Raw genomic sequence first — 115,343 nt, 5'->3', positions numbered from 1 at the left:
CGGGGCCTGTGGCAGAGTCCTGCCATGCGGGATTTCTCCACATGGTTGAGCAGGATGGCAAGCGGGGTACTGGCCGCGATCCTGTGTTTCGGGGCGAGCGGTTCGGCTGTCGCGCAGGATGAGGCCGGCTTTCAGGCCTATCTGCGTACGCTTCGCAGTCAGGCCGAGGCGCGGGGCGTCAGCCGCGCGACGCTCGATGCGGTAATGCCGGGGCTCACGCTCAATACCCGTGTGATCGAGCTCGACCGGGCTCAGCCCGGCGCGGCCAACAATCCGTCGGCGGTTCCGAATTTTGCGCCGTACAAGGCGCAGCATGTCGACACGGCGCGGATCACGCGCGGGCGGCAGGCCTATCTCGCCCAGCGCGGACGCCTCGCTCGGATCGAGCGCGAGACTGGCGTGCCCGAATCGATCATGGTCGCGATCTGGGGCCATGAAACCAATTACGGCAAGGTGATGGGCGGGTTCGACTTGCCGCGCGCCCTCGCCACGCTCGCTTATGAGGGGCGGCGTCGGGAGCTGTTCGCCGACGAATTCATCTCTGCGTTGTTGATGGTCGACCGGGGCGTGCCGATCTCGCAGTTGAAGGGCAGTTGGGCAGGCGCCACCGGCGGGCCGCAATTCCTGCCGTCGATCTATCTGCGCCTCGCGCGTGACGGGGACGGGGACGGGCGCGTCGATATCTGGACGAGCGAGGCGGATACGCTGGCGTCGATCGGCAATTATTTCGCCAATGCCGGGTGGCGGCCGGGGCAACCGTGGGGCCTTGCAGTAAGCGTACCGCCGGGGTTCGATCGCAACCAGATCGTCAATCGCACCGTTTCGCCCCGCTGCCCGAGGGTGTTCGCGCGGCATAGCGGCTGGAAGACGATGGCGGAATGGCGCGCGATGGGGCTGGTGCCGGAGACGCGCAACTGGCCGGCGGACAATGTTCTGGCGACGCTGATGGAGCCGGACGGGCCGGGCAAGACCGCCTATCTGCTAACCGGCAACTACCGGGTGATCCTCGACTATAATTGCTCGAATTTCTATGCGCTTTCCGTGGGGTTGCTGGCTGATGCCGTTGAACGATAGCGGCACGGTCGCGCTGGCTTTCCTGCTCGTTGCATTCGGTGGCAGCGAGGGTCATGCGGGAACCCCGTTCATGGCTGCGGCGCCCGCCGGGGGGCAGCGCGTCGGACCAACTCCGATGGCGCCCGATTCTCCCCGAGCAGTGGTGCCGGCATCGACACTCGACCAGGAGGCACCACCGGCGGATCTGCCGCAAAGCACTGGGCCGCGCGGGACGTCAGGGCAGGAACAGCGGTACGACACGGTCGGCTATGCCGGCTCGTTCGACGGTGGCGGTGCGGCCGCAGGATCGGTCAGCGTCGCGCATGCGACATTGCCGGTCGGTTCCTATGTCGAGCTGACCGCGCTCGATACCGGGCGGACCATCATCGCCTTGGTCGCGACACAGGGTTCGGGTGGCCGAATCGTCGATCTGTCGCCGGCAGCCGCGCAACAGCTCGGCGTGGGCGAAGGCGCTCCGGTGCGTGTCCGGCTGGTGACGCCGTCGCCCCAGGACCAGAATGCGCTTCGATCAGGCCACACCGCGTCGGCGAGGATGGACGCGCCACAATCGCTGCTGACGGCGCTGCGCCGGAAGCTGCCCGCTCGGATGGCGCCGGTACCGGTGCGCGCATCAGCTCCCCCGGTGCCCGCACGCCCCGCACGCACTGTCGCACCACCCCCGGGCGCACGCTATTCCCCGCCGTCTCCCGAGCCCGCCAAGACAGCGCCGAGCCGGTCCGGCTATCTCGTCCAGGTTGCTGCCTTCTCGACGCGGGAGCGGGCCCAGACCGCCGCGCGTCAGGTCGGCGGGCGGATCGCCCCGGCCGGCGCCCTGTTCCGCGTCCAGATCGGCCCCTTCGCCGACGCAGCGAGCGCCAAGCGCGCACGTGACGAGGCGGCCCGGCACGGCTATGCCGATGCCCGCATCCTGCATATCGAGTAACCCCCTTAGCGTCACGGACCTGTTGTCATGAAGAAACTGCTCGCCGCCTCCGCCCTCGCGATCGTGTTGGCCTGCCCCGGCGTCGCCGCCGCGCCCGATTTCCCGACGCCGGCACCCGTCGCGTTCCTGCAGGACCTTTCGACCGGCGCGATCCTGTATTCGAAGGACCCGGATCGCCGCATGCCGCCGGCATCGATGGCCAAGATGATGACCGTCTATGTGGCGTTCGACCTGATCAGGAGCGGCGAACTGAAGCTCGACAAGCAGATCGAGGTCAGCCCCGACACATGGAAGAAATGGCATGGCCCCGCAGCGGGCTCGACCATGTTTCTTTCACCCGGCGAAAAGGTGAGCGTCGAGAATCTGCTGAAGGGTATCGTCACCCTCTCGGGGAATGACGCCTGCGTCGTGCTGGCCGAGGGTATCTCGGGGACCGAGGAAGCCTTTGCCAATCTGATGAACCAGCGGGCGGCGAAGCTCGGCCTGACCAACAGCCATTTCGGCAATTCGAACGGCTGGCCGGACAATGGCGTGACCTATGTCACGGCGCGCGACCTGGCCAAGCTAGCGGCGGCGACGATCCAGGATCATCCGCAACTCTACAAGAAGTTCTACTCCCTCCCGAACTTCACCTGGGGCAAGACCCTGGGCGCGGGCGCGGACATCACCCAGGCCAATCGCGATCCGCTGCTCGGCCGCGTCGCCGGTGCCGACGGGCTCAAGACCGGCCATACCGATGAGGCAGGCTATGGTTTCACCGGCTCTGCCCAGCAGAATGGCCGTCGCCTGGTGATGGTGATGGCCGGCCTGACCAGCTCGAACCAGCGGATCGAGGAATCGGTCAAGTTCATGAACTGGGGTTTCCGTGCCTGGCAGTCCAAGCCGCTCGTGACGAAGGGCCGCAAGGTCGAGACCGCCGAGGTGCAGCTCGGCGATTCGCGCACCGTCGGGCTGGTCGCGCCGACCAACCTGACCGCGACGCTGCCCGCAGGCGTCTCGCCCGATATCCAGCTGCGCGTGGTCTATGACGGCCCGATCAAGGCGCCGATCAAGGCCGGCCAGCATATCGCCGACCTGGTGGTGACGACGCCCGACATGCAGCCGCAGCGATTGCCGCTGGTCGCGGAGACCGATGTCGGCGAGGCGGGCTTCTTCGGCCGGGCCTGGGCGGGCCTCAAGAGCCTGTTCGGCGGGTGACGACCGGGCGCTTCATCTCGCTCGAGGGCGGGGAAGGGGCCGGCAAATCGACTCAGGCGAAGCGGCTGGCCGAGGCGCTGGGCGCACGCGGCATCGAGACGCTGGTGACTCGCGAGCCTGGCGGCAGCGAGGGCGCGGAGGCGATCCGCGCTCTGCTGATGCAAGGCGACGTCAAGCGCTGGAGCCCCCACAGCGAGGCGCTGTTGTTCGCGGCGGCGCGCGCCGACCATGTCGAGAAGCTGATCCGCCCGGCTGTCGGCGCCGGCACCTGGGTGATCTGCGACCGCTTCATCGACAGCTCGCGCGCCTATCAGGGCGTTGCGGGCGGGATCGATGATGCCGCCGTGCTGGCGCTCCACGCGTTCGGATCGCGCGGCCTTTTGCCCGATCGTACTTTCGTGCTCGAAGTGCCGCCCGAACAGGGCCGCGCCCGCGCCGAGGTGCGTGACGGCGTTGGGGCGGATCGCTTCGCGGCTCGGGGTGATGCCTTCCATGCCGACGTCGCCGCCGCGTTCCGGCGATTCGCGGAGCATGAGCCCGAACGGGTACGGCTGATCGACGCGTCGGGCACGCCCGAGACGGTGACCGAAGCGCTGCTCGCCGATCTCGGCGACCTGCTGCCATGACGTTGCCGGTCGGCAATGAAGCGGCGCACGCTGCCTTCGCGGCAGCGATGGCGAGCGGGGCGTTGCACCATGCCTGGCTGTTCGCCGGGCCCGAGGGTGTCGGCAAGGCGAGCTTCGCCCGGGCGGCGGCGCTTCGGCTTCTGGCCGAAGGCGCTTCGCCAGGCACGCTGCCACCAGGCTTCGACGTGCCGGAGGGCGACCGGACCCGATCGCTGGTCGCCGCGGGATCGCATCCCGATTATCGCGAACTGGCGCGCCAGCCCAAGGACGCCGACAAGCCGGGGCAGGATCTCGCGCGGAGCATCACGATCGCGCAGGTCAGATCGCTCCAGCCGATGTTCGCGACCACGCCGTCAATGTCGTCGCGGCGCATGGTGCTGATCGACGCGATCGACGATCTGGAGCGGGGCGGGGCGAACGCCCTGCTCAAGAACCTGGAAGAACCGCCCGCCGGCACGATCTTCCTGCTGATCAGCCATGCCCCGGGTCGGTTGCTGCCGACGATCCGGTCGCGATGCCGGCTGCTGCGCTTCGACCCGCTCGACGAAGTGGCGATGGCCGGCGTGCTCCGCCGCACGCTGCCCGAATGCGACGAGGCTGAGATCGCCGCACTGGTCAAGGCGGGACAGGGCGCGCCGGGCCGGGCGCTCGGCTTTGCCGGACTTGATCTGGCCAAGCTCGATGACGCCATGGCTGCGATCGCGCGCGATGGCGATCCCGGCAACGCGCGGCGCAGCAGGCTGGCCAAGATGCTCGCGCCCAAGGCGGCCCAGCCGCGCTACGAGGCATTTCTCGATCGCGCGCCCGCGTTCATTGCCTCAGTAGCGCCGTCCCGACGGGGACGGCGATTGCAGACGGCGCTCGACAGCTATGACGCGGCGCGGGCACTGGCCGCGACCGCCCGGGGATTGTCGCTGGATTCGCAGGCGACGGTCTATGAAATGGCCGGGCTGGTGGCGAAGCTCGCCGAGGCATAGACCCGGGATTCCCTTCAACAGCGGCGCGTTTTCGCCTGTTGGGCCATTCAATTTTTTCTTCCGCTGTTATGGTGGATTTTCTGGCCAAAATCCCGGTGCCTTTTCAATCGGTTGGGGAGTGTTTTCCCTGTTATGGCATAACAGCGGAAAAACCGATGCGAACAGGACGGAAATACCGCCATTCGAGTGTGATCACGGTCGAACCGGATCGTCCAATATCATCGTCATGTGAAAGAGCGGGACAGGAGCCGACCGGCCCTGTCCTGCGCCACGCTGCCGGTATCGGCGGCAATGTTGAATCATTCTCCCCGGCGTAGCGGGCGACACCGGATCAGAAGCGCCGGTGATTTCGTCCGTCGATCATGTCGCAGGTGCCGCGGAAACCGTAATTATAGGAGCCCTGCACGGTTATCCGCCCGCTGCGGCAATCGATCGTGATGCGTGGCTTGTTCAGGCCGTTCAGGCGATAGGTTGCCGTGATGATGTCCGGCCGCACCGAGACATCGTAAAGGTCCCACCAGCCGTCATTGCGGCGCGAGTTGATCGGCGGGATCAGCTTCTTCGGTAACCGGCTGGCGGCAAGGAGGGAAAGCGCATGCCAGCGACTGACCTAATCCGCGTTGTCGACCTTCCTCACCTCGACGATCTCTTCGTCGAATGTGTCGAGCAAACGGGCGTTGATGCCCATTTTCCCGAAATCTTCTCCAAGGGTCTGCCAGTGAGTACCGCAGCCGCAGATTGGGCAGTGGTGAATGCCGATCATTCGATCGCCCCAGATATAGGCGGTCGTCTCGCCTGAAATCTTCACCTGTTCCGGCGGGAAGTACGCCACGCGCCATGCCAGTCGACGACAGAGGGAGCAATTACAGTCCGCCACCCATTCCGGCTGGCTCGGCACCTCTATCCGCACGTTACCGCAGTGACAGCTTCCATGAACGCCCATCACGACCCTCTACCGCGATTTTGAAATGTCCGCCATTGGCGCGAGCGGACACGCCAATGTATCCGCGCCGCATGGCGGTTCCCGTCACCGAGGTTGAGAAAGACCGCGCAAAGGATAAGGGAGACATTCCCGATTTCCCATTGAGGGCCGACAGAGATGCGACTTCTGGTCGTGGAGGATGATCCGCGCGCGGCGAAACAGCTTGTCGCCGACCTTGAAGAGCTGGGCCATGAAGCGGTCGTGGCGGCTGACGGCCGTGCGGCGCTGGCCATTGCCACGGACGGCAGGTTCGAGGCGGTGCTGCTCGATATCATGCTGCCCTATGTCGACGGGGTGGGGGTCGCCAAGCTGCTGCGCGACCGCGATATCGATGTGCCGATCATCATGCTCACCGCGCTTGCCGATCTGGAACAGCGGCTGATCGGTCTGGACGCCGGGGCCGACGATTATCTGGTCAAGCCGGCGGCACCGGCCGAGATCGACGCCCGGCTGCGGGCGATCGTCCGGCGGGCGGCCAGAACGAGCGATTCCGGTATCATGCGGGTCGGCGATATCGAGGTGAACGAGGTCAAGTACCGCGCCACGCGGGCCGGTCGCGTGCTCGTCCTGCCGAAGCTGGAATTCCAGGTGCTGTGCGAGCTTGTGCGGAACGCCAACAGCATCGTCACCCGGCAGATGTTCTATCAGAATGTCTGGAAATATGATTTCGAGCCGACGACGAACATCATCGAATCCTATATCCGCCACCTCAGGCTCCATCTGAACCAGCCGGGCGAGCGGGACCCGATCGCCACCATCCGCGGGGTCGGGTACATGATCACCGATCGGACGGACACGGGCGGGGACTGACATGCGGCCGAGATCCCTCCGCGCGATCATGACGGTCTATGTGGTCGTCTTCCTGGTCGCGCTGGTGGCGATCCGTACCGTCAACTACGCCATCGACAGCGCAGCCCTGCTCAAGGAGGTCGACCGTCGCCTGGCGAGCGAGGCAAGCGCGATCAGCGGCGGTGGGATTCCTCAAGGGGAGATGATCGAGCGGATCGCCGCCGCGCAACGCGAGCATGACACCGCCGACCTGTTCTACATGCTGGTTGACCGGGAAGGGCGGCGAATCGGCGGCAATTTGCGCCTGAAACGCCTGCCGCCGATCGGCTATTCCAATTTCGGCGAGGACGCCCAGGTCGAGGGCGTGATGCATGGCCGCGCGCTGGCCCGAACGGCTACCGGTGGCGCCACTCTGGTGGTCGTCTCCGACAACGACGTCGTCGAAAGCTTCGACAGCCTCTTGTTCCGCGTCCAACTGTTCGGGCTCGGCATTACGACCCTGATGCTGATCGGTGGCGCCGTCGGTATCATGACGGTGATCGGCGGACGGATGCGGGCCATGCAACGCACCGTCGATGCGGTGATGGACGGTGACCTGAAAAGCCGGATCCCGCTGGACGGGACTCGCAGCGAATTCGACCAGCAGGCAGCTGCCTTCAACAAGATGCTCGACCGGATCGACGATCTCATGGCGAACATCAAGCACGCTGCCAGGGACGTCACCCATGAGCTCAAAAGCCCGTTGGCCCGGCTGCGTGCCCGCACCGCCGCCATTGCGCGGCGTTCCGAGGGGGAGCCGATCGGCGCCGACATTGCCGATATCCTGGCGCAGACCGACCAGATCATCGACCTGTTCGGGAGCCTGTTGCGGTTGTGGGAGATAGAGGGCGGCCACCGGCGCGAGCGTTTTGCCGATGTGGATCTGGGCGACCTCGCGCGTGAGACCGGAGAGTCGCTGAGACTGGTCGCCGAGGAAGAAGGGCGTCCGCTGCACCTCGATATCACCGACAGCCTGCCGGTACGGGGGGATCCGAACCTGTTGCGCCAGATGCTCGTCAACCTGATCGAGAACGCCATCCGGCATACGCCGCGGGGCACCCGGATCATGGTGAGCACGGAGCGTCGCAGAAATTCGGTCGCGGTGATCGTCGCGGATAATGGGCCGGGCATTCCGGCGGCCGAGCATGACACGGTGATCCGGCGCTTCGGGCGGCTCGAGGCGGAGGGCAAGCCGGCGGGGCAGGGACTGGGCCTGACCCTGGTCGATGCGATCGCGCGACTGCATGACGGCACGCTCATCCTGGAGGATGCGGCGCCCGGCCTGCGCGCCGTGGTCGTGTTGCCACCTCAGCGCTGAACAAAAGAAAGGCCCGGGTGGCGTGAGCCACCCGGGCCGGGTCGGTAGATCGTCAGTCCAGGCTTTCGCCTGACCGTTCCGGGCACCACAGGGATGCCCGACACGATGGTTCAGAAATTGACGCTCACTTCGCCGCCGAAGGTCCGCGGCGTGTTGAAGTTGGCATAGCTGCCCAGCACCGCGTCGTTGGCGCCCGAGCGGCGATAGATGTGCTGCTCGTTGAACAGGTTGCGCGTCCAGACCGAGAAGGTCGCCTTGTTGGCGTCGCCGATCTGAACGCCAGCCAGCGCGAGGCGGCCGTTGACGATGAAGCTTGAGTCGGTCTTCACGTTTTCGGCCTGGAAGCTGTAGTTCGGGTCAGCGTAGTTGGCATCCAGGTGCAGGCGAAGCTTCGCATCGCTGCCACCGACCGGCACTTCGTAATCGATATAGCCGGACGCCGCGTTGCGCGGGGTATAGACCACGAACACCTGGGTCAGCACGCCGAACGTCGGCCCCGGGTTGGGGTTCGGCGTCAGCGGCACGTTGGTGTAGGTATAGGCATAGGACGCACCGAGCGTCAGATGCTCGATCGGCCGCGCGGTAACGTCAACCTCGACGCCCCGGATCTTGGAGATACCCGGCGCATTGGCCGTGTTCTCGGTATGCAGGTTGAAGTTCGGGTTAGGCGTCGTGGTGCCGGGCAGGAACTGGTTGGTGTCGACATTGTCGAAGTCGATCTGAGTTCCCGACCGATCCATGATGTATCCGGCGAGGTTGATGCGAACCTTGCGATTGAACAGGTCCATCTTCGCGCCGATCTCGTAGGCCTTCACCGATTCCGGACCGAAAGCGGAGAAATTCGACGAGCGGTCGTTCGCGCCACCGGCACGGAAGCCAGTCGAATATTTGGCGTAGAGATTGACGTCCGGCGTCGCGTCAAACGCCAGTGTGACCATCGGGTCGAACCGGCCCCGGTCATAATGGAGCTGATAGTTCGTCGGCACGCCCGACACCATGTAGAGGACGCCGTCGCGCTTGTCCTTGGTGTAGCGGCCGCCGACCGTCAGATGCAGGGCATCGGCGAAGTCAGGCGTGTAGGTTGCCTGGCCATAGGCCGCGTAGCTGCGGGTGCGGTTGACACTGGCACGCTGCAGGAAGCGCGAGTTATAGTCCCAGCCCTGATTGTTGGAGTTGATCGGTCCGAACACCTGGGAGGGAAGGATCGTATAGGCGGTGCCGTTTGCGTTCCACTGGATCGAAGACGGGGTCGCTGCCGATTCCCGGGCCTCTTCGTTGAAATAGTACAGTCCTGCCACGTAATCGACCTGGGCGAAGCTGCCGACCGCCTGGAATTCCTGGCTGAACTGGTTCTGATAGAGGTCCGAGAGGCTGTAGCGGCTGGTCTTGCCGTTCGGCACGAACTGAACCCGCTCCGGACCGCCCGAGTTATCCCACTGGTTGGTGGAAACCTTGCGCCACGCGGTGATCGAGCGAAGCTCAAGTGCTGGCGAGACCTTGTAGGAGAGCTTGGCGCTTTCTCCGCTGGTCCTGTCGACGCTGTATTGCTGCGGCACGCCGACATCGGCGACGTCCTGACGATCCGGGTGGATGCCGACCAGGGGCGACAACGGTGCGATGCAGGCCGGGGTGCAGGTGCCGCCGGGGGGCGGCCCAAGCGTGGTGCCGGTGTACACGCCAACGGTGCGGCCAAGCGGGTTATAGTTGATCAGCTGGCTGAAGAAAGGCGTGTTCTCGTCCTTGGCCTTGTCGAACGAGAAGTCGGCGGTGAAGCCGTCAAAGGGCTGCCAGCGCGCGGCGATGCGGCCACCGACACGATTATAGGCATTCCAGCCGATCTGGCCCGCGAGCGGATCCTTGACCGTCGGATCCTGGTGCTGGATCACGCCGTCCAGCTTGACCGCGAAATTGTGGAATGCGGGGAGGTCGAGATGGACCTGCCCGTCATATTGCCCGTAATTGCCGATACCGCCCGAGACGCGGCCGCCGAATTCGCCGGTCGGGGCCTTGGTGACGATGCTCAGTGCGCCGCCTTCGGTGTTGCGACCGAACAGCGTTCCCTGCGGGCCGCGAAGCACTTCGACGCGCTCGACATCGAACAGGGCGGCGTTGAGGCCCTGCTGGCGGCCGAGATAGATACCGTCGATATAGACGCCGACGCCCTGGTCGCGGGCCGTCTGGTTGGCGTCGAACGGTACGATGCCGCGGATGCCGACGGTCAGCGCCGACTGGCGCGCCTCGAAGGTCGCGATCCGGAGCGAGGGGACGGCACCGTCCGCCAGGTCGATCAGGCTCTGCACGTGCCGGTCGGCGATCACCTCGGGGCTGACCACGGAGATCGCGATCGGCGTCTTCTGGAGGTTGGTCTCGCGCTTCAACGCGGTCACGACGATATCCGCGATCTGTCCGCTATCAGCCGGGGCCGCGTCGGCCGGCTTGGCTTCGTCCGCGACAGGCTGTGCCGGCGGGGCGGTTTCGGCCAGGGCCGGCGACGCCATGGTCGCCAGCAGGGCGCCGCCCAGCAACAGCTGAAGCCGGAAGGCTTTGGGATTGTGCATGTGTAGATTCCCCTTAAGCGAGACATCCCGTCCCGACTTCGTGGCCGCTACACAGTATGAAGGTCAGAAATGTTACAGTGATTGTAATATAAGCAATACAGTCTTGTCATTTTCGCATCATTTTTGTTTAATATGCTGAGATGTAGTTATTAATTAATCAAAGATTCAACGATCTGCTTGCGGGGTCGTCGATATTGTTCATCGTGGTGATGAAAAACGACAGCGCATTTTATATTAAACTGCCGATATTCTGTGAGCGTGATGGCATGACACTTGATGTCTTTCGATCTGGTCTGGAATGCCGGCGCGATCTCCACGACAGAAACGTCGGCGCCGGGTGGTTCTAATCGCGCGGCAACCGCGCTAGGAGGCCGGCATGGGTCAGCCTTATTACATCACCACCGCGATCAGCTATCCGAACGGGCGGCCGCATATCGGCCACGCTTATGAGGCGATCGCGACCGACGCGATCGCGCGCTATCACCGTCAGGCCGGGCGCGACGTGCGGTTCCAGACCGGCACCGATGAACATGGCCTGAAAATGGTCCAGACAGCACGTGACCGTGGTGTCGAGACGCGCGCGCTTGCCGACGAGATGTCGTCCTATTTCAAGGAAATGGACGATCGCCTGAACATTTCCTACGATCGGTTCATCCGCACCGTCGAACCGGCGCACCATGCCGCGAGCGCTGCGATCTGGCAGGCGATGGAAGCTGCCGGCGACCTGTACATGGACAAATATGAGGGCTGGTATTCAGTCCGCGACGAAGCGTTCTACGACGAGAAAGAACTGGTCGCCGACGAGAAGGGCGGGGAAGGGGCCAAGCTTTCCCCGCAGGGCACGCCGGTGGAATGGACGGTCGAGGAGACGTGGTTCTTCCGGCTGTCGAAATATCAACAACCGCTGCTCGACCTGTACGAGTCCCATCCCGAGTTCATCCGGCCGGAGGCCCGGCGCAACGAGGTGATGCGCTTCGTCGAGGGTGGGCTTTCCGATCTGTCGGTGTCGCGGACCAGCTTCGACTGGGGCGTGAAGGTGCCGGGCAGCCCCGGGCATGTCATGTATGTCTGGGTCGACGCGCTGACCAATTACCTGACCGGGGCGGGCTATCCGGACAATGCGGCCGACCTGGCGCGCTACTGGCCGGCGGACCTGCATGTGATCGGCAAGGATATCGTGCGTTTTCACGCCGTTTACTGGCCGGCTTTCCTGATGTCGGCGAAGCTGGCGCTGCCGAAACAGGTGTTCGGGCACGGCTTTCTGCTCAACCGCGGCGAGAAGATGTCGAAATCGGTCGGCAACGTCACCGACCCGATGGAACTGGTCGACCGCTTCGGTGTCGACGCGCTGCGCTATTTCCTGTTGCGGGAGGTGAGCTTCGGCCAGGATGGCAGCTATTCGGAAGAGGCGATCGTCACGCGGTGCAATGCCGATCTGGCGAATAATTTCGGTAACCTGGCGCAGCGGTGCCTGTCGATCATCGCCAAGAATTGCGACGGCGTGGTGCCTGAATCGGGCCCACGGACTGATCCGGACAACGCGCTGATGGCCAGTATCGAGGCTGCCGAGGCCGGGCTGCACGCTGCAATGAAGGATCTGGCGCTTCACAATGCACTCGAAGCGGTCTGGGCGGCGGCGCGCGATACGAATCAGTATTTCGCCGACGCAGCACCCTGGAGCGTGCGCAAGACCGATCCCGCCCGGGCCGACGCGATCCTGCACCTGACGATCGAGGCGATCCGGCGGATCGCGATCATGGCGCGCTGGGCGATCCCGGATGGCGCTGACCGGTTGCTTGATCTGCTTGGCCAGGAGACCGGCGCGCGAAACTTCGATTCACTGGGCGTGCCAGTGGTGGCGGGCACGGTGCTGCCGGCGCCGAGCGGGGTGTTCCCGCGGCTGGAGCTGACGGAGGCCGCCTGATGTTCGCCGACAGTCATTGCCACCTGAACTACAAGGGGCTGCACGAGCAGCAGCCCGAGATACTGGCCCGCGCCAGGGCCCGGGGCGTGTCCGCCATGCTCAATATCTCCACGCGCGAGAGCGAGTGGGATGCGGTGATCGGCACGGCCGAGCGCGAGCCGGACGTGTGGGCGACCGTTGGCATCCATCCGCATGAGGCCGACCAGCATCCCGATGTGGGCACGGCGCGGCTGGTGGAGCGCGCGGCGCATCCGCGAGTCGTCGGGATCGGCGAGAGCGGGCTCGACTATTATTACGATCACAGCGACCGCGAGCGGCAGCGGGCGAGTTTCCGCGCGCATATCGCGGCGGCGCGCGAGACCGGCCTGCCGATCGTCGTGCATACGCGTGACGCCGAGGACGATACCGCCGAGATCCTGCGCGAGGAAATGGGGAAGGGCGCCTATCCCGGCGTGATCCATTGCTTCACGGCGAGCGGAGCTTTTGCCGATATCGCGCTGGAACTGGGCCTTTATATCTCCATTTCAGGCATCGTGACGTTCAAGAATGCCAAGGACCTGCAGGAAACCGCCGCGCGGTTGCCGATCGAGCGGCTGCTGATCGAAACCGATGCGCCTTTCCTTGCGCCAGTGCCGCATCGCGGGAAAACCGGCGAACCAGCGTTCGTGGCCGATACTGCCGAGTTCCTGGCCAAGCTGCGCGGCGAGGATGTGTCGGTGCTGGCGGAAAAGACGGCCGAGAACTTTCACGCATTGTTTGCCAAGACGACCGCGTGAGAGTGAAGGCGTGAAAGTCCGGATCCTCGGATCTGGCACATCCTCGGGCGTGCCGCGCATCGGCAATGACTGGGGCGATTGCGATCCGGCCGAGCCGCGCAACCGTCGGCTGCGGGCCTCGATCCTGGTCGAGACCGGGACGACCCGGGTCCTGGTCGATACGAGCCCCGACATGCGCGAGCAGCTGCTGGCGGCCGATGTCGCGACGGTCGACGCGGTGATCTGGACTCACGACCATGCCGATCATTGCCACGGCATCGACGATCTGCGGCAGGTCTATCATGCGATGGGCCATCCGGTGCGCGGCATGGCTCGGCCGGCGACGCGGGACGCGCTGGTCGAGCGCTTCGCTTATGCGTTTCTCGGGCGTGACGGCTATCCATCGACCGTGGCGATGGAGACGCTGCCCGACGCGATCACCATCGGCGACGTCGCGATCCGTGCCGTCGACCAGCCGCACGGCAATATCCTGTCTGCCGGGTTGCGGTTCGACACGCCGGCCGGATCGATCGGATATGCCACGGATTTCAATATCCTGACTGATGATATGCGCGCGCTGTATCAGGACCTGGACGTATGGATCGTCGATGCGTTGCGCTATCGGCCGCATCCGACTCATCCCGATGTGCCGACCGTGCTTGGCTGGATCGAGGAGCTGCGGCCGCGTCGGACCGCTTTCATCCATATGGACCAGTCGATGGACTATGCCACGCTGCGCGCTGCGCTTCCGGCTGGCGTCGAACCCGGTTATGACGGGATGGAGGTGACGCCGTGACCGACCAGCCGTTCAACATCGTCTTCTATCTGCTGCTGCTGATCCTGCCGTTGTCGGCGCTGCTGGCGCGCCGCTTGCCGATCAAGGACGTGTTCAAGATGGCGCTGGCCTGGGTCGCGATCTTCGGTGTCGCGTTCATCCTCGTGGTGTTGTGGCAGCAGGCGACCGGCACCGGCGCCGCAATCGGCAGCCTGTTCGGTTGATAAAGACCGTGGTGACACCGCGAGGGGATTTCCTGTGATCATATCTGAATTTAACATAATGTATATTATCGAACTGGCGGATGTGGCCAAGGCGGGGTACCCCTGCCTGTGAACAACCCTTCCAATATCGAGCGCCTCGTCACGATCATGGAGCGGTTGCGCGATCCCGATCATGGATGTGACTGGGACGTCGTGCAGGATTTCTCGACGATCGCGCCTTATACCATCGAGGAAGCCTATGAGGTGGCCGACGCGATCGCCCGCGGCGACATGGCCGATCTCAAGGACGAGCTTGGCGACCTGCTCCTCCAGGTCGTGTTCCACAGCCGCATGGCCGAGGAAGCCGGCCTGTTCGCGCTGCCTGACGTCGTGGCCTCGATCAGCGACAAGATGGAACGCCGGCACCCGCATGTGTTCGGCGACAGCGATGGCGGCCATGAGCAGCATTGGGAAAGGCTGAAGGCAGCCGAGCGCGAGGCAAAGGGCGATGCCGGCGCGCTCGATGGAGTCGCGATCGGCCTGCCAGCACTACTTCGCGCCGAGAAGTTGCAGAAGCGTGCGGCGCGGACGGGGTTCGACTGGCCCGATCCCTCGGGTGCCCGTGCCAAGATCGACGAGGAGATCGCCGAGATCGGGGCTGCCTCTCCCGCCGAGCGCGAGGAAGAGATTGGCGACCTGCTGTTCGCGGTGGTGAACTGGTCGCGGCACCTCGGCGTCGATCCCGAGGCGGCGTTGCGCGTGGCGAATGCGAAGTTCGAGCGGCGGTTCAAGGCAATGGAGGCCGAGGCCGGCGAAGCGTTCGCGGGGCTTGATCTGGAGGCGAAGGAAGCACTTTGGGTATCGGCCAAGCGCGCCGAGAATAGTTGAAATTGCTCTCAGCTTACGCTTTACAGGCGAACAAAATGGGAACAGCATGGCGACCGGAAGAACCCGACCAAGGGGTAAGAGAGGCGTGAAGGTCGCTACCAATCCGATCAGACCATTTTTCTCTCTTTGCGCGCTCGTTTTGGCTTTGACTTTGACGAGCCAATCGAACGCCAGGGAGGGCTGCGGCCTCTATCCCGAAGAGACTTATGAGTATTTTTGGAGCATGGGCTTTTCCGCCTGCCCCCTGAAACGTCTGGGACAGCGGCCCCTTTGGCGGAATTTCGCCGGAAAAGACAAGAAGGTCATGCGCTTCGTCTTTACCGAAGGACATGGCCACTTCTTTCGATACGTTCTGATCAGAGAAAAATTCGACGGAACGGGGAAGATAGAGACGGGTGGAGTCGACTACCACCGCGACAGTACGGACCCTATTCCAATCCGCCGGTCCCCCCTCTCCGCTCAGCAGCTAACAAAGCTCAACGCGCTGGCTACCCAAGCCAAGATCTGGGAATTTCCGATTGAGCACTGGGACAGCAAAGATGACGTATTCGTCGATTGCCAACTTCTTGAAATGGAAATGGCCGCAGACAAGGACTATCGCTACTCGCAGGTGACCATAGGCTGCAATCAGCCCGAGCAATTGATGCCATTCGTGGACGAGGTCGCCCGCTTGGGCGGTTTGACGAATACCAACTGGCAGATTTTCCAATGACCGCCCGTCGCAACGCGCCGCAACGGATCAATCGTTGCGCTGATTGAACCGCTCGTAATCGCGCTCGGCCATGCGGACTTCATAGACCGCTTCGTCGCCGTCGATCTCCTGCCCGATCACTTCGCCATGCGCGTGCAGCCACGCGGCGCCTGCGCCGTCCGATACGGGAAGCTGGATGCGGTAGCGGCGATGGCCCTGGGTGAGCAACGCTGCTACGGTGTCGATCAGGGTGTCGACGCCTTCCCCCGTCATCGCCGACAGCGCGACGACGTCGGTGCGGCGGGCCGCCTCTCCCATCATTTCCTCGCGCGCATCGTCTTCGAGCAGGTCGAGTTTGTTCCAGGCCTCGATCCGCGGCGTGGTGATGGCGACGCCAATCTCCGTCAGCACCGCCTCGACATCGGCCTTTTGCGCGGCACTGTCGGGATGGGCGATGTCGCGGACATGGATCAGCAGGTCGGCTGAGATGACCTCTTCAAGGGTCGCCTTGAAGGCAGCGACGAGCTGGGTCGGCAATTCGGAGACGAAACCCACCGTGTCCGACAGGATCGCCTTGTCGATGCCGGGCAAGGATATCTGGCGCAGAGTCGGGTCGAGCGTGGCGAAGAGCAAATCTTCCGCCATGACGTCAGCACCGGTCAACCGATTGAAAAGAGTTGATTTCCCGGCGTTGGTGTAACCGACTAGCGCGATCACCGGCCAGGGCGCGCGCTGGCGCCGGTCGCGGTGAAGGCCACGGGTGCGGGTGACCTGGTCGAGCTCCTTGCGCAACCGCGCCATGCGGTCGCGGATCAGGCGGCGATCGGCCTCGATCTGGGTTTCGCCCGGGCCGCCGAGAAAGCCGAAACCGCCGCGCTGGCGCTCGAGGTGAGTCCAGCTCCGCACGAGGCGGCCGGCCTGGTAATCGAGATGGGCGAGTTCCACCTGCAGCCGCCCCTCGGCAGTCGCCGCGCGTTCGCCGAAGATCTCGAGGATCAGGCCGGTGCGATCGATTACCTTGGCTTCAAGCGCCTTTTCGAGATTGCGCTGCTGGATCGGTGTCAGCGGCGCGTCGAACACGACGAGCCCCGCCTCTTCCATCCGCACCGTCGCGGCGAGTTGCTCGACCTGGCCGCTGCCGATCAGCGTCGCCGGCTTGGCTTGGCGGACGCGGAAAGCGATCTTTTCGGCCACGACAACGCCGATCGCCTCGGCAAGACCGGCAGTCTCGTCGAGGCGCGCAGCCGCATCGCGCGAGGAGACGCCATGTTCGGGATAGACCACGATGGCCCGCGCACCCCGCGCGAACTCATCGCGATCACGTTCGAAACCTGTGGTCAATCGTCTTCCGAACCTGCTGTTTCGTCAGCCAGATTCAGCGGATGCGCCGGCTGAATGGTCGACACCGCGTGCTTGTAGACGAGCTGCGACATGCCGTCGCGCTGGAGCAGCATGCAGAACAGGTCGAACGCCGCGATCTGGCCCTGGAGCATGACGCCGTTGACTAGGAACATGGTGACGTTGTCGTCCGACTTGCGCACCGCGTTCAGGAAGATCTCCTGGAGCAGGGGCGCCTTTTTCTGCGCTTCGCCGACCGCATTGACGATCGCGGCGACATCGACCGTGGCCGATGGCATGATCGTCGAGATGGCGTGCTTGTAGATGAGTTGCGACTGGCCGTCGCGGCGGAGCAGCACCGAGAAATTGTCGAACCAGGTCACGATGCCCTGGAGTTTGACGCCCTTGACGAGGAACATCGTCACCGGCGTTTTCGAACGCCGGAGCGCGTTGAGGAAGAGGTCTTGCAGCGACGTCTGCTTGTCGGCCATCGGTCGATCCTTTGTTCTTGGCGGGTGATTTCCCGCGATGCGCCGGGTTCCCGGCGTCGGATGCGCGCTCGCTGAGCGCGGTACCACCATTTAGGAGCGATCGACCGTTTCGTCCACTATTCGTCGCGCGTTTCAGTGATTCCCAGCAGCTTCAATTTGCGATGCAGCGCTGAACGCTCCATGCCGATGAAGCTTGCCGTGCGCGAAATATTGCCCGAGAAACGACGGATCTGGATGCGCAGATATTCGCGCTCGAAGGTCTCGCGCGCCTCGCGCAACGGCGATCCCATGATCGCGTTGGTGCTGCCGCCCATCTCGCCCGGATCGCCTAGCACCTCGGCCGGCAGGAGATCGAGGTCGATTCGGCCGATCCGGTCACCCGGTGCCATGATGACCGTGCGCTCGACCACGTTGCGCAACTGGCGGACATTGCCCGGCCATTCATAGCTTTGCAGCGCGACCATCGCATCGGGCGCGATCTCCGGCGTCGGGACGCGGCGTTCGGAGGCGTAGTGCGCGATGAAATGGCCGACCAGCGCCGGAATATCCTCGCGTCGCTCGGCCAGGCCGGGAATCAGCACGGGGACGACGTTGAGGCGGTAATAGAGGTCCTCGCGGAAACGCCCTTCGGCGATCTCTAGCGTCAGGTCGCGCGCGGTGGCGGAAACGACGCGGACATCGACCTTCACGACTCGCTGGCCGCCGACCCGGGTGAAGCTCTGATCGGTCAGCACGCGCAGGATTCGCGCCTGGGTCGCGATCGGCATGTCGGCGATCTCGTCGAGGAACAGGGTGCCGCCATGCGCCTGTTCGAGCAGGCCGGAGCGCACGAGCTGCCCCCCCTCCTCCACCCCGAACAATTCCTCGTCGACCCGCTCGGGCGTCATCCGCGCCGCGCTGACGATGACGAAGGGTGCGCCGGCCCGCTGGCTCCAGCCGTGGAGCAGCCGCGCGGCGACTTCCTTGCCGACTCCGGCGGCGCCCATCACCAGCACCCGGCTGCCGGTCGAGGCGACACGCTTCAGCGTCGCGCGGACACCGTTGATCGCGGTGGAATTGCCGGTCAGATCGTTGTTGGCGCCGACCGAGGCGCGCAGCGATGCCACCTCGCGCCGGAGCCGCTCCGTCTCGGTCGCACGGGCGACCATCAGCAACAGGCGTTCCGCCTCGAACGGCTTTTCGATGAAATCGGCGGCGCCGCGCCGGATCGCCGCCACCGCGGTGTCGAGATTGCCATGACCCGAGATGACCAGCACCGGAATCGACGGGTCGCGGCGCTTCATCTCATCGAGCAGCTCAAGTCCGTCGAGCCGCGATCCCTGTAGCCACACGTCGAGCAGCACCAGTGAGGGGCGGCGGGCGGAGATCGCCTCAAGCGCGGCATCGCTGTCCGCCGCACCGCGCGTCTCATAGCCTTCGTCTTCAAGCACGCCCGCGACGAGTTCGCGGATGTCGTGCTCGTCGTCGACGATGAGGATGTCGAGTGCCATGGTTCAGGTCCGATTTCGCGTGAGTTCAGGTGTGCGACGGTCTTCCCCCTCCGTCGTGTCGCGGCCGCCGGTGTCCATTGCCGCGAGCGATGCGGTATCGAACACCATCGTCACCACCGTCCCGCCCCCCTCGCGGTCAGTGAAGGCGATCGTTCCGCAATGTTCCTCGACGATCTTCTTCACGATCGCGAGGCCAAGGCCGGTGCCGCGGGCGCGGGTCGTCACATAGGGTTCGACCAGCCGCTCTCGTGCCACGGGGAGGCCGACTCCGTCGTCGGCGACGGTGACGGCGAGCGACGCGCCCTGCTGCGTAAGCGTCATGGTGACCGCGCCTTCGCTCCCCTCTCCGCGCGCCTCGATCGCCTCCACGGCATTCTTGACGATGTTGGTCAGCGCCTGGCCGATCTGGCGGCGATCGCACACCAGCATCGGGGCGGGATCGTCGTGGACGAGATCGAAGTGGATCGAAGGATGCGCGACCTCGTGAAGGAACAGGGTTTGCCGCGCGATATCGACCAGCGATTCCTCATGGAAGGTCGGCTTCGGCATACGGGCGAAGGACGAGAATTCGTCGACCATCCGCCGCAGATCGCCGACCTGGCGGACGATCGTCTCGGTCAGGCGGGTAAAAGTGCCGTCGTCATTGGGAAGCTGCTTGTTATAGCGTCGCTGCAGCCGCTCGGCGGCGAGCTGGATCGGGGTCAGCGGATTCTTGATCTCGTGCGCGATGCGGCGCGCGACATCGGCCCAGGCAGCCCGGCGCTGGTCGAGCAACTGCCCGGTGATGTCGTCGAACGTCAGGATCGGCCCTTCATCGGCACGCGCGATCTTCACGGCAAGAGTCCGGGGCTCTCCGTCGACATCGACCTCGACGATCGCCTCGCGCGTCTCGCCGCGGATCACCGCGTCGAGCTCGGGCGAAATGTCAGCGAGCGGCTTGCCGACAAGATCCTCGTCGCCGGTATGGAGCAGCATCGCCGCCGACCGGTTGATCAGCCGGATCGTGCCGTCCCCGGCGATCGAGATGACGCCAGCGGTAACCCCCGACATCACCGCCTCGATCAGAGCGCGGCGGCTTTCGAGCGCACCGGTCTGTTCCTGCAGCCGGCGGGTCATCTGGTTGAACGCAGTGCCGAGCGTGCCGACCTCGTCATCGGTCTTCGGTGTCGGCACGCGTGCGGTGAGATCGCCGGTGGCAACCCGATGCGCGGCCGCGACCAGTTCGCCCACGGGCCGGACGAGCCGGTCGGCGACCTCGAGCGCGATCCACACCGCGATCCCGACGATCAGCAGGGAAATGAACAACAATGCAGCGTTGAATTTGAGCTGCAACGAGCGTGAGCGCGTCTGCAAGGTCCTGTAATCGCTCAGGATGGTCTCACCACGCTTCAACTGGGTCGCAAGCTGCGGGTCGAAGATGCGGGCGGCATAGAGATAGGTGTTGTTGCCATAGGCAAGCTTCACGACGGCAGCCGCGCGATCCTTGTTCTGCACGATGACGCTCGGCGAACCGCGATTGATCCCGGTGATCATCGGGGCGGTGATGACCCGGTCGAGCGCCCGGTCATAGGGGTTCACCAGTGCGAGTGCCTGCATCTGCCCGTCCGGCATGACACGCGTGATCACTGCCTCTGACAGGTTCCGGCGAAATACCTGGAAGCCGAACCCCTTGGAAAACTCGTCGCTGTCGATCGAATAGGATTTCAGATAGTCGGCGAGATCCCCGCTCATCGTCAGCGTTTCCTCACTGACACGGTGGAGTTCAGCCTTGTAATTCTCCTGCGCCAGCGACGTCGCATTCTCCAGCATGCCCCGGGCACGGTCGGAGAACCAGAATTCGACGCCGTACTGGAACAGGAGCGAGGCGAAAATCACCAGGAGCAAGGTCGGCACCGCCGCGATCACCGAAAAGAGCGCGACGAGCCGGACATGCAGCCGCCCGCGTCCACCCATGGGCGACCTAGCGGCGCGGCGCATGGCGATCCGCCGGCCCAGCAGAACGAGCAACGCCACGCCCGGCACCAGATTCGAGACGAGGAGCAGCGCCACGAGAAGCGGCGTGAGCAGCGTCGGGGAATTCGCGCCGCTGACGATGATGAAATAGCTGCCAGTGGCGATCGCGACGGCAACGGCCAGAACGAGCAACTCGACGAACGGGGTCACGCTGAAGCGTAAACTCAGCGCTTTGGTTCTTTTCGCGGGAGCCGTCTCGGCCGTCATCGTGTCTTCAATACAACGTTTTGTTGCAAGGAAAACACACAAAGCGCACGGGTCAGCCGATATCCGCCTCGCCCGACCGTCCCGCGTCAGCATCGATCCCCAATGTATCGAGCCGCTTACGCAGCGTGTTGCGGTTGATGCCGAGCGCGCGCGCAGCGCGAAGCTGGTTGTGGCCATGCCGCGCGAGCAGCGCTTCGATCAGCGGGCGCTCCACCTCTGCGATGATTCTGTCGTAGAGGCTGCCATCGTCAAGCGCCGCCGGTTCCTCGCGCGCCAGGCGTTCAAGCCGGGCACGAACCGCCGCTTCGATGCCGGGGTCGCCGGGGAGAGCCGCCTGGGCCGAAGAAGCCGCGCCCATCATCGCCCGGACCTCGTCAGCGCCGATCCTTTCATCGCGACTCAGGACGGCGATCCGGCGCATGATATTCTCGAGCTCGCGGACATTGCCGGGCCAGTCATAGCTTTCGAGCGACGTGATGGCGGCGGCGTCGAGTTGCTTGCGCGGCAGGCCGCCCTCCGCGGCGCGGTCGAGGAAGTGGCGGGCGAGCAGCGCGATATCCTGCCGCCGGGCGCGGAGCGCCGGCAGGCTGACCGGCACGACGTTGAGGCGGTAGAACAGGTCCTCGCGGAATTGCCCGGTCGCGACGAGCTGGGCGAGCTCCCGATTGGTGGCGGCAACGATGCGGACATCGGCGCGGATCGTCCGCGCACCGCCAACGGTGGTGAACTCGCCCGATTGAAGCACGCGGAGCAACCGGGTCTGCGCCTCCATCGGCATGTCGCCGATCTCGTCCAGGAAGAGCGTGCCTCCTTCAGCCTGTTCGAAGCGGCCGGCGGAGCGTGCCTGCGCGCCGGTGAAGGCGCCGCGTTCATGCCCGAACAGTTCCGCCTCGATGAGTTCGCGCGGGATCGCGGCCATGTTGAGCGCCACGAAGGGGGAACGGCGCCGCGGCCCGAGATCGTGGATCGCGCGGGCGACCAGTTCCTTGCCGGTGCCCGATTCGCCCGAGATCAACACGGTCAGATCGTTCGACACGACACGGGCGATGATGCGGTAGACGTCCTGCATCGCCGGCGACCGGCCGATCAGCGGCAGGGCAGAATCGACCTCCTCGATACTCTCTTCGGGCGCGCCTTGATTGCGGGCAAGCGCGCCGTGCACCGCGCGCGCCAGCACATCGAGATCGAACGGCTTGGGCAGATAATCATAGGCGCCAACCTCGGTCGCGCGCACCGCGGTCGTCAGGGTGTTGCGGGCCGAAAAGACGATCACCGGCAGGCCGGGATGTTCAGCCGTCAGCCGTTCGACCCGATCGAGACCATTGCCGTCTGGCAGGACTACATCAGTGATGAGAACGTCGGGGAGGCCTGCCGCGAGTTGCACGTCCAGTTCGGCGAGCGTGGCTGCGGTGGTTACCCGATGGCCGTCGCGACGCAGCGCCTGCGCGACGACGGTGCGGATCGCCGAATCGTCGTCGACCACCAGGATCATGCCCTGGTTCTTCATAAGGAGACCTTCATGCTGATCCTCGGGGCAACAGGATGCGGAACACCGACTGGGGTGGCGATCCCTCCCGGGCATATTGCACGATACCGCCCATGTCGCGCACCAGCTTGTCGACGAGCGCGAGACCGAGTCCCTGCCCCTCCGGCTTTCCCGAGACGAACGGGTCGAACAGATGGTCGGCAATGTCCTCCGGCGCGCCGGGGCCGTTATCGATCACGCAGATCTCGATCGGCAAAGGCTGGCGCGGCCGGCCGGGCGCAGGACTGACCGCCATGCCGTGGCGATAGGCGGTAGCGAGCGTGATCCGGGCGTCGGCCTGTCCGACCATCGCCTCGGTCGCGTTCTTGATCAAGTTGAGCACGACCTGGAGGATCGCATCACGATCAGTGAGCACGGGCGGGAGCGAAGGGTCGAAACGTTCGTCGATGGTCACGTGCCGGGCGAACCCGGCCAGCGCCACGCGCCGGGCATGATCCAGCAGCGGATAAATATTCTCGGGATGAAGGCTCAGCGGACGGGTGTCGGTGAAATCCTGCATCCGGTCGATCAGCGCGGCGATTCGATCGACTTCGGTGGTGATCAGCGTGGTCAGTTCGTCATTGCCGCCACCGGCGAGAAGCTGGGCGGCGCCGCGGATGCCCGAGAGCGGGTTCTTGATTTCATGGGCGAGCATGGCTGCCGCGCCGACGGCGGCCCGGGTGGCCGAGGCACGATCGACCGACTGCCCCATCCGGCGCGAAGTGGCGCCATGATGAAGGGTGATCGACCGCCAGCCGGCATGGTCTGGCACGCGCGCCTCGATATAATCGACCATCACCCGCCCGCCGCGGACGATCTCGATTTCAGCATCGAAGGCGGAAAAGCCCTGATTGTCGCGTCGGCTGGGGCCACCGGGCGCGGTCAGTACGCTGTCCACCGGCTGGCCACGCATCGCGCGCTCCGACATGTTAAGCAGCACTTCGCACTCGGCATTGGCAAAGGCGATCCGCCCTTCCGGATCGATCACCATGACCGCGACCGGCAGGGCGGCGAAGAGACCGGCGAAGCTTGGCCCCGCCTTTTCCGTCACAAGGCGCCCGTCATGACGTCACGCCGCCGCGCGGCTGCGCCATGGTGCGTAGAATTCGGCGAGCATTGCCTGGACGGTCTTCGCATCGGGAATCTGGTTCACGCGGTTACGGAACTCGGCCGAGCCGTGCAGGCCCTTGGTGTACCAGCCGATATGCTTGCGCGCCATGTTGACGCCGACTTCGCTGCCATAGTGTGAGAGCATTGCGTCGTAATGCTCAGCAATCAGGTCATATTGCTGTTCGATTGACGGATCGGCGATACGCCGGCCGGTGGCGAACCATTCCATTACCTGCGCCAGCAGCCAGGGACGGCCATAGGCACCGCGGCCGATCATCACGCCGTCGGCGCCTGACTGTTCAAGCGCCGCCTCCGCGTCCTCGATCGAGCAGATATCGCCGTTCGCGATGACGGGGATGGATACCGCATCCTTCACGCGCCGGATGAACGCCCAGTCGGCCGTATCGCGGTACATCTGGTTGCGGGTGCGGCCATGGACGGTGACCATCTTCGCCCCGAGATCCTGTGCGATCTTCGCGAGATCGGGCGCGTTGAGGCTCGAATGGTCCCAGCCCATGCGCATCTTCACCGTCACCGGCACGCTGACCGCCTCGACCGTCGCGCGGATGATGGCACCGGCATTGTCGAGATCGCGCATCAGCGCCGATCCAGCGTCACCGCTGGTCACCTTGCGCACGGGGCAACCCATGTTGATGTCGATGATCGCGGCGCCACGATCCTCGCTGAGCTTCGCCGCTTCCCCCATCTCGTGCGGCGTGCAGCCGACGAGCTGCATCGATACCGGTTCCTCGACCGGATCCCATGCCGCCTTTTGCAGCGACTGGCGGGTCTCGCGGATCGCCGCCTGGCTGGCGACCATCTCGGTGACGTTGAGCCCGGAGCCGAAGCGCCGCACGATCGTGCGGAACGGCATGTCGGTGACGCCCGTCATCGGCGCGAGAATCACGGGGCGCTCGATCCGGACGGGTCCGATCTGGATGGGGGCGAGTGTCTGGGTCATGTGCCTGAAAAACGGGCACCCTATAAGGGAGGATGGCCCTGGCGGCAAGGCTGGCGGTGACCGTCCGGTTCGGCTAGGCGAACGCGATGACGCCAGGGGGTACCGCAGCGCTGATTGTCGCCGCCGGACAGGGCACGCGAAGCGGGGGCACCACGCCCAAGCAATTCGCCACGCTCGCCGGCAAGCCGATGATCGCCCATAGTTATACAGCCTTAGTGGCGCATCCCGGGATTTCCCGGGTGATCGTCGCGATCGGCCCTGACCAAGAAGAGGCGCTGGCGGAGGCGCTGGGCAACGCCGCGCACGTGACCGGCGGCGCGACTCGCCGCGCATCGGTACGCGCGGGGCTGGAGGCGCTGTCCGGCGACAAACCCGATCGCGTGCTGATCCATGACGCCGCCCGCCCGTTCCTGACCGGGGCGGTGATCGACCGGCTGCTTGCCGCGCTCGATACGCATGAAGGGGCAGTCCCCGCCCTGCCCGTAGCCGATACGCTGGCGCGCGGCGGGGAGACGCTGGGCGAGATCGTGCAGCGTGACGGCTTGTACCGTGTTCAGACACCCCAGGCATTCCGCTTCGAGACGATATTGGCCGCGCACAGAGCGTGGCAGGGCGATGAGCCGACCGACGACGCCCAGATGCTGCGCGCATCGGGCGACCGTGTCGCGCTCGTCGAGGGAGACATCATGCTGGAAAAGATCACCTATCCGGCCGATTTCGCGGCCGCCGAGGCGCGCCATGGAGCTGCCATGCGTGTTCGCAGCGCAACCGGGTTCGACGTCCACCGTCTCGTCGAGGGAGAGGAATTGTGGCTTGGCGGTGTGCTGATCCCGCATGACAAGGGGCTTTCCGGGCACAGTGATGCCGATGTCGCGTTGCACGCCATCACCGATGCGCTGCTCGGCACGATCGCCGAGGGCGATATCGGCACTCATTTCCCGCCGACCGACCCCCAGTGGCGCGGTGCCGATTCGGCGCAGTTCCTTGAACATGCCGCGTCGCTGGTCGCGGCGCAGGGCGGTATCATCGATTTCATCGACCTGACGCTGATCTGCGAGGCGCCGAAGATCGGACCGCACCGCGAGGCGATGCGCGCCCGGATCGGCGCATTGTTGCGGCTCAAGCCGAATCAGGTCAGCGTGAAGGCGACGACGACCGAGAGGCTTGGTTTTGCCGGCCGCGGCGAAGGCATTGCCGCGCAGGCCATCGCCACCATCAGGGTAGCAGGGGATTCGGCATGAGCATGGACACCATCCTCCCCGCCGAACTGGTCGCGGCCGCGCAGCGGGTGGTCGACGCGAACAAGGCGATCGGCCGCCATATCAGCGTCGCCGAAAGCTGCACCGGTGGGCTGGTCGCGGCGGCGATCACCGAAATCCCCGGATCGTCCGAAATCTTCGAGCGCGGCTTCGTTACCTATTCGAACGACGCCAAGATCGACATGCTGAAGGTCAGCCCGGATGTGCTCGAAACCTTCGGCGCCGTTTCGATCGCGACGGCGTGGAGCATGGCGCAGGGCGCGCTTGAGCTGAGCGGGGCCGATATCGCGGTGGCGATCACCGGCGTGGCCGGGCCGGACGGCGGGACCGAGAAGAAGCCGGTCGGGACGGTGGTGTTCGCCCGCGCCGAGAAGGGTGGCGATCCGGGGCATGTCGTCGCCGATCGCAAGGATTTCGGCGATCTCGGCCGGGGCGGGATCAGGCTTCAGGCGGCCTTGTGTGCGCTGGAATTGCTGCTGCCGGCGTCGGAAGGCCCGTAGAGCTTCGCCGCGCGCTCCTCGAACGCGCCGATCATCTTGCGCAGGGCAGCGCCGAATACCTGTCCTGCCAGCATTTCGAACATGCGGTTCTTGAAAGCGAAATCGACGCTGAAGTCGATCTCGCAACCGTCGGCGTGCGGGCGGAATACCCAGTCGTTGCGAAGATATTTGAGCGGGCCATCGAGATAATCGACATGGATTCGATCGGGCCTGGTCTTGGCGACCTTCGACGTGAAGGTCTCCCGCAGGCCCTTGAAGCCGACGATCAGGTCGGCGACCATCTCGGTCTCGCTGTTCGACCGGGTTCGCACCGCCGTGACCCAGGGCAGGAATTGCGCATAGCTCCCGACATCGGCGACCAGATCGAACATCTGTTCCCGCGAATAGGGAAGCCGGCGGGTTTCCGAATGGCGCGGCATCAGCCCTTCGCGAGCCCCTTCGAAAGCTGGGCCTCGCGCGCGGCCCGCATCTTCGCGAAATCGTCGCCGGCATGGTAGCTGGACCGAGTCAGCGGCGAGGCCGCGACGAGCAGGAAGCCCTTCGCGCGGGCGATCGCGGCATAGGCGTCGAAGGCCTGGGGTGTCACGAAATCGAGTACCTTGGCATGGCGCGGCGTCGGCTGGAGATACTGGCCCATGGTCAGGAAATCGATGTCGGCCGAGCGCATGTCGTCCATCACCTGATGGACTTCGAGTCGCTCCTCGCCGAGGCCGACCATCACGCCCGACTTGGTGAAGATCGACGGATCGTGGCGCTTGACCGATTCGAGCAGGCGCAGCGACGCATAATAGCGCGCGCCGGGACGGATCGTAGGGTAGAGCCGTGGCACGGTTTCGAGATTGTGGTTGTAGACGTCGGGGCGTGCCTCGACGATCGATTCGACCGCCGCCTGCGCCTTGTTGCGGAAATCGGGCGTGAGGATCTCGATCGTGGTCTTCGGGGTGGTGCGGCGGAGCGCCTGGATCACCTTCACGAACTGCGACGCGCCGCCATCCGGCAGATCGTCGCGGTCGACCGAGGTGATGACGATATGTTCGAGGCCCAGTTCGGCGGCCGCATCGGCGGTGTGCTGCGGCTCGAGCGCGTCGACCGCGCGCGGCATGCCCGTCTTCACGTTGCAGAAGGCGCAGGCCCGCGTGCAGGTGTCCCCGAGGATCATCACCGTCGCGTGCTTCTTCGTCCAGCACTCCCCGATATTCGGGCAGGCGGCCTCCTCGCACACGGTGTTGAGGTTGAGGCGGCGCATCATCGCCTTGGTTTCGGCGAAACCGGTGCCGGTCGGCGCCTTTACCCGAATCCAGTCCGGCTTGCGCTGGCGGGGGGCTGAAGGATTTTGAGGGGCGACGGGTGTCATCTCGTTCATGAGCGCCAGATAGCGATCCGGGCCCTCCCCCACAACCGTTGCGACCGAGCTTGTCGAAGCCCCGCATGATCTTCTAACGCGACCGCCAGCAATGTCCGGGCGAGCCTTGTCCGGAGTCGCGCGGCAGCCCGGGAGCGATCGGAGGTTCAATGAGCGGTTATCTTGATTTGCTTGACGGGTATCGGCGTTTCCGCGCCCATGACTGGGCGCGCCAGCGGGGACGCTGGGTGGAGTTGGGCTCTGGCCAGAATCCGCGCGTGATGGTGATCGCCTGTTCGGACAGCCGAGTCGACCCGGCCCAGATCTTCGATACGTCACCGGGGGAAATCTTCGTCGTTCGCAATATCGCCAATCTGGTGCCGCCGTTCGAATTAGACGGCAGTCGCCACGGCGTTTCGGCCGCGCTTGAATTCGCGGTGACTCAGCTCGAGGTCTCCGACATCGTGGTGATGGGCCATGGGTCGTGCGGTGGCGTCGAGGCAGCGCTATCCAGGCGGTTCGCCGGTCGGGCGCCAGGCGCCGGCGGGTTCATCGCGCACTGGGTCGACATGCTCGACGAGGCACGGGACCGGATCGTGGCTGAATATGGCGTTGGGCCGACGGCCGTGCGCGAAATGGAGCTTGAGACGGTCAGGGTGAGCCTTCGAAACCTGCGAACCTTCCCATGCATTCCGGAGCGCGAAAACGCCGGGACGCTCAGGCTGCACGGCGCCTATTTCGCTATCGCCGACGGGAAACTGCACGTGATGGACGAACTCGGCCACTTCGGGGCTGCGTAAGCGCAGCCCCGAGGCCGTTTCGGGAGGGCGCCAGGCGGTGGGACCCTATTTCATCCCCAATGCCTTGCGCGCCAGTTTTTCTACCTCGGGGTCGAGCGGCGGGGCGTCCATCGGCACCGAGGCTTCGAGCCGTTTGGCGATCACGGTGAGCGCGGCGATGCGGGCTGCCTTCTTGTTGTTGCCGTCGATCGCGTGCCAGGGCGCCCAGCGCGTGTCGGTACGGCGGAACATCTCCGCCATCGCATCGAGATACTCGCTGCGCTTGTCGCGGTTGCGATAGTCCTCCGCGCCGGTCTTCCAGCGCTTCCAAGGATGTTCGAGCCGGGCCTTGAGCCGCTCGTCCTGCTCCTCCTGGGTCACATGGACGAACAGCTTGATGATCGTCGTGCCCGAATCGCCCTGCTGCGCTTCGAATTCGTTGATCTCGTCATAGCCGCGCCGCCATTCGGCTTCCTTGGCGAAGCCTTCCACCCGCTCGACCAGCACGCGACCGTACCAGCTGCGATCGAACACCGCGATATTGCCGTTGGCGGGGAGTTTCTTCCAGAAGCGCCAGAGGAAATGATGGCCCAGCTCGTCAAGCGTCGGGGCCTTGATCGGCCAGACCTGGAAATTGCGCGGATCCCATTCGGAGGTGAGGCGCTGGACGATGCCCCCTTTTCCCGCCGCGTCCCAGCCTTCGAGCAGGATCAGCGCGCGCCGCTTGTGGACGATATGCGCGACCTGGATGTGCGCCAGCCGTTCCTGCAGCTTCGCCAGGTCGTCGTCATAGTCGCCGTCATATTTCTTGCCGGCTTCGTAATCGGAGAGGTTGATCGTCATGTCATCATCCTGTGACCAGAGCGACGCCGGGATCAACGATAATCCACGACCTTGACAAACTTTGCCAATATTTGTCATTCCACGGACTGGAGACAGTGCATGGCGACGATGAACATTTCACTTCCCGATCCGATGAAGCATTGGATCGAGGAGCAGGCTCGCAGCGGGCGTTACAGCAATGTCAGTGACTTCGTGCGCGACCTGGTCCGCCGCGAACAGGAGCGTGCCGACAAGATCGCGAATATGCAGGCTCTCGTCGATGAGGGGCTAGCCAGCGGCATCAGCGACGAATCGATGCAGGATATCCGTGCGCGCGCCAGGCGACAGGCAGGCCTGAGCCGATAAGGTGGCTACACGCTATCGACTGACGCGCGCTGCGGCTGACGACATGGTCGCGATCTATCTCGCCGGGGTGGATATGTTCGGTCCCGTCCAAGCCGAAAGCTATAGCGACGGCCTGGAATCAACCTTTCGGTTCCTTGCGGACTATCCGCAGGCGGCCCGTCTTCGCGCGGAAATGGCGAGGCCGGTTCGCGCCCACCCCTATAAATCCCATCTCATCATCTACTGCGCGGATCAGGGCGGCATCCTCATCATCAGAATACGGCACGCCCGCGAGGACTGGCTCGCCCAGACCGACTGAGGCCGAAAAGACTATTCCGGCCGTACCGCCTCGACCGCCGGCTTTGCCGCCTGCACTTCGACCGTCCGGATGTTGAGTTCGCGCAGCTGCTTCGGCGTGGCGAAGTTGGGCGCCCCCATCATCAGGTCCTCGGCCTTCTGCGTCATCGGGAAGACGATGACCTCGCGGATGTTCGGCTCGTCGGCAAGCAGCATCACGATACGATCCACACCCGGCGCCGAGCCGCCATGCGGCGGGGCGCCGCACTTGAACGCGTTGATCATGCCGGCGAAATTGCTGTCGACATCGGCGCGGGTGTAGCCGGCGATCTCGAACGCCTTGTACATGATCTCCGGCTTGTGGTTCCGGATCGCGCCCGACGACAATTCCACGCCGTTGCAGACGATGTCGTACTGATAGGCGAGGATATCGAGCGGGTCCTTCGTCTCCAGCGCTTCCATCTCGCCCTGCGGCATCGAGAAGGGGTTGTGGCTGAAATCGACCTTCTTCGCGTCCTCGTCATATTCGAACATCGGGAAATCGACGATCCAGCAGAATTCGAAGCGGTTCTGGTCGATCAGGCCGAGCTGCTCGGCGACGCGGGTGCGCGCCAGGCCAGCAAGCTTCGCCGCCTGCCCTTCCTTGCCCGCGGCGAAGAACACGCCGTCATCCGGACCGAGTCCGAGCGCATCGGCGATCTTCGCCATGCCCTCTTCGCCATGGTTGTTGGCGATCGGACCGCCGAACACGCCGGCCTTGCGAGTCGCATAGCCGAGACCGGCAAAGCCTTCGCTCTGCGCCCAGGCGTTCATGTCGTCGAAGAATTTGCGGCTCTTGTCCGCGGTGCCAGGCGCTGGGATGGCGCGCACGACGTCGCCGCCCTCGACGATCGAGGCGAAGCGGCCGAAGCCCGAGCCCTTGAACAGCTCAGACACGTCGGAGATCAGGATCGGGTTGCGCAGGTCGGGCTTGTCGTTGCCGTATTTGAGCATCGATTCGCGGTACGGGATTCGCTTGAACGGGAGCGCGGAGACGGTGCGGCCCTTGCCCTGCCAGTCGGCGAATTCCTCGAACACGCCGTGCAGCACCGGCTCGATCGCAGCGAACACATCGTCCTGGGTGACATAGCTCATCTCGAAATCGAGCTGGTAGAATTCCCCCGGGCTGCGGTCGGCGCGCGCATCCTCGTCGCGGAAACAGGGCGCGATCTGGAAATAGCGGTCGAAGCCAGCGACCATCAGCAGCTGCTTGAACATCTGCGGCGCCTGCGGGAGCGCGTAGAACTTGCCCGGATGCACGCGGCTCGGCACCAGATAGTCGCGCGCGCCCTCGGGGCTCGACGCGGTCAGGATCGGCGTCTGGAACTCGGTGAAGCCCTGGCCGATCATGCGCTGGCGCAGCGAGGTGATGACCTTGGAGCGGAGCATGATGTTGGCGTGAAGCCGCTCACGCCGCAGGTCGAGGAAGCGATAGCGGAGGCGGATCTCCTCCGGATATTCATTCTCGCTGGCGACCGGCATCGGCAGGTCGTGCGCGACTGACTGGACGACGGCCGCGTCGGCGCGGACCTCGATCGCGCCGGTCGCGAGGTTCGGGTTCAGCGCCTCCGCCGCGCGGGCGACGACGGTGCCGGTGATCGTCACGACCGACTCGTTGCGCAGCGACTCGATGACCGCGAACACGGGGCCGCTGACGTCGGTGACGATCTGCGTGATGCCATAATGGTCGCGCAGATCGACGAACACGAGATCGCCATGGTCGCGCTTCTTGTGGACCCAGCCTGACACGCGGACTTCCTGCCCGACATGTTCGGGACGCAGTTCGGCGCAATTATGGGTGCGATAGGCGTGCATGATCGTCTTCTCGTTCAAAATGTTCGGCAGTTACGCGAAGCGCCGCGCTTCCCCGTCATACGCCGCTTTGTCAAGGCGGCGACACATGTCTATGGCGTTGCGATGCATATCCATCCCCTGATCACCGACAGCGCAACCCTCGCCAATCTCTGCACCCGACTCGGCCAGGCCGACTTCGTCTGCGTCGATACCGAGTTCATGCGCGAGAACACTTTCTGGCCGGAACTCTGCCTGATCCAGATCGCCGATGTGAACGAGGCGGCGGCGATCGACCCGATGGCACCGGGGCTCGACATGACCCCGCTGCTCGACCTGATGGTGAAGAACGAGGATGTGCTGAAGGTCTTCCATGCCGGCGGGCAGGACCTCGAGATCATCTACAACCTGACCGGCAAGACCCCTCACCCGCTGTTCGACACCCAGATCGCGGCGATGGCGCTCGGGCAAGGCGAGCAGGTCGGCTATTCCAACCTGGTCGACGCCTATCTGGGCATCCAGGTCGACAAGGGCGCACGCTTCACTGACTGGAGCCGGCGCCCGCTCGATTCGCGGCAGATCGAATATGCGATCGGCGACGTCACCCATCTCGCGAAGATCTTCCCCAAGATGCTCGATCGCCTCCGCCGGACCGGGCGCGGCGCGTGGCTCGACCAGGAAATGGAGCGACTGGGTGATCCGAAAAACTATGCCAATGACCCCGAAGAGGCGTGGAAGCGCGTGCGAATCGCCGGGCGCAAGGCCGATGTGCTCGGCCGGCTCAAGGCGCTGGCACGGTGGCGCGAGCTCGAGGCGCGGAGCAAGGACCTGCCGCGCGGCCGGATCGTCAAGGACGAGACGCTGGCCGACCTGGCCGGCCATGCGCCGCGCAAGCAGGCCGATCTCGCCAAGGTGCGCGGTCTTTCCGCGACCTGGGCCGGAAACGATATCGGCGCACGGCTGATGGCCGCGCTCGATGCCGCGGAACCGATGAGCGTCGACGAGATGCCGGCGCGCGACGATCGCAAGCCGGGCCTGGGCAAGGACGGCGCGCTCGTCGCCGACCTGCTCAAGCTGCTGCTCAAGATCCGTTCCAAGGAAATCGACGTCGCCGCGCGGCTGCTGGCGCGCAGCGAGGATCTTGAGGCGCTCGCCGCCGGCCAACGCGACAATCTGTCGATCCTGGAGGGCTGGCGCTTCGACCAGTTCGGCCGCGATGCACTCGACCTTGTCGAGGGACGGCTTGCCTTCGCGGTGGTCAACAGCAAGCTGAAAATGACCCGGACCGAGGAGGTGACGTCGTGAGAATCATGCTGATCCTGGCCGCGCTGACGGCCTGCGCACCCGTTCCGCCAGCGGAAAAGCCCGCAACCGAGAGTGCGTGCAACGCCAATGCGGCCAATGCCATCATCGGCAAGGCCTATTCGGCGGATGCCGTCGAGAAGGCGCGAATCGCTTCGGGATCGAAGACCGTCCGCGTGATCCGGCCGGGCATGGCGGTGACGATGGACTATCGTATCGACCGGCTGAACGTCGATCTCGACGAGAAGGACGTCGTCACCGGCGTCCATTGCGGCTGACGGTCCCGCGCGCCTAGGCGGTAACGATCGGTTTCCTGCCGAGCGCGCTGCACAGCGCCGCGTGGCGGCGCTCGACCGCCTCGCCGTAAAGCGCCAGGTCGTCGGGCGTGACGTGGAGAGTCACGATCTCGCCGTCGTCAGTCAGGCGGGACCGGCGTAGCGGTCCGGCAAGCCCGCCGCTCAGCCGCTGCCCCAGTCGCATGGACAGCCCCCAGGTGATCGCCCGTCTGAGGTCGTCGGCCGGCGCCAGCAGATGAAGCGGCGACGGGATTTCTGTGCCGCCGCCGAGGCTTGTGAACAGCGCTTGCGCGACGATGGCGCGGCCGCGCGCGTCGATCGCGACCCAATTGCCGTGCAGCGCGATCTCGACGCCGCGTTCGGCCCTGAACTCGGGATTGGCGCGCCAGCCGACATCGGCAAGCAGGCACGCCGCGAGCCGCAGCCGCGCCTGGGCAGCCGAATCGCCAGTGAACAGGGGCGCGATCCAGTGATCGAGCAGGTCGCCATGCTCGGCGAAGCGCCCATGGCGCTGTCCCTCATCACGCGCGGCGACGATCAGGGGATCCTGCGCGCGGACGGTCTCGTCGAGCGCGCCGTAGAGCAGGCCCTCGCGCAGGCCGAAGGCCGAGACGATCGTGGTGTCGGACTGCAGGTGCTTGAGCAATACCGCGAGCAGCGCGGCCGCATCGCCAAGGGTCGTTGCCCGACCGGAGGAGAGACCCGGAATGGCGCGCAGCCAGCTTTTCGGCACATGGCTGATCGTGCGGCCCATGCGGGCGATTGCCGGCAGCGTCATCGAATATTGGTGGATCACCGGCAGCGAATAGCTGTTGAGGTGCATGTCGAGCCGCGCAAGGGCGCGCCATGATCCGCCGACCAGATAAAAGGGCAGCCCCTCGCCGCGCCCGAGCCAGCCGGCGGCTTTCAGCGCCTTGAATAGCTGGCGCTCCAGCGCGCCCTGCCCCTTCGCCCGAAACGCGCCGATGCGCAGGACCCCGAGCGGGAAGGACGCGCGATCGCGCACCCGCCCGCCAGAGACCCGGACCAGTTCGAGGCTGCCGCCCCCCAGGTCGCCGACGATGCCGTCAGCCTCGGGAATGGCCGACAGCACGCCATGCCCCGCGGCGGTGGCTTCCTGCTCGCCCGAGAGCAGCTCGACCTTGAGACCAAGCCCGCGGACGGTATCGAGCAGGACATGCCCGTTGGAGGCATCACGCACCGCGGCGGTCGCGACGGTGCGCAGCCGTGTCACCTCCATCTCGCGCGCGACAGCGGCGAAGCGGGCAAGCGCCTCGGCCGCCATGTCGAGCGCCGGTTCGGCGATCGCGCCGGTCTCGGCGAGGCCGCGGCCCAGGCCGGCCATCACCTTCTCGTTGAACAGGATCGCCGGCAGCCGTTCAGGCCCCTGATAGACGACGAGGCGAATCGAATTGGAGCCGATATCGATGATGCCGGTGCGCGGCTCGACAGCCGATTCCATTTTCGGCTTGCGGAACAAAACGGTGGCCACGCCCCTTAACGCCTGCGGTTCAGCGAAAGTTTCGGTACGGCATCGCTGGCCGACAAGGCGGCACCCCGGCCGGACAGCGATGGGTTGGTCATGAAATAGCGATGCAGGTTGAACGGCCGGTCGCCAGGTTCGGCCCGCACATAGCTGCCGTCGGCATGAAGCTCCCAGCTCTGCTCATTGTCGATCAGGTTGGCGACCATGACCTGGTCGAGGATCTGGTCATGCACCGTCGGATTCTCGATCGGCAGCATATATTCGACCCGCCGGTCGAAATTGCGCGGCATCCAGTCGGCCGAGGAGATGAAGATCTTCGCGCCGTCATTGGGCAGCGCCTTGCCGTTGCCGAACGCCCAGATGCGGCTGTGCTCTAGGAAACGGCCGATCACTGATTTCACCCGGATATTCTCGGACAGACCGGGTACGCCCGGCTTCAGGCAGCAGATGCCGCGGATGATGAGGTCGATGCGCACCCCGGCGGCACTCGCCTCATATAGCTTCTCGATCACAGCCGGATCGACCACCGAATTCATCTTGGCCCAGATCGCGCCGGGCTTGCCCGCTCTCGCAAATCCGATCTCTTTGTCGATCAGGCTCATCAGCCGCGGACGCAGGTCACGCGGCGACAGGCTGACCAGCGCCATGTCGTGCGGCTCGACATAGCCGGTGACGTAGTTGAACATCTGAGCGGCATCGCGACCGATGCGAGGATCGGCCGTGAAGAAGCTGAGATCGGTATAGATTTTTGCCGTGACCGGATGATAATTGCCGGTGCCGAAGTGGCAATAGGTGCGGAATTGCCCCGCTTCCCGCCGGACGACCATCGAGACCTTGGCGTGGGTCTTCCACTCCATGAAGCCATAGACGACCTGCACGCCCGCCCGTTCGAGCGCCGAGGCCCAGAGCAGGTTCTGCTCCTCGTCGAAGCGCGCCTTCAGTTCGACCACCGCGGTGACCGACTTGCCGGCTTCGGCCGCGTTGATCAGCGCGTTGATGACGGCTGGCTGCTTGCCGGCGCGGTAGAGTGTCTGCTTGATCGCCACCACATCGGGATCGCCCGCTGCCTGCCGCAGGAAGGCGAGCACCACGTCGAAGCTCTCATAGGGGTGATGGACGACGATGTCCTTGGCGCGGATCGCCGCGAAACAATCGCCGTTGAACTCGCGAATCCGTTCCGGGAAACGCGGGCTGTAGGGCGGGAATTTGAGGTCGGGCCGATCCTCGTCGACGATCGACTCAAGATCGCCCACGCCGAGGAACGCGCCGCTTTCAGTGACGAAGGCGTCGGCGCCGCCCAGCTCGTCGCGCAGGGCCTTGGACAGGCCCTCGGGCATGCCGCTTTCCAGCTCGAGACGGATGACGCGGCCACGGCGTCGCCGCTTGATCGCGTTGGCGAAGTAGCGGACGAGATCCTCGGCCTCTTCCTCGATCTCGATATCGCTGTCGCGCAGCACGCGGAACTCAGCGCCGCCCTCGACGCGATATCCGGGGAAGACCAGCGACGAGAAGCGCTTCACCAGCGATTCGACCGCGACATAGCGCGCCTTCTCGCCCGGAAGCCGGACGAATCGCGCCATCGGTGCCGGCAGCATGACCAGTTCGCGGATCGGCTCGTTATCGGAGAGGCGGACCAGATCGAACATCACCGCCAGCCCCTTGTTGGGCATGAACGGGAACGGGTGCGCCGGATCGAGCGCCTGGGGTGTCAGGATCGGGAAGATCTGCTCGCGGAAATGGGTCTCGAGCCAGGCCAGTTCCTCGGGCGTGACCGCCGCGTCGATCGTCTTCGAGCCGAGCACCTCGATCCCGGTTTCGGCAAGCTCATGGCGCAGATCGCGCCAGACCGAGCGCTGGCTTTCGACCAGTTCGTCGGCCTCCGCCACGATCGCGGCGAGCTGCTGCCGCGACGACATGCCGTCGACCGAGAGGCGGTCGACGTCCTGAAGCTGCTGCCCCTTCAGCCCCGCGACTCGCACCATGAAGAATTCGTCGAGATTCGAGCCCGAAATGGACAGGAACCGGACTCGCTCAAGCAGCGGATGCGCCGGATTGCATGCCTCTTCCAGCACGCGCCGGTTGAAAGCCAGCCAGGAAAGCTCGCGGTTGAAGTAGCGGTCGCTACCCTCGCCGCTGACGAACGGATCGTCGTCATCGTCCAGACGCACGATATGGGCGGGCCGTGTCATAGGTTCTCGATCGGTAATTCGGGTGCGCGACCGGCAATCAGCCCCGCTTCAGCCAATGTGGCGCGCGCGAGCGGAATCGACAAGCGTTTGTGGCGAGCGAGGACCGCCTGATCGAGCACATCGACGGTGCGCAGGAGGGCGACATGGCTTCGCTCGACGCGAAGAATCAGCCACTGGATCAGGTCGGGACGGGCATCGAGCCCGCGCCGCAGGAACTGCCGCTCGAACAATGCCTGCATCAGCGCCTCGTCGGGCGGGCCGATTCGCGCGATCGGGCTGGCGGTGAGGCGTGAACGAAGGTCCGGCAATTTGATCGTCCATTCGGGCGGCCCGGCATCGGCGACGATGACCAGCGGATGCCGGCTTTCCTGCGCCCGGTTCCAGGCGTGGAAGATCGCCGTCTCGCTCTGGCGTTCGGCATCGTCGATGATCTCGCCGCCGCTCTTCGCGGCGAAGATCCGCGCGAGCAAACTCCGGCCGGCCTTGCGCGGCCCGGTGAGCACGACAGCCATCACCGGCCAGGTGCTCCAGCGTTCAAGCAGCTGGACGGCGCGCGCATTCGAGTCGCTGACGAGGAACTCGTCGTCGCGCGGATCCGGCGGCCAATCAAATGGCAGCGCGATCTGGCTCATCCGCTGGTCGCGTTTTCCGCCGGCGGCGCGGTCACGCCCTGCGAAGGGGCGCCGGCTCGCCGGATACGCAGTGTCGTTCCCGTGCCCTGGACCGCCCAGCCGCGCGCTTCGAGCAGCGGCCTGAGCGTGGCCGGATCGCCATCGAAGCTGACTCGCATCACCGAGACGCCGCCGAGCGCAAGGCTGGTGGTGAGCGCCGAGCGCACGCCCGGAATATTCCGAAGTGCTGCCTCGGTTGCCGATACCGACGCAGCGCCGGGGGTATCGACCTGGATACTGATCGCAACGCCGCCGGATATCTGGACGGCGTCGTTGGTTTCGACCGTGCTCTCACCCGGTGCTTCTTCTTCCACGATCGGAGTCGGCTCAGGCGGGCGCGAGGAAAGCGTCGGGTCGGTGCGGAGCGTGCCGTTGCGAAGCGCCGCCTGATAGGCGTCATCGATCCGCTTCACACCGGCATCGAGCAGCACCGGCAACGCGTCGCCATTACCCACGCGCAGAGTGAAGCGGGCGATGATGTGGTTGTCCGGGCCGTGGCGTGCTTCGAACACGCCGATGATCGGGCCGCCCGGCCATTGGCGGGAAAGGCGGACCATGGGGACGAGGATATCGGACGCGCCATATTGATCGAGGATCGTCCGCCACCACGCCCGGCCCGGCCGGCCCACCTGCCCGGCATTGAGCAGCAGCGAATCGGGCCCCGAACCGGCCGGCCGCACATAGTCGATCGCACTGTTCCCGGTGCGATAGCGGTTCCATGCTTCCTGCCACTGAGTCTTCTGCTCGAACGCAGGCCCTGCCCCGCCCGACCATTCGATCGGGATGGTGAGCATCGGGGCCGAGCGCATCGTGCGCCCCGCGACTCCCAACAGGGCGCCGGCGCGGGCGCGGCTGAACAGCACGCCCAGTCGGGCGACATAGCGGTTCGGGCCGATCTGTTCATTCTCGACGACGATGCCGGATACCAACGAATCGAGCGTGCCGTCGGAGACCAGGCTACCGTCCCCGCCGAGCCGCTGCGACAGCATCTGCCAGCCCTTGCGCTGAGCAATGCGCCAGCCCCCGGTGCGGGCCGCGTCGGCGGTCTTGCCGGTCACGTCCACGTTGACGCCGCTCACTTCATAACTGCCGGAACCGTCGCCGGCCGACACGGCTGGGCCGCTGCCTTCTTCATCCTGCGCCAGCACGATTCCACCGGTGACGGCGATCGTCAGGGCGATCGGAAGCAGACGGACAAGGCGGCGGGAGTTCATTGCGGGCCCTTTTGGCGAAGCAGACGTGGAAATCCAAGCAGGATATGGCTAGGCGACCGGAATGAGCGACACTGAACGGGACAATGGTCCTTACACATACGCCCAGGCGGGCGTCTCTATCGCCGCGGGCAACGCGCTGGTGCGCGCGATCGCGCCATTGGCCAGGTCGACCCGACGGCCCGGCGCCGATGCCGACCTCGGCGGCTTTGGCGGCTTCTTCGATCTCAAGGCGGCCGGCTTCGTCGATCCCCTGCTGGTCGCGGCGAATGACGGCGTTGGGACCAAGCTGAAGCTAGCCATCGACCACAACCGTCACGACGGGGTCGGGATCGATCTGGTCGCGATGTGCGTCAACGACCTGATCGTTCAGGGTGCCGAACCGCTGTTCTTCCTGGATTATTATGCGAGCGGAAAGCTCGACGCGGCAGTTGCCGAACGAGTCGTCGCCTCGATCGCCGAGGGCTGCAAGCAGGCAGGCTGCGCGCTGATCGGCGGCGAGACAGCGGAAATGCCGGGCATGTATGCCGAGGGCGACTACGACCTCGCCGGCTTCTGCGTCGGTGCGGTCGAGCGGGACCGGGTGCTGACCGGTGCTGCGATCGCGCCGGGTAACGTGATGCTTGGCCTCGCCTCGTCGGGCGTGCATTCGAACGGCTTCTCGCTGGTGCGCCGGCTTGCGGCTGATCGGGGCTGGAAGCTCGATCGTCCCGCCCTGTTCGACCAGGACGTGATGCTGATCGACACGCTGATGGCGCCGACGCGCATCTATGTGAAATCACTGCTGCCCCTGCTTGCCGAAAAGCGGATCAAGGGGCTGGCGCATATCACCGGCGGCGGACTGCTGGAGAATGTCCCGCGCGTGCTGCACGAAGGCGTTCACGCGCGAATCGACGCCGATGCATGGCCACAGCCGCGGCTGATGGGGTTCCTGCAGGGCCAGGGGGCGATCGAGCCGGAAGAGATGGCGCGGACCTTCAATTGCGGGATCGGGATGGTTGCCGTGGTGGCCGCCGAAGAGGCCGATGGCGTGAAGCAGGCGCTCGAAGCGGCGGGCGAGACGGTGTTCGCGATTGGAACGATCGAGGCTGGCGCACGGGGATGCACTGTCTTCGGCAGTGACGAGGCATGGAGCGCCCGCGCGGCGTGGTCGGCGACGCATGAGGCGTAATCTTCTGCCCTCCCGTTTGCGGGAGGGGCCGGGGGCAGGCTCCCGGCCTGTCATGAGCGGTGTCGTTGGCGGTACCCTCTACCCCCTCCCGCAAGCGGGAGAGCCGCAATGAGGCGCAAGGTCGGTATCCTCATCTCGGGGCGCGGATCGAACATGATGTCGCTGGTCGAAGCCGCGAACGATCCAGCCAGCCCGTATGAAATCGGCATCGTAGCGTCGGACAAGCCGGACGCGCCCGGCCTGGCCTGGGCGCGCGACGCCGGCCTCAGGACCTTCGCTCAATCGCCCAAGGGCATGCCGAAGGCCGAGTATGAAGCCGCAATCGACGCGGCACTTCGCGATGCCGGTGTGGAGATCATCGCCCTAGCCGGTTACATGCGCCTGCTTTCCGATGATTTCGTCGCGCGCTGGCGCGGGCGAATCATCAATATCCATCCCTCGCTGCTGCCCAGATACAAGGGCCTCGACACGCACCAGCGTGCCATTGAGGCAGGCGACGCGGTTGCCGGTTGCTCGGTGCATATCGTTACCGAGGAACTCGATGGCGGCGAGGTGCTCGGGCAGGCGGAGGTGCCGATCCTGCCGGCCGATACCGTCGAGAGCCTCTCGGCGCGCGTGCTCGCCGAAGAGCATCGCCTTTACCCGAAGGTTCTGGCAGACTTCGCGATGCGATGAGTCCCGATCCCGAGCCCGTTCTCGCCAAGGTCCGCGAAATCTGCATGGCCCTGCCCTGCGCCGTCGAGAAAATCTCGCACGGCGCGCCGACCTTCTTCATCGAGAAGGGCAAGGTCTTCGCCTCTTTCTCGCACAACCACCATGGCGACGATCGCACCGCCGTGCAGGTCAAGACCAGCGGGCTCGAGGAGCAGGCCATGCTCGTCGAGATGGACCCCGATCTCTATTATGTGCCGGCCTATATCGGCCATGCCGGCTGGATCGGCCTGCGGCTCGACACCGACGAGACTGACTGGGACCATGTCGGCGACCGCATCGCGACGAGCTGGGAACTGGTGGCGCCGCGCAGATTGCTTGAGGCAGGTGGAAGATGAGCGACGAAATTCCGGCCCCCTCGCCTCTTGCCGAACCGGATCCCGTTCCCCCTGCGGCTCCCCGCCGCGACCCCGTTGTCGAAAGCACGGTTCAGCAGGCGGTCGAACGTGCCGAGGCAGCGGCGACGCGACGGCGTTGGGTTACACTGGCCGAAATCGTCAGCGTCGCCGGCCTGTTGATCGCCGCGCTCAGCTTGTGGATGAACTGGTCTGATCGCCGCGCCGACGAACAGGGAAAGCAGGTCGAGAAGGCGAACGAGAGCAAGGCGCGTACGCTTGTGCTGTTGACCGCGGCACCGGAACATGGCGGCGCGCGGCTGGCGCTGAAGGATGAAAACCATCCGATCCAGAGCATCGATGTCCGCTTCCCCGCCGCTCTCGGGATCGGCAATCAGTCGAGCATCCTCGAACCGCGCATCGAGGCCGACTGGTTCGCCGATTCGATCCTGCAGGCAACCGACAAAGGTGCGGACGTCCGTGAGGGACGTCTGCCCGTGCTGATCACCAGCAGTTATTGGGATGCCGACAAGCAGCGTAGCGACAGCGCGATCTATGATGTGGTCTGGCGGACCGAGGGTCGCCTGCTGCGCGGCCGGGCGTTGCGGCTGAAGGGAATCATGCTGCGGGAACGGACGTCTCAGCCGGCGCGGCTGGAAGCGTTGTGGGCGCGGGAGAAGCCCAAGCCCGCGGGATAGAAGCGTTCAGATATCCCGCGCGAAGACCAGATCGTCGTGGAAGGTGTCGCCGACGAGAAACTTGCGCTCGCCGATCTTTTCGAAGCCCTGCCGTTTGTAGAAGGCATGGGCGCGCAGGTTGCGGGCATAGACGCCAAGCAGGATGCGCGTTCGACCGAGCCGGATGGCGTGCTCGACTGCCGCATCCATCAGGGCGGGGCCGAGGCCGGTGCCGTGCATCAGCGAGAGCGTATAGATGCGCTTGAGCTCGATATCCGCCGGGCCCGGCTCGACCGGCAGGTCCGGCGCCACGAGCACGGCGTAACCGACGGGCGCATGGCCGTTCTCGACTTCGGCGATCGTCACGGCACCGAGCGGGTCTTTCGCCCAGGCAGTGAATTTTGCAGGCGTATTGTTCGCGGCGCAATGGGCGACGATGTCGTCGCCGCCGAGCAGGCCGGCGAAGGTTTCGAGGAAAGTAGCGGATGCGACAAGCGATAGCGCGGCGGCATCCGCTGCGCCGGCCTGTCGCACCCGCCAGCTCATCTCAGCCGACCAGCTCTTCCGGCTTGAAGAAATAGGCGATCTCGATCGCGGCATTCTCGTCCGAATCCGAACCATGGACCGAGTTCGCCTCGATCGATTCGGCCAGTTCCTTGCGGATCGTGCCGGCATCGGCGTTCGCCGGGTTGGTCGCGCCCATGATGTCGCGGTTGCGCTGAACGGCGTTCTCGCCCTCGAGCACCTGAACGACGACAGGGCCAGAGATCATGAAAGCAACGAGGTCGTTGAAGAAGGGACGCTCGCGGTGAACGCCGTAAAAGCCCTCGGCCTGTTCCTTGGTCATCTGGATGCGCTTTGAGGCGACGACGCGCAGGCCGGCCTCTTCAAGCATCTTGGTGACGGCGCCGGTGATGTTGCGGCGGGTGGCATCGGGCTTGATGATCGAGAAGGTACGGTTCGCGGCCATGACGGTCACGGGCTCCTGTCTTTGGTGGGGCGGAAAAGTCGCGGCTCCCCTAGGCGGGAGCCGGCCGGGATGCAAGGCCGATGGGAGCGCTCAGGCCGCCTGTTCCCATTTGCCGCTCTCGCCCTGTTTCCAATAGCGGCGTTCGATTCCGGGGCGGTCGGCAAGGCCCTTCCAGGCAAGGCGTGCCTCGGCGATCCGGTCGCCGTCGAAGAAATGGAAGGCGCGGTCGAAACGAAGCGCCTCCTCGCGCCAGACGCCATCGGCGATCGCGATATTGCGCGCGCCATTGCCTGGTTCCGACGCGCTCGCGATGAGGACCGGCTGGAGAGTATCGCCCTTCCCGCCAGCCTGACCATGGGCGAGGAAGCTCTCCGGCGCATAGGTCCAGAGCAGCTTGTCGAGCGAGATGCGCTGTACCGCGCTTTCCGCGACGATCAGCAGCCGGGCGCCGGTCTCAACCACCCGTTCCGCGATACGGGGCAGGACTCGGTCGAGCGGCTGCGCGGTCAGATGATAAAAGTCGACCTGCATCGGTTCCTGTCCGCCAAACTCGGCAAAAGTTGGAGGATTTTGTCACACCTGTCCGGGAGCATCCGAAAATGAACCAGAATATATTTTCTATTAAATCAGATATTTAATAGAAAGCTCCAACAGCATTTCTGTTGGCGCGCGTGACAAAACCCTCCAGAAAACCTGCCGAATTACCCTTCGAAATTATCCGCCACGAACCGGTCGAGCAGGCGAACGCCATATCCGGTCGCGCCCTTGTCCCAGGTCGCGCCGGGCTTCTCGGCCCAGACCATGCCGGCGATGTCGAGATGCGCCCAGCGTACGCCCGTATCGACATAGCGCTGGATGAACTGCGCCGCAGTGATCGAGCCGGCGCCGCGCGGGCCGACATTCTTCATGTCGGCGATCGGCGAGTCGATCAGCTTGTTGTAGGCATCTGACAGCGGGAAGCGCCACAGCAGGTCGCCCGACGCCTTGCCCGCCGCGAGCAACTGGTCGGCCAGCGAATCGTCGTTCGAGAAACAGCCGCCATGCTCGTTACCCAGGCTAATGATCATCGCGCCGGTCAGCGTGGCAAGATCGACGATGGTCTTGGGATGATGGGTGCGCTGGACCCAGGTGATCGCGTCGCACAGCACCAGCCGGCCCTCGGCGTCGGTGTTGAGCACTTCGATCGTCTGGCCTGACATCGAGGTCAGCACGTCACCCGGGCGGATGGCATTGCCGTCGGGCATGTTCTCGACCAGCCCGCACACGCCGATGACGTTGGCTTTCGCCTTGCGCGAAGCAAGTGCCTTCATGGTGCCGACGACCGCCCCGGCGCCGCCCATGTCCCACTTCATGTCCTCCATGCCCGCGCCGGGCTTGAGCGAGATGCCGCCGGTGTCGAAGGTAACGCCCTTGCCGACCAGCGCCAGCGACGGATCGCCCTCCCCTGCGCCGTTCCACTTGAGCGCGAGCAACCGCGCGTCGCGGGCCGAACCCTGGCTGACCCCAAGCAGGGCGCCCATGCCGAGTTCCGCCATCTCGGTCTCGCCGAGTACGGTCACTTCGAGGCCAAGACCCTCGGTTTCGGCCAGCACCCGCGCGACGAAGCTTTCGGGATAGATGACGTTCGGCGGCTCGGCCACGAGCGTGCGGGTCAGTTCCAGCCCCTCGGTCAACGCCTTTTGCGGGGCCCAGGCTGCCTCGCTCCCTTCGGGCGCGTTGAGCAGGGTGATCGACTTCAGCGTCGGCTTCGACTTTTCGGGTAGCTTGGTACGATAGATGTCGAGTCGCCAGGCGCGCTGCGCCGCGCCGCCCGCGAACCGCGCAACCGCCTTGGGGGTCGCGCCGGCGGAGGCGAAATCGGTCTCGACCGCCTCGACGCCGGAGGTCAGAAGCCGCGCGGTCAGCGCGCCGCCGGCCCGTTCGTAATCGCTTTCGCCGCCGGCGCCGATGCCCAGCAACAGGACCCGGCGAACGCCGCCGGCGTGCGGCACAAAGGTTTCGACCACGATGCCGGTCTCTCCGTCGAAGCGGCTCGCACGGGCCGCTCCTTTCACGACGCCGAGCGCATCCGCATCGAGCGCGGTCGTCGTCAGCCGGCCTAGACCGTCCTTCTCCACGGGAAGCGCCAGCACGGCGGCGGAAGGAGTCGTGGAGAAACTGATCTGCATGGGAACCTCGATTTTCGTCTTCTTGGTTTGAGTCGTAGCCCTCTAGGCCACCCGCATCGCGCTGGCAAAGCACCGCCACGATTGCAGCGCGCGGCGTCGGGTGCGATAGGGCAGCATCATCGCGACCGCATCCGGCGCGCTTGGAGGTGTTTTTTCCAACGTGAAGCGTTCCGATCTTCTCGCGACCTGCGCCCTTCCCTTCGCGCTGTGGCTCAGCACCGCCGCGCATGCGCAGGACCTGCAGATTCCCGCCGTGCCGCTGCCGCCGCCTGCCGAAACGCAGCCGCCGGACGACCAGGTGCAGTTCAGCGCCGCCGAGCTCGAATATCTCAACGATAGCGACACGGTGATCGCGACAGGCGACGTTCGCATGTATCGCAGCGGAGACCGGCTGCGCGCCGACAAGGTCACCTGGAACCGCAAGACCGGCAAGGTCTTCGCCACCGGCAATATCGTGGTGGTCAATCCGGGTGGCGACACTGCCTATGGCGATTCGATCGAGCTGACCGATTCGCTCAAGGACGGCGTGGTCGACAACATGCTCGTCGTGCTAGAGCGCGGCGGGCGGCTCGCGGCGCGGCGCGGCACCCGCGCGCTGGACGAAACGGTGACGCTGGAGGATGCCGCTTATACGCCTTGCGCCGTGACGACCTCGACCGGCTGCCCTAAGGAGCCGTCGTGGAAGATCACCGCCGTGCGGGTGGTGTACCGGCCGGACAAGAACCGGATTTATTACAAGAGCGCCCAGATCAACCTGTTCGGCCTGCCTACCCTGCCGCTGCCCAATTTCTCGCATCCGGCCGGCGGCGAGAACGACAGCGGCCTGCTGAGCCCGACGTTCCGCTACAATGGCGTCAACGGATTCGAGTTCGCCCAGCCCTATTTCTTCGCATTCGGCCCGAATCGGGCCCTGACGATTACGCCGCGAGTGTACAGCGCCGTGCTGCCGATGCTCCAGGCGGACTATAGCGCGCTGGGCTCGAAGGGGGCGTTCAAGGTTGGCGCCTATGCCACGGTGAGCCGCCGCAGCGACGACCTGCTGACGACGACACCGACCAGCACCGAGCAGGCGTTCCGCGGCTATCTCGATGGCGTGGCGCGCTATCAGCTCGATCCGAACTGGAGCATCAGTGGATCGCTGCGTCTCACCACAGACCGCACCTTCCTGCGCCGCTACGACATCTCCAACGATGATCGGCTGCGCACCACGGCGAAGGTCGAGCGGATCGATGCCGACAGCTATTTCTCGGCGGCCGGCTGGTTCGTGCAGACGCTGCGCGTCAACGACCGCCAGGGGCTTCAGCCGATCGCGTTGCCCGAGATCGACTATCGCCGGCGGGTGAACGAGGGCTTGCTCGGCGGCAAGTTCGAATTCGAGCTCAATACCCTGGCGATCACCCGGTCCGCGGGACAGGATACCCAGCGCGCCTTCGCCAGCGCGCAATGGGATTTGCGCAAGCTGACGCCGTGGGGACAGGAGGTGACGTTCACCGCCTATGTCCGCGGCGACATGTACAATGCCAGCGACACGCTCGCGACGACGGTCGCCAGCTATCGCGGCGACGAGGGTTTCCAGACCCGGGCGATGGGGGCGTTCGCGATCGACGTGAAATATCCCCTGATCGGATCCTTCCTGGGCGGCACGCAGCGCCTGACGCCGCGATTCCAGATCGTCGCCGCGCCGAAGACGGAGAATCTGGGCATCCCCAACGAGGATTCGCGCGCCGTGGATCTCGAGGATTCCAACCTGTTCGCGCTCAACCGCTTCGCCGGGTATGATCGGTTCGAGGATTCGAGCCGGGTCACCTATGGCGTCGACTGGGCGGTGGACCTGCCGGGCTTCTCGATGAATACGACGGTCGGGCAAAGCTATCGGCTCGACAATCGCTCTTCCCTCTTCCCGCAAGGCACCGGCCTGAGCGACCGCACGTCCGATATCGTTGGCCGGACAGAATTGAGGTTCCGCGATTTCGTGTCGATCACGCATCGCTACCGGCTCGACAAGGACAGCTTCGCGGTGCGTCGCAACGAGATCGACGCGACGATCGGGTCGCGCAGCACCTATGTGCTGCTCGGCTATCTCCGGCTCAACCGCGATATCGGCACGACGCTGGAGGACCTGCAGGACCGCGAGGAAGCGCGTGTCGCCGGTCGAATCCAGTTCGCGCGCTTCTGGTCGGCGTTCGGGTCGGTCGTGATCGACCTTACTGACCGCGCCGAGGATCCGCTGTCGCTATCCAACGGCTTCTCTCCGGTTCGCCACCGCATTGGTGTCACCTATGAGGATGATTGTCTCCGCCTCGGGCTAACCTGGCGGCGCAATTACGAAGACACCGGCGACGCCCGCGCCGGCAACAGCTTCCTGTTCTCGCTGGCGTTCAAGAATCTGGGGCGCTAGACGCTGGGGTTGGAAACTGCACTTCAGGACGATCGAACAGCGATCTGGGCCGCTAAGCGCCGGTTCAGCAATGGTGGAACAATAGGCCAGATTGCGACGGCGCGGGATGGGATTTTGAAAACGTGATGATTTCGAAGAACAAGACGGCCGGTATCGGGCGCAGGATCGGCATGGCGAGCGCAGGTCTGCTGGCGATCGTCGGTGTGACCAGCGGCCTCCCGGCCCAGACCGTCAGCGACAACAGTGTGCCGACCGTCGGGCTCAATATCCCGGAGAACATGCAGATCTTCGGAAAGCTCGATCCCAATATCCGCAAGGCGACGGCGATCGTCAACGAAGCCGTCATCACCGGCACCGACGTCGATCAGCGCATCAACCTGATCGTCGCGGCGAACCAGTTGAAGCTGAACCCCGAGGAACATGATCGGCTTCGGCTCCAGGTGCTGCGCAGCCTGATCGACGAGACACTGCAGATCCAGCAGGCGAGGACCAACGAGATCGTCGTGACCAAGGACGAGATCGACCAGAGCTTCGCCCGCGTGTCGCAGCAGTTCGGCAAGTCGGAGGCCGATATGCGCGCCTATCTGCGCAGCGTCGGCTCGTCCGACCGCTCGCTGCGGCGCCAGATCGAGGCCGATCTGGCCTGGAACCGTTATCTTCGCCGCCGGGTGGAACCGTTCGTCAATGTCGGCGAGGAAGAGGTCAAGGGCATCATCGAGCGCCTGAAGGCCGCGCAGGGCAGCAACGAATATCATCTGAAGGAGATCTATCTCGCGGCGGGGCCTGACCGCGCCCAGCAGGTCTTCGACAATATGCGCCAGATGATCCAGGATATCGAAAAGGGCGGCAAACCCTTTGAATATTATACTCAGTTTTCCGATGCGTCGACGCGCAGCACGCAGGGCGATCTTGACTGGGTCAGCACCAGCCAGCTCACCTACCTGCCCCCGAGCCTGGCCGAGGCAGCCCAGAAAATGGGCGTCGGCGAGGTTGCCGGACCGATCGAGGTGCCGGGCGGTTTCTCCATTCTCTATCTGGTCGACAAGCGGCAGGTGCTGATGGCCGATGCGCGCGACGCTCAGCTCACCCTGAAGCAGCTGACGGTCCGCTTTCCCCCGGGCATGACCCAGGCATCGGCCGGCGAGCGTGTCGCCCAGCTGGAAAAGGTGACTCACGCCATGCAGGGCTGCGGCAATGTGGCGAAAGTGGCCGGCGAACTGAACGCCGAAGTGGTGGACAATGCCTCGGTGAAGGCTCGCGACCTGCCAGCCCGTCTTCAGGAAATGGTGCTCAAGATGCAGATCGGCGAGGCCACGCCCTGGTTCGGATCGCCCACCGAGGGCGTTCGCACCCTCGTGCTGTGCGGCCGTGACGATCCGCAGACCGCCGCGCTGCCCCAGGCCGACCAGGTCCAGAGCCGTATCGAACAGCAGCGGGTCAATCTGCGCGCACAGGGCGTGCTGCGCGATCTTCGCCGCGATGCCGTGATCGAATATCGCTAAGGGAGCGTTTTCGCGATGATCGCGCCACTGGCGGTCTCCATGGGCGATCCCGCCGGGGTTGGCCCCGAAGTGATCGCCAAGGCATGGGCCGCGCGCGAGCGGGAACAACTCGCGCCCTTCTTTGCGGTCGGTGACGTGCGCGCCATCAGCGCGGTGTGGGCCGGGCCGGTCGAGCGGATCTTCGACCCGGCCGAGGCGAACGATGTGTTCGCCTCGGCGCTGCCGGTGCTTAACGTCGAAGACGGGGGTGAGATCACCCCCGGCATCCCCGATGTCGACGGCGCGCGTTGCGCCCTGCACGCGCTTGAAATCGCCGCGGGGCTGGCGCGGTCGGGCACTGCCCGCGCACTGGTGACCGGGCCGGTTTCCAAGGCCCAGCTCTACCAGATCGGATTCACGCATCCCGGCCAGACCGAATTCGTTGCCGAGCGGTGCGGCATCGCCGGCGAGAATGCGGTGATGATGCTCGCCGGCCCAAGCCTGCGCGTGGTGCCGGTCACCACCCATGTACCGCTGGCGAGTGTTTCCGGGCTGCTGTCGATCGATCTGATCGTGGCCAAGGCGCGCGCGACGGCGCGTGGGCTGATCCGCAATTTCGGGATATTGATCCCGCGCCTGGCCTTTGCCGGCTTCAATCCGCATGCGGGCGAAGGCGGCGCGATCGGCCGGGAGGAAATCGACTTCATTATCCCCGCGATTGAGATCCTCCGCGAGGAAGGGATCGACGCGACCGGGCCGTTCGCTTCCGACACCATGTTCCACGAGCGGGCACGGGCAACCTATGACGCGGCGATTTGCTGCTATCACGATCAGGCGCTGGTGCCATTGAAGACGCTGCATTTCGACGAAGGCGTGAATATCACGCTGGGCCTGCCGATCGTGCGTACCTCGCCCGACCATGGCACCGCCTTTGGTATCGCGGGGAAGGACCGGGCTGAGCCCGGCGCGACGATTGCGGCGATCAGGCTCGCGGCGAGCGCGGCCGAACGTCGCGCCGCCGCCGGAGTGTGAACCCTACCCTTCCTCCCCTCCGTGACGTCATCGCACGGCATGGCCTTGCCGCGAGCAAGGCGCTTGGGCAGAATTTCCTGCTCGATGCGCAGTTGCTCGCGCGGATCGCCCGGATCCCGGGGGACCTTGCCGATGCCGAGGTGCTTGAAATCGGCCCGGGCCCGGGTGGCCTGACGCGCGCCCTGCTCGCCGCGGGGGCAAAGGTGACCGCGATCGAGCGCGACCGGCGCTGCATTCCGGCGCTGGCCGAACTCGGCGACTTCTATCCGGGCCGGCTGCGTGTGATCGAGGGCGATGCCCTTGAGATCGACGCCGTGCCGCTGTTCGAGAACAAGCCGCACATCGCCTCCAACCTCCCCTATAATATCGGTACGGCGCTGCTGGTGCGCTGGCTGTCGGCCGAATGGGCGCCGTGGTGGCGAAGCCTGACCCTGATGTTCCAGAAGGAAGTCGCCGAGCGGATCGTCGCGAAGACCGACGACGATCATTATGGCCGCCTCGCCGTGCTCGCCCAGTGGCGGAGCAGCGCGAAGCTGGCGATGCCGGTGCACCGCTCGGCCTTCACGCCTGCGCCCAAGGTGATGTCGGCGGTGGTCCATATTACCCCGGGCGACGCGCCGCCGGGCGTCGACTTCGGCGTGCTCGAACGGCTGACGGCTGCCGCCTTCGGCCAGCGGCGCAAGATGCTCCGCCAGAGCCTGAAATCGGTTCATGGGGCGCTCGACGCGCTGGAAACGGTGGGGATCGAGCCGACCCGTCGGGCGGAGACGGTCAGCGTTGCCGAGTTCGTCGAGCTGGCGCGCGTGCTCAGCTAAGCGTTACATCGCCGGCTTTGACGCCTTATTCCTTCGCGGCAGGCTTGGTCGTCGGAATCTCGACCGAAGCGGTCGCGATCGGCGGGCCCTTGGCGATGGTCGCCGCCAGCACGGTCGCGTCGGTGCAGCCTGCCTTGCCGCAGATAGTGCGGATCTTGGCGAGATTGTCCTTGGCGCGCGCGACGGCACCCTTGGCGACGAGTGCCTCGCCCTGCCCCTTCAGCGCCGAAACGTCATTGGGCTCGAGCAGCAGCGCCTCGCGGTAGAGGCGGATCGCCTTGCCCGGCAGGCCACGCTCTTCAGCGACCTGGCCGAGCGATACGAAGGCGGCACGATTGCGCGGATCGACCGCAAGCGCGGATTCGAGCGCATCGGTGGCGCCGTCGAGATTGCCGGCCGCCTGCGCCGCCTTGCCCTTGGCGAGCAGCGCCATCGAGCGCGGATCGACCTGATCGTCGGGGCGCTGGCCGTGAAGCGAGGTGGAGATCGCAAGAAGCGTCAGCGCAGCAGCGGCGGCGACGGACGAATAACGCATGATCAACTCCAGCTTCGGCACGATGCCTCTGGCTAGCACGCACGTTGCAGTCTTGCGACAAAAAACCCGTCGGTTGAGTCATGCGCGGGCGTGAGCCTAACCCCTGCGCCATGGGGGCGACCAGCCGGAAGCACTACCGGATCAGCACGCCATTCGGGATGCCCGGCAAGGAAAGCGGCGATCTGGCTCGTCCCTTCCTCATCAAGCAGCGAACAGACGATATAGACCAGCGCGCCGCCGGGCTTCACCAGCGCAGCACCCGTTTCCAGGACATGGCGTTGGGTATGGGTGAGCCGGTCGATCCGCTCCGGTGTCAGCCGCCACCGCGCTTCCGGATTGCGGCGCCAGGTGCCGGTGCCCGAACAGGGCGCGTCGATCAGGACGCAGTCGGCGCTCTCCGCCCAGTCGGACAGAATATCCGCTTCGTGCCCCGGATCGAGCAGCCGGGTCTCGACAATCTCCACGCCGGCGCGCGCCGCGCGAGGCGTCAGGCGCGAAAGCCGCGCGCGGTCGGTATCGGTCGCAAGCAGCGCGCCTTCATTGCCCATCAGCGCCGCGAGGGCGAGCGTCTTGCCGCCCGCACCGGCGCAGAGATCGACGATGCGCATGCCCGGCGCAGCCTTTGCCGCGAGGGTGACGATCTGGCTGCCGGCGTCTTGCACCTCGATCGCGCCGTCCTGATAGGCGGCGAGCGCTTCGATATTGGTACCCGATGGCAGGCGTAGTGCATCGGGCAGGCCCGGGATAGGCTCGGCCCCCTCGATCGGGCCGGGCGCCTCCTTGAGCCAGTTCAGCCGGATATCGAGCGGCGCGCGGTCGATCAGCGCGGGAAGCTCCTCCCCCTCAAGCCCAGATTGCTTCAGCAGGGCGAGAATCCAGCCTGGGGCGATCCCCGGCGCCGCTGCCTGCTCGTCAGGACCGATCGCAGCAGGACCATGGCCGATACCCGCGAACAGCGCGGCAATCTCCGGATCGCTTTCCGCCAGCGCCAGCATGGCGACACGGCCATTGGCCGGGCGTTCGCCGAGCTTGCGGATCGCGGCATAGACCAGTTCGCGCACGGCACGCCGGTCCTTGCTGCCGGCATAGCGACGCCCGGCGAAATAGCGCGCGATCAGCGTGTCGGCCGCGGCACCTGAATCGCGGGCGGCGACGACGATCGAATCGAGGAGTTCGATCGCCGCCTGGACGCGGGCTGCTGGGGTCATGATATCACTCCTTCACGTCTCTATATCCGAAGAGACGATCAGGCGCCCCACTTCACCGAAAGCCGGGACGGTCAGTTCCCGGCGCTCACCCATTTCGCCACATCGGCACGGACACGGTCGGCGCCCTGCTTGCGCACTGCAATAGCCGAAAGCACGCGGGTGACACCTCCTCGCGACGCCTCGGGCAGATTTTTCTCGGCATAGGCAGTGATCTTGCCCGGCATCGCCGGATCGTTCGAGGTCGTGCCGAGACTGATGATGAAGCTGGATCGGGTGCTCGTTTCGAGCAGGCCGTTGACCATATCCCTGTTCGCCACGGCGAAATCGAACGCCATTTCCGGATGCCGCCCGGCGACCGCACGGATCAGGCCCGCCTTTTGCGGATTGGTGAACTCGCCAGTCTTCAGCAGGTCGAGCGCGCGCTGCGCCAGGGCATCGTCGCGCGCAGTGCCGAGCAACTGCACATAGGTGTTCCGTGTCACCGGGTTCTTCTCGGCCTTGGTGATCGCGAACAGCGCGTCCCATTCGGCCGGGGTGGCGTTCACCGCATAGACGCCGAGGATCGGCGTGCGGATCGCCGGCGGGATGGCGTTCGGATCGGTTGCCAGCGCAGCGACATAGGCACGTGCCTTCGCCGCGACATCGGGATCGCCGCTATAGCCGAGCCGGCCGACCAGCGTTTCGCGCAGGTTGGTGATCAGCGGCGATTCGCCTGCCTTTGCGTCGAACCCGACGCGCTTCATCACTGACGACAGCAGCGCGATCGTCCGCGCCCTAAGCGGCGCTTCAAGCGGCGTACCCTGGAAAAAATTGGTGAGCGAACGAAGATTGCCCGCAACTACCGACCAGTCGAGCGGGCTCGCATCGAGCGGCACCGCCCCCTGCACCGCGAGATAGCGGTCGAGCGACTGGTCGCCGCTCAAGGCCAGGGCATAATCGTCGCCGAGCGTGCCGACCTGATCGGTCAGTGCCATCTTGCTGAAGTCGCGCACGATCGCCGCGTGGCTCGCATCGTCATACTGGACACGGACATAACTGCCCTTGTCGCGATTGAGTACAAGCGTGCCGCAGCCCTGGACCGCGACGGTGACGGGTGCGGCGCCCTGTACGATCGTGCTGGTCACCGGGCCGCCGATCGGCCCGAGCGTCAGGGGCACGCGCCAGGTCTGGGGCTTTTTCGATACCTCGTCATAGCCGAACCGCCCTTGAGTCATGCTCGCCTGGGTGGTGCCGCCATTGCACGTCGCGCCGGTGAGCTTCACCAGTGGCACGCCGCCCTGCAGGGTGAAGTCGTGCGCGATGTCCACGACCGGCTTGCCGGCCGCGGCACCAAGTTCCGTCCAGAGCTGGTCGGTCACGGTGTTCCCGTATTTGTACTTCGCCATGTAGCTGCGGATGCCCTTGCGGAAGACATCGTCGCCCAACGTGGATTCCATCATGCCGATAACGGCCTGGCCCTTCTGGTAGGTGATGCTGTCGAACGCCTCGCCAAGCTGATCGACCGTCTCGACATGGCGAATGATCGGATGGGTCGCCGAGGTGGCATCGAGGCCGAGCGCCCCCTCGCGATCGAAGGCGACGGCACTTGCCCGCGCATCCCAGGTCGGGTTCAGGTCGCGGCTCGTCTTGTTCTCCATCCACGAGGCGAAGCCCTCGTTGAGCCAGAGATCGTCCCACCAGGACATGGTGACGAGATCGCCGAACCATTGATGCGCCATCTCGTGCGCCACGACGGTGAAGATCCGGTCGCGCCCGCTCTGAGTCGCATGCTTGGGATCGAACAGCAGTTCGGGTTCGAAATAGAAGATCGCCCCCCAATTCTCCATCGCGCCGAAGAACTGGCTCGAGCCGGGACCGGCGATCATGTCGAGCTTGGGCAGCGGATAGGGCTGGCCGAAATAGTCGTTGTAATACGCCAGCAGGCGCTTTGCCTCGGCCAGCGCATAGTCGCCCTGATCGACCACGCCGCGCCGGGTGATGACGCCAATCTCGGTCTTGCCGGCCATCACCGTCTTGCGTTCGACATCGCCCATGCCGAGGAACAGGAGATAGCTCGACATGACGGGCGATTGCTGGAACGTATATTTCTTCGTGCCGTCGGTGAGGTTGGTCACCCTGGCGGCCGGCATGTTGGAAAAGGCGGTCTGGTTGCCCGGAGCGACCGCGCTAAGCGTGAACTTCGCCTTGAACACGGGCTCGTCCCACATCGGCGCGAAGCGGCGCGCGTCCGGTGCCTCGAACTGAGTCGCGAGCATGCGCGCCGCCGACCCGTCGGGGTTCTTGTAGTCGATCGCGAAGAAGCCCGCGGACGTCGTGTTGATCTTGCCGTCCCAGGCGAAGCTCATCGTGTGCGTGCCGACCTTGGCCGGCGCGGGCAAGGTGACGGTGAGTTGTTGGGTCGTATCGTCGATCGCGAAGGGCATGTCCTTCCCGTCGAAGGTCACCTTGCCCAGCTTCAGTTCGACCGCATTCAGCACGATCGTGCTCGTCGCCTGCCTGACGTCGATCGTCACCGTCTCGGTACCGCTGAAGGTCATTGCCTTGGCGTCGGGCTTGACGGTGATGTCATAGGCGACCGGGGCGACGTTGGCAGGCAGTTGCCCCACCGCAAGGGCTGGGGTTGAGACGCTGACCAGCAGCAGCGACGCGAGGGCGAATTTCATGAACGGGGAACTCCGAAGCCAGATATAATGTATCCCGGTGTGTTGGCCTAATAAGCCATTGCCGCGACATGGCAACTCGTGGCTGCTGGACAGTCATTTCAGTTGCGCTATGAAACGCAGATGAGCTTGCCGCCCCTGTTCGATCGCCTCCGGCTGCCCGTCATCGGGTCCCCGCTGTTCATCATCTCCGGCCCTGAACTGGTGATCGCCCAATGCAAGGCGGGAATCGTCGGGTCCTTCCCGGCGCTCAATGCCCGGCCGCAGGGCGTGCTTGACGAATGGCTGCACCGAATCACCGAGGAACTGGCGCAGCACAATCGCGATCATCCCGAGCGGCCGGCCGCGCCCTTCGCCGTGAACCAGATCGTGCACCGTTCGAACGAACGGCTGGAGGCCGACCTGGCGACCTGCGCCAAGTGGCAGGTGCCGATCGTCATCACCTCGCTGGGCGCGCGTGAGGATCTCAACCAGGCAGTGCATGGCTGGGGCGGCATCACGCTGCATGACATCATTGACGATCGTTTCGCGCGGAAAGCGATCGAAAAGGGTGCTGACGGGCTGATCGCGGTCGCGGCCGGTGCTGGCGGCCATGCCGGACGCCTCTCCCCCTTCGCGATCGTCCAGGAGATCCGCCAGTGGTTCACTGGCCCTCTCGCCCTTTCGGGCTCGATCGCGACGGGCGACGCGGTTCTCGCCGCGCAGGCGATGGGTGCCGACCTTGCCTATATCGGCTCGCCTTTCATCGCGACCGACGAAGCCAATGCCGAGTCCGGCTACAAGCAGGGCATCGTCGACGGCAAGGCGGCCGACATCGTCTATTCGAACCTCTTCACCGGGGTGCATGGCAATTATTTGCGGGGATCGATCGTCGCCGCTGGCATGGACCCCGACAACCTGCCCGAGGGCGACCTGTCGACCATGAATTTCGGGGGTGGCAACGGCAGCAAGGCCAAGGCGTGGAAAGACATCTGGGGATCGGGCCAGGGTATCGGCGTGATCGACAAGGTCGAATCCGTCGGGGTGCGGGTGGAGCGGCTCGAACGGGAATATAAGGCCGCGCGCCTGAGGCTTGCGCTCGGCTGACCGGCATCGGGACGATCATCGTGCCCCGAGCGTGTTCCTACCAGTTGATTGCGACCCCCAGGCGTACATTGAGCGGGCGCAATGGCGTTACCTGGTCGCGTGCCGCCAGGGTGAAGGGATTGCCGAACGCAAAGCGATTGGCGGTGGCATTCGTCGCATTCGCCACGGCCAGCGATATCTCCATGTTGCGCCACTTCATGGAGCTGGACAGGTCAAGCGTAAGATAATTGCCCTGGCCAACGTCGAGCAGGTCGCCCGTGCCGAGCATGGAACTGCCGACATACCCCAATGACCCCTGCGAGTGGAACGTGACGTCCCGGACAGTCCATTCATAGGACAAGCTGCCCCGTGCCGCGAAGGAAGGCGTCTCGGGTAGCCGGTTCGTGTCCCGCGCGGGCTGGCCGGGGAGCGGCGCGCTGACGCTGTTCCGGGTATAGAGGAAAGTGCCGCTCGCGTTGAGGCCGGGCAACGGGGTCCACCCGACCATCCCCTCGAGCGAGTTGATCTGCGCGTCGCCGAGATTGACGGTATAGGGCTGTCCACGCCGGTTGATCAGGTCGGCCTGGGCGCCGGTCCACCGCGCGATCGAGAAGCTGCCGGAAAAGGTCAGGCCGGTCTGGCCGCTGCGCAGCCTGCGGATACCGATCTCCCCGACGGTGATCGAGTCGGCGTTGTAATCCGCGACACGCCCGATTCCGCGCGCGACCGCCAGGCCACCTGTCCGATACCCGGTCTGATAGCGCGCGAATGCCGCGAGCTGCGGTGCGATTACCCATGACAGCGCGATGGTGGGATCGATCCGCTCAGTCGATCGTCCCTTCACGAAAGCGTTGGATCGCGGTTTGCTGGAAGGCTCGCCATCGATTCGCGCGGCGGTCGCGCGCGCGCCCAGCGTGACCGAGAAATTCCGGCGAAGCGCGATCGTCGCCTCGGCGAACAGCGATGCCGCCCGTGTGACGTTGGTCACGCCGATGATGGTGGCCTCGCTGCCCGCCGACCCAAGCGTGCGCGAGAGGACATCGCGATTGCTCAGCAGGGCGAAGCCAGCCACCCACGACCCGCCATTGGCGAGCGATCGGGAAAGCCGCGTCTCCTGGGTCAGCAACAATTTCGAATTGCCGATATCGTAGCTCGTCGGGTTCGGCGACGGGGGCACAGCGGCGCTCGCGTCGAACACTTCGGACGTGTCGAGTGCCGCGAGCCCCGATGCCGATACGAGGTGCAAGCCGCTCGCCCAGTCGCGGGTGATCACCAGCCGGCCGAACAGCAGGCGGCTGCTGAAAGGTTGAGCAATCCGCGAGCGCCGCGCCAGCGGGCCTTCGGGCAGCTCGGCATATTGCCCGTCCCTCGCATCGATCTGCTGGCCGGCGCCGCTCAGATCGATCCGCCAGCCATCGCCCGCATCGACGCGGAACGCCAGGCGCCCGCCAGTCGTGTCGGTGCGATTGATGTCGGAAAGGCCGCGGCCATGATCGTCGATATAGCCGCCATCCCGGATGCGATATCCCACCACCCGCACGCCAGCGACGTCGGTCTTGAGCGGAAGGTTCACCATGCCGGCGATATCGAATCCGGCCTCGCCCTCGCGTGTCGCGGTCACACCCGACGCCATTGAGGCATGCGTACCGAGCAAGTCCACCGGATTGGACGTCAGGCGGATGATCCCGCCGATCGCGCCCGCGCCGTACAGCGTGCCCTGCGGTCCTTCCATCACGTCGATGCCGTGCATGTCGTACAGGCGCAAACCGGGGTCAGGGCCGGAATAGCTGAGCTGGACGTCGTCGAGATAGATGCTTGCGGTCGACTGGCTGGCACCGTTGAAGCTGCTGTCGGCGATGCCGCGAATGAAGATCTTGTTGCGGCCCGCCCCAAGCTGCGTGCTTTGCAGGACGGGCGTGACAACCGCGACGTCAGCCATATCCCCCACCCCGGCCGCGGAAAGAGTCGGCGTGCCGGTGATCGACGTCAGGCTGCCCGGATAGCGCAGCAACGGGACGCGCTGCTTGCTGGCGGTAACGACGATGTCAGCGGGGTCGATGGGCGGCGGGCCTGGCGGCGGGCGGCGGCGCGGTGCGATGCGTACCGGCGCACGTACGACTCGGTAACCGCCGCTTCCGATCGGTATCGCACGATAGCCTGTGTCGGCGAGCAGCCGTGTCAGCGCCTCCCGCACCGACATCCTGCCCTGTACCGCTTGAGTGCGGATCGTGCGGAGCCCGGCCTCGGTGCTGATGATCTCGGCGTTCGCCTCGCGGGCGAGTGCGGTCAGCGCCTTGTCGAGGGTGGTCGCCGGTACCGCGACGGTGACGTCGCGCGCCATTGCCGGCGCCGACAGGCCGGTCGCCGCGAGCAACAGCGCCGGATAGAGCCTAGCGCGAAGGCGCCGTGCTACCCGCCAATATCCATCGGTCTCCGTCACGCCGCCAAGTCGCCCCGATCAGGGCGGCCAGATGGGGTATATCCCGATCGGCGGCTCCCGTAAGCTTGACCATGCCGGTAAACGGCCGTTGCGACAAGCCGCCCTCAAGGACGACCTGCGTCGCATTGAGACGATGGATGGAGGCAAAGACGCTTCCCAGCGGCTCGCCATCGAAGCTCAGCGTGCCGGTTCGCCAGCCACCGACCGACGCGGGCGATATTTTCGCCCTGGTCATCGTGTGGCTGTCCTCACGGACGACCAGCGCATCCCCGGGTGCCAGCTCGACCGATTCGCGATCTGGTTGGAACAGGACCGATCCCGACGACACCTCGACCGCAAGCCGGTCTCCATCGCGGGCGAGATTGAACACGGTCCCCAGATCACGGACCGTCAGGTCCCCGGACGTCACCGTGAACGGATTGGCGGGATCGTGCCGGACGTGCAGCGTCGCCTCGCCTCTTTCCAGGTCGACGAGACGCGGCCGGCTATGGTCGAGTCGCAGGCGGGTGTCGCCGCTCATTTCGATCCTTGAGCCGTCGGCCAGGTGCAGCGTGCGCCGCTCCCCCGCCCTGGTGGCAACGTCGTAGGTGGACGGCCGGGCGGGCGTGACGAGCGGCATGAGGAGCGCCACCGCCGCGGCTGCCGCCGCGAGCCCGCCAACCGCCCAGGGCCAGCGGCGCGCGGGCAGCTCCCGACGCACGACCTCGATCGGGAAGTCGATCCGGTCGATGAGGTGTTCCTGCATCACGACGCTGTCATAGGCACTCGCATGCGCCGGGCTGATCTCGAGCCACGTCACGAATGATTCCCAGTCCTGATCGGACATCTCCGTCTGGCGGAGATGCCATTCGATCGCCTGGTCGATGATAGTGGACTCGTCACCCTGCACGGTTCGTGCCCCTTTCATCAGATAGACGATATGGTGAGGCGACTTCCACACCTGTCGCTTCGAGACGGTCGTGAATTTGACGATAGGCGCGCTGCAACAGCTTCTCCACGCCGCTCACCGATATTCCCAGCTCCTCGGCGATGGTGCGTTGCGACCGGCCTTCGATACGGAACCGGTGTAGCGCGATCCGCATCCTCTCGGGCATCGCCTCGACCGCCGCCGCGACTGTCCTGAGCTGGTCGCTGGCGATCAGCGCGCGCTCGGCGTCGGGCAGTTCGTCCGCGTCGGGCTGGCTGTCGAGCCAGGCGGCATCGCGCGCGCCGCGACGGCTGCCAGCGATGCGGCGGTCGGTGGCGAGGTTCGCCGCAACCCGGTAGAGGAACGCCTTGGGTTGCGCGACGGGACGATCGGCGAGCTGGTCGATGCGCAGCCACATGTCCTGCAGCGCGTCCTCGGCATCGTCGCTATTGCCCAGGCGCGCGACGAGCAGGCGTAGCAGCATTGGCCGCTGTTCGAGAAAGATGGCCCTGAGACCGCCGCCAGCCACTGTCGATCGACCCCTAGATCAGGCCGGAAACGCCAGCCCTTCGGCGGCTGCCATGTCCGCGATCGACAGAGCGCGCAAGGCCGTGGCTTCACGCACCCGTGCCGATGCTATCTCGTCGTTGGCGCGATCACCCTTCCCGGGATGGCACATTACCAGATGAACCATTCTCGGACGGCGCAAAAAAACCGGAAACAGGGACGTGTAGTCGCTCGCAAAATCATAGTGTCCGGCGAAGCTGTCGTTGCAGCGCAAGCCGTGCCTGGCCGCATCCCGTTTCAGGCCCAGCGAGTGCCACGCGCTGGCCAGCGCCTTGCCGCGAAACGGCCGCGACATCATCGCGACGAACGAATCGGTGCAACAGCGGACCCAGGCGCCCGGCGCCCGGATCGCGGTCTCTTCAAGCACGATATCGCGAATGCCATTGAGGGCGTGGGCGTGCTGATGGCCGTCCACAAAGGCCGGTGGACGGCCCAGCGCCTGGATGAATGAGTCGAATTGCGCACGAATCTCGAGCGCGATTTCATCGAGCGGCGCCGTGCCGGCCCGGGTGAGACGCCCGAGATCGTTGATGGCCGGCAGATGGCCCTGAGGCGCGAGGCGCGGCATCGCCGTAAGCGGGCGCTCTCCCGTCAGCGTCAGGTGCAGGCCGATTTCGACATGATCGGGCAGATAGCGCAGCAGCGCCGCGTCGGTCGGCCAGCCGGGCATCACCGCCATGCAACTGATGGCGTTGAGCTTGCCTGCCTGGGCCAGTCCGGTAATCGTCAGGCTTACCTCGCGCGAGAAGGCGAAGTCGTCAGAACAAAGGATTAGTCGTGGCAAAAATCGCCCCTTCCACGTTCTGGTATCGCCGTTCCCGGATATGGTGGCTGAGCAACTGACGGTGCCGCAACCGGCGGCCGAGGAAACGGTAGAAGAACCAGTCTCCCGCCCAGGGCGCTGTCGCCGAATAGGCAAGCCGCTCGACCAGCGTCCAGCGGATCGAGGCCCGATCCCGTTCGCGCGGCGAGGGCGCGCACCACAAATCATGCGAATAGCGCATCGACCCGAACTTCATCACCCGATGGATGACCTCGTGATCCTCAAGCACATAGTTCCAGCGGTCGGGGTCGAACCCGCCGGCCGCGCGCAACGCGACCGTGAGAAACGCCTGGCCAGCGCCGCCGGTATGACATTGGCGCGGCAACAGCCTCGCCGCGCCGTTGATCTTGCGGCCCTCCGCGGCGATATCGACCGGCATCGCGTCCCGCGCGACGAAGAAGGCACCTGCGACCACGCATCCATCCTTGCCCAGCATGCGCTCCGCCTCGGCAAGGTAGTGCGGCGGATAGACGGTATCCGCATCGCAGGTCGCGACGAACGGCGTGCGCACCCAGCCGAGGCCAGTGCGGAGGGCGGCGACCTTGCCCGGCTTGCGTTCGGTCAGCAGCAGATAGTCGAGCCCGAGCCGATCGCATTCCGCGCGCGCGATCGCCGCGCTGCCGTCGGTCGACCCATTGTCGATGAGGACCAGCCTGAATGGACGGGTCTGCTCGGACAGGCTCGCGATGGTCGCAGAGAGAAAATCCCGTTCGTTGAAGAAGGGAATCAGGACGGTCCAGGGCAGCGCGGATGGCGCTGCGTCTAACGTCGCGTGGTCGGTGCGAGCCGAAGCGAGATTGAAATACATGCGCGTATCCATCGAAACCGAGGCAGATTCCGTTGGCCGGCATCGGAACCAGTTCATCGTGGTCTCCCCCCGGATACCCGCAAAACCTTGTCCCGACGCCGACCGGTGCCTCGATGTAAAGACGATGTGGCGCCCCCGGACCCTCACTCCACCGGAGCGGAAAATCGACGAATGTCGGCTAACGTCACGGAATCCGCACAGTGGACGCATCGCCATAGTGTCGCCGATGCCCAATGATCGACTTGGATCTTACCGCGCTGCGTGAGATCGAGCACCTGCTCGTCTATCGGTGGCGGGCCTCGAGTCGCCACGGTGAGTTCAGCGCTGAGCAGTGAGGATCACTGCCGTCCACGGCGTCTATGGGGCATTTGCTTCCAACAATTCGGACATATTGTTTCATGACGCCTATATCCGTTGCCGGTGTTTTATGTGCCCTGTCGCTGGCCATTGCCCCGTCCGCGCTCGCAGCGGAGACGATCGGTGAGGACGCCGCATTGTGCGCGGCCGGCCACGGCCCCGCGATCCAGGTCAACGTTCTGGGTCTGAAGGATCGCACGGGCGAAGTCTGGCTTGAACTCTATCCGGCCACTCAGGCCGATTTCCTTCGTCCCGACGAAACGCTGCTCGCCGAAGGCAGGGTATTCCGTCGTACCCGATCGAAACCGCCGGTGTCGGGCGAGGTGGCGATCTGTGTGCGCGTGCCCCATCCCGGGCGGTTTTCGCTGATGCTGCGGCACAACCGAATCGGCAGGGACAAGTTTTCCGTGTGGAGCGACGGTGCCGGCGTTGCCACCAATCGGTCGATGGGGCGATCCAAGCCGACCTTCGAGCAAGCGGCGGTCAATGCCGGCCCCGGGGTCACCGTGGTCAACATCAAGGTCCAGTATCTGCGCGGGCTTGGATTCTCGGCGATCGACTAAGGCGGGCCGCCCCGTAGCGCGTTCATCCGCGTTCGGGTCAGAAGGCTGCCGCCAGGCGCTCAAGCATCGACCGGGCCGGGCTGTCGGCGGTATCGTTGGCCGCCTGCGCCCGATCGAGCCGGGCCACACGACGATACAGTTCGGTGCTCGCCTCGATCAGCGCCTGCGCGGCCAGCGGCATCGCTTCGACGGCGGCGCGCTCACTGACGGGCGCCGGCCCCAGCCGGCGCGACTGATCGAGCGCGTCGCGCGGCGCCATCTCCCCCGAATCGACTGCGCGCTGGGTCAGCAGCCAGGCGATCACATGCATCAGCCGGGTCGTAACCTTCAGCGATTCACAGGAAAAGGAAACGCGCGCCAGCGGATCCAGCACGTCGCGATCCGCCTTGCCGCCCTGGTCGAAATAGCTCCGCGCCTCATCCGCCAGCACCATCGCGTCGATGTAGAGCGTATCGATGAGGCGTCGGTGGATGCGCGGTTCGCTCATGTTCCCCCCGTTCGTGTACAGCATAGGTGACATAAAGTGGCCATCGGCGACATAGGGATTGCGCAGAGTGCCGCCAAAGCCGTCCCAATAAGGATCAGGCTCGCAAGGATCAGGCGATGATGTCCGGGATCATCTGGTCCTCGAGAAGCGCGATCTCGTCGCGCAGGCGGAGTTTCCGCTTCTTGAGACGCGCAATCTGGAGTTGATCGGTCGAACCGGTATCGAGCAGGGCCGCGATCGCTGAATCGAGATCGCGATGCTCCACGCGCAGGATTTCCAGACGCTTGGCGATTTGCGTGTCGTCCATGGGCTCCCCGTTCACGCACTGCCCTTAGCAAATTGCGCGGCCCCCGCGAGCCGCAAAAACATGCTGTCGCTCAAATACCCTCGGCATGTCGATTATGCCCAAAATGGGGGAAGACAATTAAGGACGAGCGTGTTTTACTCCCTACCCCGCCCAGCAATGTAGGAGGAACGCTTCCATGCAGACCGCGCATTTTTCGGCCCTCGAGGCCAAGCATGCCGTACTCGATCGCAAGATCAGTGCCGAGTCGCAGCGCCCATTGCCCGACTCAGCCGCCCTGGCGGCGCTAAAGAAGCAGAAACTGCGCGTAAAAGAGGAAATGTCGGCGCTGTAAGACGCTGAATCGCCTCGCGCGGGTGCGCCCGCGCGAGGCAAAGGCGACCATCAGCGGCGCGGAAGCACCGGTTTGACGAAAACCGGGGTGGTGGTACCCGTGCCCACGGGTTTGCGCGCCAGCATCGGATCAATCTGCCGGTCGAACGCGACGCCGATCCGTCCGGCTGCCGACCAGGCAACCTTGCCCGGAACCCAGCCGATACCACGCACATCGAATTCCACGAGCGTGCCCTGATCCAGGCCCGTCGGGAATTCAGCCATCAGACCGCCGGCGGACAGGTTCCGGACACGCACCTGAAGCACGCTGGCAGCACCCGGTACGCGCATATCAGCCATCAGGAACAGGCTGTCACGCGAGTCGTTCCGGTTGTGCGCACCGTCTTCGCTGGCGACCGCGCCGTAAGGATCTTGAGAAAATTGGTCCATCGTAACGCTCGAAACGACCTCCGTTCGCCTGACGATAGCGGCCGAACCGTATCCAATCGCTTAAGGACGTAGGCGGAAAATCAGTCTTCGCGCGAAACTTTCTCTTGTCGTTCGTGGCGCTCCTGTGCCTCGACCGTCATCGTCGCGATCGGCCTGGCCTCAAGGCGCGCGAGCGAGATCGGCTCGCCGGTCACCTCGCAATAGCCATATTCGCCTTCCTCGATTCGCCGCAGGGCCGCGTCGATCTTGGAGATCAGCTTGCGCTGGCGATCGCGGGTGCGCAGTTCGATCGACCAGTCCGTTTCGCTCGACGCGCGATCGGTGAGATCCGCCTCCCGCAGCGAATCGACCTGGAGTTGGGAAAGCGTGCCGGCGGCTTCGCGCAGGATCGCTTCCTTCCAGGCTTGCAGCTTGTCCCGGAAATATGCCTGCTGACGCGGGTTCATGAACGGCTCCTCGGCACTTGGCCGATAGCCATCCCCACCCTCGCCCGCGGGCGGTTGAAACTTTTCGGATTCGTCCAATCGATTCAAGACCGTCGCCATCCCACTCTCCCGTCGGCGACATGATGCCTTACGAGCACCTTCGCCGCCGTCCCATCCCGAGCGGGCCTATAGCCATGCCGCCCGGGCACCACAAGCAACCCCTCGCCAAAACTATCGCCGCGCATTGTGCGATCGCCCCTAGCCAGCCGTACATTGCACTTTCATGAAGCCGGCCTGTCATTCCGGCTCCACATCCGGGCCGCCTTGTCGCTTAGGCGAAGCGTGCCGGCGGCATTAACCATGAAGGCGTACCATTGCGGCACGTTAACCAGGATAATGGCGATGCGAACGCGACAAATGGGCTGGAGTTCCGCCAAAGCTTGGTTAACGCGCTTGAACTTAATGCTTTCTTCGGCACTTTGCTGAATAGCGACACGTCAGGCACCGTGATGGACCGGATCATTTGGTTCTTACCGGTGTCGATAGCGAGAGAGTGACAACAATGTCCGTGCGGATGGCCTTGGCTAAACTATGTGCCTGCACATGCGGCGGTGCCCTGGTCGGCGGCGGCGCGGTGCATGTCGCCGAACAGTCCCAGACCCGTCAGGTCTATCAGCAGAAGCAGACCAAGCGAGTCGTCCACCAGACCAAGGTCGCGGCGCGCCCTGTGAGTCGGGTTCGTCGAGTCGTGACCAAGACCCGCGCGACCTGCGCGCCCGCGGTGGTGACGGTGACCAGCCAGGGCGCGCCCATTCCCCTGCCCCCGGCCTTTGCCGGGTCGAGCGGCGAGATGCCGATGGTTTCGGGTGGCGGCGGTGGCGGCCCAGTCATCGTCGGCGGTGGCGGCGGCTTTGGCGGCGGCGGTTTCTTCGCGGGCGGCTTCTTCGGCGGCGGTGGCTCGGGCGGCGGCAGCTCCGGCATCATCATTTCGTCGACGTCGAGCAGTTCCGGCGGATCCACCAGCACGAGCGGCGGATCGACCTCGACCGGCGGCTCTTCGACCAGCACGTCAAGCGGCGGCAGCGGTGGCAGCGGCGGCTCCTCGACCAGCACCAGCACGGGTGGCGTTTCGAGCACCAGCACCTCCTCGACCGGTGGCTCGTCCACCTCCACATCGAGCGGTGTCTCGTCCAGCACCTCCAGCGGCGTTTCGTCGTCGACCAGCACGTCGAGCGGCGTGTCCTCCTCGACCTCGTCGAGCACATCCAGCTCGTCCAACGGATCGAGCACCAGCACTTCGAGTTCCTCAAACGGGTCGAGCACCAGCACCAGTTCGTCGAGCTATGGCTCGAGCAGCAAGGGCTGGAGCTCTAACGGCGGCTGGAGCTCCAATGGTGGCCATGGCAGCAACGGTTCGACCGGATCAAGCGGTGGTACGCCTGCGCCGGTGCCCGCACCGCCGATGGTTCTTCTGTTCGGCGCTGCGGCGGCCGCGTTGGTCGCGCGCAAGCGTTTCGCCAGGAAAACTGCCGTCTCGGCCTGACCCCCGACGCTTCCCGGTTCGGCTCCGGCGACCTTTGTCGCCGACTCGAATCGCAAGGTTCCGCTTTGAGACCGCCCGGGACAACGCCACGGCTTGCGCGGGGGCTGAGCCGCCGCCATAGCCTGCCGCCATGCATGATATCCGCTTGATCCGCGAAAATCCCGCCGCCTTCGACGCCGCCCTCGCGCGCCGGGGGCTAACACCCGTGGCCGATACCCTGGTCGCCCTCGACGAGCGCCGTCGCGCGCTGATCACTGAAGCGCAGGCCGGCCAGGCCCGCCGCAACGAGGCGTCGAAGGCGATCGGCGCAGCCAAGGCGTCGAAGGACGAGACGACCGCCGCCACGCTGATGGCCGAGGTTGCCGGGCTCAAGGAGCGACTGCCCGCGATCGAAGCCGAGGAGAAGGCGCTGGGCGAGGAACTGAACGGCAGGCTGGCGATCCTTCCCAACCTGCCGCTCGCCGATGTGCCGGATGGCGCTGACGAGGAGGACAATGTCCTGATCGCCGAGCGCGGCACGCCCGGCAGTTTCGCCTTCGCGCCGAAGGAACACGATTCGATCGGCCCGGCGCTCGGACTGGACTTCGAAACCGGCGTGGTGCTGGCCGGCGCGCGCTTCACCCTGGTTCGGGGCGCCGCGGCACGGCTCCACCGCGCGCTCGGCCAGTTCATGCTCGACAATCTGTGCAACGACCATGGCTATGAGCAGGTCGTCCCGCCGCTGCTGGTCAAGGACGAGATCGTGTTCGGCACCGGCCAGCTTCCCAAGGCGGCCGAGGACATGTTCCGCACCACCGATGGCCGCTGGCTCATTCCAACCGCCGAGGTCTCGCTGACCAACATCGTGCGCGAGAAGATCCTGAGCGAGGACGAATTGCCGCTTCGCTTCGCTGCCCTGACTGCCTGTTTCCGATCCGAGGCTGGCGCCGCTGGCCGTGACACGCGCGGTTTCATCCGCCAGCACCAGTTCGAAAAAGTCGAGATGGTCTCGATCGTCACGCCCGAGACCTCCGAGACGGAGCATGAGCGCATGACGACATGCGCCGAGGGTATCCTCACCGCGCTTGGCCTGCCGTTCCGTCGAATGAAGCTGTGCACCGGGGACATGGGTTTCACCGCGGCGCGCACCTATGATCTCGAAGTATGGTTGCCGGGCCAGGGCCGTTACCGGGAAATCTCCAGCTGCTCGACCTGCACCGATTTCCAGGCGCGGCGCATGAACGCGCGCTACCGGCCGGAGGGCGAGAAGAACACGCGCTTCGTCCACACTCTCAACGGCTCGGGCCTCGCGGTCGGTCGCACGCTCGTCGCCGTGCTGGAGAATTACCAGCAGGAGGACGGGTCGGTCGCCATTCCCGACGCGCTGCAACCCTATCTGCGGGGCCTCAACCGGCTTGAGCCGGCCTGATGCGTATCCTGCTGACCAATGACGACGGCTATCATGCCCCGGGTCTCAAGGTCCTCGAGGAGATCGCGTCGGCCTTTTCCGACGATATCTGGATCGTCGCCCCGGCCGAGGAACAGTCAGGCGCCGGCCATTCGCTGACCCTGACCCGACCGATTCGCGTGCGGCGCTTCTCCGACCGGCGTTTCGCGGTCGCTGGGACCCCGACCGACGCGGTGATGATGGCGCTGGCCCGGATCATGAAGGATTCGCCGCCTGACCTGATCCTGTCGGGCGTCAATCGCGGGGCGAACCTGGCGGAGGACGTCACTTATTCAGGCACGGTCTCGGCCGCGATGGAGGGGGCCCTGGCCGGGGTCCGCTCGATCGCGCTGAGCCAGGTCTATTCGCGCGAGGGCATGGGCGACACGGTGCCGTTCGAGGCGGCCACTGCGTGGGGGGAGCGCGTGCTGCGCCCGCTGATCGACGCCCCGCTCGCGCCGCGCACATTGGTCAACGTCAATTTCCCCGCCGGGCCCGCCGATTCGGTAAAGGGTATCCGCGTCGCCAACCAGGGCCTGCGCGACTATGGCCGGCTACAGATTGTCAGCAATCGCGATCCGCGCGGTTACGAATATCACTGGTTCGCGCTTGGACCGACGATCGAGACCCCGGCGCATTCGACTGACCTGGAAGCGATCGCCGACGGCTATGTCGCCGTCACGCCCCTTCATCTCGACCTGACACATGGTGAATCTCTGGCTATGCTTAACGCCGCCTATAGCTAAAGGGGGGCGGCATGGGGGGACATATCGAGAGACGCGCGCGCTACGCTCTGTCGGCGCTTCCGCTCGCGCTGTTGTGCGGTTGCATCCCGCAGATGCAATCGGCCGATCCGCCCTACGCGCCGGCTCCGGCGATCCCCTATGAGCGCCAGAGCTATGAACGCCAGAGCGTCGACAACGACGTACGCAGCCCCCCTACCGCTCCGTCCGCGTGGCAGGCCCGCCCGGTCACGGCCAACGCACAGACGATCGGTGCCAGCACCTATATAGTCCAGTCCGGCGAAACGCTGCGCGGCATCGCCGACAAGACGGGTTCGGGTTCCGAGGCGATTGCGCGCGCCAACGGCCTGTCGGCGCCGTTCATGATCCGCGCGGGCCAGCGACTCGCCATTCCGGCTGGCCGTTATCACCTCGTCCGTGCCGGCGAGACGGGCATCGCCATCGCGCGCGCCTATGGCGTCGACTGGTCGCGGATCGTGACCGCCAACGACCTGAGCCAGCCCTATACGCTGCGGGTCGGCATGCGCGTGCTGATTCCCGGCGGCCCGCAGACAGTGTCGGAACGCGCCGCTGCCTTCCGCCTCGATGTCGACGATATCGTCACCGGCGGAGAGCCGGCCCTCGCCAGCAACCAGCGCCCGGCCCGGCCCACCAGTTCTCCGGGGCGTGTCCTTCCCTCCTCAGCCGCGCTCGCCGAGCCGGCGCGGCTGCACGGCGCCTTTGCCTGGCCGCTGCGCGGTACCGTGGTCGCGCGGTTCGGCCCGGGCGCGAGCGGCGAACGCTATAACGGCATCAAGATCGCGGCGCCGCTGGGCACGCCGATCCTCGCCGCCGCGGATGGCGTGGTCGCCTATGCCGGAAACGAGGTGGCCAATCTCGGCGGGCTGGTAATCCTGAAGCATGGCGACGGCTGGACGACCGTCTATGGTCACGCCAGCCAGTTGCTCGTCCAGCGCGGCCAGTCGGTCAGAAAGGGCCAGACGATCGCCACGTCAGGCGACACGGGTCTCGCGGACAGGCCCGAGTTGCATTTCGAGATGCGCAAGGGGCGCACGCCTGTCGATCCGCTTGGGGAGCTGCCGCGGCGTTAGCCTTGTCAGGGGGAAGGGCTTGTGACGGGCAACTAGCGACGCGCGCGCGCCGATGCTAAGCGCCGCCGCATCATGACCGAGCACACCTCCGATCTCCTCCGCCTGCTTTCGACGCGCGGCTATATCCACCAGCTCACCGATGCCGCCGGCCTCGATGCGCTTGCGAACAAGCAGGTCGTGCCCGGCTATATCGGTTTCGATCCGACGGCGCCGTCGTTGCACGTCGGCAGCCTGGTCCAGATCATGCTGCTCCGCCGCCTTCAGCAGGCCGGGCACAAGCCGATCGTGCTGATGGGCGGCGGCACCGGCAAGATCGGCGATCCGAGCTTCAAGGACGAAGCACGCAAGCTGCTCAGCGAGGATGGCATTTCGAGCAATGTCGCGTCGATCCGCCGTATCTTCGAACGGTTCCTGACCTTCGGAGACGGTCCCTCCGACGCAGTGATGCTCGACAATGCCGACTGGCTGGACAAGCTCGAATATATCCCGTTCCTGCGTGACATCGGCCAGCATTTCTCGGTCAACCGGATGCTGAGCTTCGACTCGGTCAAGCTGCGGCTCGATCGCGAACAGTCGCTGAGCTTCCTCGAATTCAACTACATGATCCTGCAAGCCTATGATTTCCTGGAGCTGTCGCGCCGTGCCGGCTGCCGCCTTCAGATGGGCGGATCGGATCAATGGGGCAATATCGTCAACGGCATCGAGCTGTCGCGCCGGGTCGATTCGACCGAGGTGTACGGCATCACCACCCCGCTGATTACCACGGCGGATGGCGGCAAGATGGGCAAGACCATGTCGGGCGCGGTCTGGCTCCATGAAGACCAGTTGCCCCATTATGATTACTGGCAGTTCTGGAGGAACACGGACGATCGCGACGTCGGCCGCTTCCTGCGGCTGTTCACTGATCTGCCGCTCGACGAGATTGCGCGGCTGGAAACGTTGCAGGGCGCCGAGATCAACGAGGCCAAGAAGATCCTGGCCGATGCGGCGACGGCGATGTGCCGTGGCGAAGCGGCTGCCGCCGAGGCAGCGGAGACCGCGCGCCGTACTTTCGAGGAAGGTGCCGCCGGGGATTCTCTGCCGACCTACACGGTCGCGGGCGGCGAGATCGGAATCGTCGATGCGCTGGTCTCGCTTGGCCTGTGCGCCTCCAAGGGCGAGGCGAGGCGCCTGATCAAGGGCGGCGGCGCGCGCGTTGGTGTCGAGAAGGTGACGGACGAAGCGCTGGTCGTCCACGTCGGCGGAGAGCCGGTGCGGATCGCCGCCGGCAAGAAGCATCATGGGATTCTTGTCGCGGGCTAGGGTTTGTACGTAACACTCCTGCCATAAACCCTTGAAGCACAAGTGCTTTGGAGGCAGCGCAAGGATTCGTTAAACAATTTCGTTTCGACCGGATTCACTCCTGCGCTGTAGCCTTGGCTCTCCGAGGGAGTGAGCCATGGCAGCATTCGGGAGTGCAAGACCAGTCGACGAACGTGGCACGCCGCGCGACGAGGTGCATTTCCGTACGCGCGCCTTCGGTCCCGACGCGCGCCCGGTTAACCTCCTCATCGTCAACATCTCGGCGCTTGGCCTCATGGCGCGATGTGACGTGCCCTATAAGGTGGGTGACCGCCTGACGGTCACGCTGCCGATCGTGGGCGTGATCACCGCCGAGATCCGCTGGCTCCTCGGCGGCCGGATCGGATGCGAGCTCGACCAGGCGATCGAACTGGCCGATTATTACGATCTGCTCGCGGTGTTGCTGCGCGGGCGCTGACGCGGCGGCAGAGCGGGAATCGTTGAACGCGGTAGCGTAGCGTGCGAGCTTGGCCGGGATGATACGACCGATCCACTGGCTGCTCCTGCCGGGCCTGGCGCTCCTTTCCACTGTTGGACAGGCGCAGGAAGAACGACCCGCCTCCATCCTCAGACAGTCTTTCGACATCACGGTTCCGCAGGCGCCGACGCCGGTAAAAATAATCGGCAGGGCTCAACTGACCTACGAGATTCACCTCACCAACTTCAGCGATTCGCCGCTGACGGTGAAACGAGTCAGGATCGTCGACCCCGCGGACAAGATCGTCGCCGACTTCGCTGGCGAAGCGCTTGACCGGCGGCTGACGAGGGTTTCCGGCCCGGGCGGAGCCATGGCACCGGGATATCGCTCGGTCCTGTTCGTGGAAACCGACCTGCAACCCGGCAACGTCCCTCGGTCGTTTCGTCCTATCATCGACTATAAGGTGGCCGGGGATGATCGGCTCTTCCGAGCCGAAGCTCCCTGGCAGGGAATCAGAACCACCCCGCCCGTCACCCTTGGGCCGCCGCTGGCGGGCGGACCCTGGGCAGCGGTCCATGATCCGTCGTGGCAACGCGGCCATCGACGGGTCTTCTACACCATCGACGGGCGGGCACGCCTTCCCGGCCGCTATGCGATCGATTTCATCAAGCTCGACCTGCAGGGCCGTACCACCGTCGGTGACGCCGACCGGCCTGGCGACGCCTTCGGCTATGGTGACGACGTGCTCGCCGTAGCGGATGGCGAGATCGTGGGCCTGCGCGACGATGTCGCTGAGAGCGCGCGAATCTCGCAAAACCCCGCTCATCCCCTGGGGGAAGGAGCGGGCAATTATATCGCGCTTCGCCTCGGGAACGGGCAGGTCGCCTTCTACGAACATCTGAGACCCGGCAATGCGCGGGTACGATTGGGAGAGCGGGTCCGGCAGGGGCAGGTCATCGGCAGGCTCGGCTTCACCGGCGATACCACCGGGCCGCATCTCCATTTTCATCTGGCCGACGCCAATTCGCTGCTTGGTGCCGAGGGCGTCCCCTTCGTCTTCGACCGTTTCACTCTGCTTGGGCGGATCGACGACATGGCTCAGTTCGGCAAAGCACCATGGCACGCTCCGAACGACCTCATGCCGGAGCGTCGCCGGGAATGGCCCGGCTTCAATACCGTCGTCGCCTTCGGCACCGTGGAATCCCTTAAGTCGCGGCAAACCCGGCGTTAAACGCGTTAGGACCAAAGTCACGCAGGTACGCGACCGAGCATTCCCCGGCGTACCAAGGGTAAGCCATGGGTCTGGAAAGCCATCCCTTCCAGGAGAAGCGCGTCGATGAGCGCATTCCCGTCTTCCACCGTACCCGCGCCACCGGGCCGGACGGGCGGGCATTGTCGCTGGTGATCGTCGACCTGTCCGCCAACGGGCTGATGGCACGATGCGACGCCCCCCTTGTCCCCGGCGAATGGCTCGAGGTCATGCTGCCCCTGATCGGTACCTGCCGCGCCAGGCTGCGCTGGTCGCTGGGTGGACGGATCGGGTGTGAATTCGACCAGCCGATCGGCCCCGAACAATATGGCGAGCTGCTCGCGATGCTGGTCAGCGAGACGGAGGCAACGCGCTGAGATCAGCCCGAGCGGAGCAACGCCACCCCCGCGTCGCGCTCGAACAGGTACAGGGCAGTTCGTGCCGCCTGTCCTCGCGCGCCCTCCAGCCCGCCGTCGCGATCGATCAGCAGCCGGGCATCTGCGGCGGCGGCCGGCAGAAGCGCCTCAAGCGTCTCGGCCGTCGCCAGCCTGAACCCCGCTTCGCCCGACTGTTTCGTACCAAGCAAGTCGCCCGCCCCGCGTAGCCGCAGATCCTCTTCGGCGATACGGAATCCGTCATTGGTCTCTCGCATCAACGCCAACCGGGCCCGCGACGTCTCGCCAAGCTGGTTGCCGCGGATCAGCAGGCAGATCGACCGCCCACTGCCGCGCCCGACCCTCCCGCGCAGCTGGTGAAGCTGGGCCAGCCCGAACCGGTCGGCATGCTCGATCACGATCAGCGTCGCATTGGGCACGTCGACACCGACCTCGATCACCGTCGTCGCGACCAGCACGCCGGTTCGGTCGCCGGCGAAATCGGCCATCATCGCGTCCTTTTCCGGTCCCTTCATCCGGCCGTGCACCAGCCCGACCCGATCGCCGAAGCGCGCCCGCAACGTCTCCGCCCGATCCTCGGCTGCGGCGAGATCGCTCTTCTCGCTCTCCTCGACCAGCGGGCACACCCAATAGGCCTGGCCGCCGTCCGACAGATGCCGCGCCAGTGCGTCGACCACCTCGGGCAGGCGATCTTCGGAGATGACCCGCGTCTCGATCGGCTGGCGACCCGGCGGCATCTCGTCGAGCTGGCTGACGTCCATCTCGCCGTAATTGGCGAGAGTCAGCGTGCGCGGGATCGGCGTCGCGGTCATCGCCAGCAGATGCGGGGGGCGCTCCGCCTTGGCCTGTAGCATCATGCGCTGGGCCACGCCGAAGCGGTGCTGCTCGTCCACCACGACCAGCGCGAGGTCCTTGTAGGTCACTGTCTCCTGGAAGATCGCATGCGTGCCGATCAGGATATGGATCGCGCCCGAGGCGAGCCCCATCAGGGTGGCTTCGCGCACCCTGCCCTTGTCGCGTCCGGTCAGCACCGCGATCTCGACCGGCAGGCCGCCGAGCTGGCGACGGAGCGTGTCGAAATGCTGGCGTGCGAGGATTTCGGTGGGAGCGAGCAGCGCGCCCTGCGCCCCCGCCTCGACCGCCATCAGCAGCGCCATCGTCGCGACCAAGGTCTTTCCCGACCCCACATCGCCCTGCAGCAGGCGCAGCATCGGCTGGGCCTGTTGCAGGTCGCCCTCGATCTCCCGCACTGTCCGCGCCTGAGCGCCGGTCAGCGCGTAGGGCAGTTCGAGCGCGTCGCGCAGCCGCCCGTCACCGGCAAGCGCCCTGCCCCGCCGCGCCCTGGACGATTGCCGTACCAGCATCAGCGCGAGCTGGTTGGCGAACAGCTCGTCATAGGCAAGCCGCTCCTTCGCCTTGGCGTCGGACGGGTCGGCATGCACTCGCGCCAGCGCTTCGCGCCACGATGGCCAGCCATGTTTCGCGAGCAGTCCCGGCTCGATCCACTCAGGCAGGTCCGGCGAGCGCTCCACCGCCTGGGCGGTGAGTTGCCCCATCCGGCGCGAGGTGATCCCTTCCGACAGCGGATAGATCGACTCGCGCTCGCCCACATCGGGGGCTTCGTCGAGCGGCAGTACATAGTCCGGATGGACCATCTGCAATTCCTGCCCATACATCTCGAGCCGGCCCGACACGCGGCGCGGCTCGCCTGTCGGCAGCAGTTTCTTCGCCCAGCCCGGATGCCCGCCGAAATAGACAAGGCTGACATGGTTGCCCCTGGCATCGACGGCCCTGACCCGGCTCGGCCCGCGGCCATTGCCCGACCGGTGCTCGACCGCCGTCAGCGTGATCGCGATCGTCCGGCCGGCATCCGCCATGTCGAGCTCTTCGCGCGGCACCCGGTCGATCCAGCCGGTCGGCAGGTGGAACGCCATGTCGATCACGCGGTGCAGCCCGAGCTTGTCGAGCGGCTTGGCCAGTCCGGGGCCGACGCCTTTCAATGCCGTGATCTCGGCGAACAATGGATTGAGGATATCGGGCCGCATGACTATCTGCATGCTCCTACCCCCAGCCGACGTGCGCCGCCAGCGCCCGCCGGCCAATTGTCGTTGGAAAACCATGGATCGTGAAATCCGCCTGAAACGCCTGAGCTTTCGAGCCTGGCATCGCGGCACCAAGGAAGCCGATCTGCTGATCGGCGGCTTTTGCGATGCCGCCGCTTCCGGCTGGAACGATGCGGAGATCGATCTGTTCGAGGAACTGCTCGAGGAACAGGATGTCGATATCATGGCCTGGGCCATCGGCACTGACACCTGCCCCGCGCGCTACGAGGGGCCAATCATGGAAGCGATGCGCGTGCTGACCTACGTGCCGATCTCTCGCTGAGTTAAACCAAATGCGTCACCCCGGACGTGTTCCGGGGGCCACCGGCCCGCGGGGCATCGAAGCCCTGGCGTTTTCGCAACGGTGGATGCCGGAACAAGTCCGGCATGGCGGCAACGGAAGCTGAAATTTGATGCCCGACCTGAAGACGATCCTCTCGGCCAAGACGCCCCTCACCCTCGCCGGCGTACCGACGGGGTTCGAGCCCTGGCTGCTTGCCGACCTCGCCCGCGCCGCGAAGACGCGGGCCGTGTTCATCGCCCCGGACGAAGCAGCGATGCGCGCCATCGCCGCGACCGCGCCGGTCTTCGCGCCGGAGCTGGAGGTCCTGACCTTCCCGGCCTGGGACTGCCTGCCTTACGACCGCGCCTCGCCGACGCTGCACGTCATGGCCGAGCGCATGGCGACGCTCCACCGCCTCCAGCAGCCAGTCAAAGGCCCCCAACTCCTCATCACGACCGCCAATGCCGCCGCGCAGCGCGCGCTGACGCCCTTCCGCATCCGCCAGCTCGTCGCGACGCTTGCGCCGAAGGAACGTATCGGCCGGGACCGGCTCGCTGAGCTGCTCCAGTCCAACGGCTATTCGCGGGTCGAGACGGTCGCCGATTCGGGAGAGTTCGCGGTACGCGGCGGCCTGGTCGACCTCTTTCCCTCGGGCCAGGATCAGGCGCTTCGTCTCGATTTCTTCGGCGACGAGATTGAGAGCGTCCGCACCTTCGATCCCGCCGATCAGCGCACCACGGGCCGGATCGACGGCTTCACCCTGCTGCCGGCGTCCGAGACCCTGCTTGATGAGGACAGCATCAAGCGGTTCCGCAGCCGCTATCGCGAGCGCTTCGGCGCGACCGCGACCGGCGATCCGCTTTACCAGGCGATCAGCGACGGCCGCCGCCTTGCCGGCATGGAGCATTGGCTGCCCTTGTTCGAAGAGAAGATGGCGACCCTGTTCGACCATCTCGGCCCCGACGCCGTGGTTGTCCGCGATGCCGGCGTACTCGGCGCGGCTGAACAGCGGTTCGAGGCGATCACGGACTATCATGCCAACCGCGTCAAGGCGCAGTCGAGCGACCCAGGCAGCTACAGGCCGCTTCCGCCAGATGCGCTTTACCTCACGGCCAAGGACTTCGCCGAGCGGCTTGAACACGCGCCAGCCCATCTCACCACCCAGTTCCACGAGCCTGAAAGTGCCACCGTCCTCGACTTCAACGTGGATGGCCCGCGCGATTTCGGTGCGGAACGGTCAAGCGGCGCGAATGTCTACGAAGCGGTCGTCCACCATATCGCGACGCTCCGCCGTGACGGCCGCAAGCCGATCCTCGCCAGCTACTCGATCGGTGCGCGTGAACGGCTGTCCACGCTCCTCGCCGATCACGGTCTGAAGGCTGGGGCCAAGGTTGATACATGGCAGGAGGCTTTGGGAGCCGCTGACAAAGGCATCGCCCTGATCGTCCTGCCGCTCGACCACGGTTTCTCGACCCCGCAGGTCGCGCTCCTCACCGAGCAGGACATGCTCGGCGACCGTCTCGTCCGCCGCCAGAAGCGCAAGAAATCCGCTGATGCCTTCCTCGCCGAGCTTGCGATGCTCACGCCCGGCGACCTGGTCGTCCATGTCGATCACGGTATCGGGCGCTATGAGGGGCTGACCTCGATCCCCGTCGGCCAGAGCCCGCATGATTGCGTCGCGCTGACCTATGCCGGCGGCGACAAATTGTTCGTGCCGGTCGAGAATCTCGAAGTCCTTACCCGCTACGGTTCGGACAGCGAGGGCGCGAGCCTCGACAAGCTCGGTGGCGAGGCCTGGCAGCGCCGCAAGAGCCGCATGAAGGAGCGGATCCGCGAGATCGCCGGCGAGCTGATCGCGACCGCGGCCGAACGCGCGCTCCGCCCAGCCGACGTGATCGAGCCCGACCAGAGCGGGTATGCCAGCTTCGTCGATCGTTTCCCCTATGAGGAAACCGAGGATCAGGACCGCGCGATCAACGATGTGCTCGGCGATCTCGCCACGGGTACGCCGATGGACCGGCTCATCGTCGGCGATGTCGGTTTCGGCAAGACCGAGGTCGCGCTCCGCGCCGCCTTCGCCGCCGCCATGTCAGGCCTGCAGGTCGCGGTGGTGTGCCCGACCACTTTGCTCGCCCGCCAGCATTTCCAGAACTTCACCGCGCGCTTCGAAGGCTTTCCGCTCAATGTCGGTCGCCTCTCCCGGCTGGTTCCCGCCGCCGAGGCCAAGACGACACGTGAAGGACTGGAAAACGGCACGATCGACGTCATCGTCGGGACTCACGCGATCCTTGCCAAATCAGTCGGGTTCAAGCGCCTCGGCCTCGTCATCGTCGATGAGGAGCAGCGCTTCGGCGTCACCCACAAGGAACGGCTCAAGGCGCTCAAGACCGATGTCCATGTCCTGACGCTGACCGCCACCCCGATCCCGCGGACGCTGCAGATGGCGATGTCGGGGCTGCGCGAGCTGTCGGTGATCCAGACGCCGCCGGTCGATCGCCTTGCGGTACGCACCTATATCATGCCCTGGGACCCGGTCGTGCTGCGCGAGGCGCTGCTCCGCGAGCATTATCGCGGCGGCCAGAGCTTCTTCGTCACGCCTCGTGTCGCTGATGTGCCCGATATCGAGCAGTTCATGCGCGACCATGTCCCGGAGGTTCGCGCGGTCACCGCGCACGGCCAGATGTCCCCGACCGAAGTCGAGGAGCGCATGTCCGCCTTCTATGACAAGAAGTTCGAGGTGCTGATCTCCACCACCATCGTCGAAAGCGGGCTCGACATCCCCAGCGCCAATACGATGATCATCCACCGGGCCGACCGCTTCGGCCTCGCCCAGCTCTATCAGCTGCGCGGCCGCGTGGGCCGGGCCAAGACGCGGGCCTATGCCTATCTCACCACTCCTGCCGACCGGATCGTCACCGAGACCGCCGAAAAGCGCCTGAAGGTTCTCAGCGATCTCGACAGTCTCGGGGCTGGCTTCCAGCTTGCCAGCCACGATCTCGATATCCGCGGTGCCGGCAACCTGCTCGGCGATGAACAGTCGGGGCACATCAAGGAAGTCGGCTACGAACTCTACCAGTCGATGCTGGAGGAGGCGATCATGGAGGCCAGGGCCGGCGGCCTCGCCCAGCGCCCGCGCGACTTCTCGCCGCAGATCACCGTCGACGCGCCGATCCTCATTCCGGAGGAATATGTCCCCGACCTGGACCTGCGCATGGGCCTGTACCGTCGCCTGAACGATCTCGACGAATCCCAGGCGGTCGAGGCTTTCGCGGCCGAGCTAATCGACCGGTTCGGCCCGCTGCCCGATGCAACCGAGAATCTGATCCGCCTCATGGAGATCAAGCTCAACGCCAAAAAGGCCTGTGTCGCGAAGATCGACGTCGGGCCGCGCGGCGCGCTGGTCAGCTTCCACGACGACAAGCCGCCGAACATCGATGGCCTGCTCGCCTGGATCGCGCGCCTTGACGGGGTCGCGAAGCTTCGGCCCGATAGCAAGCTGGTGGTCACCCGCGTCTGGAGCGATCCCAAGGCGCGGCTCAACGGCGCGCTGCAACTGTCCAAGGGGCTGGCCAAGGCAGCGGGGTAATTGCCCGTTATCGATTCAATGCATGCGGACATGGGTGCAGCATGGACTCGGACACCTCACCGCGTCCGGCCCGCTCATTCTCATCGATGGTATCATTTCCCTGTTCGGGCGGACAAATTCCCTGTTAGCGGATAACAGGGAATTCCACTCCAAGGCGTTGTTATAAAAACAGATAATTGACGGCAAATCGCCGGAAAGCATGATAAAAAAACCAAGTCCCTGTTAATTTCCCTGTTATTCGCCAGGAACAGGGAAATCCGCTTACGCATTCTGCCTTTCCCAGCTTTCGCGCGGGAAGACGAAGAGGCAAATCTCCGCCCTGGAAACTGGTCTTGACCGACGGCGCGCTACGATCCGCCTCGCCGTGGAATACCGCTTCGATATTGTTGTCGTCGGGGGCGATCTGCAGCGCCCGCGATGAAGTTCCTGGGCTTTCATGCCAACCTCCTTCTGCCGCCGGTTCGAACGATGGACCCTTTTCGTCCATTCCCAACTTCGCGTTGATTTATCAGTCTGATGCAGGATATCGCAGCGAGTGATGAACCTTGTCACCGTCACTCAATCGATCCGCGCGAAACGGTGGCCGGGCTATCTGCTCGCTATCCTGCTCATCGTCTTCGCCCTGTGGCTGCGGTTGCGCATCGGCGAGACACTGGATGGCTATCCGTTCCTGATCTTCCTGCCGGCCGTCGTCATCGTGGCGTTCGTCGGCGGCTTCGGGCCAGGCATGCTGGCGGCCATCTTGTCCGGCCTGCTCGCGAAATATTATCTGATCGAACCGTTCGGATCGCTCATGCTGATCTGGCCGTCGGGCTGGATCGCGATGGGTTTCTACGCCTTCACCACCATCATCATCGTCGTCCTGACTCACGGAATGTTCATCGCGCATGCAGCGCAGATCCGGACCGAGGCCGAGTTGCACGCGCTGAACCTTCAGCTTGAGGACCGGGTGGCCGAACGCACTGCGGCGCTCCAGGCCGAGGTGACGGAGCGCGCCCAGGTCGAGGCCCAGCTCCGGCAGATGCAGAAGATGGAATCGATCGGCCAGCTTACCGGCGGCATCGCGCATGATTTCAACAATATGCTGGCGATCGTCATCGGGTCGCTCGACATGGCGAAGCGGCGTCTGGTCGGGTCCGAACACCCCAAGATCCTGCAGAGCATCGACAATGCGAGCCAGGGTGCCCAGCGCGCTGCGACATTGACGGCGCGGCTGCTCGCCTTTTCGCGCCAGCAGCCCCTCGCCCCCCAGGCAGTGCAGGCGAACCAGCTCGTCGGCGGCATGTCAGAGCTGCTGCGGCGAACCATCGGTGAGCATATCCGGGTGGAGACGATCCTGGCCGGTGGCCTCTGGCACGCCTTCGCCGATCCTTCCCAGCTCGAAAGCGCGATCCTGAACCTCGCGGTCAACGCGCGCGACGCGATGCCAGACGGCGGCAAGCTGACGATCGAGACGGCGAATACCGAACTCGACGATCGCTATGCCCGCAGCCATGCCGAGGTCGAGCCGGGCCAATATGTCATGATCTGCGTCAGCGACAGCGGCACTGGCATGCCGCCCGAGGTGATCGAGCGGGCGTTCGACCCCTTCTACACCACGAAGGGCGTCGGCAAGGGTACCGGCCTCGGGCTCAGCCAGGTGTTCGGCTATGTCAAGCAGTCCGGCGGCCATGTGAAGATCTATTCGGAGATCGACCGGGGCACGACCGTCAAGATCTACCTCCCCCGCCATCTCGGCGCGGCTGGATCGTCGGCCGAACCCGACAAGGCGCGTGAGGAATTGCCGACCGGGGTCGCCGAAGAGATCATCCTGGTCGTCGAGGATGAGGACCAGGTCCGTCACATGACCGTGGATGCCCTGCGCGAGCTGGGCTACACCATCGTCCAGGCAAGCGACGCCAATCAGGCGCTTGAACAGCTTGCCGTGCAGCCGCGGCTTGATCTCGTGTTCACCGACATCGTCATGCCGGGCATGAGCGGTCGCGAGCTGGCCGACAAGGTACGGGCACAGCGCCCCGAGATCCCGGTGCTGTTCACCACCGGCTATACGCGCAACGCGGTGGTCCATAACGGCATGCTCGATGCCGGCGTGGCGTTCCTGCCCAAGCCCTTCACCATCGCCCAGCTCGCCTGGAAGGTGCGCGAGGTGCTCGACGGCGGCGGCGCCAACCGGCCCTGACCCGACCGGCGGCCAAGGCTTCGGCCTCGGGTTGCGCGATACTCCGCCGTGAGGGCGGATCAGCTACTGTGATCAGCCACGATCTTCCAGACACCACCACGCTTCTCGAACAGCAGCGAGGTCGGTCCTGTCTGGTCCCCTGCCCCATCGATCTTCAGCCGGTATCGCGCGACGAGCAATGCATGCGTCGGGTCGATCCGGCGGAAAGCCAGTTCTTCGAAACTCAACGCGCCGCGTTTCGCCGCCCCCGCCGGCGTGAAGCGCGGAGCATAGCGCACGGCGATCGCGGCCTTGCCGCGGATCAGGCCCTCAGCGACGACGAAAGTCGAATCATCGGCGTAGATTCCCATGAAACGGTCGAGATCGCCGGCGGTCCAGGCGACCGCGCTGTCCCGCATCGCTGCCATGATCGCGGCCTGCGTATCCTCGCGCGGCGCGGCCACCGCCGGCACTGCCAATGCCGCGAAGGCGATCGCTACTGTCATCCTCATGGTGCCGTCTCCATCAGCCCAACCAGCGCCCCGATCGAGATCGCCTCGGAACGCAGGAATCCCTGGTAGATCTGGCAACCTTCCTTGGCGAGCAGGTCGAGCTGTTCCTGGGTCTCGACGCCCTCGGCAATGACCACCAGCCCGAGCGAACGCGCCATGTCGATCACGCCGCGCACCACCACCCGGTCGCGCGGCGTGCCGGTGATGTCCTGCGCCAGCTTCTTGTCGATCTTGAGATAGTCGAGCGGCAGCGACTTGAGGTAGGCAAGGCTCGAATAGCCAGTCCCGAAATCGTCGATCGCGACGCGGACGCCAGCGCTGCGCAACGTCGCCAGCAGCGTCGCGGCCATGCCGAGGTCCTCGATCAGCCCACTCTCGACGATCTCCACCGTGAGGCGCGAGCGGGGAAAGCCGCTGGCATCCACCCGGTCGAGGAACAGGTCGGCAAAGCCGGGCCGCGCAATGTCCCCGGCCGTCAGGTTGAGCGACAGGCGCAGCCCGTGGAGCGCCGCCGGCCAGGCAGCCGCCCGTTCAAGGGTGATCCGCTGGATATGATCCGAAAGTCCGATCTCCAGATCGGCCCGTGTCGCCGCCGCGAACAGGATATCGGCGCCGATCGTGCCGAGCAGCATATGGTCCCAGCGCGCCAGCGCCTCCACCCCGACGATCGCGCCGGTCGGCACCGATACCTGGGGCTGGAAAAGAATGTCGATCTCGCGCCGGTCTATCGCGTGCCGCAGTTCCACCGCCAGCACATCGATCGACTCTTCCCGCCCGCCTGCCTCAGCGACTCGCACCGTCGCGCTATCGGAGGCGCGCGCGTCGGCCAGTGCCTCGCTCGCGCGCCGGAGCAGGCTCGCGGCGGTGTCGCCCGGCTCGCGCCCGGCAACGCCGATCCGACAGCCCAGCACGGCGATCGTCTCTCCGGTCACGAACGGCCGGGCAAGCTCGCCCACGATCCGTTCAGCGACAAGATCGACTCGGGAGCCCCCGTCCTCGATCGCGACGAGGAATTCCGATCCCCCGAGCCGGGCGACGAGCGCACCGCTCGCTGCCTCCTCGATCCGCTTGAAGGCAGCGCGGAGCAGCGCGTCGCCTGCCGCCCGGCCATAAGCTGCGTTGACCATGTCGAAACGGTTGAGCGCGACCAGCATCGCCGTCAGCGGCCGTCCGTCCGGATCTGCCAGCCGCCGGTCCATCCAGCGCCGCGCGCTGCCGGCGTCGCGCGTGCCGATCAGCGCGTCGCGCAGGACCGACGCCGGCTCCGGGGCACTGCCCAAGGGTTCGACCAGCGCATCGATGCGACCTGTCTTCACGTCATATTGGAGATGCTGCACGATCCGGCCGAGCCCTGGCAGGTCGTGCGCGAACGCCGTTGCCTGGCGTGTCGCCGACAGGCGCCGGATCGACGCCATGGCAGCCCGGCGTTCGGTCGGGTCGATCCGCCGCCACAGCGCGACCAGCTTGGGATGCTCGTCGACATCGAGCAGCCGTGCGAACCCGGGAGTCAGCAGCAACGACCGAGTCGTCACATCGAGCCGCCAGCCAAGCGGTTCGGCCGGCGCCGTCGCCCGCCACTCGCCCGCCATGCGTTCGGCGTGGCGCGCCGCATAGCGCAGCGCCTGAAGGAACTCCCCCTCGCTGAACGGACTGGCGAGAAAATGCGTCGCGCCCGCGTCGTAGAAATCGCCGATCGCCGTCGTGTCCCCGCGCGAGACGAGCGCAAGCAACGCGCCACCATTGGCAGCGATCGCCCCGCCGATGGCGGATGCCGCCTCCCGTCCTTCGCCGAGCGCGCCCCGCGCATCGATCACCGCGACCGCGGCGCCACTGGTCAGGAACCGCCGCTCGGCGCCCGCCGCACGGCGCGCGGCCACGACCCTCCAGCCGGCTCCAGCCGCCAGCTCGGCAAGCTCGTCACGCTGCCGGAACGACAGGATGAAAAGGGGCGCGGGACCATGGCTGGGTTCGGCGTCGATCACGGCCTCCTTCTTCTTCATTCGTCCTGGGCTTGTCGAGGGACCGCTGCCGCCTTCTTCCGAGCTTTGGCCGGGAAGAACAAGGCTCGGACGATGCCGGGGCCACAAGAACCCCATATGCCAAACGGGGTTGTTAGCGCCCCCGTGAAGGCTTAGCTCCTGCATATGGCCTGCGCCCCCGCCCTGATCGACCGCCATGGCCGCACGATCAGCTATCTGCGGATCTCGGTGACGGACCGCTGCGACCTGCGCTGCCGCTATTGCATGGCCGAGCAGATGACCTTCCTGCCCCGCACCGCCCTGCTGAGCCTGGACGAGATCGCGGTGATCGCTGAACGCTTCATCGCGCGCGGCATTACTAGGATACGTCTAACCGGGGGGGAGCCCCTGGTTCGCCGCGACGTGGGCGACTTGGTCCGGCGGCTCGGATATCATGTAGGTGCCGGGCTCGACGAGCTGACCATGACGACCAACGGCAATCGCCTTGCCGACCATGCCGGCGACCTGATCGAGGCCGGTATCCGGCGCATCAATGTCAGCCTGGACAGCCGCGATCCGGAAACCTTCCGCTACATCACGCGCCACGGCGACGTGGAACGTGTGATCGGCGGCATCTTCGCCGCGCGCGATGCTGGTCTCTCGGTCAAGATCAACATGGTCGCGCTGAAAGGCCTCAACGATGCCGAGATCGCGCCGATGCTCGACTGGTGCGTGGAGCATGGCTTCGATCTCTCGCTGATCGAGACCATGCCGCTCGGCGCGATCGGCGAGGATCGCGCCGACCGCTTCGTGCCGCTCACCCGGATATTCGACGAACTTTCCGGGCGCTTCCCCCTGGTCGGGGATACGCATCGCAGCGGCGGCCCGGCACGCTATTGGCGTGTCGGCGGGACGGAGCGCCGGCTCGGCCTGATCTCGCCGCTCACCGCCAATTTCTGCGACACCTGCAACCGTGTACGCCTAACGACCGAGGGTATTCTCTATACCTGTCTCGGCCATGACGACCGGGTCGACCTGAAACGCGCGCTGCGTGAGGGCGGACTGGCCGGCCTCGACACTGTCCTTGACCGTGCGATGGCAACCAAGCCAGCGCGTCACGATTTCGATATCGCCGCCGCGACGCCGGCGGTGTCGCGCCACATGAGCGTCACCGGCGGATGAGAATACCCCAATGACAATTCGCCGGGCGCTGGTCGCCTCTCCGACGCCGCCGGCGCAAGCCGCGGCCGCCGAGCTTGCCGATGCCTATGACTGGGTACCGGTCGAGGATGCGGAGATGATCGTCGCGCTGGGCGGCGACGGCTTCATGCTGCAGACGCTCCACGCGATGCTTGAGCGCCGCAAGCCGGTCGTGCCCGTGTTCGGCATGAATCTCGGCACTGTGGGCTTCCTGATGAACGAATGGCGCCGCCACGGGCTGGACGAGCGACTGTCGCGGACCAAGGAGTTCAAGGTCATCCCGCTCCACATGACCGCCGAGACGGTACATGGAGAAGTCTTCACCCTCCCCGCGATCAACGAAGTCTCGTTGCTGCGCGAAACGCGCCAGACGGCGAAGCTGGAAGTGACCGTCAACGAACGTGTGGTGATCGACGAACTCGCCTGTGACGGTATCCTGGTGGCCACGCCGGCCGGGTCGACCGCCTATAACCTCTCGGCGCAGGGGCCGATCCTTCCGCTCGGCTCGGCGCTGCTCGCCCTGACCCCGATCAGCCCGTTCCGTCCGCGGCGCTGGCGCGGGGCCATCCTGCCCGACAAGACCCGTATCTCGCTGCGCGTGCTCGAACCCGCCAAGCGCCCGGTCAGCGCCGTCGCCGACCAGCGCGAGATTCGTGAGGTGGCCAGGGTGGACATCGCTATCGACCGGTCGCGCGAGCTGACCCTGTTGTTCGACCCCGAGCATGCGCTCGACGACCGGATAACGATGGAGCAATTCATCGCCTGATTCCGGGTCCTCAATTCTTTGGCAGCAGGGCCTTGCAAACTGCGAAACCCCGCTGCTATAGGCGCGCCTCCCGCGGGGCTGAGCCCAGCGGAAACCCGGCATTCCCCGGTAGCTCAGTGGTAGAGCGTTCGACTGTTAATCGAATGGTCGCTGGTTCGAATCCGGCCCGGGGAGCCAAGGTAAGTTTTAGAAAACAGCCATTTTCTGGCCGTCCTAGGGTCGGTACGCGATCCTCTGTCATCACAAGCGCCATGACCTTCGCCCTCTGTCCCGTGCTGCAGACGGGGGCTATTTTGGGTTCGGAACGGCCAACGCGACGATATGCGCGCACCGCTTTGCCGCAAATGGCCCGCGCCTTCACCCGGTTCGCCTTGGTATCGAGTCGTAAATCGCTCCGTGAAGAGTGCCAAAGCCCGTCCGCGACGATGCTCCGCAACTATCTGGGTGGATCTGGCGGCGTGAACCTGTAGTTGCGGTGCGTTGGGCTTGCCGCCGCCTGTTTTATCTTTAGTTCTCTGCGCGCGACGTCCGCGTATCGCCAGTTGCGTACCACATACTCGATTGCATCGACGAAGGGGCAACAATGCGATTCTATCTTTTATCCGGTCTCATCATTGCCGTGGTTATACCTGCGGCAGATGCCGCGGCATGTTGCAGGATCGGCAAACCAAGGATCACCGTCGGGAAGCCACGAGTCACGGTTGGCAAGCCCCGCGTGACTATAGGAAACCCCCAGATAACGGTCGGTCGCCCGCGCATCGTCGTTGGGACCCCGCGCGTTACGGTCGGCAATCCAGTGGATACAGTTGCGGATATCACCAGCCGGACGGGCAAGGCGATCGGCCAGCCTGTCGGGGAAGTTCTGCATACGGGCGGCACGGTTGCTACCAATGTCTACCGCGCCGGCCGAAATGCCGGTTCCGACACGGCGGCGACAATAGCCAAGGCAAAGGACGACGCGGTTGCAGAGGCCGGGCGAGCCGTCGAGAATGTCAACGAGCTTGGGACCGCCCTCCGCAAATACTTTGTGGCTAAAGCAGACGATACGCTGGTTATGATGAGCGCGACGGAGAAGCGCTTGCGAGAAGGCAAATTTGCTGACGCCCTTTGGCATTCAGCCGTAGATCCGCTGACGGCGGAGGAAGGGCGTGCGGCGCAGCTTGCCCAGGAAAGTTCTCTCGCCAATACCGTCGGCGCAGCGGCGGCGGCCGCTTACGGCGGCCCGGGTGGCGCGGCAGCGTATTCTGCCTGGTACGCTTATCGCGCATCCGATGGCGACGTCGGCCTCGCGATCAAGGCTGGAATCATTAGTGGCGCGACAAGCGCGGGGCTGAGCGTGGTGAGCGGGATGCCGGTCGATGCGGCGAATCCCGCACCGGATATCGCAAAGAAAGCGATCGTCGCGGGTGCCATCGGTGGCCTCGCGGTAGCTGCCGCCGGAGGCGATGGCGACGCCATCAGAGATGGCTTCTTGAAGGCCGGCGGCATGATGGTGATCCAGGATGGCTATCGGCAATTCACCGGCGGGCAGGATTTGGCGCAGAACGTAAAATCCCCAACGGAAGGCTCCTTCTGCACCCTGGCCGTGCCGGCATCCGGGGCGAGTTGCGCGCCGCCGAAGGAATGGTTCAAGCTCGATGCTCAGGGGAATTTCCTCCGCAACGACGCAAACGAGCCAATCATCGATATCAGTAAGGTCGATCCTCGCTATTCCTATGTCGGCCTCGCCAGTTCGGGCCAGGGAAACTGGCTTATTTCCGAGAACGGCCCGGTGATGAACGGCATCGCCAAGATTCCCGGCGTGAACGCCATGGCGATATTCCACGACCAGTGGGTGATCACCGCACCGCTTAGCGGCTGGACCAATCAGGCGACGATCGTGCCGGCCATCGTGGTCACGTACCTCGGCACCGAGGCCGGGACGCAGCAGGTGATTGCTGAGGCTATTCAGAAGGATCGGGAGGCGCGCGCTGCCGGCCGCCAGAACCCCAAGGCGGAATCGCGTGCCGATGCATATCTCTGCGCTGGTGAGGTTGCGGAAGAATCCGTGGCCCAGGCCCCTCAATCGGGACTCGTCGGCGAACAAAAGGCTCGCCTCGACCAGCGCTCGATCTTCACGGTATTCGGCGAAGGCCCCGCTCAATTCGCGTGCGCGGTTGTTTATCAAAAAGACGGCAAGGACTATCTTCCCTTCTACGCGGAAAACGATTCAGGATTCTGCGCCCCGAAAGCGAAAGAGCTCGCCCAGAATCACACTGACGCTGGCTGGACCTGTTTCGTGCGGCCAACAGGTTTCAAGCAGGAAATTTCCGACGCAATGGCGCGCCGGCCTGGTTCCTGATAGCGTCATCCAGCAGTCCTGGTTTGGTGCAATGCATTGGCGATCGTGTCGCCACCACGCTGGTGGCGGGCAGCGGGGAAATCCGCCCTCGCGTTGATCGAGGCGGTGCGTTTCCCCGACACCATGGTGGGCATGATTTCAGAACGCTTCCCCCTGTTGGATGCTCACAGGATCGCCGTCTTGGAGCCGTTCTGGAAGATGCGGTGTTCGGCGTACCAGCGGACCGCGCGCGACAGGACAGAGGCCTCGATCTCGCGTCCGATCTCGACCATCTCGTCGGCGGTGACGGCGTGGGTGACGCGGCGTACGTCCTGCTCGATGATCGGCCCCTCGTCGAGATCGGCCGTGACGAAGTGGGCGGTCGCGCCGATCAGTTTTACGCCGCGCCCATGTGCCTGATGATAGGGTTTGGCGCCTTTGAAGCTCGGCAGGAAACTGTGGTGGATGTTGATGCACCGGCCAGCCAGCGCCCGCGACATGTCGTCGGAGAGAATCTGCATGTAGCGCGCCAGCACCGTAAGTTCCGCCCCCGTCTGTTCGATCAGCTCGATGAACTGTGCCTCCTGCGCGGCTTTGCCGTCGGTCGTCGGCAAGTGATGATAAGGAAGGCCGTGCCACTCGACCGTCCGGCGCATGGAGTCGTGATTAGAGACGACACCCACGATGTCGATAGGAAGCTGGCCGATTTCCCGCTTGTGGATGATGTCGACAAGGCAATGACCGAACTTCGAGACGGCAAGGAGAACGCGGATCTTGCGGCCAAGGTCGTGGAGTTCCCATTCAAGATGGAGGTCCTCGGCGGCTGGCGCGATGACGGCGGCAAGCGCATCCCGGTCAAGCGGGCTGACAAGGCCGATGCGCGAGAAGAACGATCTGGTGTCGGGATCGCCATAGACCGCCGCTTCGCGGATATCGCAGCCCTGAGCGGCAACAAGGGGTGCGATTCTGGCGATGATCCCCGGCCGGTCCGGTGCGCGAAACTTGAGCACGAGATGGGACGTCGTCATGAAATCACTCCTGGATCTTGATCGATGGCCGCGAAGAGGCGCAGCGCATAGGGCGCCATGGTCTGGTCGAGGATCAGGCGAAACGCCGGATGGTCCTGCCGGTCGTCCAGCCGGACGACGAACAGGGGCGCGTCGCCAAGGAGCGACCGTGCGGTGCTTGAGACGGGCATGGCCTCGTCGCTGAGGTCGAGCGGGCAATGCGTGGAAAGCGCATCGCGTGCGCCGCGTCCGTACAGGACAAAACTGGCGCGGCCATGAGTCAGGTCGACGATCAGCCCCTCATCCCCCGCCGCCTCGCGGCAGCGTTCGACCAGCGGCGCGATATGCGCTTCGCGTCCGGTCAGCATCCATTCGGCCGGTCCGAGCCAGGCGCAGGAGACGGTCCCGATCGCCGTTTCGCGACAGGCAGGCGGCAAAGGAGCGCCCAGTACGAGTGTTATCCTGCGAATTGCGTCATCCCCGAGCAGATGGAGCTTGGCCACACCCAGGAACGGCTCGAAATCGAGGACGAAGCCATGCGCGCGGATGCCGGTGGCGACCGGCGCGGCGCGCGCGAGCAGAGTCGAAGCGGTGTCAGCCATCGAGGCGGTCTCCTGAAGGATCGTAGAAATGGGGATCGGCGATCCGCGCCTCGCGCCATCGGCCGATGTCCCAGATCCGCACCGCCTCCCCGATGCGCTCCCGGCCGCGTTCGACCAGCGCCATCGCGACCGGCCGGCCGAGGGTCGGCGAATCGACCGATGAGGTGACCCAGCCCTGGCTGCTCCCGGGCGCCGTCGCTTCAACGGGCAGGACATGCGCGCCGGCCTCAAGCGCCGGCCCGCCGTCGGTGACTTCGAGGCCGACGAACTGGCGGCGGTCGGCGCGCAGGCCGTCTGGCCGCATGGTCGAACGCCGCCCGACGAAGTCATCGGCCTTTTTCGCGACGATGCCTCCGAAGCCGATGTCCTGAGGCATGGTGATGCCGTCGGTGTCGGATCCGACATGGAGAAAGCCCTTCTCGATCCGCATCGCCATGAGCGACTCGATCCCGAACGGAGCGATCCCGAACGGCAGCCCCGCCGCCATAAGGGCATCCCAGAGCGCGGCGCCGTGCCCCCAGCGCACCGCGATCTCGTAAGATAGCTCGCCGGTGAAACTGACGCGCTCGATCCGCGCCTCGACTCCACCTACCGTCCCTTCGCGATAGGCCATGTGCGGAAAGGCCTCCCGCGAGAGGTCGATATCGGTACCGACAGCGTGCAGCACGTCGCGCGCGCGCGGCCCGGCGACGTTCATCACCGCCCAGTTGGTGGTCACATTCTCGACCGCCACCCGCAGATCGGTCCATTCGCATTGAAGCCATTCGATCAGTGTATCGGCGATCGCACCGGCATGACCGCTCGTCGTGCCGACCAGAAAATGATCGGGCGCGCGTCGCGCGAACACCCCGTCGTCGAAGACGATGCCGTTCTCGTTCAGCATCAGACCGTATCGGCAGTTACCGACCTTGAGTGTCTTGACGCCGTTCGCATAGATACGCTGCAGGAACTCCGCTGCATCCGGCCCCTTGACCTCGATCTTGCCGAGCGGCGATGCATCGAAGAGGCCGACAGACTTGCGCACGTTCAGCACCTCGCGTGCGATTGCCTGATGTTCATTCTCGCCGGCACGAGGGAAACAGGCAGCGCGCAGCCAGCTTCCGTAATTCTCGAAGCTGCCGCCCGCCGCCGCAGCGCGGTCGTGCGCAGCGGGACGGGCGCGAGGCGCGAGATTGTCCCCGACCGCGCGTCCGGCAAAGCCCCCGATGGTGACGGGATCGAATGGCGGGCGGAACTTCGTCGTCCCGATCGCCGAAGCTGGCTTGCCGATCAGATCGGAAAGGATGCTGATCCCGGTGACGTTGGATGTCTTCCCCTGGTCGGACGCCATGCCGAGCGTGGTGTAGCGCTTGAGATGCTCGACCGACCGGAAATTCTCGCGGGCGGCGAGCTGAACGTCACCGACGGTCACGTCATTCTGATAGTCCACCCAGGCGCTCCCGGCACCCGCGTCGCCATCGGCGAAATGGCGGGTCGGTCCTACCATCCCCGCCTCACCTGGCTTGATCGGCTCACCCCCACCGGCCGCTCGGCCGCTTGCCACCGCCGCGTCGATCGAGAAGATACCCGCAGCCGCACCGACGCTGACCGAATCCTGCACCGCCTGCAGGGGCACGAAGGCTTGCAGCCCATGGTGGAAGGAAAGCGACCCGCCCGATTGCGAATGAAGATGAACCGCCGGGTTCCAGCCATTGGACATCAGCACGGCATCGCAGGCGATCTTCTGCCTGCGCCTTCCATCGAGCCCTTCGACCTGGAGGCTTCTGACGCCGCGTGCTCCTGACGCTTTGAGGGGCGTCGTTTCCATCATGACCAGAATAGACCGGTCGACGGCACCGACATGGGCCCAGTCGCTCGCCTGCTTGCGCGTATCGAGGATCGCAGCGATCGCGACACCCCGGTCGTGAAGCGTGAAGGCTGCAGCATAGGCGCTGTCATTGTTGGTCGCGACGATCACGCGCCGGCCGGGTGCCGCGCCGTAGCGCAACGCATAAGTCTGCGCGGCCGAGGCGAGCATCACGCCGGGCCGGTCGTTGCCGACAAAGGGAATGGGTCGCTCGAAGGCCCCGGTCGCCAGGATGACGCGCCCCGCACGAACCTTCCAGAGACGCTGCCTTGGCCCGCTGCGATGCGTGAGCGGGAGATGATCGGTCAACCGCTCCGCCAGGCCGATCAGGCCGTGATCATAGAAACCGAACGCCATGGTGCGCGTCATCACCGTGACGTTGGCACGGCTTGCAAGCGCGGCACGCGCCGCGGCAAGCCAATCGGCGGCGTGGCATCCTTCGACAAGGCCTGGCTCGAAAAGAAGCCCACCGCCAAGCTCGGCATCGGCTTCAACGAGGAGTACCCGGCCGCCAGCGTCAGCCGCCTGCTCCGCCGCGGCGAGCCCGGCGGCACCGGAGCCGATGACGAGCGTGTCGCAAAAGGCGAAGCGATGCTCGTAGCGATCCGGATCTTGCGCGTCGGGGGCGATCCCCAGCCCTGCGGCCTGCCGGATCGAGGGCTCGAACAGGCTCCATCGCGGCCACATGAAGGTCTTGTAGTAGAAGGCGGCCGGGATGAACCGCTTGAACAGGCCATTGACCGCCATCAGGTCGAAGTCGGCGCTCGGCCTCGCGTTGACAGGCCCGGCTGCCAGCCCGTCATACAGCTCGATCTGCGTCGCCTTGATGTTCGGCTGCGTATGTTCCCCGGCCTCGAGCTGGACGATGCCGTTGGGCTCCTCCAGCCCTGCCGCGATGAGGCCGCGCGCGCGATGATATTTAAAGCTGCGCCCTATGATGGAGACGCCGTTGGCAAGCAGCGCCGAAGCGAGGGTATCGCCGGCAAACCCCGAGTAGCGCCGGCCCGCCCAGGTAAAGGCAATGGGCCGGCTCCGGTTGACGAGGCCGCCCGAGGGGATACGCCAGCCGCTCATGTGCTGATCTCCGCTGCTGGCTTTGGCTCGCCCATCAGATAGATCGCGATGATCCGGTGGGTCACGGTGTCGCGCGCGACGTTGAACCATTGACGGCAGCCGGCGGCATGGAACCAGCGCTCGAGATGCTCGCCCTTGGGGTTCTGGCGGAAGAAGAGATAGTCGCCCCAGCGCTCGTCCGAAACGGCGTCGTGTGGCCCGGGCCGAATGATGTGGCTCTCGCCGCCGCAGCGGAATTCGATCTCGGCTCGCGGCCCGCAATAGGGGCAGGAAATGAGAAGCATATGCCCTCCCTCTAGTGCGCGATGCCGGAGGCTGATGCCTCGTCGACCAGTGCGCCGGTTCGAAAGCGCTCGAGCCCGAAGGCCTGAGCGAGCGGATGCGATTCGCCGGTGGCCATGACATGCGCGAGGCACCAGCCGCCGGCCGGGATCGCCTTGAAGCCCCCCGTCCCCCAGCCGCAATTGATGTAGAATCCGTCGACATCGGTGCGTCCGATGATCGGCGAACTGTCATGGACGACATCGACAATGCCTGCCCATTGCCTGAGAAACCGCATGCGCGAGAATTGTGGGAAAAGCTCGACCAGGCCCGCCGCGGCCTTCTCAAGCCAGGGAAGATTGCCGCGTTGGGCATAGGAGAGATAGAGGTCGAGCCCCGCCCCCAGCACGAGTTCCCCCTTGTCGGACTGGCTGACATAGACACCGGTCGCGGGCGAAAGCAGCACCGTGTCGAGGCACGGTTTGACCGGTTCGGACACAAAGGCCTGGAGCGCATAGGAACTGATCGGCAGCCTGAGCCCGGCTTTGCGGGCAATCACGCTAGAATGCCCGGCAACCGCCATGCCCGTCCTGGGGGCGTGGATCTCCCCCAGGCTGGTTTCGACACCCTGGACCCGGCCGTTCCGGATGATGAAGCCGGTCACCTCGCAATTCTGGATGATATGAACGCCAAGGTGCGAAGCGGCACGGGCATAGCCCCACGCGACCGCATCATGACGGGCCGACCCGCCGCGCGGCTGGTTCATCGCCCCCAGGATCGGAAAGCGCGGATTGGGGTTGAGGCCGGGGATGTGCCGATGCACGCTTTCAGCATCGTGATACTCGGCATCGATACCGTTGAGCAGCATCGCGTTCACCGAGCGGCGCGCCATCTCGACACCGTGCCGGTCATGCGCCAGCACCCACATGCCGCGCTGTGAAAACATGATGTTGTAGTTGAGATCTTTGCTTAGCCCTTCGTAGAGCTTCAGCGAAAAATCATAAAAGGCAGCCGATTCCGGAAAGAAATAGTTCGAACGAATGATCGTCGTGTTGCGCCCGGTATTGCCGCCGCCGATCCAGCCGCGCTCCAGCACCGCGACGTTCGTCAGGCCATGGTTCTTCGCAAGATAATAGGCTGTTGCCAGCCCATGTCCGCCGCCGCCAATCACGATGGCGTCGTAGCTGCGTCTGACCGGCTCGTCGTGCCAGGCCGGTTCCCAGCCTTGTTGCCCCGACACCCCTTCCCGAAGCAATGACAACGCTGAATATCGTCTCGTCAACTTCGCCCCCTGAAGCTATTGCTTGCCTATAGATTCACTTAGTTCTTCCATGAATTTGATGCTGTCTTCGATTTATATTTGATCGACATTTTTTGTCGGAGGGTGTCGGCCGGAATCGTACTCAGCGCCGCAAGGAGCGCAGCTGCCTTGTAGTTCTCCGGCCAAGGTCCCTTTCCCATTCCAGTCACCGCGGCAGATTCATGTTTTTCCAATTAATGCGATCACATTAATAGGTTCGCATTAGAGGCAGTCAAGTGATAGTGCATCGGGACGATCGAAACTGACCGCCAACAGGACGGGGCCGTGAGCACCAATCTGAATACGCCATCACTGATTGAACTTGATCACGCCGGCGGCGCGACCGGCGCGGGCGCGACCAGAAATGCGTTACTTTTGACGGCTTTGGACGAATTCGCGGCGAACGGGATTGCCGGAACGTCCATCGGACAGCTGACGAAAAAGGCCGGTGTCCGCAACAGTTCCGCGCTGCATTATCATTTCGGGTCGAAATCCGGTCTGATCGATCATCTCGTTCGATACATCCAGGACTGGTTCGATCGCGAACGCGAAGACCGTTTCCATGCGCTCGAAAGCCGACTCGACAAAGGCGGGAAGATCGCGTTGCGCGAGGTCCTCGAACTGCTGGTCGAGCCCTATACCGCGATCATCGCGCGTGAACCCTGGGGCCTGTCTGCGGTGCGTTTCCTCAATGCGCTCGAGTTCGAGCGTCAGCCATCGGGCTGGGAGATATTCCATCGCCAGAGTTCCGCCGTGGTGCAGCGCATTTTCACATTGATCCTTGCCGCGGTCGATGGCGGCGACAGAATTGCCCAGCAGGCGACATTCCTGTTTTTCGTGGACTCGATAATCCACGGCTTCGCGTCGCACGAGCGACTTCAGATACCCTTTTTCGGGAAGATGCCGGCGGCAACCTTGCAGGAACTCGCCCAATTCTACGTGGATTGTGGGGAAAGGCTGCTGAGCCCGGCTGGAACAGCCACCAAGATCGCCTGGAGAGCTGGCACCGGGGAGAGGAAATGATCGGCCCACAGGCATTTCCGGCCGTGAGGTCCCGCGCGTAGCCCAATAGCGGTTTCCCTCTGCCCGGCGCTTTCTCCTACAGCACGGCACCCTGCTGCGCCCGATCGATCATCGATGCGAAACCGCCGATATCGATATTGGATCCGCAGACGAGCACGCCCGTCCGGTGTCCGGCGAGTTCTTCGCGCAGGGGCCCGAGCAAGGCCGCGGTAGCGGTGGCGCCAGCCGGTTCAGCGATCAGCTTCATCTCACGCGCCAGGAGTGCCATTGCCTCGCGGATCTGATCGTCATCTACTTTCACGAACCGGTCGACATGTCGCCGGCAGAGCTCGAAGCTATAGGGTAGCGCGAAGGGTGGCCCCAGGCTGTCGGCGATGGTCGAAACAGTCGCCTGCTCGACGGGACGGCCAAGCGCGATGCTCTGGTGCATCGAATCGGCGCCCACAGGCTCGACGCCGTAGACGCGGCAAGCGGGATTGATCAGCTTTACCGCCGACGCGACACCCGCGCACAGGCCGCCGCCGCCGATGGGAATGATCACCGCGTCAAGGTCGTCGGTCTGCGCCATCCATTCGAGCCCCAATGTGGCTGTCCCGAGCGCGGTCAGCGGCCCCTCGAACGGATGGATGAAGCTGCGTCCTTCGTCGCGCGCCAGTGTCTCGGCCAGCTCGAACGCTGCCTTGCCATTCTCCGCGATGATGACCTCGGCGCCATAGGCTCGGCAACGTGCCTGGCGGGCGAGATTGGCGGTCGGCAACATGACGACCTTGGCCGATATGCCGAGCCGGCTGGCCGCATAAGCGGTCGCGATGGCATGATTGCCGGCGCTGACCGCGGTTACGCCATTGCGGCGCTGCGCGTCGGTCAGCCGCAGCATCACCGAAAGCGCGCCGCGCGGCTTGAACGTCCCGCTATGCTGGAACAGTTCGAGCTTCAGATTGACGCGCGTGCCGGGTGCAAGCCGCGCATCGATTTCACGGCCTTGCCAGTCATGCACTGGTGTCCTCGCCACATAGGGGGCGATCAGCGCGCGCGTTTCCTCGATATCGGTCAGGCGAAGATCTTCGATCATGTAACTGCTTCTCCCGGAATGCCTGCCATTCTGAGGCGACGCGCCTTGCGCATGCCGAAGGTCAGGTAAGTGATCAGGCCGGCCGCCGCCCACACGGCGAAAAGCCGCCAGGTCTCCGCAGGCACGCCGACCAGCATATAGATGAACACCATGATGCCCAGCAGCGGTACCAATGGTCCGAATGCTATGCGGAAAGGTCGCGGCAGATCGGCATCGCGCCGACGCAACACGAGCACCCCGGCGCATATCGCGATGAACACCAGCAAGGTGCCGAGCGAGACGAGCTGCACGAGCAGCGAAACCGGAAACAGCCCGGCCAGTGTCGCGATCGCCAGCGCGGCCAGCAGCGTTGCGCGGTCCGGTGCATGAAAACGCGGATGAATCCGGGCGAAGACCTCCGGCAACAGGCCGTCCTGGGCCATGGCGAGATAGATGCGCGAAAGGGCCGTGAGGAGCACGAGCAGCACCGAGGCCAGGCCGCTCATCGCGACGATCTCGATGAGTGGTGCAAGCCAGTCCAGCCCGCCCCCCGCCGCGCGCGTCGCGACCGAAAGCGGATTGGCGACGTCGAGCGCGGTGAAGCTGACCAGCCCGGTCATGACGAGCGAGACGGAGATATAGAGCAAGGTGCAGACAGCGATCGCGGCCAGAATGCCGCGCGGCACGTTGCGCTGCGGGTCGCGGGTTTCCTGTGCGAGCGTCGACACCGCGTCGAAGCCCAGAAACACGACGAAGACGACGACCGCGCCACGCAGGATCCCGCTCGCCCCGAAATGGCCGAACACGCCGGTATTTGCGGGAATGAACGGCGTCCAGTTGGCGGGATGGATATAGAATGCGCCGGCAACGATGAAGAGCAGCAGCACCACCAGTTTGGCGGCGACGAGCACGCTGTTGATGAAGGACGAAACACCGATGCCGCGGCGAGCGATGGCAAATGCTGCGAGAACGACGAAGATCGCCGGCAGGTTGACCGACGCCGCTACCTCGATCTTTCCCCCGACCGCCGACAGGGCCGGCGTCGTCAGCGCTACGGGCCAATGGACGCCAAGCGTTGCGAACAGCGCGGTCACATAACCCGACCAGCCGACCGCGATATAGGACGCGGCGCAAAGATACTCGACGATAAGGAACCAGCCGACGAACCAGGCGAAAATCTCGCCCAGCGTGACATAGCAATAACCATAGGCGCCGCCCTGTACCGGCAGCGCCGCTGCGAGTTCGGCGTAGCAGAGTCCCGCCAGCGCGCAGCCTAGCGCGGCCAGCAGAAAGGACAGCGTGATTGCCGGCCCGGCGAACTGCGCCGCCGCGGTTCCGGTGACGATGAAGATGCCGCCGCCGACGATCACGCCGATGCCGATCAGCAGGAGATCGACCCAGCCCAGCCGGCGCACCAGCCCGCCATTGCCCGTGCCTGCCTGGCCCGGGCCATCGCCGGTAACGGATTTTCGATGCAGCATGTAGCGGGGTCTCAGAAGCTGTTGTTGAAGCTGGCCAGATTCTGGCTGACCATGAACCAAGCGGCGTAGAGTGCAAGCAAGGCGCCCATGGTCTCGACCACCCACTGCACTTTGCGCTTCGATCGCTTGATCGTGAGCCCGGCATGAAGCGCCGGGAACAGGACAACCAGCACCGCGATCATGCTCGCACCACGAAGAACGTTCAGAATTCCGAGGTCGTCGCCGAGTCCCCCAAGGACCGCCGCTCCGATCCAGCCGCTCATCACCAGTGCGATCCAGCCAAGACCAACGCGCGACGCGATCCAGGACGGCTCGGATTGCTCGTGCCGCTTGCGACGGCGCCACCAGACGATCGGTGCGGTCACCGCGAATGCCGCTGACGTCAGCAGGGCCAGCCAGAACAGCGGCTGAACCAGGCCGGTCCCGAAGATGCCCTTGACCCTTTCGAACACCATCGCCGGCGGATAATCGTCGCTGACCCAGTAAAGGATCTTTCCGTCCTTGCCGGCGACGAACGAAAGATGGGCCTGTCCGCCAACTTCACGGTACGTGAGCGGCCCTACCTGCCGCCAGCTTTTGGGAGCGCCATCGGCCGCGAGCCGTGACGAGACGGTGATCGTGCCGTCAGCCGCGGCCGCGACTTCGTCGTCGCCTTCGAACAGGCGCATCAATTGGGGACCCGACTCATTCCGGCGCGTCGACCGATAGAATCCGGCGACTCGCGTGGCATCGAAGAACCTTGACTCGACGGTTGGTTCATCGGCCACGCGGCCCGGAACAAAACGGTCGAAGAACCCCAGCGCGACCGCGTTTCGCACGGTGTCCGAGCCTAGCTTGCGCCCCAGCGTGCCGGTGCCGTTGAGTGTAACGAAGATGCCGTAACCGCTCTCGGGCGCGAAATAGAGGATCGAATGAAAGTCGGTCCAGTCGCCGCTGTGGCCGACAAGACGATAGCCATTGCGATTGGCTTCCCAGAAGCCGAGCGCGAAACCGTTGCGGCCCGGTGCTGCGCGATACTGCACCCGGTGCATCTCGGCGATGCTCTCGGGCCGCAGGATCGCCGCGTTGCCGAAGCGCCCGCCCTGCAAATGGGCGATCAGGAAATGCGCCATGTCAGTCGCGGTCGATGCGATGGCGCCTGCCGGGGCTGCCGAAACCGTCGCATAGGGCGTCGGCTCCGGTTCAGCCAGCGAGGCATAGCTTCTTGCCGCCATCGCCGCGAGAGCGCCCCGTGGCGGCTGAACGACGCTCGTCCGGGTCATGCCGAGCGGCGTCAGGATATGCCGCTCGATATAGGCTGGATAGGTCTCGCCCGAGACACGCTCGACGATGTAGCCAGCGAGGGCAGCGCCATAATTGGAATAGGCGATGCGGTCGCCCGGCGCGAAAATCCGCTTCGGAATGTGATTGCGAAGATAGTTGCCGAGGCTGCCGGGGCCGGCGCCATATTGGGTCATGCCGCGCGACACCTCCTCAAATCCGGCGCGATGAGTCATGAGAAGGCGCAGCGTGATCTTGCCCGGATATGTGTCCGGGATGCGGAAATCGAGATAGGTGTTGATATCCCGGTCGAGGTCGAGCTTCCCCTGCTCGACGAGTTGCATGACCGCGGTCCAGGTCAGCAGCTTTGAAATCGAACCGATGCGGAACAAGGTGGCGTCGGGTGTGACCCGTCGCCCCGCCTTCAGGTCGGCGACGCCATATCCCTTGGCGAAGACGATGCGATCGTCCTTGACGACACTGACGGCCGCTCCCGGAATTCCGGCCTGCTCGAGCGCATAGGGTATGATGCCGTCGAAATAGAGTTCCAGGTCGGCGGGAGTCGCCGACGGTACCGATTGAGCATTGGCGCTGGTCGGCGCAATCACCGCCAGCATCGCCAATACCATCATCATGAAGCTGCGCATTGTCGTTGTTCCTGCCTAACGGTCAATATTTGAACGAGATACCCAGTGAGAAGTAGCGTCCGATCACATCGTGGAAGACCGTGTTGGTCGGGGTCGCGATAAGATCGGGAGTGGGCACGATCGGCGGGTCGCGATCGAACAGGTTGCGGACGGTTCCGGTCACCGAAAGGCTCTTCTTGCCCGATCGGATCACATCATAGCCGATCGTCGCATCGACATAGAAAGCGCTGTCGACATTGTTGTTGTCATAGAAATCCGGATTGCTGCGATCGTAGCTGCCGCCCCCGACATAGCGGCCCGCCAGATAGAAATTGACGTTATTCACTTCGAGCGCGGCGCTGGCGGTGAAACGCCATTCGGGAACGCCGCCGAGCTTTGGCCCCAGGGAACCAGCACCCTCCGAAATCGACGTACCGTCGCGATATTCGAGCGTGTCCACGTGCGTAGCGAGCAGGCGGAAAGTTGCCTTTGCGTCATCCGCGACGCCGTCGATCCCCACGCGATAGCTGAGATCGAAATCCTGCCCGCGCGTATGCACTTGAGCCAGGTTATTGAGCGTCGCATTCACCCGGTCGATCATATTGGTCGCCGGATTGCGCACTATGTACGCGCAGATCGCGGTTTCGCCGCTCACGCAGCGGTTGATGAGATTTTGCGCGTTGTTCGTCCCGATCGCGCCGCGCAGCTTGATGTCATAATAGTCGACGGAAAGCTGGAGGCCGGGCAGGAAGGCAGGTGTCAGGACGGCACCGAAGGTCAGTGTCTTGGCCACTTCCGCATTGAGATTGCGGTTGCCGCCTTCGGCTACGGTGACGAGCGTCTGCGCATTGTTGAAGTGTGGATCGTTGATCGTGGCGAGGCCGGTACGGCCGGCACTGAACAGTTCGTCGGCATTTGGTGCGCGAATATCGCGTGAATAGGTGCCGCGAAATCGCACGCCGGAGATAGGTTCGTAGCTGACGCCGAATTTCCATGTCGTTGCCGGCAGCGACGAGGCCCTGCCCCGAATGTCATACTCGGTGTAGCGGACGGCACCGTTGACATCGAGCGCCTTGCCGAGCGCGGATTCGCGCAGCAGTGGCACGATCGCTTCGAGATACCCCTCCTTGACCCTGACTTCGCCCGAATAGGACCGGCCATTGCCAGTGAACCAGCCATTGGCGTTGGCGATCGGATCCGTCTCGTACACCGTCTTGTCACGGCGATATTCGGCGCCGAATGCCAGCGCCACCGGCCCTGCCCAGGTCGAGAACGGCTCGCCGCGCATGTTGGCGGCGACCACGTCCTGGCTCATCCGCGTGTAGCGGGAAGAGGTTCCGAGGATATAGCCGAGCGCAGCCGCCGAAGGCGCGCCTTCGCCGAACAGGTTGAGCGGAACGCAGGTGCTCGACGGGTCGGTGAGGCTCGATCGGCAGACGATTGCGCCGGTGGCCGGATTGACCACCGCGTCAACGGCCGCAGCGAACACCGGCTTGCCAGACGCGTCGTTCTTGATGCGATTGTTGAAGAGAATTTCGGCGTGCCGCGCCTCGCCCCGTTGATAATAGGCGTTCCACGTCCAATCGGAGATCTTGCCTTTGACCCCGGCGACAGCGCGATAGACGCGATCCTTGTTGAACGGCTGGATAAAGCCGAAATCATAGTTGATCCGCCCCATGTCGATCGTATCCAGACCATAACGATCCATGACTGCGGCAATCGACGCGGGCAGGAAGGCATTGCTGCGGCTGATTTCGATCGATCCGAAATCGAACGTCGGCAGAACGTCGAAGCGACTCCGCGATTCGGCATAGGAGCCTTCGGCGAAGAGCGTCACATCGTCCATCACCTCATAGGAGGCGCGTGCGAAAATGCTGCCACGCCGTTCGGGGATGACGAGCTGATTGAACCGCCCCGGATTCACCCCGCTGCCGCCGACCTGATAGAGCGATCCAACGCTGGTTCCCGGGATGAACGGGATCGGGGTGCCGCCGGGACCGAATTCGACATTGCCATCGGGCAGGAAGACCATGCCGCCCGGCGTTGCAACGGCGGTGTGCACATTGGCCCGGATCAGGTTGCGCGGCTGGCCGTTGCCCGGCGCGAAGGCCGGATTGGAAATGACCTGCCAGTCCTTTCGCCCCCAGCCACGGCTGCCTTGATCGTTGATCCCCCGGCTGTCAGCGAAATCGCCCGCGACCATGAAGGCCCCCCGATCGCCGGCGAACTTCGTGCCCCAGGCAAGCGACAGTTGATAATTCTTGTCGTCGCCGCGCCCTGAAAGGCCTGCACGCACCTCACCGATCAATCCGTCGATATGGTCCTTCAGAATGAAGTTGACGACGCCGGCAACCGCGTCCGAGCCCCATGCCGCAGAAGCGCCGCCCGTGACGACGTCGACACGGTCGACAAGCAGTTGCGGCAGGACATTGGCGTTGACCAGTCCTCCGCTCGTAGTCGGAACATGGCGACGACCATCGAGCAGCACCAGCGTCCGGGCAGCCCCGAGTCCGCGCAGGTCGAGATAATTGCCGGCACCCGCCGTCCGTGTCGTCGCGGACGATGGCGTCGAGCTCGCGCGAAAAGACGGGATCTGGGTGTTCAGCAGGTCAGCGATGTTCGAGACGCCGCTATTGGTCAGCTCGGCCTTGCTTACCGTCGTAACAGGTGTCGGCGCGTCGAAGCCGGATCCTGCCGCACGGGAGGCAGTTACTACGATATCCTCGGCGAGAACCGAGTCCTCGCCGGTTTCCACACCCTTTTCCGTTGAGGAGGCCTGAGCAAGGGCAGACTGCCCTACACCGACCAGAAGCATCGCGATGACGCAAAAACCCTGCCTGCGCCGGAGGCGCCCCTTGCTGTTTGTTTTCATTTTTTCACGGGCCGTAGCCCGCCCCTCTCCTTATGGTGTCGCCATCCTCAAGGAGATTTTCCAATTAGTCAACTAGTGGCCTAATAGGATAAAATATGTCTTACAACTCCATATCATCCACCCTCCCGGGAGCATATGCTCAAGATATGACAAGGCTCTTCGCCAGCGGCGACATAGGCATGCGCCATTCTTCCGTCGAAATAGAGTGAATCTCCGGCGTTCAAGATCGATGGGGCATAGGTATCGGTGTGAAGTTCCAGCACACCTTTGAGAACATAAATGAATTCATCGCTATTATGCGTGCTGAATCCGCCACATTCCTCTACTGAGCGCGCGACAATCTCGCCCCAAATTGGCGTAAATCGCTTATCAAGAAGATCGACGCCGAGGTAGCGATAGAGATATGCGTCCGTTTTTACTTCGCGCCCTTCTCCACCCCTGATCAGTGTCCGCCGTCCCCAGCTTGACCTTACCCCTTCCGTTTCGGCGGCGAGCAGTTCGGCGATATCGATCTTGAGTGCCATTGCGAGAGCGGCAAGCTTGTCATAGGTCAGGGAAACCTTGCCATTTTCCATCTTCGACAAAAGCGAAACCGAAAGGCCTGTCGCCTTTTCGATATCAGCCAATGTCAGCCCACGCTCGAGCCGCAGCGCTCGCACGCGGGCGTGAACGAGGTCTCGCGTCGTCGCCTTGTTATTCATTTCGCGCTTTCCGCTCCCAAATAATGCCGTATTCATCGGCACATCCAACGGATAGGAACTTGATGGCGGATTGGCCATAGCGGAAAATCAACCCGTCCCCTTGCTTGACAGGCCGCCCTTCGGTCCTACTTTCCTATTTTGATATAATTTTCCAAATTGGACATGTCTTGCCACATACTAATTCTTCCTGCGATGCCGCCGACCTACCCCCCGTGGTCGTGATCAGCGAAGCGATGGCGACACGATTGATCGGCATTGAGGACGCCATCACCGCAGTCGAAAGTGCCCTGGCCTCGCTCGATTCGGGAACCAGTCGTGCTTTTGCTTTCAGTTCGGGAGAGGGCCCGGGCCCCGGCACGCGCCTCGGGGTCAAGGCTGGCTATGATGGCCTTTCATGTCATCCTGGAGCCAAGCTGGGCAGCTATTGGTCGGAGAACAGTCGCGCGGGACTGGCCAATCACGGCTCTACTACATTGCTGCTCGACGACCGCACCGGCCGTCCCTGCGCCTTTGTCGCAGCCAGTTACCTGACGGCCTTACGCACCGCCGCAGCCGATGCCGTGGCAGTGAAGTATCTGGCTCGCGCCTCGGCATCGCGGCTCTCGATCCTGGGAAGCGGTCATCAGGCCTTTTATGAGGCCCTGGCTGTCGCGGAAGTACGTCAGCTCGATCAAGTCTCGATATGGAGTCGGGATCCGGCGGCTGCGGTGCGGCTCGCCCTGCGACTTCGTGAAGCGGGACTTCCGGCGCGCGCCGTGGAGATCGAGGAGGCGGTGACGCAGGCCGATATCCTGTGCACCGTAACCGCATCTACCCAGCCGCTTTTCGACGCTGCGCTGGCGGCGCCCGGCATTCATATCTCAGCGATGGGCGCCGATGGTCCCGGCAAACAGGAACTTCCTTCCGCCCTTGTCGAATCCGCGCTGCTGTTCACCGATCTGGTCTCTCAGTCCATTGTGATCGGCGAGTTCCAGCACGCCTGCCGCTCGGGCCGCGTCGACCCGGACCGCATCAGCCCGCTCGGCGCCGTCATCAATGGCACGGCGACTGGCCGAACGAGTGACCACCAGACGACGATATTCGACAGTTCGGGCGTCGCGGTTCAGGATATCGCGATCGCCGCGCTCGCGCTGGCGCGAGCACGCGACAGCGGCATGGCTCATGAAATAGAGTTCTAGCCGCTCATGGCCTCGTCGCCCACAGGCGGCGATCCGCAATCGCGAGAGTTAGCCTCCACGCCTCATAGAATATCTTCCCTGATCGTGCGGCCGGCGGCGTAATAGTGCCAGCCGCCCCAGATGCCGGTGAAGCTGCACACCACCAGCACCCAGCGGAGCGATTGATGAGGATCACCGAGAAACGGGCCGATAAAATCGGATGCGGAGCCGATGAGCTGGGGTGCAACGACCAGATTGGCGATGTTCGCGGTGAACAGCAGAATCGCGACGGTCTGGCCGCGCATCTCGGCGGGGACCAGGCTTTGGCAAAGCGCCAGAGTCGGGCCGATATAGATGCAGCTCGCTGGCACGAAGATCCAAAGCGCGAGCGTCGCCATGCCAAGCGAATGCGTCGAATAGGCAACGAGCCCGGGGAGGATCGCCGCAACGCTGACCAAGGCCACCAGCCAGACTTGCCAGCGCGGATCGCGGGACGAGAGCCGCGCCATGACCCAGGCGGTTCCCAGCATCGCCAGCGAGCCGCCGACTGCGCTCATGATCCCCAGGGACATGCCGGCCTCGCCGGCGGAGAGGCCGTGAAAGCGCATTAGAAAGGCCGATGTCCACCACAACAAGCCCGCGCCCGAGAAGGTGACCACTGTCGCGCCGAGCAGGACATGGAGAATGGCGGCATGCGCGCGTATGTAGCGAAGCGTGTCGACGATACCCGGCGCGCTGACCGCAGCATCGCGTTGGATGTCATCCGTCGCACCGCGTACCGGCTCCCGCAGCGACAGGCGGACCAGCACCGCGAGCGGCAGGCCGATCGCACCGAAGACGACCAGGCTCTGTCGCCACCCGTAGAGATCGGTGAGCCAGCCCGCGCCCGCCATGCCGAGGGCCGCTCCCATCGTTGACCCGATCGAGAAGACCGACATGGCCGAACCGCGGCTGGCGGCCGGAAATTCATCGGCAAGCAGCGATTGCGAAGGCGGTGTTCCTCCGGCTTCTCCCACTCCCACCCCGATCCGGGCAAGCAGAAGGTGCCAGTAGGTCTGACTGAAGCCGCACAACAAGGTGAACCCCGACCAGAGAAGGAGCGCCCATGCGATCATATTACGGCGGTTCGTCCGGTCGGCCACGAGGCCGAGCGGAATGCCGGCGGCCACATAAAAGATCGCCAGCGCGACGCCGGTCAAAAACGCGACCCCTCCATCGGATAAATGGAATTCAGCTTTTATCGGTTCGATCAACGTGCCCAGGACAAACCGGTCGGCAATGTTCAGTGCATAGACGGTCGTGAGGACGAACAGCGTGTAGTTGCGACGATTCCACCAATGCCATCGCGGCGCGCCTGGATTGGTGGCGTTCATATTTTCAGGTGCAGCATCGTGCCCCTCCCCTGGAATTATTATCGATTTATTCTTGTGTCAGTAAAAACGTGCCGGCCACGCGGGCCCGATAGGGTTGAAAGTGCCACCCGGCCGGGAACTGGTTGCCTTTCAATCGCCGCGGGCAATACCGGCCACAGCTGCGTCCAACGCCTTGCGTCCCGCGCTGAGGGTCGCGCTGCGCCACTCGACATCGCCGGGCGCAAGGCAGGCGTGCATTTCCCCCAGGATCGGCGGTGCCTCCGGGCTGTCGAAAACGCCGTATTTTTCGAGCCATTTGCGATTGCGCAGGGCGCCAAAGGCACGTTCAACCGGCTCAGTGCCGACCTCGAGCGCGGCGACCGTCAGTTCCGACTCCAGCCCAAAACCCCAGATGGAGCCGACAAAGGTTCCGACCGGCGCAAAGGGAAAATCAGCGCTGGGCACGAGAACCAGATTGTCCCACCAGGTGGACGCGCGATCAGCGGCGAGATCGGGTGCATTGATGCAAAGCATCAACGCCGCCCCGCGATCGCCAAGGCCGGTGTGCACGTCGATGACGGCAACCCGTCGCGCACCCCGGGTGTATTCCCGAAGGATGTTGCGCAATGTAAGATTGGACCAGACGGGAGCGTGCCCGCCGTAAAGATAGCCACCGGGTCGGTGATGCTGCCCATCGGCGATCGCTCTGATGAAATTATCGAAGCCTCTTTCTTCGATATAGGCATTCATCGCCGCATCCGCGGCGACCCGACCCTCTCCCTTCAGGTCGGGGCAGCAAACAAAGCCTTCGACCTCATCATATAGATGATTGTATCCTGGCGACTGATTGAAATCGAGGAAGTTGCGGTTGAGGTCGACGCCATCCTCATTGTCACTGCAGGTCCAGGCCATGCCATAGGGATTGACGAAATGTATCAAGAGCAGGCCAGGCCCGTCGGCTGACCAGCCGCGCAGCAGCGTATCGATCTGCACCGCTGAGCCGGCATACCCTTCGACGCCATGTACCCCCGACGAAATGACGATGATGTCGGGACGTGCGCCTTCGATATAGGCGACATCCATCGCCAGGGCTTCCCCGGCAGGGCCATGGGCCGGGCATGGGAAATGGGCCATCGCAGCACCAGCCTCCCGTGCGGCAGCAAGGAAGCGCTCCCGAGCCTCGGAATAGCTGGTCGAAAAGGAGCGCTGAACCGCTTCATTCAAATCCATGATTTCTCTCTTTCCAGCAGCAATTGACGATAGGGTTCAGCGAAATGGCGCATGCTGAATCGGACGACAGCATTGCGTGAATCCATCTTTACGAAGCGAGTTCTCGAGCCCGCCGTGCGAGCTCCTGCTTGTCGATCTTGCCGATAGGTAGCATCGGCAGATCCGGTTCGATCACGAAGACCTTGGGAATCTTGTAGTTGGCGAGATGCTCCCGACAATGCGCTTCCAGGGTTTCAGCATCCACGTCGCCCGACGGGTGAACATAGGCGACCCCGACCTCCTGCCAGACCGGGTCAGGTCTGGCGACAACGGCGGCCAGAGCCACCGCGGGATGCCGCTCCAGGACGGTTTCCACTTCTCTCGGATAGACATTGTAGCCGCCCGATTTGTACATTTCCTTCAGCCGGCCCACGAGACGGTAGCTGCCGTCCGGGTGCTGCACGGCGAGATCGCCCGTGCGGAAAAAACCGTCAGGCGTGAAGCATGCCTCGCTCGCGTCCGGCCGACGCCAATAGCCGAGCAGGTTGAGGCCGGATCGCGTCTGCACTTCGCCTTCGGCGCCATCGGCGACGGCGACGCCGTCGACATCGGCCAGCCTGATCTCCACGTTCGGGAATGCCGACCCAACCGAGCGGGACAGGATGTCGATATCGTCGGTCGGCTCGACGACGGTGATCGCACTCGTCGTCTCGGTCATGCCATAGTTGGTCGCCAACCTCGGGCAGATCTGCAGCAATCGCGCGATCATGTCGGCGGGCATCTCCGCCCCTTCCCAGACGACGAGCTGAACCGCCGACAGATCATAATCGGCGAAACCCGGCAGATCGAGCTGCATCCGGAACCCGCTTGGAACGGAAATCCAGAAGGTGACTGCCTCACGCTCCATCAGTGCCAGGCAGCCGGCCGGATCGAACTGCTCCATGAAGACGACAGTGCCGCCCGCCGCGATGCAGGGCAGCACCGTGTCTACCACGCCGCCGATATGGTTGATGGGGAAATAGCTGACGACCCTGTGCGGATCGAGCGGCCAGAGCCGGTTTTGAGTCTCGCAGAACTCGTTGATCCCCGCATGATGCAGGACGGCGCCTTTCGGCTGCCCGGTCGATCCCGAGGTATAGACGATCAGGCACGGCATCCGTCCCCCGACCCCGGATCGCGCCTCGCGAAGTTGCTCTCGGGGGAGCGAGTGGCCGTCGCGCAGGAAGTCGGCCATCATCGCTGCGCCGGGCACCTCGGGGTCCCCGTCGAAGATGACGAGCTTCCGGATTGCCGGCAAATCGGCACAAAGGCCGACCAATTCCCTCTCGTAGCTGCGACCGGCCACTTCGCTGCGGGCAAGGAACAGTTTCGGTTCAGCATCTTCCAGAACATGGCGTAACTCGGCGAGCTGGTATCGGGGATTCAATCCGACCCAGATGCCGCCGATCGACGCGGTGGCAAGAAGCGCGACCAGATAGTCGGGATGCGGCGTCTGCAATGTCGCGACACGATCGCCCCGCGCAATGCCCGCCGCCGCCATGGCGCTCGCCAGTGAGTCTATGGCTGAAGCGAGAGCGGCATAAGTCCAGCGGCGGTCGCCAAGCACGAGCGCGATCGCGTCCGGCTGCGCCTGTGCGTGAAAGAAGACGAAATCACTGATCCGCTCGGCATGGCGTTCGTCATCCGGCATGCCACTCATGCCCCCTGATGCCCTGCGGGAGGAACCCAGACGGAAAGCCATTCCGCCACCAGTGCCGGCTTTTCCGCGTTCTCGATTTCCACGGTCGCGCCGATCGTCAGGCGCGCGCGGCCGCGTTCATCCTTGCGGCGATCCATTAGTTCGAACCGCCCCCGCACATTGCTCCCCGTTGCGACGGGAGAGATCAGCCGCAAGCGATTGAAGCCGTAGTTGAGATAATAGCCAGCGGTCGCGACCTGCGAGCGCCGGTCGCGGGGTTGCACGGTATGGAGCATGTGGGTCAGCAAGGACATGGTAAGAAATCCGAACGCGATCGTACCACCAAAAGGTGTTTCGGCGCGCCCCCATTCCGGGTCGATGTGCATCGGATCGTCATCGAGCGTAGCCTCGGCGAAGCGATCGATCATGGGTTGAGTTATCGTCATCCAGTCCGATACCCCGATCAGGGCACCCGGCTCGACCGAAAGGAGGCCATTTGTATGCGCTGCGTCGCTCATTATAATTTCCGTTTTTGGGAGAATTAATATGAGAACTATCTCAGTTTTTAATCGAGTCAAGACTCTCCCGCCCCGGCCAGCCCAATGATTTCCGAAAATCCTTGCTTCATCACCTTTCTGAAAGAGCGGCTGGCCCGGAATCCGCCTCAGCAGAAAGGCCCGCGCACCCGTGAGCGATTGAAGATCGCTGCCGCGGAGGTGCTTGAGGAGAAAGGCTATCTCGCGACAAAGGCAGGTGACATTGCGACACGCGCAGGCGTTGCCGAAGGTTCTTTCTATATATATTTCAAGGACAAGACCGATTCCACGATCACTGTCCTGACAACCCTTCTCGACGAGTTCGTGCTGCTGCCCTCGGAGTCGGCGGACACCACCGAGCACCCCTTCAAGGCCATTCGGCGGGCAAACCGCAGATGGATTTCCGTTGCACGCGCCAATCCAGGCCTCATGCGATGCGTTCTGCAACTCGGCGACGAGAATGCGGATTTCGCAGCGGTCGTGCAGCGGGCCAATCGCAACTGGTTTGGCCATGTGGCGCGCAGTGTCGCACGGCGTCGCGGCGTCATCGACCAGGCCCCGACTCTCTTCGCCGTGTACCTGCTTGGCGCAATGATGGATGAACTGCTCCGCAAGCTGATCATCTATCCGGACAGAGATTTTCTCACGCTATTACAGAATCTTCACGGCGATGACGACATGGTTGCCGACGCAACGAGCGTCTTGTGGTTGCGCGTGCTCTACCCCGATGAATCCTTGCCTCGCAATCTGCCGCGCGCCGTGAAGGCATTTGCGAATGCCATCTTGCCGGGATGAACCGGCTGAACACCGGCAGAAAATGGGGATGGTTGACAAGATGCGAATTTGAGTAAAAGTTGAGAAACTTCTCACTTTTTGTCTCGGGGTCGAATCATGCGTGCAGCGATAAGGATGGGCTTGCTGGCACCGTCTGTCTTGGTGATGACCCAGATGGCAGCGACCGCCGCCAATGCTCAACAGGCGGAAGAGCCTGGCGCGGCGCAGACGCAGGATTCGGGTATCGACGATATCGTCGTCACCGCCCAGAGGCGGGCCCAGAGCGTTCAGAAGGTGCCGCTCAGCATTACCGTGCTCGGTGCCGATCAGATCCAGAAGGAAGGTTTTCGTTCCTTCCAGGATTATGCGACGCGGGTGCCCAACCTGTCCTTTGCGCAGGGCGGATCGAGCATCGGCGGGCTTGGCCAGGCGATCTCGCTGCGCGGGATCTACGGGACCAACACAACGGGCGTCTACCTGGACGAGACCCCCCTTCCCGGCAGCGTCGATCCTCAGGTTGTCGACCTTGAGCGAATCGAGGTGCTGCGCGGCCCGCAGGGAACACTCTACGGAGCACGTTCGATGGGCGGCACGGTGCGGCTCATCACGCGACAGCCGGATCTGGATGAATTCAGCGGTAGCGGACACGCCATTGTTTCATCCACTCGTCGAGGCGCCGCAAACGGCACCGTCGACGGATCGGTGAATATCCCGGTGGTGACCGATACGCTCGGCATAAGAGCTTTCGCATTCTGGGATTATCAATCGGGCGTCTTCACCCGCATTCCGTCCGCTGATGCTCCAACTCAATATCGCCCCCGGGACAATGTCGGGTCGACCCGGCGCTACGGCGCCGCGATCGCTGCCCGGCTGCAACTTCTGGACAACGCGGTCAGCATAACGCCGAGAGTGGTTGTGCAGCGCTCTCGCACCAATGCTCAGCCATATGCCGATGTCGTTGCCGACAATTTTGTGCAGCAGCGGCTGTTCGATCTTGACGAAGGCGGGTCCGACGACTGGAATTTGTTCAGCCTGACCGGCCGCTACGGTGCCGATTTCGGGGAATTCGTCTCCGTGACGTCTCAGTTCAACCGTGACACGTCGGATTCGGAAAATGCGTCGGAAGCCATTTCCGCGCTGCTGGGATTCACCACGCCTTCGCTCTTCCGCGGATCGAGCCGTGCGCGAACCTTCGTACAGGAATTCCGCTTCACGTCAGAATTCAAAGGCCCCTTGCAGGTCACTCTTGGTGCCTTCTACCAGAAATCCAACAACCTGGTGCAGATCCCACCAAATATCATCGATGGCATCGGGGACCTGTACAACTACAAATCGGAAAACAGGACCGTCGAAAAGGCTGTCTATGGCGAAGCCAATCTCGATGTCACCAACAAACTCCAACTGATCGCCGGACTGCGCTATTTCCAGAACACGGTCACTCTCGCGGTGAGCCAGGGAGGACTCGCGGTCGGGTCCGGCGCGGGAACATTCAATGAAGTTCAGCGGGAAAACGGTTTCAATCCGAAGTTCGGGATCAAATATGCGCTAAGCTCTGACATCAATTTGTTTGCCAACGCGGCGAAGGGCTTTCGCGTCGGCGGCGCGAACGGATATTCCGAGAGCGCCTGCGCGGCTGATCGGCAGGCTTTGGGGATAAGTGCCGAGGCCGCGCGGTCCTATCGATCCGATTCCGTCTGGAGCTATGAGGCAGGTGTCAAATCCTCTCTTCTCAACGGGCGCCTGATCGTCAACGCGACGGCGTTCCGCGTCGAATGGTCGAACATCCAGCAAAGCATTGCCCTCGCCTGCGGCTTCTCGATTGACCAGAATGGCGGCCACGCCCGCAGCGAAGGATTTGAACTCGAGGCTCAGGCTAGTCCTGCGACGGGCCTCGTTCTCGGTGCCGGCGTGGGATACACCAACGCCAGAATTACCGACCCCGGTGCGCTTGCCATCCTCACGCCCGGCGCACGTATCCAGCAGGTTCCCCGCTGGAATCTGACCGCCTCGGCTGACTATAAGTTCGCGATGGCCAATCTGCCGCTGACATTTCATGGCGACATCTCCCATGTCGGCAGCAGCCTCAGCCGCAGCAATCTGCTGACCGGCCGAATCCGGCCCGCCTACGATCTCGCCAACCTGCGCTTCGGCACTGATTTCGAGCGTTTCAACGTCACGTTCTTCATCAAGAACGTCTTCGACAAGATCGCCAACCTCGCCGACGTTCCGCCGCTCGCCATCGAGGATCCCAATCGGCCTCGGATCGCCGCGGGGCGCCCCCGCACGATGGGGATCGACGTGCGCGCGAAATTTTGAGGTTGCCGCGCTTCGCCGCATCGAGCGGCTTTTCTGGACCTGCCTTCAACCGGAACAACGGGGTTATTCGCGTGATGGGACATCAAGTTTTTCAGTTCCGGTCGTTTCTGGCCGTGGGATGTGTGTTCGGCCTGATAAGCGGTTCGACCAGCGCCTTGGCCAGCGCTGCCCCGGACAATGCGGCACGCCTCAGCAAGGCCCTCCCCTTCACGAGCGGCAAGCTGCGCAAGAAGATACGCAACCACACGATCAAGGTGAACTGGACCGGCACTGGCGACAGCTTCTGGTTCCGACACGAACTCGCGCAGGGTAGTGAGTATCTGCTGGTCGATGCATCGACCGGCAAGCGGCGACCGGCCTTCGATCATCAGGCCTTGGCGACAGCGCTCGGCAAGGCGACCGGCGAAACGCTCGAAGCGAGCAATCTTTCGCTCACCTCTTTGGAATTTTCGAGCGATCCGGGACATCTGGCGGTGGGGATAGAGGACGCACAGTTTCGCTGTGATCTCGAAAAGATCATCTGCGCGCGCAGAACTGACGCGGAACAGGCTGGCGACCTCGTCCTGTCGCCCGACGGCAAAAGCGCCGTCTTCCTGCGTGACCATGACCTCTGGCTACGCACGCTCGCCTCCGGACAGGAACGGCAACTGACGCACGACGGCATCAAGGACTTCGCCTATGGCGATACCGACGCCTATATCGACGAAGCCAAGGTCGCGACCCGCCGCGCCGGCACGCCGGCGCCGTTGCTCGGGGTGCACTGGTCCCCGGATGGCCATTACATCCTGGCGCTCCGGCAGGATCTGCGCGCCATACCCGCACGCCTGGTCCTGACTGAATATCTTCCCCCCGACCGGGCAGACCCGGTGATGCATATCCGGCACGCCGCGGTTGCGAACGATCCGCAGCGCGCCGACAGCGCGATGACGATCATCGATGTCCCCGCGGGCACCGCGACACCTGCGAAGATCGACCCTCAATCGATGAACGATTGGGCGCTACCCTATTTCACCCTGGGCGGGTTCATCCGGTGGGATACAGCCGGGGACGCTTTCATCATCTCCGCCAACCGGGGCGGCACACGCTATCGGCTGACCCAGATCGCCACGAAGACCGGCCTGGTTCGCGACGTCGTGACGGAGGAGGGGCGCTTCAGTCTTCGCCTCAACCCCTATGACTATGCTCGACCGAACGTTCATGTCCTGAAGAATGGGCGAGAAGCGATCTGGTATTCGGAGCGCGACGGCTGGGGACATCTCTACCTCTACGATGTCGCAACCGGTGCCGTGAAGCGCCAGCTGACCAAGGGCCCCTGGGTCGTCGCCGACCTGGTTCATATCGACGAAGCGCATCGGCAGGTCTATTTCACCGCAACCGGTCGCGAGCAGGGCCGCAATCTCTACTATCGTCACCTCTACCGGGTCGGTCTTGATGGCGGCACGCCTCAGCTTCTGACGCCCGAAGATGCCGATCATGAATTCGATGCGGATCATGATTTCTGGGAAGGTCCGCAGTCCGGATCGGAATTTTCACCGAGCGGACGATATTTCGTCGACAGCTTCTCCACCGCGACGGCACCGGCCACGTTCGTCATCCGCGCGGCGTCGGGGAAAATGGTGGCCAAGCTGGGCGAAGCCGACGACAGCGCCTTGCGCGCTACCGGCTGGAAACCGCCGGAACAGTTCGTCACCAAGGCAGCGGACGGCACGACCGATCTTTACGGCGTCATCTACAAGCCTAAGGATTTCGATCCGAACAAGAAATACCCGGTCATCGAGCAGACCTATCCGGGGCCACAGGGCAAATTCGCGCCCTCTACATTCCGCGGCTATCTCGACTACATGCAGCCCCAGGCGACGGCCGAACTCGGCTTCATCGTGGTTTATCTCGACGGCCGGGGCACCGCCTATAGGTCGCGCGAGTTCCGCGACACGTTCCGCGGAACCGACGACCCCTTTGGATCGGCCGATCACGCGGCCGCGCTTCGCAATCTGGGCAAGACGCGGCCCTATCTCGACCTTGAGCGGGTCGGCATCACCGGCCAATCCTTTGGCGGATACGGATCGCTGCGCGCGATGCTGCTCCACCCGGATCTCTACAAGGCCTGCGTGTCGAGCGTCGGCCCGGGGGAGTGGATCGATTTCCCGGGCGATACCAGCAACGAACGCTTCTTCGGCGTTCCGTCGCAATCGAAACAGGCGCGGGACTATTTCGACCTCATCAGCAATGTTCGCCTGGCCGGTCAGATGAAGGGCAATCTTCTCCTCATTTATGGCGGGATCGATGAAATCGTGCCCATGCGTTCGGGCTTCAAGCTGATCGACGCCCTGGTCCGCGCGAACAAGCAGTTCGATCTGCTCGTCGTTCCGGACTCTCCGCATCATGTGGGCGCCGAACCCTATGGGGTAGAGCGCATCATGCGATTCTTCATGGATCGCCTGGGTGGGCCGCTGGACCGTTGATCACTGGACGGCGCCGAGCCTTGGAAGGGATATGTTCACTGCGCCCGAAGATAGGCCCAGGGCCTCAGACCCCGGTCGCGGGTGCGGAACGCATCGATCTCCGTCCCGCGCTCCAGCGTCAGGTCGATCGCGTCGATGCCGAGCAGCAGCATGCGTCGCGCCTCGTCCTCGATCTGAAACGACCATGTACGATCCGCCACCGCGACGCGGACAGTCTCCAGATCGACCGTGACGGTTTCCCGGCCATCGCTCGCTTCCACTAGCGCGGCGATCTCGCGCACTGCCTCTTCAGCCAATTCGACCGGCACGATGCCGTTGCGCACGCAATTGCCGCGAAAGATGGGATTGAAGCCGGGCGCGATCACCACGCGGAAACCATATTCGGCCAGCGCCCAGGCGGCGTGCTCCCGGCTCGATCCGCAGCCGAAATTGGTCCCGCCGACCAGGATCCGTGCCGCTTCATATTCCGGACGATTCAGCACGAAGGCAGGATCGGGATCGCGTCCGCCAATCTCGGTATAGCGCCAGCCGGCAAACAGACCTTCGGCAAGGCCCGTTTTCGACACTGACTTCATTTCGCGCGACGGGATGATCGCGTCGGTATCGATATTGTCGCGCATCAGCGGCAGGGCGACCGCGTTCAACGCGCGGAACGGTGCTGCGCTCATGCTGCCACCATGCGCGGATCGGCGATATGCCCGGCGATCGCCGAGGCGGCGACCGTCTCCGGCGAGGCGAGATGCGACCGAGTCTCCGGGCCCTGCCGGCTTTCGAAATTGCGGTTGGTTGAGGTGATAACCCGCTGCCGGAACC

The 115,343-nt window shown here is 64.6% G+C and carries 104 protein-coding genes and 1 tRNA gene (1 of these 105 running past the window's edge); 49 read left to right on the top strand and 56 right to left on the bottom strand.

Annotation, left to right across the window (positions count from 1 at the left end; all coding sequences use genetic code 11):
* The first annotated feature begins 54 nt into the window (after positions 1–54).
* From P0Y59_06270 to P0Y59_06250, 5 genes are read left to right on the top strand one after another with little or no spacing between them, the layout of a single operon-like run.
* On the top strand, positions 55–1,074 hold the full coding sequence (locus P0Y59_06270; GenBank protein ID WEK01288.1) for a lytic murein transglycosylase: 1,020 nt from the start codon (positions 55–57) through the stop codon (positions 1,072–1,074).
* Positions 1,058–1,996 (top strand): SPOR domain-containing protein, encoded by a 939-nt coding sequence (locus tag P0Y59_06265; protein ID WEK01287.1) that lies wholly within the window; start codon positions 1,058–1,060, stop codon positions 1,994–1,996. The genes P0Y59_06270 and P0Y59_06265 overlap by 17 nt, the downstream gene beginning before the upstream one ends.
* A gap of 27 nt (positions 1,997–2,023) precedes the next feature.
* On the top strand, positions 2,024–3,193 hold the full coding sequence (locus P0Y59_06260) for a D-alanyl-D-alanine carboxypeptidase (GenBank protein ID WEK01286.1): 1,170 nt from the start codon (positions 2,024–2,026) through the stop codon (positions 3,191–3,193).
* A complete protein-coding gene (gene tmk, locus P0Y59_06255; protein WEK01285.1) occupies positions 3,190–3,819 on the top strand; it encodes a dTMP kinase in 630 nt (209 codons plus the stop codon). The genes P0Y59_06260 and tmk overlap by 4 nt, the downstream gene beginning before the upstream one ends.
* Positions 3,816–4,796 (top strand): AAA family ATPase, encoded by a 981-nt coding sequence (locus P0Y59_06250; protein ID WEK01284.1) that lies wholly within the window; start codon positions 3,816–3,818, stop codon positions 4,794–4,796. The genes tmk and P0Y59_06250 overlap by 4 nt, the downstream gene beginning before the upstream one ends.
* Positions 4,797–5,127: 331 nt before the next feature.
* On the opposite strand, the gene P0Y59_06245 is transcribed toward P0Y59_06250, so the two are convergent.
* Entirely contained in the window at positions 5,128–5,292 is a 165-nt protein-coding gene (locus P0Y59_06245) for a hypothetical protein (GenBank protein ID WEK01283.1), read from the bottom strand.
* Between the two features lie 114 nt (positions 5,293–5,406).
* Entirely contained in the window at positions 5,407–5,628 is a 222-nt protein-coding gene (locus P0Y59_06240) for a glutathione-dependent formaldehyde-activating, GFA (protein WEK01282.1), read from the bottom strand.
* A 267-nt stretch (positions 5,629–5,895) separates the two neighbouring features.
* Between P0Y59_06240 and P0Y59_06235 the strand changes: the two genes are divergently transcribed.
* Both P0Y59_06235 and P0Y59_06230 read left to right on the top strand, forming a co-directional pair.
* On the top strand, positions 5,896–6,588 hold the full coding sequence (locus P0Y59_06235) for a response regulator transcription factor (GenBank protein WEK01281.1): 693 nt from the start codon (positions 5,896–5,898) through the stop codon (positions 6,586–6,588).
* Position 6,589: 1 nt separating this feature from the next.
* Positions 6,590–7,924: an ATP-binding protein gene (locus P0Y59_06230; protein ID WEK01280.1), complete on the top strand. Its 1,335-nt coding sequence runs from the start codon at positions 6,590–6,592 to the stop codon at positions 7,922–7,924.
* 110 nt (positions 7,925–8,034) lie between these two features.
* Here P0Y59_06230 and P0Y59_06225 read toward each other — a convergent pair whose 3' ends face one another.
* Positions 8,035–10,482, bottom strand: a complete 2,448-nt coding sequence (locus tag P0Y59_06225) for a TonB-dependent receptor (protein ID WEK01279.1) — start codon at positions 10,480–10,482, stop codon at positions 8,035–8,037.
* Positions 10,483–10,858: 376 nt separating this feature from the next.
* Between P0Y59_06225 and metG the strand changes: the two genes are divergently transcribed.
* The 6 genes from metG to P0Y59_06195 all read left to right on the top strand — a co-directional run bounded on the left by metG (position 10,859) and on the right by P0Y59_06195 (position 15,739).
* Positions 10,859–12,406 carry a methionine--tRNA ligase gene (gene metG, locus P0Y59_06220; GenBank protein WEK01278.1) on the top strand — a complete coding sequence of 516 codons (1,548 nt, stop codon included), beginning with the start codon at positions 10,859–10,861 and terminating at the stop codon, positions 12,404–12,406.
* The gene (locus P0Y59_06215) at positions 12,406–13,182 is read left to right on the top strand and encodes a TatD family hydrolase (protein ID WEK01277.1); all 777 of its coding nucleotides are present in this window, start codon (positions 12,406–12,408) and stop codon (positions 13,180–13,182) included. Before metG ends, P0Y59_06215 begins: the two co-directional genes overlap by 1 nt.
* Before the next feature lie 10 nt (positions 13,183–13,192).
* Positions 13,193–13,957 (top strand): MBL fold metallo-hydrolase, encoded by a 765-nt coding sequence (locus P0Y59_06210; GenBank protein ID WEK01276.1) that lies wholly within the window; start codon positions 13,193–13,195, stop codon positions 13,955–13,957.
* A complete protein-coding gene (locus P0Y59_06205; GenBank protein ID WEK01275.1) occupies positions 13,954–14,160 on the top strand; it encodes a hypothetical protein in 207 nt (68 codons plus the stop codon). Before P0Y59_06210 ends, P0Y59_06205 begins: the two co-directional genes overlap by 4 nt.
* Before the next feature lie 108 nt (positions 14,161–14,268).
* Positions 14,269–15,027 carry a nucleoside triphosphate pyrophosphohydrolase gene (gene mazG / locus P0Y59_06200; protein ID WEK01274.1) on the top strand — a complete coding sequence of 253 codons (759 nt, stop codon included), beginning with the start codon at positions 14,269–14,271 and terminating at the stop codon, positions 15,025–15,027.
* An 85-nt stretch (positions 15,028–15,112) separates the two neighbouring features.
* A complete protein-coding gene (locus tag P0Y59_06195; GenBank protein WEK01273.1) occupies positions 15,113–15,739 on the top strand; it encodes a hypothetical protein in 627 nt (208 codons plus the stop codon).
* Between the two features lie 27 nt (positions 15,740–15,766).
* On the opposite strand, the gene hflX is transcribed toward P0Y59_06195, so the two are convergent.
* The 7 genes from hflX to dusB form a co-directional block, all read right to left on the bottom strand.
* Positions 15,767–17,059, bottom strand: coding sequence for a GTPase HflX (gene hflX / locus P0Y59_06190; protein ID WEK01272.1), 1,293 nt, complete (start codon positions 17,057–17,059; stop codon positions 15,767–15,769).
* Positions 17,056–17,637, bottom strand: coding sequence for an RNA chaperone Hfq (hfq, locus tag P0Y59_06185; GenBank protein ID WEK01271.1), 582 nt, complete (start codon positions 17,635–17,637; stop codon positions 17,056–17,058). Before hfq ends, hflX begins: the two co-directional genes overlap by 4 nt.
* A 26-nt stretch (positions 17,638–17,663) precedes the next feature.
* Entirely contained in the window at positions 17,664–19,037 is a 1,374-nt protein-coding gene (locus P0Y59_06180; protein ID WEK01270.1) for a sigma-54 dependent transcriptional regulator, read from the bottom strand.
* 3 nt (positions 19,038–19,040) lie between these two features.
* On the bottom strand, positions 19,041–21,257 hold the full coding sequence (locus P0Y59_06175) for an ATP-binding protein (GenBank protein WEK01269.1): 2,217 nt from the start codon (positions 21,255–21,257) through the stop codon (positions 19,041–19,043).
* Between the two features lie 52 nt (positions 21,258–21,309).
* Entirely contained in the window at positions 21,310–22,764 is a 1,455-nt protein-coding gene (gene ntrC, locus P0Y59_06170) for a nitrogen regulation protein NR(I) (protein ID WEK01268.1), read from the bottom strand.
* A gap of 10 nt (positions 22,765–22,774) precedes the next feature.
* The gene (locus P0Y59_06165) at positions 22,775–23,773 is read right to left on the bottom strand and encodes an ATP-binding protein (GenBank protein WEK02511.1); all 999 of its coding nucleotides are present in this window, start codon (positions 23,771–23,773) and stop codon (positions 22,775–22,777) included.
* Between the two features lie 78 nt (positions 23,774–23,851).
* A complete protein-coding gene (gene dusB / locus P0Y59_06160) occupies positions 23,852–24,853 on the bottom strand; it encodes a tRNA dihydrouridine synthase DusB (protein WEK01267.1) in 1,002 nt (333 codons plus the stop codon).
* An 86-nt stretch (positions 24,854–24,939) separates the two neighbouring features.
* Between dusB and P0Y59_06155 the strand changes: the two genes are divergently transcribed.
* Positions 24,940–26,094, top strand: a complete 1,155-nt coding sequence (locus tag P0Y59_06155) for a bifunctional 2-C-methyl-D-erythritol 4-phosphate cytidylyltransferase/2-C-methyl-D-erythritol 2,4-cyclodiphosphate synthase (protein WEK01266.1) — start codon at positions 24,940–24,942, stop codon at positions 26,092–26,094.
* A 2-nt stretch (positions 26,095–26,096) separates the two neighbouring features.
* Positions 26,097–26,612: a CinA family protein gene (locus P0Y59_06150; protein ID WEK02510.1), complete on the top strand. Its 516-nt coding sequence runs from the start codon at positions 26,097–26,099 to the stop codon at positions 26,610–26,612.
* Here P0Y59_06150 and P0Y59_06145 read toward each other — a convergent pair.
* The gene (locus P0Y59_06145; GenBank protein ID WEK01265.1) at positions 26,558–27,031 is read right to left on the bottom strand and encodes a type II toxin-antitoxin system RatA family toxin; all 474 of its coding nucleotides are present in this window, start codon (positions 27,029–27,031) and stop codon (positions 26,558–26,560) included. The two genes, P0Y59_06150 and P0Y59_06145, sit on opposite strands and share 55 nt — an antisense overlap.
* Positions 27,031–27,975 carry a lipoyl synthase gene (gene lipA, locus P0Y59_06140; GenBank protein WEK01264.1) on the bottom strand — a complete coding sequence of 315 codons (945 nt, stop codon included), beginning with the start codon at positions 27,973–27,975 and terminating at the stop codon, positions 27,031–27,033. Before lipA ends, P0Y59_06145 begins: the two co-directional genes overlap by 1 nt.
* Positions 27,976–28,124: 149 nt before the next feature.
* Here lipA and P0Y59_06135 point away from each other — a divergent pair, with 149 nt between their 5' ends.
* On the top strand, positions 28,125–28,754 hold the full coding sequence (locus P0Y59_06135) for a carbonic anhydrase (GenBank protein ID WEK01263.1): 630 nt from the start codon (positions 28,125–28,127) through the stop codon (positions 28,752–28,754).
* A 45-nt stretch (positions 28,755–28,799) separates the two neighbouring features.
* Here the strand turns inward: P0Y59_06135 and P0Y59_06130 are convergent, their stop codons facing one another.
* Positions 28,800–29,576 carry a polyphosphate kinase gene (locus tag P0Y59_06130; GenBank protein WEK01262.1) on the bottom strand — a complete coding sequence of 259 codons (777 nt, stop codon included), beginning with the start codon at positions 29,574–29,576 and terminating at the stop codon, positions 28,800–28,802.
* A gap of 99 nt (positions 29,577–29,675) precedes the next feature.
* On the opposite strand from P0Y59_06130, the gene P0Y59_06125 reads away from it, so the two are divergent.
* On the top strand, positions 29,676–29,921 hold the full coding sequence (locus tag P0Y59_06125) for a type II toxin-antitoxin system ParD family antitoxin (protein WEK01261.1): 246 nt from the start codon (positions 29,676–29,678) through the stop codon (positions 29,919–29,921).
* A gap of 1 nt (position 29,922) precedes the next feature.
* Positions 29,923–30,219, top strand: coding sequence for a type II toxin-antitoxin system RelE/ParE family toxin (locus P0Y59_06120; protein WEK01260.1), 297 nt, complete (start codon positions 29,923–29,925; stop codon positions 30,217–30,219).
* Between the two features lie 11 nt (positions 30,220–30,230).
* Here the strand turns inward: P0Y59_06120 and aspS are convergent, their stop codons facing one another.
* Positions 30,231–32,051 carry an aspartate--tRNA ligase gene (gene aspS / locus P0Y59_06115; GenBank protein ID WEK02509.1) on the bottom strand — a complete coding sequence of 607 codons (1,821 nt, stop codon included), beginning with the start codon at positions 32,049–32,051 and terminating at the stop codon, positions 30,231–30,233.
* Positions 32,052–32,153: 102 nt separating this feature from the next.
* On the opposite strand from aspS, the gene rnd reads away from it, so the two are divergent.
* Together rnd and P0Y59_06105 are read left to right on the top strand one after the other, a co-directional pair.
* Positions 32,154–33,332, top strand: coding sequence for a ribonuclease D (rnd, locus tag P0Y59_06110; GenBank protein ID WEK01259.1), 1,179 nt, complete (start codon positions 32,154–32,156; stop codon positions 33,330–33,332).
* 5 nt (positions 33,333–33,337) lie between these two features.
* Positions 33,338–33,607 carry an I78 family peptidase inhibitor gene (locus tag P0Y59_06105; protein ID WEK02508.1) on the top strand — a complete coding sequence of 90 codons (270 nt, stop codon included), beginning with the start codon at positions 33,338–33,340 and terminating at the stop codon, positions 33,605–33,607.
* 13 nt (positions 33,608–33,620) lie between these two features.
* On the opposite strand, the gene P0Y59_06100 is transcribed toward P0Y59_06105, so the two are convergent.
* The 4 genes from P0Y59_06100 to P0Y59_06085 are packed head-to-tail and all read right to left on the bottom strand — an operon-like array spanning position 33,621 to position 39,185.
* Positions 33,621–35,087 carry a Ppx/GppA family phosphatase gene (locus P0Y59_06100; GenBank protein ID WEK02507.1) on the bottom strand — a complete coding sequence of 489 codons (1,467 nt, stop codon included), beginning with the start codon at positions 35,085–35,087 and terminating at the stop codon, positions 33,621–33,623.
* A 35-nt stretch (positions 35,088–35,122) separates the two neighbouring features.
* A complete protein-coding gene (locus P0Y59_06095; protein ID WEK01258.1) occupies positions 35,123–37,300 on the bottom strand; it encodes an RNA degradosome polyphosphate kinase in 2,178 nt (725 codons plus the stop codon).
* A complete protein-coding gene (locus tag P0Y59_06090; GenBank protein ID WEK01257.1) occupies positions 37,297–37,932 on the bottom strand; it encodes a DnaA/Hda family protein in 636 nt (211 codons plus the stop codon). The genes P0Y59_06095 and P0Y59_06090 overlap by 4 nt, the downstream gene beginning before the upstream one ends.
* Positions 37,929–39,185: a heavy-metal-associated domain-containing protein gene (locus P0Y59_06085; GenBank protein WEK01256.1), complete on the bottom strand. Its 1,257-nt coding sequence runs from the start codon at positions 39,183–39,185 to the stop codon at positions 37,929–37,931. The genes P0Y59_06090 and P0Y59_06085 overlap by 4 nt, the downstream gene beginning before the upstream one ends.
* A gap of 61 nt (positions 39,186–39,246) precedes the next feature.
* On the opposite strand from P0Y59_06085, the gene purM reads away from it, so the two are divergent.
* The 4 genes from purM (at position 39,247) to P0Y59_06065 (ending at position 42,097) form a co-directional block, all read left to right on the top strand.
* Complete coding sequence (purM, locus tag P0Y59_06080) at positions 39,247–40,353, top strand: phosphoribosylformylglycinamidine cyclo-ligase (GenBank protein ID WEK01255.1); 1,107 nt, start codon at positions 39,247–39,249, stop codon at positions 40,351–40,353.
* A gap of 108 nt (positions 40,354–40,461) precedes the next feature.
* A complete protein-coding gene (purN, locus tag P0Y59_06075) occupies positions 40,462–41,028 on the top strand; it encodes a phosphoribosylglycinamide formyltransferase (GenBank protein WEK01254.1) in 567 nt (188 codons plus the stop codon).
* Positions 41,025–41,402: an MmcQ/YjbR family DNA-binding protein gene (locus P0Y59_06070; GenBank protein ID WEK01253.1), complete on the top strand. Its 378-nt coding sequence runs from the start codon at positions 41,025–41,027 to the stop codon at positions 41,400–41,402. Before purN ends, P0Y59_06070 begins: the two co-directional genes overlap by 4 nt.
* Positions 41,399–42,097 (top strand): hypothetical protein, encoded by a 699-nt coding sequence (locus P0Y59_06065; protein WEK01252.1) that lies wholly within the window; start codon positions 41,399–41,401, stop codon positions 42,095–42,097. The genes P0Y59_06070 and P0Y59_06065 overlap by 4 nt, the downstream gene beginning before the upstream one ends.
* Before the next feature lie 6 nt (positions 42,098–42,103).
* On the opposite strand, the gene P0Y59_06060 is transcribed toward P0Y59_06065, so the two are convergent.
* The 4 genes from P0Y59_06060 to P0Y59_06045 all read right to left on the bottom strand — a co-directional run bounded on the left by P0Y59_06060 (position 42,104) and on the right by P0Y59_06045 (position 45,214).
* Positions 42,104–42,622: a GNAT family N-acetyltransferase gene (locus tag P0Y59_06060; GenBank protein WEK01251.1), complete on the bottom strand. Its 519-nt coding sequence runs from the start codon at positions 42,620–42,622 to the stop codon at positions 42,104–42,106.
* Position 42,623: 1 nt separating this feature from the next.
* The gene (gene ndk / locus P0Y59_06055) at positions 42,624–43,046 is read right to left on the bottom strand and encodes a nucleoside-diphosphate kinase (GenBank protein ID WEK01250.1); all 423 of its coding nucleotides are present in this window, start codon (positions 43,044–43,046) and stop codon (positions 42,624–42,626) included.
* Between the two features lie 90 nt (positions 43,047–43,136).
* Complete coding sequence (locus P0Y59_06050; protein ID WEK01249.1) at positions 43,137–43,577, bottom strand: DNA polymerase III subunit chi; 441 nt, start codon at positions 43,575–43,577, stop codon at positions 43,137–43,139.
* A 170-nt stretch (positions 43,578–43,747) separates the two neighbouring features.
* Positions 43,748–45,214: a leucyl aminopeptidase gene (locus P0Y59_06045; GenBank protein WEK01248.1), complete on the bottom strand. Its 1,467-nt coding sequence runs from the start codon at positions 45,212–45,214 to the stop codon at positions 43,748–43,750.
* A 160-nt stretch (positions 45,215–45,374) separates the two neighbouring features.
* Here P0Y59_06045 and lptD point away from each other — a divergent pair, with 160 nt between their 5' ends.
* From lptD to rsmA, 4 genes are all read left to right on the top strand, one after another.
* The gene (lptD, locus tag P0Y59_06040; protein WEK01247.1) at positions 45,375–47,612 is read left to right on the top strand and encodes an LPS assembly protein LptD; all 2,238 of its coding nucleotides are present in this window, start codon (positions 45,375–45,377) and stop codon (positions 47,610–47,612) included.
* A 125-nt stretch (positions 47,613–47,737) separates the two neighbouring features.
* Positions 47,738–49,114 carry a SurA N-terminal domain-containing protein gene (locus tag P0Y59_06035; protein WEK01246.1) on the top strand — a complete coding sequence of 459 codons (1,377 nt, stop codon included), beginning with the start codon at positions 47,738–47,740 and terminating at the stop codon, positions 49,112–49,114.
* Positions 49,115–49,129: 15 nt separating this feature from the next.
* Complete coding sequence (gene pdxA / locus P0Y59_06030) at positions 49,130–50,125, top strand: 4-hydroxythreonine-4-phosphate dehydrogenase PdxA (GenBank protein WEK01245.1); 996 nt, start codon at positions 49,130–49,132, stop codon at positions 50,123–50,125.
* Positions 50,122–50,940, top strand: a complete 819-nt coding sequence (rsmA, locus tag P0Y59_06025; protein WEK01244.1) for a 16S rRNA (adenine(1518)-N(6)/adenine(1519)-N(6))-dimethyltransferase RsmA — start codon at positions 50,122–50,124, stop codon at positions 50,938–50,940. The genes pdxA and rsmA overlap by 4 nt, the downstream gene beginning before the upstream one ends.
* Positions 50,941–50,965: 25 nt before the next feature.
* Here rsmA and P0Y59_06020 read toward each other — a convergent pair whose 3' ends face one another.
* The 3 genes from P0Y59_06020 to P0Y59_06010 form a co-directional block, all read right to left on the bottom strand.
* Complete coding sequence (locus P0Y59_06020; protein WEK01243.1) at positions 50,966–51,475, bottom strand: tetratricopeptide repeat protein; 510 nt, start codon at positions 51,473–51,475, stop codon at positions 50,966–50,968.
* 32 nt (positions 51,476–51,507) lie between these two features.
* A complete protein-coding gene (locus P0Y59_06015; protein ID WEK01242.1) occupies positions 51,508–52,683 on the bottom strand; it encodes an RsmB/NOP family class I SAM-dependent RNA methyltransferase in 1,176 nt (391 codons plus the stop codon).
* 71 nt (positions 52,684–52,754) lie between these two features.
* Positions 52,755–55,346 (bottom strand): M1 family metallopeptidase, encoded by a 2,592-nt coding sequence (locus P0Y59_06010; GenBank protein WEK01241.1) that lies wholly within the window; start codon positions 55,344–55,346, stop codon positions 52,755–52,757.
* A 120-nt stretch (positions 55,347–55,466) separates the two neighbouring features.
* Between P0Y59_06010 and P0Y59_06005 the strand changes: the two genes are divergently transcribed.
* Positions 55,467–56,429 (top strand): nitronate monooxygenase family protein, encoded by a 963-nt coding sequence (locus P0Y59_06005; protein WEK01240.1) that lies wholly within the window; start codon positions 55,467–55,469, stop codon positions 56,427–56,429.
* Positions 56,430–56,466: 37 nt separating this feature from the next.
* Here the strand turns inward: P0Y59_06005 and P0Y59_06000 are convergent, their stop codons facing one another.
* Genes P0Y59_06000 through P0Y59_05980 form a run of 5 tightly spaced genes read right to left on the bottom strand, consistent with a single transcriptional unit; the run spans position 56,467 to position 61,953 of the window.
* On the bottom strand, positions 56,467–58,749 hold the full coding sequence (locus P0Y59_06000) for a TonB-dependent receptor (protein ID WEK02506.1): 2,283 nt from the start codon (positions 58,747–58,749) through the stop codon (positions 56,467–56,469).
* Positions 58,750–58,798: 49 nt separating this feature from the next.
* Positions 58,799–59,755, bottom strand: a complete 957-nt coding sequence (locus P0Y59_05995; GenBank protein ID WEK01239.1) for a FecR domain-containing protein — start codon at positions 59,753–59,755, stop codon at positions 58,799–58,801.
* Positions 59,727–60,284, bottom strand: a complete 558-nt coding sequence (locus P0Y59_05990; GenBank protein ID WEK01238.1) for an RNA polymerase sigma factor — start codon at positions 60,282–60,284, stop codon at positions 59,727–59,729. Before P0Y59_05990 ends, P0Y59_05995 begins: the two co-directional genes overlap by 29 nt.
* Positions 60,285–60,302: 18 nt before the next feature.
* A complete protein-coding gene (locus P0Y59_05985) occupies positions 60,303–61,106 on the bottom strand; it encodes a ChbG/HpnK family deacetylase (protein WEK01237.1) in 804 nt (267 codons plus the stop codon).
* Positions 61,081–61,953 (bottom strand): glycosyltransferase family A protein, encoded by an 873-nt coding sequence (locus P0Y59_05980; GenBank protein ID WEK01236.1) that lies wholly within the window; start codon positions 61,951–61,953, stop codon positions 61,081–61,083. The genes P0Y59_05985 and P0Y59_05980 overlap by 26 nt, the downstream gene beginning before the upstream one ends.
* Positions 61,954–62,351: 398 nt before the next feature.
* Between P0Y59_05980 and P0Y59_05975 the strand changes: the two genes are divergently transcribed.
* Positions 62,352–62,873 (top strand): DUF2141 domain-containing protein, encoded by a 522-nt coding sequence (locus P0Y59_05975; GenBank protein WEK01235.1) that lies wholly within the window; start codon positions 62,352–62,354, stop codon positions 62,871–62,873.
* Between the two features lie 37 nt (positions 62,874–62,910).
* Here the strand turns inward: P0Y59_05975 and P0Y59_05970 are convergent, their stop codons facing one another.
* Both P0Y59_05970 and P0Y59_05965 read right to left on the bottom strand, forming a co-directional pair.
* Positions 62,911–63,360 carry a DUF1465 family protein gene (locus P0Y59_05970; GenBank protein WEK01234.1) on the bottom strand — a complete coding sequence of 150 codons (450 nt, stop codon included), beginning with the start codon at positions 63,358–63,360 and terminating at the stop codon, positions 62,911–62,913.
* Between the two features lie 109 nt (positions 63,361–63,469).
* Positions 63,470–63,667 carry a DUF465 domain-containing protein gene (locus P0Y59_05965; protein WEK01233.1) on the bottom strand — a complete coding sequence of 66 codons (198 nt, stop codon included), beginning with the start codon at positions 63,665–63,667 and terminating at the stop codon, positions 63,470–63,472.
* A 175-nt stretch (positions 63,668–63,842) separates the two neighbouring features.
* Here P0Y59_05965 and P0Y59_05960 point away from each other — a divergent pair, with 175 nt between their 5' ends.
* Positions 63,843–63,998, top strand: coding sequence for a YdcH family protein (locus P0Y59_05960; protein ID WEK01232.1), 156 nt, complete (start codon positions 63,843–63,845; stop codon positions 63,996–63,998).
* A gap of 50 nt (positions 63,999–64,048) precedes the next feature.
* Here the strand turns inward: P0Y59_05960 and P0Y59_05955 are convergent, their stop codons facing one another.
* From P0Y59_05955 to P0Y59_05945, 3 genes are all read right to left on the bottom strand, one after another.
* Entirely contained in the window at positions 64,049–64,426 is a 378-nt protein-coding gene (locus tag P0Y59_05955) for a PilZ domain-containing protein (protein WEK01231.1), read from the bottom strand.
* A gap of 80 nt (positions 64,427–64,506) precedes the next feature.
* Positions 64,507–64,971 (bottom strand): RNA polymerase-binding protein DksA, encoded by a 465-nt coding sequence (gene dksA, locus P0Y59_05950; GenBank protein ID WEK01230.1) that lies wholly within the window; start codon positions 64,969–64,971, stop codon positions 64,507–64,509.
* Between the two features lie 552 nt (positions 64,972–65,523).
* On the bottom strand, positions 65,524–66,174 hold the full coding sequence (locus P0Y59_05945; GenBank protein ID WEK01229.1) for a hypothetical protein: 651 nt from the start codon (positions 66,172–66,174) through the stop codon (positions 65,524–65,526).
* A gap of 350 nt (positions 66,175–66,524) precedes the next feature.
* On the opposite strand from P0Y59_05945, the gene serS reads away from it, so the two are divergent.
* The 7 genes from serS (at position 66,525) to P0Y59_05910 (ending at position 73,039) form a co-directional block, all read left to right on the top strand.
* The gene (serS, locus tag P0Y59_05940; protein WEK01228.1) at positions 66,525–67,802 is read left to right on the top strand and encodes a serine--tRNA ligase; all 1,278 of its coding nucleotides are present in this window, start codon (positions 66,525–66,527) and stop codon (positions 67,800–67,802) included.
* Positions 67,802–68,566 carry a 5'/3'-nucleotidase SurE gene (gene surE, locus P0Y59_05935; protein ID WEK01227.1) on the top strand — a complete coding sequence of 255 codons (765 nt, stop codon included), beginning with the start codon at positions 67,802–67,804 and terminating at the stop codon, positions 68,564–68,566. Before serS ends, surE begins: the two co-directional genes overlap by 1 nt.
* 11 nt (positions 68,567–68,577) lie before the next feature.
* Positions 68,578–69,654 carry a M23 family metallopeptidase gene (locus P0Y59_05930; GenBank protein WEK01226.1) on the top strand — a complete coding sequence of 359 codons (1,077 nt, stop codon included), beginning with the start codon at positions 68,578–68,580 and terminating at the stop codon, positions 69,652–69,654.
* Between the two features lie 72 nt (positions 69,655–69,726).
* Positions 69,727–70,956 carry a tyrosine--tRNA ligase gene (tyrS, locus tag P0Y59_05925; protein WEK01225.1) on the top strand — a complete coding sequence of 410 codons (1,230 nt, stop codon included), beginning with the start codon at positions 69,727–69,729 and terminating at the stop codon, positions 70,954–70,956.
* A 136-nt stretch (positions 70,957–71,092) separates the two neighbouring features.
* Positions 71,093–71,413: a PilZ domain-containing protein gene (locus P0Y59_05920; protein WEK01224.1), complete on the top strand. Its 321-nt coding sequence runs from the start codon at positions 71,093–71,095 to the stop codon at positions 71,411–71,413.
* A gap of 58 nt (positions 71,414–71,471) precedes the next feature.
* Positions 71,472–72,644, top strand: coding sequence for a M23 family metallopeptidase (locus tag P0Y59_05915; GenBank protein ID WEK01223.1), 1,173 nt, complete (start codon positions 71,472–71,474; stop codon positions 72,642–72,644).
* 65 nt (positions 72,645–72,709) lie between these two features.
* Positions 72,710–73,039 (top strand): PilZ domain-containing protein, encoded by a 330-nt coding sequence (locus P0Y59_05910; GenBank protein ID WEK01222.1) that lies wholly within the window; start codon positions 72,710–72,712, stop codon positions 73,037–73,039.
* Between the two features lie 2 nt (positions 73,040–73,041).
* Here the strand turns inward: P0Y59_05910 and recG are convergent, their stop codons facing one another.
* Positions 73,042–75,102 carry an ATP-dependent DNA helicase RecG gene (gene recG / locus P0Y59_05905; protein WEK02505.1) on the bottom strand — a complete coding sequence of 687 codons (2,061 nt, stop codon included), beginning with the start codon at positions 75,100–75,102 and terminating at the stop codon, positions 73,042–73,044.
* Between the two features lie 73 nt (positions 75,103–75,175).
* Here recG and P0Y59_05900 point away from each other — a divergent pair, with 73 nt between their 5' ends.
* Both P0Y59_05900 and mfd read left to right on the top strand, forming a co-directional pair.
* Entirely contained in the window at positions 75,176–75,442 is a 267-nt protein-coding gene (locus P0Y59_05900; protein WEK02504.1) for a succinate dehydrogenase assembly factor 2, read from the top strand.
* A 130-nt stretch (positions 75,443–75,572) separates the two neighbouring features.
* Positions 75,573–79,028 (top strand): transcription-repair coupling factor, encoded by a 3,456-nt coding sequence (gene mfd / locus P0Y59_05895; protein ID WEK01221.1) that lies wholly within the window; start codon positions 75,573–75,575, stop codon positions 79,026–79,028.
* A gap of 160 nt (positions 79,029–79,188) precedes the next feature.
* Here mfd and P0Y59_05890 read toward each other — a convergent pair whose 3' ends face one another.
* Positions 79,189–79,515, bottom strand: coding sequence for a hypothetical protein (locus P0Y59_05890; protein ID WEK01220.1), 327 nt, complete (start codon positions 79,513–79,515; stop codon positions 79,189–79,191).
* Positions 79,516–79,566: 51 nt separating this feature from the next.
* Between P0Y59_05890 and P0Y59_05885 the strand changes: the two genes are divergently transcribed.
* Positions 79,567–81,207, top strand: a complete 1,641-nt coding sequence (locus P0Y59_05885) for a response regulator (GenBank protein ID WEK01219.1) — start codon at positions 79,567–79,569, stop codon at positions 81,205–81,207.
* A 59-nt stretch (positions 81,208–81,266) separates the two neighbouring features.
* Here P0Y59_05885 and P0Y59_05880 read toward each other — a convergent pair whose 3' ends face one another.
* Together P0Y59_05880 and P0Y59_05875 are read right to left on the bottom strand one after the other, a co-directional pair.
* A complete protein-coding gene (locus P0Y59_05880) occupies positions 81,267–81,698 on the bottom strand; it encodes a nuclear transport factor 2 family protein (protein ID WEK01218.1) in 432 nt (143 codons plus the stop codon).
* Positions 81,695–83,698, bottom strand: coding sequence for an EAL domain-containing protein (locus P0Y59_05875; protein WEK01217.1), 2,004 nt, complete (start codon positions 83,696–83,698; stop codon positions 81,695–81,697). The genes P0Y59_05880 and P0Y59_05875 overlap by 4 nt, the downstream gene beginning before the upstream one ends.
* A 144-nt stretch (positions 83,699–83,842) precedes the next feature.
* Between P0Y59_05875 and moaA the strand changes: the two genes are divergently transcribed.
* The 4 genes from moaA to P0Y59_05855 all read left to right on the top strand — a co-directional run bounded on the left by moaA (position 83,843) and on the right by P0Y59_05855 (position 87,963).
* A complete protein-coding gene (gene moaA / locus P0Y59_05870; GenBank protein WEK01216.1) occupies positions 83,843–84,838 on the top strand; it encodes a GTP 3',8-cyclase MoaA in 996 nt (331 codons plus the stop codon).
* Between the two features lie 10 nt (positions 84,839–84,848).
* Positions 84,849–85,622: an NAD kinase gene (locus P0Y59_05865; GenBank protein ID WEK01215.1), complete on the top strand. Its 774-nt coding sequence runs from the start codon at positions 84,849–84,851 to the stop codon at positions 85,620–85,622.
* Between the two features lie 102 nt (positions 85,623–85,724).
* Positions 85,725–85,799: transfer RNA gene (locus P0Y59_05860), tRNA-Asn, on the top strand.
* 406 nt (positions 85,800–86,205) lie between these two features.
* Entirely contained in the window at positions 86,206–87,963 is a 1,758-nt protein-coding gene (locus tag P0Y59_05855) for a hypothetical protein (GenBank protein ID WEK01214.1), read from the top strand.
* Positions 87,964–88,127: 164 nt separating this feature from the next.
* Here P0Y59_05855 and purU read toward each other — a convergent pair whose 3' ends face one another.
* The 11 genes from purU to P0Y59_05800 form a co-directional block, all read right to left on the bottom strand.
* Positions 88,128–88,970, bottom strand: a complete 843-nt coding sequence (purU, locus tag P0Y59_05850; GenBank protein WEK01213.1) for a formyltetrahydrofolate deformylase — start codon at positions 88,968–88,970, stop codon at positions 88,128–88,130.
* The gene (locus P0Y59_05845; GenBank protein ID WEK01212.1) at positions 88,967–89,551 is read right to left on the bottom strand and encodes a sarcosine oxidase subunit gamma family protein; all 585 of its coding nucleotides are present in this window, start codon (positions 89,549–89,551) and stop codon (positions 88,967–88,969) included. The genes purU and P0Y59_05845 overlap by 4 nt, the downstream gene beginning before the upstream one ends.
* Positions 89,544–92,471 (bottom strand): sarcosine oxidase subunit alpha family protein, encoded by a 2,928-nt coding sequence (locus P0Y59_05840; protein WEK01211.1) that lies wholly within the window; start codon positions 92,469–92,471, stop codon positions 89,544–89,546. Before P0Y59_05840 ends, P0Y59_05845 begins: the two co-directional genes overlap by 8 nt.
* Positions 92,468–92,755 carry a sarcosine oxidase subunit delta gene (locus P0Y59_05835; protein ID WEK01210.1) on the bottom strand — a complete coding sequence of 96 codons (288 nt, stop codon included), beginning with the start codon at positions 92,753–92,755 and terminating at the stop codon, positions 92,468–92,470. The genes P0Y59_05840 and P0Y59_05835 overlap by 4 nt, the downstream gene beginning before the upstream one ends.
* Before the next feature lie 11 nt (positions 92,756–92,766).
* Positions 92,767–93,993: a sarcosine oxidase subunit beta family protein gene (locus P0Y59_05830; GenBank protein WEK01209.1), complete on the bottom strand. Its 1,227-nt coding sequence runs from the start codon at positions 93,991–93,993 to the stop codon at positions 92,767–92,769.
* 408 nt (positions 93,994–94,401) lie between these two features.
* Positions 94,402–94,965 (bottom strand): hypothetical protein, encoded by a 564-nt coding sequence (locus P0Y59_05825; GenBank protein ID WEK01208.1) that lies wholly within the window; start codon positions 94,963–94,965, stop codon positions 94,402–94,404.
* A 166-nt stretch (positions 94,966–95,131) separates the two neighbouring features.
* Positions 95,132–96,127: a threonine/serine dehydratase gene (locus P0Y59_05820; GenBank protein WEK01207.1), complete on the bottom strand. Its 996-nt coding sequence runs from the start codon at positions 96,125–96,127 to the stop codon at positions 95,132–95,134.
* A complete protein-coding gene (locus tag P0Y59_05815) occupies positions 96,124–97,587 on the bottom strand; it encodes an amino acid permease (protein WEK01206.1) in 1,464 nt (487 codons plus the stop codon). Before P0Y59_05815 ends, P0Y59_05820 begins: the two co-directional genes overlap by 4 nt.
* An 11-nt stretch (positions 97,588–97,598) precedes the next feature.
* A complete protein-coding gene (locus tag P0Y59_05810; protein ID WEK01205.1) occupies positions 97,599–99,494 on the bottom strand; it encodes a serine hydrolase in 1,896 nt (631 codons plus the stop codon).
* A gap of 22 nt (positions 99,495–99,516) precedes the next feature.
* The gene (locus tag P0Y59_05805; protein WEK01204.1) at positions 99,517–102,228 is read right to left on the bottom strand and encodes a TonB-dependent receptor; all 2,712 of its coding nucleotides are present in this window, start codon (positions 102,226–102,228) and stop codon (positions 99,517–99,519) included.
* A gap of 230 nt (positions 102,229–102,458) precedes the next feature.
* On the bottom strand, positions 102,459–103,124 hold the full coding sequence (locus tag P0Y59_05800; protein WEK01203.1) for an XRE family transcriptional regulator: 666 nt from the start codon (positions 103,122–103,124) through the stop codon (positions 102,459–102,461).
* A gap of 26 nt (positions 103,125–103,150) precedes the next feature.
* Between P0Y59_05800 and P0Y59_05795 the strand changes: the two genes are divergently transcribed.
* Positions 103,151–104,224, top strand: coding sequence for an ornithine cyclodeaminase family protein (locus P0Y59_05795; GenBank protein ID WEK01202.1), 1,074 nt, complete (start codon positions 103,151–103,153; stop codon positions 104,222–104,224).
* A gap of 62 nt (positions 104,225–104,286) precedes the next feature.
* Here P0Y59_05795 and P0Y59_05790 read toward each other — a convergent pair whose 3' ends face one another.
* The 4 genes from P0Y59_05790 to P0Y59_05775 all read right to left on the bottom strand — a co-directional run bounded on the left by P0Y59_05790 (position 104,287) and on the right by P0Y59_05775 (position 108,960).
* The gene (locus P0Y59_05790) at positions 104,287–105,576 is read right to left on the bottom strand and encodes an MFS transporter (protein ID WEK01201.1); all 1,290 of its coding nucleotides are present in this window, start codon (positions 105,574–105,576) and stop codon (positions 104,287–104,289) included.
* A gap of 129 nt (positions 105,577–105,705) precedes the next feature.
* Positions 105,706–106,785 (bottom strand): DUF2817 domain-containing protein, encoded by a 1,080-nt coding sequence (locus tag P0Y59_05785; GenBank protein ID WEK01200.1) that lies wholly within the window; start codon positions 106,783–106,785, stop codon positions 105,706–105,708.
* Between the two features lie 88 nt (positions 106,786–106,873).
* Complete coding sequence (locus P0Y59_05780) at positions 106,874–108,454, bottom strand: class I adenylate-forming enzyme family protein (protein WEK01199.1); 1,581 nt, start codon at positions 108,452–108,454, stop codon at positions 106,874–106,876.
* A gap of 5 nt (positions 108,455–108,459) precedes the next feature.
* The gene (locus P0Y59_05775; GenBank protein ID WEK01198.1) at positions 108,460–108,960 is read right to left on the bottom strand and encodes a MaoC family dehydratase; all 501 of its coding nucleotides are present in this window, start codon (positions 108,958–108,960) and stop codon (positions 108,460–108,462) included.
* An 84-nt stretch (positions 108,961–109,044) separates the two neighbouring features.
* Here P0Y59_05775 and P0Y59_05770 point away from each other — a divergent pair, with 84 nt between their 5' ends.
* From P0Y59_05770 to P0Y59_05760, 3 genes are all read left to right on the top strand, one after another.
* A complete protein-coding gene (locus P0Y59_05770; GenBank protein ID WEK01197.1) occupies positions 109,045–109,773 on the top strand; it encodes a TetR/AcrR family transcriptional regulator in 729 nt (242 codons plus the stop codon).
* Between the two features lie 561 nt (positions 109,774–110,334).
* On the top strand, positions 110,335–112,068 hold the full coding sequence (locus P0Y59_05765; protein WEK01196.1) for a TonB-dependent receptor: 1,734 nt from the start codon (positions 110,335–110,337) through the stop codon (positions 112,066–112,068).
* A gap of 122 nt (positions 112,069–112,190) precedes the next feature.
* Positions 112,191–114,530 (top strand): DPP IV N-terminal domain-containing protein, encoded by a 2,340-nt coding sequence (locus P0Y59_05760; GenBank protein WEK01195.1) that lies wholly within the window; start codon positions 112,191–112,193, stop codon positions 114,528–114,530.
* A 35-nt stretch (positions 114,531–114,565) separates the two neighbouring features.
* Here the strand turns inward: P0Y59_05760 and leuD are convergent, their stop codons facing one another.
* Positions 114,566–115,198 (bottom strand): 3-isopropylmalate dehydratase small subunit, encoded by a 633-nt coding sequence (gene leuD, locus P0Y59_05755; protein ID WEK01194.1) that lies wholly within the window; start codon positions 115,196–115,198, stop codon positions 114,566–114,568.
* Positions 115,195–115,343: the final stretch of a 3-isopropylmalate dehydratase large subunit gene (locus P0Y59_05750; protein WEK01193.1), read on the bottom strand. 1,255 nt of this gene lie beyond the right edge of the window; the window shows 149 of its 1,404 coding nt (coding positions 1,256–1,404); the start codon falls outside the window, past its right edge — the gene reads right to left on this strand; it ends in the stop codon at positions 115,195–115,197. The genes leuD and P0Y59_05750 overlap by 4 nt, the downstream gene beginning before the upstream one ends.

Source organism: Candidatus Sphingomonas phytovorans, assembly GCA_029202385.1.
In the GTDB taxonomy this organism is placed as follows: domain Bacteria; phylum Pseudomonadota; class Alphaproteobacteria; order Sphingomonadales; family Sphingomonadaceae; genus Sphingomonas; species Sphingomonas phytovorans.
The sequence above is the reverse complement of the archived record's forward strand: the minus strand, read 5'-3'. Positions and strand labels throughout refer to the sequence as shown.

Bases quoted from the DNA above. Each gene is read 5' to 3' on its own strand.
- P0Y59_06270 (WEK01288.1), top strand. From the start codon at position 55: ATGGCAAGCGGGGTACTGGCCGCGATCCTGTGTTTCGGGGCGAGCGGT.
- P0Y59_06265 (WEK01287.1), top strand. From the start codon at position 1,058: ATGCCGTTGAACGATAGCGGCACGGTCGCGCTGGCTTTCCTGCTCGTT.
- P0Y59_06260 (WEK01286.1), top strand. From the start codon at position 2,024: ATGAAGAAACTGCTCGCCGCCTCCGCCCTCGCGATCGTGTTGGCCTGC.
- P0Y59_06250 (WEK01284.1), top strand. From the start codon at position 3,816: ATGACGTTGCCGGTCGGCAATGAAGCGGCGCACGCTGCCTTCGCGGCA.
- P0Y59_06235 (WEK01281.1), top strand. From the start codon at position 5,896: ATGCGACTTCTGGTCGTGGAGGATGATCCGCGCGCGGCGAAACAGCTT.
- P0Y59_06230 (WEK01280.1), top strand. From the start codon at position 6,590: ATGCGGCCGAGATCCCTCCGCGCGATCATGACGGTCTATGTGGTCGTC.
- P0Y59_06225 (WEK01279.1), bottom strand. From the start codon at position 10,482: ATGCACAATCCCAAAGCCTTCCGGCTTCAGCTGTTGCTGGGCGGCGCC.
- metG (WEK01278.1), top strand. From the start codon at position 10,859: ATGGGTCAGCCTTATTACATCACCACCGCGATCAGCTATCCGAACGGG.
- P0Y59_06215 (WEK01277.1), top strand. From the start codon at position 12,406: ATGTTCGCCGACAGTCATTGCCACCTGAACTACAAGGGGCTGCACGAG.
- hfq (WEK01271.1), bottom strand. From the start codon at position 17,637: ATGGTGGTACCGCGCTCAGCGAGCGCGCATCCGACGCCGGGAACCCGG.
- P0Y59_06180 (WEK01270.1), bottom strand. From the start codon at position 19,037: ATGGCACTCGACATCCTCATCGTCGACGACGAGCACGACATCCGCGAA.
- P0Y59_06175 (WEK01269.1), bottom strand. From the start codon at position 21,257: ATGACGGCCGAGACGGCTCCCGCGAAAAGAACCAAAGCGCTGAGTTTA.
- ntrC (WEK01268.1), bottom strand. From the start codon at position 22,764: ATGAAGAACCAGGGCATGATCCTGGTGGTCGACGACGATTCGGCGATC.
- P0Y59_06165 (WEK02511.1), bottom strand. From the start codon at position 23,773: ATGGTGATCGATCCGGAAGGGCGGATCGCCTTTGCCAATGCCGAGTGC.
- dusB (WEK01267.1), bottom strand. From the start codon at position 24,853: ATGACCCAGACACTCGCCCCCATCCAGATCGGACCCGTCCGGATCGAG.
- P0Y59_06155 (WEK01266.1), top strand. From the start codon at position 24,940: ATGACGCCAGGGGGTACCGCAGCGCTGATTGTCGCCGCCGGACAGGGC.
- P0Y59_06150 (WEK02510.1), top strand. From the start codon at position 26,097: ATGGACACCATCCTCCCCGCCGAACTGGTCGCGGCCGCGCAGCGGGTG.
- P0Y59_06145 (WEK01265.1), bottom strand. From the start codon at position 27,031: ATGCCGCGCCATTCGGAAACCCGCCGGCTTCCCTATTCGCGGGAACAG.
- lipA (WEK01264.1), bottom strand. From the start codon at position 27,975: ATGAACGAGATGACACCCGTCGCCCCTCAAAATCCTTCAGCCCCCCGC.
- P0Y59_06135 (WEK01263.1), top strand. From the start codon at position 28,125: ATGAGCGGTTATCTTGATTTGCTTGACGGGTATCGGCGTTTCCGCGCC.
- P0Y59_06130 (WEK01262.1), bottom strand. From the start codon at position 29,576: ATGACGATCAACCTCTCCGATTACGAAGCCGGCAAGAAATATGACGGC.
- P0Y59_06125 (WEK01261.1), top strand. From the start codon at position 29,676: ATGGCGACGATGAACATTTCACTTCCCGATCCGATGAAGCATTGGATC.
- aspS (WEK02509.1), bottom strand. From the start codon at position 32,051: ATGCACGCCTATCGCACCCATAATTGCGCCGAACTGCGTCCCGAACAT.
- rnd (WEK01259.1), top strand. From the start codon at position 32,154: ATGCATATCCATCCCCTGATCACCGACAGCGCAACCCTCGCCAATCTC.
- P0Y59_06105 (WEK02508.1), top strand. From the start codon at position 33,338: ATGCTGATCCTGGCCGCGCTGACGGCCTGCGCACCCGTTCCGCCAGCG.
- P0Y59_06100 (WEK02507.1), bottom strand. From the start codon at position 35,087: ATGGAATCGGCTGTCGAGCCGCGCACCGGCATCATCGATATCGGCTCC.
- P0Y59_06095 (WEK01258.1), bottom strand. From the start codon at position 37,300: ATGACACGGCCCGCCCATATCGTGCGTCTGGACGATGACGACGATCCG.
- P0Y59_06090 (WEK01257.1), bottom strand. From the start codon at position 37,932: ATGAGCCAGATCGCGCTGCCATTTGATTGGCCGCCGGATCCGCGCGAC.
- P0Y59_06085 (WEK01256.1), bottom strand. From the start codon at position 39,185: ATGAACTCCCGCCGCCTTGTCCGTCTGCTTCCGATCGCCCTGACGATC.
- purM (WEK01255.1), top strand. From the start codon at position 39,247: ATGAGCGACACTGAACGGGACAATGGTCCTTACACATACGCCCAGGCG.
- purN (WEK01254.1), top strand. From the start codon at position 40,462: ATGAGGCGCAAGGTCGGTATCCTCATCTCGGGGCGCGGATCGAACATG.
- P0Y59_06070 (WEK01253.1), top strand. From the start codon at position 41,025: ATGAGTCCCGATCCCGAGCCCGTTCTCGCCAAGGTCCGCGAAATCTGC.
- P0Y59_06065 (WEK01252.1), top strand. From the start codon at position 41,399: ATGAGCGACGAAATTCCGGCCCCCTCGCCTCTTGCCGAACCGGATCCC.
- P0Y59_06060 (WEK01251.1), bottom strand. From the start codon at position 42,622: ATGAGCTGGCGGGTGCGACAGGCCGGCGCAGCGGATGCCGCCGCGCTA.
- ndk (WEK01250.1), bottom strand. From the start codon at position 43,046: ATGGCCGCGAACCGTACCTTCTCGATCATCAAGCCCGATGCCACCCGC.
- P0Y59_06050 (WEK01249.1), bottom strand. From the start codon at position 43,577: ATGCAGGTCGACTTTTATCATCTGACCGCGCAGCCGCTCGACCGAGTC.
- P0Y59_06045 (WEK01248.1), bottom strand. From the start codon at position 45,214: ATGCAGATCAGTTTCTCCACGACTCCTTCCGCCGCCGTGCTGGCGCTT.
- P0Y59_06035 (WEK01246.1), top strand. From the start codon at position 47,738: ATGATTTCGAAGAACAAGACGGCCGGTATCGGGCGCAGGATCGGCATG.
- pdxA (WEK01245.1), top strand. From the start codon at position 49,130: ATGATCGCGCCACTGGCGGTCTCCATGGGCGATCCCGCCGGGGTTGGC.
- P0Y59_06020 (WEK01243.1), bottom strand. From the start codon at position 51,475: ATGCGTTATTCGTCCGTCGCCGCCGCTGCTGCGCTGACGCTTCTTGCG.
- P0Y59_06015 (WEK01242.1), bottom strand. From the start codon at position 52,683: ATGACCCCAGCAGCCCGCGTCCAGGCGGCGATCGAACTCCTCGATTCG.
- P0Y59_06010 (WEK01241.1), bottom strand. From the start codon at position 55,346: ATGAAATTCGCCCTCGCGTCGCTGCTGCTGGTCAGCGTCTCAACCCCA.
- P0Y59_06005 (WEK01240.1), top strand. From the start codon at position 55,467: ATGAGCTTGCCGCCCCTGTTCGATCGCCTCCGGCTGCCCGTCATCGGG.
- P0Y59_06000 (WEK02506.1), bottom strand. From the start codon at position 58,749: ATGGCGCGCGACGTCACCGTCGCGGTACCGGCGACCACCCTCGACAAG.
- P0Y59_05995 (WEK01239.1), bottom strand. From the start codon at position 59,755: ATGAAAGGGGCACGAACCGTGCAGGGTGACGAGTCCACTATCATCGAC.
- P0Y59_05980 (WEK01236.1), bottom strand. From the start codon at position 61,953: ATGTATTTCAATCTCGCTTCGGCTCGCACCGACCACGCGACGTTAGAC.
- P0Y59_05975 (WEK01235.1), top strand. From the start codon at position 62,352: ATGACGCCTATATCCGTTGCCGGTGTTTTATGTGCCCTGTCGCTGGCC.
- P0Y59_05970 (WEK01234.1), bottom strand. From the start codon at position 63,360: ATGAGCGAACCGCGCATCCACCGACGCCTCATCGATACGCTCTACATC.
- P0Y59_05965 (WEK01233.1), bottom strand. From the start codon at position 63,667: ATGGACGACACGCAAATCGCCAAGCGTCTGGAAATCCTGCGCGTGGAG.
- P0Y59_05960 (WEK01232.1), top strand. From the start codon at position 63,843: ATGCAGACCGCGCATTTTTCGGCCCTCGAGGCCAAGCATGCCGTACTC.
- P0Y59_05955 (WEK01231.1), bottom strand. From the start codon at position 64,426: ATGGACCAATTTTCTCAAGATCCTTACGGCGCGGTCGCCAGCGAAGAC.
- dksA (WEK01230.1), bottom strand. From the start codon at position 64,971: ATGGCGACGGTCTTGAATCGATTGGACGAATCCGAAAAGTTTCAACCG.
- serS (WEK01228.1), top strand. From the start codon at position 66,525: ATGCATGATATCCGCTTGATCCGCGAAAATCCCGCCGCCTTCGACGCC.
- surE (WEK01227.1), top strand. From the start codon at position 67,802: ATGCGTATCCTGCTGACCAATGACGACGGCTATCATGCCCCGGGTCTC.
- P0Y59_05930 (WEK01226.1), top strand. From the start codon at position 68,578: ATGGGGGGACATATCGAGAGACGCGCGCGCTACGCTCTGTCGGCGCTT.
- tyrS (WEK01225.1), top strand. From the start codon at position 69,727: ATGACCGAGCACACCTCCGATCTCCTCCGCCTGCTTTCGACGCGCGGC.
- P0Y59_05920 (WEK01224.1), top strand. From the start codon at position 71,093: ATGGCAGCATTCGGGAGTGCAAGACCAGTCGACGAACGTGGCACGCCG.
- P0Y59_05915 (WEK01223.1), top strand. From the start codon at position 71,472: ATGATACGACCGATCCACTGGCTGCTCCTGCCGGGCCTGGCGCTCCTT.
- P0Y59_05910 (WEK01222.1), top strand. From the start codon at position 72,710: ATGGGTCTGGAAAGCCATCCCTTCCAGGAGAAGCGCGTCGATGAGCGC.
- recG (WEK02505.1), bottom strand. From the start codon at position 75,102: ATGCGGCCCGATATCCTCAATCCATTGTTCGCCGAGATCACGGCATTG.
- P0Y59_05900 (WEK02504.1), top strand. From the start codon at position 75,176: ATGGATCGTGAAATCCGCCTGAAACGCCTGAGCTTTCGAGCCTGGCAT.
- mfd (WEK01221.1), top strand. From the start codon at position 75,573: ATGCCCGACCTGAAGACGATCCTCTCGGCCAAGACGCCCCTCACCCTC.
- P0Y59_05890 (WEK01220.1), bottom strand. From the start codon at position 79,515: ATGGACGAAAAGGGTCCATCGTTCGAACCGGCGGCAGAAGGAGGTTGG.
- P0Y59_05885 (WEK01219.1), top strand. From the start codon at position 79,567: ATGAACCTTGTCACCGTCACTCAATCGATCCGCGCGAAACGGTGGCCG.
- P0Y59_05880 (WEK01218.1), bottom strand. From the start codon at position 81,698: ATGAGGATGACAGTAGCGATCGCCTTCGCGGCATTGGCAGTGCCGGCG.
- P0Y59_05875 (WEK01217.1), bottom strand. From the start codon at position 83,698: ATGAAGAAGAAGGAGGCCGTGATCGACGCCGAACCCAGCCATGGTCCC.
- moaA (WEK01216.1), top strand. From the start codon at position 83,843: ATGGCCTGCGCCCCCGCCCTGATCGACCGCCATGGCCGCACGATCAGC.
- P0Y59_05865 (WEK01215.1), top strand. From the start codon at position 84,849: ATGACAATTCGCCGGGCGCTGGTCGCCTCTCCGACGCCGCCGGCGCAA.
- P0Y59_05855 (WEK01214.1), top strand. From the start codon at position 86,206: ATGCGATTCTATCTTTTATCCGGTCTCATCATTGCCGTGGTTATACCT.
- purU (WEK01213.1), bottom strand. From the start codon at position 88,970: ATGACGACGTCCCATCTCGTGCTCAAGTTTCGCGCACCGGACCGGCCG.
- P0Y59_05845 (WEK01212.1), bottom strand. From the start codon at position 89,551: ATGGCTGACACCGCTTCGACTCTGCTCGCGCGCGCCGCGCCGGTCGCC.
- P0Y59_05840 (WEK01211.1), bottom strand. From the start codon at position 92,471: ATGAGCGGCTGGCGTATCCCCTCGGGCGGCCTCGTCAACCGGAGCCGG.
- P0Y59_05835 (WEK01210.1), bottom strand. From the start codon at position 92,755: ATGCTTCTCATTTCCTGCCCCTATTGCGGGCCGCGAGCCGAGATCGAA.
- P0Y59_05820 (WEK01207.1), bottom strand. From the start codon at position 96,127: ATGATCGAAGATCTTCGCCTGACCGATATCGAGGAAACGCGCGCGCTG.
- P0Y59_05815 (WEK01206.1), bottom strand. From the start codon at position 97,587: ATGCTGCATCGAAAATCCGTTACCGGCGATGGCCCGGGCCAGGCAGGC.
- P0Y59_05810 (WEK01205.1), bottom strand. From the start codon at position 99,494: ATGCGCAGCTTCATGATGATGGTATTGGCGATGCTGGCGGTGATTGCG.
- P0Y59_05800 (WEK01203.1), bottom strand. From the start codon at position 103,124: ATGGCCAATCCGCCATCAAGTTCCTATCCGTTGGATGTGCCGATGAAT.
- P0Y59_05790 (WEK01201.1), bottom strand. From the start codon at position 105,576: ATGAACGCCACCAATCCAGGCGCGCCGCGATGGCATTGGTGGAATCGT.
- P0Y59_05785 (WEK01200.1), bottom strand. From the start codon at position 106,785: ATGGATTTGAATGAAGCGGTTCAGCGCTCCTTTTCGACCAGCTATTCC.
- P0Y59_05780 (WEK01199.1), bottom strand. From the start codon at position 108,454: ATGCCGGATGACGAACGCCATGCCGAGCGGATCAGTGATTTCGTCTTC.
- P0Y59_05775 (WEK01198.1), bottom strand. From the start codon at position 108,960: ATGAGCGACGCAGCGCATACAAATGGCCTCCTTTCGGTCGAGCCGGGT.
- P0Y59_05770 (WEK01197.1), top strand. From the start codon at position 109,045: ATGATTTCCGAAAATCCTTGCTTCATCACCTTTCTGAAAGAGCGGCTG.
- P0Y59_05765 (WEK01196.1), top strand. From the start codon at position 110,335: ATGGGCGGCACGGTGCGGCTCATCACGCGACAGCCGGATCTGGATGAA.
- leuD (WEK01194.1), bottom strand. From the start codon at position 115,198: ATGAGCGCAGCACCGTTCCGCGCGTTGAACGCGGTCGCCCTGCCGCTG.